Here is a 115,343-nt window from a genome sequence, read left to right on the forward strand (position 1 = left end):
GGGTATTGGAGCAGGCATGGGAAGCGGCGCAGCGCTAGCTTTTGGTGCCTACAACGGCACAATGCTACTGGCGACTGCAAGCACAGGAACGGCTATCTCCTCGCTATCAGGCGTCGCGGCAACTAACGCAACCCTGGCCTGGCTTGGGGGGGGGTCACTAGCCACAGGGGGTTTTGGTATGGCAGGGGGAATGATGGTGTTGGGGGGAATTGTTGCAGGCCCGGCACTGGCAATTTTCGGCCATATCATGGGAAATAAAGGTGAAGCAGCGTTGAACAATGCACGTAGCAACATGGAACAAGCGCAAACGATTTACGAAGAAGGCTTATTAATGGTAGGGAAACTCCAATCCATTGAAAAGGTAACAATACTCGCAAATAATGCATTCTCTCTGACGAGTGGCCTTCTTCGTAGCGCTGTTTATGATATGAAGAATGCGCTGGAAAGCTACGGTGAAAACTTCCCTGACTTCCCGCAGGAGTGCAAAGATGCCGTGTTCATGTCTGTTAAGTATGCCCAATTATTGAAAGCGATGATTGATACTCCGATCCTTGATCAAGAAGGAAACCTGGTACTTTCAACTGAACGAAGAATTATCAATATTACAGATGTTGCTGAAGGCAGAAAGGACAAACTGGACGATATCGACGCATAAGATAAAAACAGGCTCACGTATCATCGTGAGCCTTATAACGGGTGAAAGAAATGTCCTGCAACAGTGATCAATTACCATTCCCATGCATAAAGTGTGGTCTATGTTGTCAGCGCGTAAGTCTAGCAAAAGAAACGCTTTTTCTGGACAGAGGCGATGGTACGTGCCGCTATTATGACCCTGCAAGCAAGGGGTGTAGCATCTACAATGAGCGCCCCGATATATGTAGGGTTGATCTGCAATTTACGCTTCATTACACCCATCTCTACACATGGGAACATTTTGTTGAACTCAATCTAGTTGTGTGTCGCCAACTAATTGAGGCTGATGAAAGTGAGTGACAATGAAATTTTCCCGTCTAACCGAATCATTCACTTTTTAAAATCTTTCGACATACTGGCTATACCCTCCAGATGAGAGCGCTATGAGTATACGGTTCATTGGACACCACCATTTTGTACTAATTGCAACACCTCGCTCAATACCGTTACAGGCACTGGCTCCGCTACGCCATATTCGGTGTATGCCACCGTTCCCAGCGCGAACTACACGCCCGACAACTATACGGACACCGTCACTATCTCAGTGACCTACTGACGCGCCGCTAAAATGCAATCAAGAAAACACAAATAATTATCATATTGTTTACTTTTAGAGGTACATCATAAATCTGATAAATAGTCATTCTCATGCGCCATGCATATTAAATGCCTGAATCGCTACTTGATCGCAAAAATTCGCAAAACAAATAGATAATTATTCACTTACCACTTAATTCACATACTTTTCATATGGCTAACAGGCATCTGGAGGACAGGCCGTTTCTTAAAAAAAATGTTAAATTTAAGTTTATATGGTGATATCCACTGTATACCACGGCCAAATTAAGAACATATTACTTTTATAACTAAGGTTTATCATGGATAAGTTATCTTACGCTTCAGATAGCAGCACATCTGCCTGGAATACCTACCTGCAACAAATCGAGCGTGTGGCCCCTTACCTGGGCGAACTTTCCCATTGGGTGGATACCCTGCGCCACCCGAAACGCGCGCTGATTGTCGATATTCCGGTGCAGATGGATGACGGCACTATTCGCCATTTTGAAGGATATCGTGTACAGCACAACCTCTCCCGCGGCCCGGGAAAAGGCGGTGTGCGTTATCATCCTGATGTTGATCTTAATGAAGTGATGGCCCTTTCCGCCTGGATGACCATCAAATGTGCCGCACTGAACCTGCCGTACGGCGGAGCCAAAGGTGGTGTTCGCGTCGACCCATTCTCGCTGTCTGAAGGTGAACTGGAGCGTTTGACCCGCCGCTATACCAGCGAAATCGGCATTATCATCGGGCCGCAAAAAGATATTCCTGCGCCGGATGTCGGCACCAACGGCAAAGTGATGGCATGGATGATGGATACCTACTCCATGAACCACGGCACCACCGTAACCAGCGTGGTCACCGGTAAACCTATCCATCTTGGCGGTTCGTTGGGTCGTGATAAAGCAACGGGTCGTGGCGTGTTCGTCAGCGGTCTGGAAGTGGCTCGTCGTGCCAACATCGACGTTGAAGGCGCGCGCGTAGCGGTACAAGGCTTTGGTAATGTCGGCAGTGAGGCGGCTCGCCTGTTCGCCAGTGCTGGCGCACGCGTCGTTGCCATTCAGGATCATACTGCCACCCTGTTTAACACCACCGGGATCGACATGACCGCGTTGACCGCCTGGCAGTTGGAGCACAAACAGATTGCCGGTTTCCCGGGGGCAGAAACTATCGCCAGCGAAGCCTTCTGGAGCGTAGAGATGGATATCCTGATCCCTGCTGCACTGGAAGGACAGATTACCCGTCAGCGTGCAGAAATACTGACCTGCAAACTGGTGCTTGAGGGCGCTAACGGCCCAACTTACCCGGATGCCGATGATATGCTGGCAAGCCGCGGTATCATCGTGGTACCTGACGTCGTATGTAACGCAGGTGGCGTCACCGTCAGCTACTTCGAATGGGTTCAGGACATGGCCAGCTTCTTCTGGAGCGAAGAAGAGATCAACAATCGCATGGATAAAATCATGACCGATGCGATGGTTCATGTGTGGGAGAAAGCAGCGGAGAAATCCTGCTCATTGCGCACTGCTGCCTATATTGTGGCCTGCGAGCGTATCCTGCTGGCACGTAAAGACCGTGGTATTTATCCAGGATAATACGACTGCAGATACGTCAACGTTTTTGACCGACGATAAACGCCAGTCGTGAGTTACGCCAATAATGCGGCATTATGTGTGGCATTATTGGCGCGTAGTCGCCTGATTAATCCGCCCCGCTTTCTGCGTTTTACTTACCTAATATCTGCGTATTTTGTTAGCCAATAAACATTAAATCTCATCGCAGCAACCATAATTTGCGTTAAGAACCCATAGCAACGCATTATTGGCCGCAATGTCTACTACCAATATTACGCCCGCCATATATATTGACGAACTGATTAAAAATCCCGAATAATTGTCGAATTATGGCATTCTGGCTGCAGGGAAAGTTGCCTGACACTGTGCGATTAGATCGGGCCGGGAAAACTCAGCGAATAACCACGTGAGAATATAATGGTCGATCATTCATCTGCTTCTGAGCACAACGATTTTACTCGTTGCCTGTCTCTTTTCGACAGCGCATTTCCACAAATCTTATCCCTGCTGGGTATGCCAGCCCCCACGCAACTCTCGCCTGATACGTTTTATGATTCACTTGATCGAGCCCGGGAGAAATTGGGCAACTGGAACAGTGTAGCGGCCCGCTTTAACTATAACGAGCAGGAAATGGCGAGCTTTCTTGCGGCACTACGAACCTTGAACAAATGGCTCGGCAGAAATACGCATGGCCAGCCTGCCGACAGAAATCTGACCATTGCCGCGTTGCGTTTTTTGTGGCAGCTCGAATATTTGCGAGAAAAACAGCCTCAATTAACTTATTCAACGACGCTGCATAACGAAGGCGAAGAAAAGCAGTTACGTAGTTTGCAGCAGGTACGGGCATTAGAGCTAACCATTCGTAGTTTAATTAATGAAGCGTACAATAACCAACAAGCTCTACTTGAGCACCTAAACAAATTATTTGGTCCGGAACGTGTCAAAAAATGGCTTAACGTTGCCGATCGTGATGACGTATTGAGCGGTACCCTTTTCAGTGAACTCGCCTCACTGTTTATTGATAAAGACGAATATCCCATCCACTATTCTCCACTTTATCAATATACCCCGTTGCTCAGCTTTGTTAACGATAAACGTCGAACACTGAATACCTTTCTTGACGATATTCGCGTAATTCGCAACCGTCTGGCGCATCATAAGCGGGTCACCTCCGTCCAAACAACATTGGTGAATTACTATTACCGAGAAATTACTGAGCCGGTACAGGAGGCCTTCGATGAAGGCCGGGTAAAAGTTAACCCTGATCGCTTTTTTGATGACAGCAATGCTGAAGTTGCTCGCTATTTCGAACGGACCAGCCAAAAAATTGACGATCTCGGTGGCGACGTTCAGGGAATAAAAGATGATCTGGTGGCTCAGGCTCAGGATATTGACGTAATCAAAACGGGTACGAACATCATTCGCAAGCGAGTAGCCTGGGTGCTGGGCGGTATCGTTGTCCTTATTGTTGGCTCGGTACTGACTTTCGGCACCTCAACCAAGACGCTGGTGAATACGGAGTCCATCCGTAGCGATCTCGGGGAAGTGGGTAAAACGGTTGCCGGTGCGAAAAAAGAAACCAGTAACGATCCGCGTAAAGAACTGGCGAATATCGGCATTGCCTGGGATGAAAAAAATCTTCGCGCCGCTATCGACCGCGGTGATACCCAGGTTGTCAATCTGTTTCTTGCCGGAGGCATGCGCTGGAAACTGTATTATGCCGAAGCCGCATTACAGGAAGATCGCGAGGAAACGTTGAATGCCCTATTACAATCAGCATCGTTGATGGATGAAAAAAACGGTTGCCTCAGAATGGCCGGTAAATTACGTCAGCCAGCGAACCACAATGGCACGCTGACCCCCATACAGATTCGTTATTTAAAAACATTCTGTTCTTCTGCCAAGGATGTTCAGGGTATTAAAGCGGAACTGGATAGAGCGCTTAATTTTGAGAAAGCCCAGAAGAAAGCTTACGATGAAGAAATGGCCAAAAATGAACCTGCGGGTCGCTGTGAACGCCGTCTGATGGCCGATAATGCGCGTGACTTACTGGCTGACGCGGCGCAGTTTTCACTGCTAAGACCTACCACCTATTCACTCCACGATGTGTTATTGAAAGAACTGAATACGCGTCTGATGTTCGGCACACTCAACGGGGCAGAGTTAAAAAGTCTGGTTAAGAACTACTGCGTAAAACAAGAAAACCATGAACCCAATATTGCGATTGACGATAACTGGAGTCGCTCGCAACGGGTCATTTATAACGTCGTCAAATAATGAGCGATACAACAACGCATTCATCGGAAGAGAATTATATGTTCGCATTCAACAATGCATGGCCGCAGTTTACTTTCGAGTTCAATCCGTCGCAGCGTGATGCACCGGCTGGCAGCCTGCTGATCGGATTGGGCGACGGGAATGATACTGAAAGCCAAAAGGGTGTCGCGCTCAATAACAAAGGATACCGTGCAGGTCACTACAATTCGGTGAGTAAGCTGGTGGCAAATGCCGACGATCGTCAATGGACTATATGGCGCAGTAAACTCTCAAGTGTCCAGGGAATACAACGAATCGTTATCGAAGATTTCTCTCTGGATACCTGTTTTACGCTGTTGCTGTTTTTGAACCATCTTGATGCTGCTGGTTCGCTGTCGCTATCAACACACCCGTGGCTGGAATACGTCGCCGCATGGGAAAGCGGTATTTATCTGGACGGGGATGATACGACGCGTTCTGCCGCTTGTTTGTTATCCGCACTCGCGCATAGCAGCCTGTACGAGCAATCCATGGATGATACTGACGTTGTTCGCCGCAACATGCTGGCCTGCCTGCGTCTGTTGAGCGATATGATAATAGCCAACCCAGACCCCACCGCAGGCATTTTGCCCATGCACACGCAATGTTATGCAAGTGCGGTCGCAAGTCTGGCGTATGAGCAACAGATTTACCAACACGTTATCAAGCGTTCGGTGACCTGCCAGCTCCTGCTGGACCTCGGCACAGGCCGGCGGCAAACGGTGGTTGATGCGCTGTTTATCACCGAAACGCACCCTTCCGGGATGCTGAAAATTCTTGCGCGCTGCGATAAAGAACGCAGTTGGACGCACAATGGATTTGGGCTGCTGGCCATTTATCGCCCACGAGAAGTGGGCACGGGCAATGATATCGTTATTTCGCTCAACCCCATTCAGGGGACACGCCTTGATGCCCTGTGGTCCGCCCTGGAACAGCGTGAAGATGCGGCCTGGCAAGGGTTACGCCCGCACGATACTCCGCGTTTTCTCGAAAGCTATCGCCTGGCCGGAGGCGATAAATTAATCCCAGGAGCACCGAACCAACCCTGGTACGACGATCAAGGCAGAATGACGCTAATTGCGGCACCGAAGCAACTTGCGCCAGGAGAGCCCGGCTCGAAACTGACCTGGCAAAAAGACGTTTTGCCCGCAATCTGGGATAATTATTTTACCCGTTACCTTGATAACGCCATTGTGCCAATAGCTTTACCCGAACCTGATTGCCGCACAAAGGGTAAATGCATTCGTGTCTATCAGCATCGTATCCCGGAGGGAGGTGATATTACGATCGTCCCGCTGATGCGTATGATCGACACCCCCACCTTCCATGCCTGGCTGGCAGCACAGAGCGATAGCACGCGCGTCATCCGGAGTCCTGCGGATCTGCCCCCCGCCAGCGAGTACAGCAGCCAGTGGTACAGCAATATTCTGGTCGTCGCTCACCGTCATGGCGTCACATTCTTCTGTCGCGAAGAAGAGGATAAACATCTGGCGATACTGATTAAAGCGGCCAATTCAGTAGCGAATGTCAGCTATGAATATGAAAATTTTCTGGCGAACTCTGCCCAACAGATTGAACAGTGGCTCAAAGATCTGCTCGAATCGCAGCAAATGCACAACCGAAAGGGAAAAATTCGTCGTCTATCTGACTGGTCCGAAATGATGCTGGAAACCAAAGCCCGGGCGCTAAAAGCCATAAATAAAGGTGCTTTGGTCGGCAACGATGCCCTGCATAACCAGCTGAGTGACGATCTCTCGCGGCAGTGGGGATTGTCTGAGCAACGCCAGGAACTCATGGCGCAAATAGAGCAATTGGATCAGCTCATGCGCCAGGCAATTAGTCAGCGTCAGGAAAAACGCCAACGTATTTACGGCGCACTGTTTTCCGCTTTAGCTCTCGGCGCGGCGGCTAACCATATTTGGGAACCGATTAAAGAGATAAAAACAACAAACCTTTATGAATGGCAACTCATGCTATTCAAAGAGCAGCCAGCCCCGGCAATGGACAAATTACAGGCGATTGCTGCGGATGCCGCACGATATGAAGTCTATACCCTGGCTATTCTGCTAATTTTTGGTTTTATTGGTTTTATCTTGTTCTGGTTTTTCGATTTTAATGGCAAGGAAGAGTAAGGAATAACGTTTTATTCACGATGCCGTCAGCATAAACCTTGCCGCATCTCTCACTTCCGCTGTTTTATGCACCAATACGTTTCAATACGGAACATTACCAGATACTAATGTTCCGTATTGAAACGCCAATCACATCAATTTTCTTTTGACTACCCGTGTGCAAAATTACCTTATCGGCAGCGAGAGGTCGCCGTGGCGCTGTACAAACCGATACCCTACATCAGATGTCTGCCTGATATGTGCAGCCATCTCAGGACTGTCTGCGGAGCATAAACAATGAAAAAATTGATCAACCGTGTTGAAGACGTACTGAACGAACAACTCGCCGGGCTGGCAAAAGCCTATCCTTCTCTGGCACTGCATCAGGACCCGGTGTATGTCACTCGCGCGGATGCGCCAGTGATGGGCAAAGTGGCGCTGCTTTCCGGTGGTGGTAGCGGCCATGAGCCAATGCACTGCGGCTACATTGGTCAGGGTATGCTCTCCGGTGCCTGTCCGGGTGAAATTTTCACCTCGCCAACGCCGGATAAAATGTTTGAATGCGCCATGCAAATTGACGGCGGCGAAGGCGTACTGCTGGTAATCAAAAATTACACCGGCGACATTCTTAACTTCGAAACGGCAGCCGAGCTATTGCATGAAAGCGGCGTCAAAGTCACCACGATGGTCGTGGATGATGACGTGGCGGTGAAAGACAGTCTGTATACCGCCGGTCGTCGCGGTGTGGCAAATACTGTATTGATTGAAAAACTGGTCGGTGCGGCCGCAGAACGCGGTGACTCACTGGATGCCTGCGCGGCGTTGGGGCGCCAGTTGAACAATCAGGGTCATTCCATCGGGATTGCCATTGGTGCCTGCACCGTTCCGGCGGCCGGTCAACCGTCATTCACCCTGCAGGACAATGAAATGGAGTTCGGCGTCGGTATCCACGGCGAACCCGGCATTGACCGCCGTCCATTCTCTTCGCTTGATCAAACTGTGGATGAAATGTTTGATACCCTGCTGGAAAACGGCAATTACAGTCGTACGCTGCGTCACTGGGATCACCTTCAGGGCGCATGGCAGGAAGGAAAAGAAAGCAAACGCGCGCTACAAAGCGGCGATCGCGTTATTGCGCTGGTCAATAATCTCGGTGCGACACCGCTGTCTGAACTCTTCGGCGTGTATAACCGCCTTGAAAGCCGTTGCCAGGATGCCGGCATTATCATCGAACGTAACCTGATTGGCTCTTACTGCACCTCTCTGGACATGACCGGTTTCTCAATCACCCTGCTACAAGTGGATGACGAAACGCTGAGCTTATGGGATGCACCGGTTCACACCCCTGCACTCAACTGGGGTAAATAAGGAGATTCATGATGTCCCTCACCAGAACACAAATTGTTAACTGGCTCTATCGCTGCGGCGAAATATTCACCACCGAAAGCGATTTTCTTACCGGCCTTGACCGGGAAATCGGCGATGCCGACCACGGTCTGAATATGCACCGCGGCTTCAGTAAAGTGGTCGAAAAGCTCCCGTCCATTGCGGATAAAGACATCGGTTTTATTTTGAAAAATACCGGGATGGTACTGCTCTCAAGCGTCGGTGGTGCCAGTGGCCCGCTGTTCGGCACCTTTTTCATCCGCGCCGCGCAGGTCACTCAGGCCCATCAAAGCCTGACGGTTGACGAGTTGTATCAGATGATGCGTGATGGCGCGGAAGGTGTCATTAGTCGTGGTAAAGCCGAACCGGGTGACAAAACCATGTGCGACGTTTGGGTGCCTGTCGTCGAATCTTTGCGCCAGTCCAGCGAGCAAAAGCTGAGCGTACAGGCTGCTCTGGAGGCGGCAAGCGCCCAGGCAGAAGCCGCAGCGCAAAGCACCATCACGATGCAGGCGCGCAAAGGCCGCGCCAGCTACCTTGGTGAGCGCAGCATTGGGCATCAGGATCCCGGCGCAACGTCCGTTATGTTTATGATGCAAATGTTGGCTCAGGCTTCCAGAGAGTAAGGATAAAACGATGGTAAACCTGGTTATTGTGTCTCACAGCGCCCAACTGGGCGAAGGCGTCGGTGAGTTAGCCCGACAGATGTTAATGGGTGATGGTTGTAAACTCGCTATTGCCGCAGGCATTGACGATCCTGAGAACCCCATTGGCACCGACCCCATCAAAGTGATGGAGGCCATTGAGTCAGTGGCAGACACGGATCACGTGCTGGTGATGATGGATATTGGCAGCGCGCTACTGAGTGCGGAAACCGCGTTGGATCTACTCGATCCGGCGATCGCCGCCAAGGTGCGTCTGTGCGCTGCCCCGCTGGTTGAAGGTACGCTGGCGGCAACCGTCAGTGCTGCGGCGGGCGCTGATATCGATCGGGTCATCAATGATGCCATGAATGCCCTCGACGCCAAGCGTGAGCAACTGGGTTTACCTTCGTCGTCTGTCGCGAAGACAGCACCCGCTGAATTGTCACCCGACGCCGATGCCCGTTCGGTTGCCGTGACCGTAAAAAACCCCAACGGTATACATGTTCGCCCGGCATCGAGGCTGGTCTCCACATTGTCTGGCTTTAATGCCGACATGTGGCTGGAAAAAAACGGTAAGTGCGTCGTCCCTGACAGCCTGAATCAGATAGCACTGCTGCAGGTGCGCTGTAATGACACGCTGCGCCTGATTGCTAAAGGTGAACAGGCGGACGCGGCGCTGGCTGCGTTTAAACTGCTGGCGGCTGAGAATTTTGGCGAGTCCGTCGAAGAAGGACGCGCTGAAAGCATCGCAGTACCGGTGCCAGCGCTGGCAACGGGTACGGCCTTTTGCCATACGCCGTTCTCACCGGAAGTCACCCATCGACCCACCGCGGATGTGCAGGACGAGCAGCAGCGGCTAAAAGCGGCCATTCAACGCACACTCGACGATCTGAGTGATTTAACCGCGCTGGCAGAGGAGAAGTATTCCGCTGATATCGCCGCCATTTTCTCTGGTCATCACACGCTGCTCGACGATCCTGAGCTTTTCGATATGGCCTGTGATTTGATGCGCGAAGGACAGTGTAGCGCAGCATATGCCTGGCATAACGTACTGCGCGATCTGAGTCAGCAGTATCTGCAACTCGACGATCCTTATTTACAGGCGCGATACATTGATATTGAGGATTTGCTGTCCCGTACGCTGCAACATTTAACCGGCGAAAGTGCCCATATCCCCGCGTTTATTCGACCTACCATTCTGGTCGCCGATGTCATCTATCCGTCTACCGTGCTGCAACTCGACCCGCTCACGATCAAAGGGATCTGCCTGCGAGCCGGTAGCGAAGCCTCCCACTCGGCGATTATCGCCCGCGAGATGGGTTTGTGCTGGGTATGCCAACAAGGCGCAACCCTCGATGCTATCAAGATGGGTGACGCTCTGACTCTGGACGGTATAGCAAATCGGGTGATCCTCGCTGGCTGATACCCACAGCCCACCCTTTATCTGTAAAAGGTGGGCTATTTCACTCCCCCCGACAGGAAATGTCTGTTTAATCGCAAAATGGGGGGCCGATCACGCGCAACGGTCGATCCTGAACTAAGGTTTTCTCATGGTAAATGCCGCAACTTCGGCACGCCGCTAAGGAGATTAACCGATGATAACACCCGCAATTCGCCACCCTGGCCTGCTCTCTGTGGCGATAAAACTGACGCTCGCAAGCACCTTTTTTGCTCTGGCCTCTTTTACTGCGCACGCTGAGGATTCACCTGCCGCTACGCCTTCTCCTCCTGATATTCTGCTTGGCCCGCTGTTCAATGATGTACAGACAGCAAAGCTATTTCCCGATCAGAAAACCTTTGCCGACGCTGTGCCCAATAGCGATCCGCTAATGATCCTTGCCGATTATCGGATGCAGAAAAATCAGTCCGGCTTTGATTTACGCCATTTTGTGGAAGTGAATTTTACGTTGCCAAAAGAGGGTGAGAAATACGTGCCCCCGGCCGGACAATCACTCCGCGAGCATATTGACGGACTGTGGCCGGTACTCACTCGCTCAACAACCGATGTCGAAAAATGGGACTCTCTGCTGCCGCTACCAGAACCCTATGTCGTGCCGGGCGGGCGTTTTCGTGAAATTTATTACTGGGATAGCTATTTTACCATGCTGGGGCTTGCCGAGAGCAATCGCTGGGACAAGATCTCTGATATGGTAGCCAACTTCGCGTATGAGATTGATTCGTGGGGGCACATTCCTAACGGCAACCGAAGCTACTACCTGAGTCGTTCGCAGCCACCGTTCTTTGCCTTTATGGTTGAACTGCTAGCGCAGCATGACGGTAACGACGCGCTGAAAAAATACCTTCCACAGATGCAAAGAGAGTAAAGCTACTGGATGGAAGGAGGCGAAACACTTCAGCCCGGTCAACAGCATAAACGTGTGGTCAAACTGGCTGATGGCACCCTTTTAAACCGCTACTGGGATGACCGGGATACGCCAAGACCTGAATCCTGGGTTGAGGATATTGCCACCGCGAAAAGCAATCCGAACCGCCCTGCCACTGAAATTTATCGCGACCTGCGCTCAGCCGCTGCGTCCGGCTGGGACTTTAGTTCGCGCTGGATGGATAACCCTAATCAGCTAAGTACCCTGCGCACCACCAGCATCGTGCCTGTCGATCTCAATGCATTGTTATACAAGATGGAGAAAATGATCGCTCTCGCCAGCAAAGCCGCAGGTGACGATGCCAAAGCAGCACAGTACGAGGGCTTTGCCAATGCCCGCCAAAAAGGGATTGAAACCTGGTTGTGGAATGACAAAGAAGGCTGGTATGCCGACTATGATCTGAAGAGCCACAAAGTCCGTAATCAGTTAACTGCCGCCGCGCTGTTCCCCTTATTTGTGAATGCGGCGGCAAAAGATCGCGCCGGTAAGGTAGCCGCAGCTACTCAGGCGCATTTGTTGCAACCTGGCGGCCTTGCAACCACGTCGGTGAAAAGCGGCCAGCAGTGGGATGCGCCCAACGGCTGGGCACCGTTACAGTGGGTCGCCGCATCGGGATTACAGAACTATGGCCAAAATGATGTCGCCATGGATGTCACCTGGCGATTCCTCACCAATGTGCAGCACACTTACGATCGTGAGAAAAAACTGGTTGAGAAGTATGACGTGAGCAGTACCGGAACCGGCGGCGGCGGCGGCGAATACCCGCTACAGGATGGTTTCGGCTGGACCAACGGCGTAACGTTAAAAATGCTCGATCTGATATGCGCTAAAGATAACCCCTGCGACAACGTACCGGCAACGCGCCCCGCCCCCGCCAGTTACACGCCTTCCGAGGCCAAAAAGCAGACTCAACCGACGTCCTAATCTTCTTCTGGTGTCTTCAGCGTCCTCTAAATCCGCGCCTTGTCGCGGATTTTTTGGTGCCATATATCTCCATTTCAGGTGTATCCATGGCATCTAGCCCTTATGGGGTAGCCCCTGTTTTCATCCGTGTGAAATTGATTCTGAACATGTTTTTATTCGCTGTATATGTAAATATATAGCGATTTTATCACTGTTCAGGATCAACATAATGCCACTGACAAGAAGGATGTTCGCCCAACTCGTGGCATCTGCGCTGCTGTTACGCCATCTCCCTGCTTTGGCTCAAACCCCGCTGACCGTTACTGTGGGTTCACCGCCGTCACCCGAGGCAATCCAGCGCGTCGTCAGTGCCGGAGCACCTGCCGATATGCTATTGCTGGCTGTCGCACCGGAAAAACTGGTGGGATTTTCATCATTTGATTTTTCTCACCAGGCCGCAGTGCCATTCCATCATGACATTTTGGCGTTACCGAAATTGGGAAGAATGGCAGGACGCGCCAGCACCCTGCCACTGGAGGCCTTGTTAGCGCTGAAACCCGATCTGGTGGTGGACTGCGGCAATGCTGATGAAACCTGGCTTTCCCAAGCCCGACAGGTCAACGCGCAAACGCGCGTTCCGTGGCTGCTGATTAACGGCGAGCTCCGACAAACCCCGGCGCAACTGCAAGCTGCAGGGGCCGTGCTGGGTACGGCAACACGAGCCCTGGCGCAGGCCGCACTGGCCCGTCGATTTATTGATGACGCAGATGCGTTTTCGCACTCCCCCGCAGCAAAACTGCGCTTTTATGCCGCGCGCGGTGCCAGAGGACTGGAAACCGGTTTGCAGGGTTCACTGCATACCGAAGCACCAGAGTTACTGGGATTACACAATGTTGCGCAAATTCCGGGACGACATGGATTGACCCAGGTATCCATGGAAAATCTGTTGAGCTGGCAGCCCGATATTATTCTGGTTCAGGATGCAGTCACCGCACAGTACCTGCGAGAAGATCCCGTCTGGCAAGGAGTTAAAGCCGTTGCTGAGCAACGAATTCTGTTTCTCAGCGGACTGCCGTTTGGCTGGCTGGACGCTCCGCCGGGCATCAACCGGCTGCTGGGATTACGTCGCCTGCATGCCTGGCTTGACCCCAAAATTGAAACCCACTTTAAGACCGATATGCAGCGCTACGCAGAGTTGTTCTGGCACACTTCATTAAGCGATGCACAGTTTCAGCAGTTGGTGACACTCTGATGAGAATGACAACGCTGAGTGTCCTGATGATCGTAGCCATTGCCGTGTGTGTCATCGTCGCAACGGTTTCAGGTGCATACCGCCTGGATGTCCAGCAGGTGATGAACCTCATTGCTGGCCATCCAGACGTGCCACCCGAGGACAAAATCGTCTTCTGGCAGATTCGATTGCCGCGCATTCTGGCCGCATTGCTGCTGGGTGCGGCACTGGCGGGTGCAGGGACCACTTATCAGGGTATGTTCCGTAACCCACTGGTGTCGCCGGATATTCTCGGCGTGGCGGCCGGGGCGGGTTTAGGGGCCTGTACCGCCATCCTGCTGGGTTTACCGATCTTGTTTATTCAACTGTATGCATTTGTCGGCGGCCTGTTCGTGGTGGCGGGCGTGTGGCTCATCACCCAGCGGGTAAAACGCCACGATCCGGTACTCACCCTTGTACTGGTCGGCATTGCGCTGGGTACGCTGTGCGGCGCAGGGATTTCGCTCATTAAAACGCTGGCTGACCCGTATACCCAGCTACCGTCGATTACCTTCTGGCTACTCGGTGGTCTGTCGACCATCACCGCTCATGACCTGTGGTTGTCCGTACCGCCGATCGTGGCCGGTTTGGTACCGCTGTTGCTGCTACGCTGGCGTATGAATTTGCTCACCCTCTCGGATGATGAAGCCCGTTCTCTGGGCATCAACGTATCCCGGCTACGGCTCTGGCTGATTATCTGCGCCACGCTTATCACCGCCTGTACTGTGGCGATTGCCGGTATTATTGGCTGGATTGGGCTGGTGGTGCCACACATTGGCAGACTGCTTTGTGGGAACAACCACCAACGGCTACTGCCTGTTTCAATGGGGATCGGCGCTATTTTACTGCTGCTGACAGATACCCTTGCCCGCACCCTGAGCAGCACGGAAATCCCGCTGGGGATCCTGACCGCGTTTATTGGTGCCCCCTTCTTCCTGTTACTTCTGCTCCGGGGAGGCCGACAATGACGCTGCTGACCGTACAACATGCGTCTCTCGGCTACCATTCCCGACACCCTGTATTACGCGATGTCTCGTTTAGCGTCGCGCCAGGGTCAATTTGTTGCCTGATTGGCGCCAATGGCAGCGGGAAAACCACCCTGATGCGTACCATTCTTGGCGTTCTTCAACCGCTTGCTGGCCAGATTACGCTTGATGGTATTGCGGTGAATCATCTCAGCGACCGTGAACGCGCCGCCGCCATCGCCTGGGTTCCTCAGGCACATGACGGTGCGTTTGCCTTCACGGCTCTGGACATGGTGATGATGGGACTGGCCCCGCAAATGGCGGCATTTGCCGTTCCCGGCGTCAAAGAACGCGACATCGCCCTTGAACAACTGGACGTGTTGGCAATCCCACATCTCGCGCTCCGGCGCTGGAACACTCTCAGCGGTGGCGAACGTCAACTGGTGTTAATTGCCCGTGCGCTGGCACAACGTCCACGTCTTTTACTGCTGGATGAACCTGCTTCCAGCCTCGATTTTGGTCACCAGATTCGTCTGCTCGACACCCTGGTCACGCTAAAAAATTCTGGCATGGCGCTGCTGATGTCGACCCACCATCCGTTGCATGCGCGCGCCATTGCCGACAGCGTGGTGCGCGTCGAGCCAGACGGTCTGGTGTCACAGGGGGAGCCTGAACACCAACTGGCTGCTGAACGTCTGGCCACGCTGTATCGGGTCACGCCCTCACAAATAGCCCATCACCTCTTTGGCTCACACGATTAAGGAATCACGATGCTCATTGACGACATTGATTTTGCTGACCTCTACCGCAAACAGTTACTTCTGGCGAAGCGAACCGAGAAAAAACCAGAACACTGGGACAAACGCGCGGAAAAAATGGCAGAGAATTGCGCCTCATTAACCGACAGCTACCTGCTCCAGTTATTGAGCAAGATTGACCTGAAAGGTGCTGAATCACTGTTTGATATGGGTTGCGGCCCCGGAACGGTTGCGCTGGCGCTGGCCAAAAAAATGCCAATTGTTTACGGCGTAGACTACAGCCAGGGAATGCTGAGCGTTGCCGCTCGCCGTGCCGGGCAGATGGGCGTGCGCCACGTGCAGTGGGTGCAGCGCGCATGGGAAGCGCACTGGGACGACTTGCCTCAATGTGATATTGCCGTTGCCTCACGTTCGACGCTGGTTGCCGATATGCGCCAGGCCATGACCAAACTGAATAATCAGGCACGGTTACGGGTTTACACCACCCATCTCGCCAGTTCCTCATTTGTATCGCCCACGATTCAGCGCGCGTTAGGGCGCGAGGTGATTGAGCTTCCCAACTATATCTATGCACTGAATGTTTTGTATCAGATGGGCATTCACGCACATGTTGATTTTATCCGTGGACCAAACTGTCAGCAGGACAACAGCACCTGGACACATTTTCTGGAGAACGTACGCTGGAGCATGGGGGAACTGAGCACAGACGAAATTGAGCGTCTGGATCACTGGTATCATCAACAGGCCCCCCGCACCATTGCGCCCGCCAGTCGCGACTGGGCGCTTATCTGGTGGGACAGCGTACCGCGGGAGGCGCTGCAATGATCTACTTCTCACAGGCGCAAGTCGATGCGCTGCTGCTGGAGGATATTCAGGGCGGCGATTTAACAACCCGCGCGTTAGGTATCGGCGCACAGCCAGGAAATATGGGTTTTTATCACCGCCTGGGCGGGTGTGTAAGCGGAACCACTGTTGCCAGACAAATGCTGACATCACTGGGTTTGACCGTTACCGACCTTGTGCCCGATGGCGAACGGGCGCGTACCGGACAGTTACTTCTACGCGCGCACGGTAACGCGGCGGCACTACACCAGGGCTGGAAAGCGGTACAGAACGTGCTGGAGTGGAGTTGCGGTGTCTCACGCTATCTCGACGATATGCTAAGCATCCTGCGTCAGCGCTATCCTGATGGCCAGATTGCCTGCACCCGCAAAACTATCCCTGGCACCCGTATGCTGGCTACCCAGGCGATCCTTGCTGCCGGAGGCATTATCCACCGGGGCGGGTGCGCCGAAACCGTTCTGCTGTTTGCGAATCATCGCCGCTTTCTTGCCGATCCGAAAGACTGGGCCGCGGCAATCGCGCAACTACGCGCCCATGCGCCAGAAAAAAAGATTGTGGTCGAAGCAGATACCCCCAATGAGGCACTGGACGCGCTACATGCTGCCCCTGATGTACTGCAACTCGATAAGTTTACCCCCGAGCAGGCAGCAGACATCGCTCGCCTGGCACCTTCTCTGGCTCCCCATTGCACGCTGGCGCTGACTGGCGGCATTACCCTCGCCTCACTGGCGAGTTATCTCGACTGTGGCATCAGACTCTTTATCACCTCCGCGCCTTACTACGCCCCACCGGCGGATATCAAAGTTAGCCTGAGCCCGGACGCACGTGGCATATAACATTTATAAATGGACTATAAATAATGAATTTCAACAAAAGTTGTCTTTACACAGCCCTGTCGTTTGCTTTCGCGCAAGGTGCTTTTGCTGGGCAGGAAAGCGAAACCATGACCGTCTGGTCTAGTCCGGCCTCCGCCGCCACCACTACGGTTCTCGGCCAGGAAACGATGCAGCAACTGGATAAACAAAACGTGGCACAGGCGCTAAGCGTCGTTCCCGGCGTCGTGCTGCAAAAATCCGGTAACCGTAATGAGCAACAAGTGAAGGTCCGCGGTTTTGACAGCCGTCAGGTCCCGGTCTTTTTCGACGGTGTTCCGGTGTACATCCCCTACGATGGCAACCTTGATTTAGGTCGTTTTCTGACGTCCGATATCGCTTCTGTCGAGGTCTCTAAAGGCTACTCATCCTTGCTACAGGGGCCGAACCAGATGGGTGGCGCTATCAACATCACGACCAAAAAGCCCACCAAGCCGATTGAGGGCTCTCTGGGCTATCGTCAGGGCTGGAGCCGTAGCAAAGACAATGCCCATGATATGCACGCGTCGTTCGGTGCCAGCAACGATCTCGGATATATCCAGCTCAGTGGTAGCCAGCTAAAACAGGATTTCCTCGGATTACCTCATGGTGTTGATAACCCGGTAGCGGGCAGTAATGGCAAGATGATTAACTCATCAGCCGATGATAAACGCGGCATCGTGAAACTGGGATTCACGCCGCGCGGCGATGATGAGTATGTTCTGACCTACATTAATCAGGACGGCGAAAAAGATAACCCGCCATATGCCGGAACCAGCAGCCAGAAATCACGTTATTGGCAATGGCCGCAGTATGATAAAGAAAGTTATTACTATCAGGGCACCACGCATTTGGGCGATCGCTTTACATTGAAAAGCCGTCTGTATCGCGACACCTTTGAAAATACACTGATGATGTACAATTCCCTTGCCGATCTGAAAAATAAGAAAGGCAGCTACAGCCATTATTCTGACTATAGCGACGGTGCAGGTTTGCAGCTTTCCGCTGATATGCGGGAAAACGACCTGCTCTCTTTCGCCGTGAACTGGAAAGACGATGTTCATCGCGAAAAAGGGGCTCCGAATGCCGCTTATGACCGCTACGAAGATCGCACCTGGTCTGTCGCCAGTGAATATCAGTGGGCGGCTGCGGATAATGTCGATGTGGTGGCGGGTATCAGCTACGACTGGCGTGACAGCGTAGAGGGGATGAAGCACGAGAAAAACGGTAGCGTTACCCATTATGATGACAACGACCAGTCCGCCTTTAACTGGCAGGTAATGACCAAATATCACTTTGAAAATTCTGACACATTAGCGCTGTCCTACTCTGACAGAACGCGCTTCCCCACACTGAAAGAGCGCTACACCACGTCAAAACCGGCTTATAACCAGATAGCGCTGGTCAACCCGCAGCTAAAACCGGAACGCGCCCGCAGCGTCGATCTCACGTGGAGCGGTTCGTTCACCCAGAACTGGGGATTCGAAGCCAGCGTGTATTACAACCGCATTACCGATGCGATTCTGTCGCACAATATTGATGCCGACACGATTCAGAACCAAAACAGTGGTCGGGTGGATTACACCGGCCTGGATGCAGGCGTCAAAGGTAAGGTCTTTGACATGTTGGATGTGGGGCTGAGCTACGGTCTTATCCATGCTGACGTTAAACGCAGCGACATTGGTAAAATTACCGATCTGCCGACACAAACTCTCACCGCCTGGATGACGCTGAAACCGTGGGATCCACTCAGCATTACACTATCCGAAGAAGCCCGCTCTTCAAGCTATAGCAATTCTGATGGCTCACAAAAAGCGGCCGGGTTCGCCATTACCCACCTTCGTGCAGATTACACCATCGGACATGGCTTTAGCGTTAACGCTTCGGTCAACAACCTGTTTGATACACAGTACGTCTACAGCGAAGGATTTATTGAGGAGGGGCGTAATTACTGGGCGGGGATTGAATACCAGTTCTGACTAAACTACGCAGAGAAACGGCCCCCGCAGGGGCCGTTCGATTAATCTCGTCGTACCAGTCGGAAAACCCCCAGTACCACAATCGCGCCGACCACGGCCACCAGGAAGCTGTGGAGATTAAACCCACTGACATCGCCGCCGATACCAAACATCGTTGCCAGCCACCCACCGACCACAGCACCGACAATACCGAGAATGCAGGTCAGAATAAATCCGCCGCCATCACGCCCCGGCATAATCAGCTTGGCGATAACCCCCGCAATCAGACCAAAAATAACCCAGGCAATAATTCCCATTTTCAGGCCCTCTTTCCAGTGAACGCATACGCAAGACATTCCTGCGCCAGCACGTTAAGTATAGGCAAACCATCGCTACCTGCTGTTTGCACTCAGACTTAATTCATTGGCTGGGGTAAAAAATTTCATCCATTTGTATTAAGTTCCGTCTCGCGATGCCGATAACCCAACGATAAGCCAGGTATCCAGGAGTCATTAGGTGTGAGTAACTACAATGAGCAGTTCCTGAAGCAAAACCCGCTCGCAGTATTAGGGGTACTCCGGGACTTAAATTCACAACAGGTTCCACTGCGTATCTCCTGGTCAGGAGGTCAGTTCATCAGCAAAATTCTTGCTGTCAGCCCGGACGAATTGATCATGGATTTTGGCAGTCAGGAATATGAAAACCAGGCCGTGCAACGCGCCAGCCAGATCTCAATTATCGCCGAAACGCAGGGTGCCAAGGTGGAGTTTACCCTCCCGCAACTGACAAAAGGCGAGTACCAACGATTGCCAGCCTTTGTCTCATCGTTGCCACCTTCGCTGTGGTTTGTCCAGCGCCGGGAATACTTTCGCATCGGTGCGCCGCTGCACCCACCCTATCACTGCAAGGCGAAGATGCCGGACAACAGTCTCCTGCATTTTCGCTTATTCGATTTGTCTCTTGGCGGCATGGGCGCGCTATTAGAAGGAGCAGCACCGGAGGGGCTGGTCGAAGGTATGCGCTTCTCGCAGGTTGAACTGAATATGGAACAATGGGGCGTGTACCACGTTGATGCCCAACTCATCTCGATTACCGAGCGAAAAGTGATCGACGGGAAAAATGAGACCATCACCACTCCCCGCCTGAGCTTTCGTTTTCTCAACGTCGGCCCGGCGGTGGAGCGGAATTTACAGCGGATTATTTTTTCACTTGAGCGCGAGGCTCGGGAAAAATCGAATAAAGTGCGCGAGTAATATCACGCGCGTTACATCGCATCCAGCGCTCGCTGAAGTTTCCAGATATAACGTGGAGCCTGCGGCGCAGGATGGTTATCGACAACATGCTCAAAAAACTCATCCGCACTCAGATCGTTGATTTTGCTGATGGCTTTTTTCCTGTCAGAGGAGAACGTCCGCAGCAGCGCCCCGGCACCGTTCGCGTATGACACCACCAGCGCATATTGCATCACCTGTGGGTCTTCAATTCCCGCCAGCGGGCCGGTTTCAAGAATGCTCAGATACGCCGCCCCCATGGAGATATTGCGCTCTGGATTTTTCAGCTCACTGGTCGACGGCTCACCGCTCCATCCCATGCGACGATAAACATCCCGCCCGGAGGTGGAGGCTTTAAGCTGCATCAGACCGATGGCATTAGATTTACTGACTGCATTGGGGTTACCCCCTGATTCAATAGCGATAATCGCCGTAATCAATTGTGGGCTAACGCCCCAGGCGGCACCGGCTTTTTCACTGATAGGCATCCATTGCATCGCGCGTTTAACCGGAACTTCTGCATTCCATGGCGGATTTTTGTAATCCTGTTTTGAACTACAGCCCGCAAGTATTACAACCAAAAAAGCAAACCATCTCAATTTCACGTCATCTATCCTTATAGCCGGAACCTGTCGCTGAGGTGACAACGACATACCTACGCGGCATGATATACATTTGGTTTTAGTTGTAGCAAGGAAATGCCATGTCCCGGTTTCACTTAATTGCCCCGTCGGGCTACTGTATCAACCAGCAGGCAGCATTACGTGGGCTTGCGCGTCTTACTGAGGCCGGTCATCAGGTCGATAATACTGCCGTCATTTCTCGCCGTTGTCAGCGTTTTGCCGGTACCGAAGCCGAGCGTCTGGCGGATGTGAACTCACTCGTTGAGCTAAAAACGCCTGATACTATTGTGATGGCGGTACGCGGCGGCTACGGCGCAAGCCGTTTGCTGGCAGACATTGACTGGCAGGCGTTGGCGGCCCGTCAGCAACAAAACCCGTTGCTGCTGTGTGGACACAGCGATTTTACGGCCATTCAGTGTGGTCTGCTGGCGCAGGGTAATGTGATTAGTTTCAGCGGCCCGATGCTGGCGGCTAACTTCGGTGCCGGGGAAATGAACGCCTTTACCGAGCACCATTTTTGGCAGGCTTTGCGCAATGCCGAATTTACCCTCGACTGGCAAGGGCATGGCCCGGATTGCGCTACCGAAGGCACGCTGTGGGGCGGAAATCTGGCAATGCTCATTTCGCTGATGGGGACGCCGTGGATGCCCGCCATTGAGAACGGTATTCTGGTGCTGGAAGACATCAACGAGCACCCGTTTCGCATCGAGCGCATGCTGCTGCAACTTTATCATGCTGGGATCCTCGCCCGCCAGAACGCCATCATTCTCGGCAGTTTTAGCGGTAGTGCGCCTAATGACTATGATGCCGGTTACAGTCTTGATTCAGTCTGTGCGTTTTTGCGTGCCAAATTATCCGTTCCACTGTTAAGCGGTCTCGATTTTGGCCATGAACAACGCACCGTCACCTTACCTTTAGGGGCCCAGGCCGTGCTGAAAAATGATAAAAACGGCAGTCAACTCACAATCTCCGGTCATCCGGTGCTTAAATTGTAAAAAAAGCCTGTCTCAGGGCTAAGTAAAACGCTGTTTCTGTCGTTATTATGTTAGGGTTTATTAATACGAAACAGCGTAATTCAGGAGTAACCGAACGTTGGATGCCGCAGCAATCATTAGCCTTTTTATTTTGGGTTCCGTTCTCGTCACCTGCAGTATCTTGCTTAGTTCATTCTCATCACGTCTTGGTATCCCGATTCTGGTGATTTTCCTCGCTATCGGCATGTTAGCGGGCGTGGACGGTGTTGGCGGCATTCCTTTTGATAACTACCCTTTTGCCTACATGGTCAGTAACCTGGCGCTGGCGGTTATCCTGCTCGACGGTGGGATGCGCACCCAGGCCAGCTCCTTTCGTGTTGCGCTAGGCCCGGCATTATCGCTGGCGACCGTGGGCGTGCTGATTACCTCTGGTTTAACCGGCATGATGGCGGCATGGCTGTTTCATCTGGATCTCATTGAAGGGCTGCTGATTGGCGCGATTGTCGGCTCAACTGATGCCGCAGCGGTATTTTCCCTGCTCGGCGGTAAAGGACTCAACGAACGTGTGGGCTCGACGCTGGAAATTGAGTCAGGTAGCAATGACCCAATGGCCGTATTTCTGACCATTACGCTTATCGAAATGATCCAGAACCACGAGACCGGTTTAAGCTGGATGTTCGCCGTGCATATTATCCAGCAGTTTGGCTTAGGCATCGCTATCGGTCTCGGCGGTGGATATCTGCTCCAGCAGATGATTAACCGTATTTCTCTGCCTGCCGGGCTGTATCCGCTGCTGGCCTTAAGCGGCGGGATCCTGATTTTTGCCCTGACTACCGCGCTGGAAGGCAGCGGTATTCTGGCGGTCTATCTGTGTGGTTTCCTGCTGGGAAATCGCCCGATCCGCAACCGATTCGGTATTCTGCAAAACTTTGACGGCCTGGCCTGGCTGGCGCAAATTGCCATGTTCCTGGTGCTGGGATTGCTGGTGACGCCGTCCGACCTGCTGCCTATTGCAATTCCGGCGCTGATTTTGTCCGCATGGATGATTTTCTTCGCGCGTCCGTTGTCGGTGTTCGCCGGATTGCTGCCATTTCGTGGTTTCAATCTGCGTGAGCGCATTTTCATTAGCTGGGTTGGCTTGCGCGGGGCGGTACCCATCATCCTTGCCGTCTTCCCGATGATGGCGGGTCTGGAAAATGCGCGTTTGTTCTTTAACGTCGCATTCTTTGTGGTACTGATCTCGCTGCTGTTCCAGGGAACGTCGCTGTCGTGGGCAGCCAAAAAAGCCAAAGTCGTGGTACCTCCCGTTGGCTGGCCGGTTTCACGTATAGGTCTCGATATTCACCCGGATAATCCCTGGGAGCAGTTTGTTTATCAGCTCAGCGCGGATAAGTGGTGTGTCGGGGCTGCGCTGCGCGACCTGCATATGCCGGAAGAAACGCGAATTGCCGCCCTGTTTCGTGACAATGTGCTGTTTCACCCCTCAGGCAGTACCCGCCTGCGTGAAGGCGATGTGCTGTGCGTCATTGGCCGCGAACGCGACCTGCCCGCCTTAGGTAAGCTGTTCAGCCAGTCGCCGCCAGTGTCGTTAGACCAGCGTTTCTTTGGTGATTTTATTCTTGAAGCCAGCGCGAAATATGCCGATGTGGCACTGATTTATGGCCTGGAAGATGGCACCGGGTATCGCGATAAGCAGCAAACGCTGGGTGAAATTGTTCAACAACTGTTGGGTGCTGCGCCGGTCGTCGGTGACCAGGTGGAATTTGCCGGTATGATCTGGACGGTAGCCGAGAAAGAAGATAATGCCGTGCTGAAAGTAGGTGTCCGTGTGGCAGAAGATGAGGATGAATAACGCGGATGTTTTTGCCGGGTGGTGGCTGCGCCTTACCCGGCCTACAAAAGTTACACCGTCACTACCGGCACGCGCAGCGCCAGCGAGCACATTAATTCATAGCCAACCGTACCCGCCGCTGTCGCCACATCGTCGATTTTAATCTCTTTGCCCCACAGTTCCACAGGCGTTCCTATCCCCGCCTGTGGGCATGGCGTCAGGTCAACCGCCAGCATATCCATGGATACCGTGCCAACCGTCCCGGTACGTACACCGTCCACCAGCACAGGAGTCCCACTCGGAGCATGGCGCGGATAACCATCGGCATAGCCTGTCGCCACAATCCCAATGCGCTGCTCGCCGCTGGCGGTGTAGCGTCCACCGTAGCCCACCCGATCTCCGGCTTTCAGCGTCTGTATGCCGATTATCTCGCTGCTCAGGGTCATCACCGGTTTCAGGCCGGTATTGGCGATGTCCCGCCATTGTCCCGACGGCGATGCGCCATACAGAATAATGCCCGGACGAACCCAGTCATAATGCGCTTGTGGGTGCCACAGCGTCGCAGCCGAATTCGACAGCGAACGTCGACACTCCAGTCCTTCCGCTGCCTGCGCAATACGCGCCATCGCGTCCTTAATGCCTTCCGGATGCTCAGCATCAGCAAAATGCGACATCAGCGTCATTTCACCCACGTTAGGCATTGCCCGTAACTGTTGCCAGACGGTCGCTACTCGCTCTGGTAAGAAACCCAGCCGGTTCATGCCGCTATTCATCTTCAGGTAAATATCCAGCGGCGCGTTCAGGCGGGCATTTTGCAACGCTTTGAGCTGCCAGTTACTGTGGACACAGGTGGTCAGACGATATGTGTCATACACCGTCAGGTCTTCGGCATGGAAAAAACCCTCCAGCATTAAAATCGGTCCTTTCCATCCCCGCTCCCGCAGGGTGATCGCCTCCTCGAGATTGAGCATAGCGAAACCATCGGTCGTTCCCAGTGCATTCCAGACACGTTCTATACCGTGTCCGTAGGCATTGGCTTTTACGACCGACCAGACGCGGGAGTCCGGCGCGGCCTGGCGGGTAATGGTCAGGTTTTGTTTCAACGCCTGCAGGTCAATGCTGGCCAGTATCGGGCGGGTCATCTCACGTCCTTATTAGTTATGTACGCCATGTAAATGCCGCGGGCGAGACGGGGTAAATCCCGGACTGTAACGCGCCACGCTCAGATCGTCATAAGGTATGGCTGGCGTGCGACCAGAGAGAATATCGCTCAGCAACTGACCGGATCCACACGCCATCGTCCAGCCCAATGTGCCATGACCCGTATTGAGCAGCAGATTCTTAAAGCGTGTACGCCCCACCACTGGCGTTCCGTCTGGCGTCATCGGACGCAGCCCGGTCCAGAAGGTGGCTTGTTCAACATGACCGCCGCGCGGAAAGAGATCGCGCACCACCATCTCCAGCGTTTCACGACGTGGTTGTAGTAGCTCGGTATTAAAACCAACAATTTCTGCCATACCGCCAACACGAATACGCTCATCAAAACGGGTAATGGCGATTTTGTAGGTTTCATCAAGAATAGTGGAAACCGGCGCACCATCATCTTCTGCCACCGGAATGGTTAATGAATACCCCTTCAGCGGATAAACCGGAATATCAACGATCCCTTTGAGCATCGCCGTGGAGTACGAGCCAAAGGCCATAACATAGGCATCGGCTTTGATAACTTCGTCGCCACACTGGACACCATAGATTTGCTCGCCTTCGCTGAGTAGCTTATCGACGGGAGTGTTAAAACGGAATTTTACCCCCGCCTGCTCGGCCATTTGCGCCAGACGCTGGGTAAACAGCTGACAGTCACCGGTTTCGTCATTCGGTAACCGTAACCCGCCAGTCAGTTTATGCGCGACCTCTGCCAGCGCAGGTTCGACTTCCGCCAGACGATTCGCCTCCAGAAGTTGGTACGGCACACCGGCATCTTCCAGCACGGCAATATCACGCGTGGCGTTCTCATACTGTTGAGCGGTTCTAAAAAGCTGTAACGTACCGCCCTGACGACCTTCATATTCGATCCCCGTGGTGGCCCGCAGCGCCTTCAGACAATCACGGCTGTACTCCGCCAGCCGCACCATGCGCCCTTTGTTTTCCATGTAGTGGCTGGTGTCGCAGTTGCGCAGCATTTGCCACATCCACTTCAGTTGGAACAGCGTTCCGTCGAGGCGTACAGCCAACGGCGCGTGGCGCTGAAACATCCATTTAATCGCTTTTAGCGGTACGCCTGGCGCCGCCCACGGCGCGGCATAACCAGGGGAGATTTGCCCGGCGTTCGCCGCACTGGTTTCCAGTGCCGGACCCGGCTCACGATCGATGACGGTGACATCGTGTCCAGCCTGACTTAAATACCAGGCGCTGGTCACGCCAACGACACCACTTCCCAGTATGACAACTCGCATAGCCACTCCGTTAACAGTAAAAGAACAATCTTCTAATTACATCTTGATAACTCAGTTGAAAATATTATTCAACATATGGCTTTTTTATGGTGATGTATCTCACACATAGCAGCGATTGCAGGGAAGTCTCTGCTTTGGCATCTCCTGCTGTGCGTTATTTTTATCCAGCATAAAATTTTGTCACCTGGCCGTTTTTCGACGCTTCGCTGACGTGAAATCGCAAAGAAAAAATTTCTCCTGCAGCACGCTTTTTAACACCATGATCTATGCTTGAAATGAGGTACTCCAGACAGAGAGTGCCGCCAACAATGAGGGTGCGCGAATGGCTACGATTGATTCCATGAACAAGGACAGCACACGGTTAAGCGATGGACCCGACTGGACGTTTGATCTGCTGGATGTCTATCTGGCAGAGATAGACCGCGTGGCGAAACTCTACAGGCTGGATACCTACCCGCACCAAATCGAGGTGATCACCTCTGAGCAAATGATGGACGCCTACTCCAGCGTCGGGATGCCAATCAACTATCCACACTGGTCGTTTGGTAAAAAGTTTATTGAAACCGAACGTTTGTACAAGCATGGTCAGCAAGGGCTGGCCTATGAGATTGTTATTAACTCCAACCCGTGTATCGCGTACCTGATGGAAGAGAACACCATCACCATGCAGGCACTGGTCATGGCGCATGCCTGCTATGGACATAACTCTTTCTTCAAGAATAACTACCTGTTCCGCAGTTGGACGGACGCCAGCTCCATCGTCGATTACCTGATCTTCGCGCGAAACTACATCACCCAGTGTGAAGAGCGTTACGGTGTTGATGAAGTTGAGAAACTCCTCGACTCCTGTCATGCACTGATGAATTACGGCGTTGACCGCTATAAACGCCCGCAAAAGATCTCACTACAGGAAGAGAAGGCCCGGCAGAAAAGCCGTGAAGAGTATCTGCAAAGTCAGGTGAATATGCTGTGGCGCACGTTGCCGAAGAAAGAGGAAGAGAAGACGATCTCTACCGCGCATCGTTATCCTTCTGAGCCGCAGGAAAACCTGCTGTATTTTATGGAGAAAAACGCCCCACTGCTGGAGTCCTGGCAACGCGAAGTGCTGCGCATTGTGCGCAAGGTCAGCCAGTATTTTTATCCGCAGAAACAAACGCAGGTGATGAACGAGGGATGGGCAACTTTCTGGCACTACACCATCCTCAATCACCTTTATGATGAAGGCAAAGTCACCGAGCGCTTCATGCTGGAGTTTCTGCATAGCCATACCAATGTGGTATTCCAGCCACCGTATAACAGTCCATGGTATAGCGGGATAAACCCTTATGCGCTGGGCTTTGCTATGTTCCAGGATATCAAACGTATTTGTCAGTCGCCCACCGAGGAGGACAAATACTGGTTCCCAAATATTGCGGGTTCCGACTGGCTGGAAACGCTGCATTTCGCGATGCGCGATTTTAAAGATGAGAGCTTTATCAGCCAGTTCCTGTCCCCGAAGGTAATGCGCGATTTCCGCCTGTTCACGGTGCTGGATGATGACCGCCATAATTACCTGGAAATTTCCGCAATTCACAATGAGGAGGGGTATCGCGAGATCCGTAACAGGCTGTCATCGCAATATAACCTGAGCAATCTGGAGCCGAATATTCAAATCTGGAATGTCGATCTGCGCGGCGACCGTTCACTGACCTTGCGTTACATCCCACATAACCGCGCGCCGTTGGACAAAGGACGCAAAGAAGTGTTGAAACATGTGCATCGGCTATGGGGTTTTGACGTGATGCTGGAGCAGCAAAATGAAGATGGCAGCGTTGAGCTGCTGGAGCGTTGCCCACCAAGGATGAACGGCCTGTAAAGCTTATTGCCGGAGGCGGTGTAAACATCTTATCCGGTCTACGAAGCGGACGCATTGTAGGCCGGATAAGACGCGTTGGCGTGACCATCCGGCATTGCGCGATTAGCGTCCCTGAATAGCTAAATCGCCTGGTAAATTCTTCTGCATACGGTGCCAAATCTCGCCACTGTCGTGACCATAGCGGCGCACCGTTTCATAGACCAAATCATGAGCGCCCTGCTCACACAGCTCTGACAGCTTACGGTAGAAGTTCAACGCCAGGCCGCGCGCTTCCGGGTTGGCAAAGTAATGACGGCCAATACGCGTATAAAGTCCTTTCATACCGTTGAGGATCAGACCGTAAATCGGATTGCCCGACGCAAATGCCAGACCGCGGAAAATGTTGTAATCCAGATCGGCAAACGCGTCAGCATGGTCAGCAACCTGATTCGCCGTAGCCAAAACGTCCTGGGCTTTATCAGGATGTTGGCGGAAGGCGGTGCGAATAAAGATCGTCGAGATGTTGGTACGCACAGACAGCAGATTATCAATCAGCTGCGGAACGCTTTCGTGATCAAGACGCGCCAACGTTTCCAGGATATTCAGTCCGGAGGTTTCCCAGAAGTTATTCACTTTCGTCGGTTTGCCGTGTTGAATGGTCAACCAGCCGTCCCGCGCCAGACGCTGCAATACTTCGCGTAACGTGGTACGTGTTACTCCAATAAGTTCGGAGAGTTCACGTTCAGCAGGCAAAATAGTGCCAGGTGGGAAGCGGTTATTCCAGATACTCTCAATGATGTACTCTTCCGCGAACCCAGCAGGGCTTTGCGCCTTAATGACCATAGTGATAATTCCATTACACAGCAAAACATAGTTACACACATCATACCAGACGGGTTTCTTAGCTGATAGCTGACGCAACGAAGAAAAAGTGGATCAAGGCTTCATTTTCCAGATAACGCTGATACGCAGCCGGTACGATAAGCCACGTGAAGAGCTTGCCTGCGTTCCCTCGTGCCGCTAAGCTTTGCGGTCAAACATAAAAACATGATTTCATTTTTACAGGTAAGGGAAACTGCCATGGAGCTATCATGGGGCCGCGCTATGTGGCGCAATTTTTTAGGTCAGTCGCCAGACTGGTATAAACTTGCACTGCTCGTCTTCTTAATCATTAACCCGCTTATTTTTTTCATCAATCCCTTTATCGCGGGTTGGTTGCTGGTGGCCGAATTCATTTTTACGCTGGCAATGGCGCTTAAGTGTTATCCACTGTTGCCGGGCGGGCTGTTAGCCATCGAAGCTGTCGTCATCGGCATGACCAGCGCCACTCATGTTCGTGAAGAAGTTGCCGCCAACCTTGAAGTGCTCTTGCTGCTGATGTTCATGGTGGCAGGCATCTACTTTATGAAGCAACTGCTGCTGTTTATTTTTACCCGACTGCTGCTCAGTATTCGCTCCAAGATGCTGCTGTCGCTGGCCTTTTGTGTTGCCGCTGCCTTCCTTTCGGCGTTCCTCGACGCATTGACCGTGGTCGCGGTCGTGATCAGCGTGGCGGTCGGTTTTTACGGTATCTACCATCGCGTCGCCTCTTCCCGCCCGGGAGATAACAATTTGCTGGATGACAGCCATATCGACCAGCACAATAAAGCCGTACTGGAGCAGTTCCGCGGTTTTCTGCGCAGCCTGATGATGCATGCGGGAGTCGGCACAGCGTTAGGCGGTGTGATGACCATGGTTGGCGAACCGCAGAACCTGATTATCGCCAAAGCGGCTGGCTGGCATTTTGGTGATTTTTTCCTGCGCATGTCGCCGGTCACCGTCCCGGTGTTGATTTGCGGTCTGCTCACCTGCCTGCTGGTCGAAAAGTTACGTTGGTTTGGCTACGGTGAAACATTGCCGGAAGCTGTCCGTGGCGTTCTGCAACAGTTTGACGATGAAAGTCGTCAACAACGTACCCGCCAGGATAAAATAAAGCTGATTATTCAAGCAGTTATCGGCGTATGGCTGGTGGTTGCCCTCGCGCTGCATCTGGCAGAAGTCGGATTAATTGGCCTGTCGGTGATTATTCTGGCTACTTCGTTAACCGGTGTCACTGACGAACACGCTATTGGTAAAGCCTTCACCGAGTCGCTGCCCTTCACCGCGCTGCTTACCGTATTTTTCTCCGTAGTTGCGGTGATTATCGATCAGCAGCTCTTTGCGCCGATTATTCAGTTTGTTTTGCAGTCTTCTGAACATGCACAGCTGACCCTGTTTTATCTTTTCAACGGCCTGCTGTCGTCGATTTCGGACAACGTCTTTGTTGGCACAATTTACATCAACGAAGCGAAAGCGGCGCTGGAGCACGGGACGATTAGCCTGAATCAATATGAACTGTTAGCAGTGGCGATTAATACCGGAACCAACCTGCCTTCCGTGGCTACGCCAAATGGTCAGGCGGCATTCTTATTCCTGCTTACCTCCGCACTGGCACCACTGATTCGCCTCTCCTACGGCCGTATGGTGTGGATGGCATTGCCGTATACAATCGTCCTGACGCTCGTCGGTCTGCTTTGCGTAGAGTTCACGCTGGTTCCAGTGACCGAATGGATGACGCAAACAGGCTGGTTAGCTACACTTTCATAACAATAAACCGGGTAAATCACTGCCCGGTTTGACTTTTTGCATGATAATTATCCGATTACACAATATTTCAATTGCCGCTAGTGGCGCATAAATTGAATTGGTTTAAACTGCGGTCTCTACGCATGTTGCAGGGAAATTATTATGTTGCGATTTTTAAACCAGTGCTCCCGTGGGCGTGGAGCATGGTTATTGCTGGCGCTAACCGCCCTGGCGTTGGAACTTGTTGCCTTGTGGTTCCAGCATGTCATGCTGCTTAAACCCTGCGTGTTGTGTATTTACGAACGTAGTGCATTATTTGGCGTGATGGGTGCTGGTCTGGTGGGCGCAATTGCCCCACAAACGCCACTGCGTTATGTGGCAATGCTTATCTGGATTTACAGCGCCTGGCGCGGGCTTCAGTTAGCGTATGAACACACGATGATTCAGCTTCACCCTTCACCGTTCATGACCTGTGATTTTGCCGCGCGCTTCCCGAGTTGGTTACCGCTGGATAAATGGCTGCCGCAGGTATTTATGGCATCCGGTGACTGCGCTGAGCGTCAGTGGTCATTTTTAACCCTGGAGATGCCGCAGTGGCTGTTGGGGATTTTTGCCGCGTATCTGGTCGTTGCAGTGTTGGTGCTGATTGCTCAGCCCTTTAAACCGAAAAAACGTGACCTCTTCGGTCGCTAACAGAACGCTCCTTCGGGAGCGTTTTTTTTGCCATAATGTCATTGCTTGCTGGCATCTATAAGATGTATATTAAATACACCTTATAGATGCCATACAAAGGAGATGTCTTATGTCCCATTTACGCATCCCGGCAAACTGGAAAGTTAAACGCTCTACTCCCTTCTTTACGAAAGACAATGTCCCGGCCGCCCTGCTTTCTCACCACAACACAGCAGCCGGCGTTTTTGGACAACTCTGCGTGATGGAAGGCACTGTAACGTATTACGGCTTTGCCAATGAAGACGCAAAAGAACCTGAAGTAAAAGTGGTCATTAATGCCGGACAGTTCGCGACCAGCCCACCGCAGTACTGGCATCGCGTTGAATTAAGCGACGATGCGCAGTTCAACATTAATTTCTGGGTTGAAGATGACAACCATAGTGATGAGATGTATCAGGCGAAAAAGTCTTAATCCTTAACGCCTGTTAATCGATGGGCGGCTTAGTCCGCCCATGAAGGTTTGTTCAGAATATGGTCCTGCCAGTCACGCACTTCTGATTCTTTCACCGCGATATGGCGTACTGAAATACGCTCACCGTGCATCGCCGCCTTTGAACCCGTCAGCAATGGGTGCCAGTCCGGTAATCCTTTCCCTTCCGCTAACAAACGATAGGCGCAGGTCATCGGCAACCATTCAAAGGTTGGCAGGTTATCACGTGTTAGTTTGATGCAATCGGGCTCGTATTCGAATCGACGTTCATAATTACGGCACTGGCAGGTTTTGATATTGAGCTGCTTACAGGCAACATTGGTAAAGTAGATTTCGTCAGTGTCTTCATCCATCAGCTTATGCAGACAGCATTGGCCGCACCCATCACATAATGACTCCCACTCGGCATCAGTCATTTCATCAAGGGTTTTACTTTGCCAGAAAGGTATGTCGCTCATCAGGGTATCCGCTATTTCACTAAAGCTGCACCTTATAACCAGTCTGGCACGTTGATGCAAGTTTTGCCGCCCGAAATAGGCGGCAAGCAGAGATTACAGCACCCGGGTGGTTAGCGTCTGACCATGGAAACTGATAGCCAGCTCATCACCGCTGTGTAACGGCCCAACGCCAGCTGGCGTCCCAGTCAGTACCACATCACCAGCTTTAAGCGTGAAGAATCGGCTCATGTAAGCAATCAATGGAACAATATGGTGGATCATATCCGCCGTAGTGCCCTGCTGGCGTACTTCGCCATTCACCGTTAAACCGAGCTGAGTATCCTGCGGATCACCGTTAAATTCCGCTACCGGAATAAATCCAGACAGCGGGCAAGAGTTGTCAAAACCCTTCGCTTTTTCCCACGGCTGCCCCGCTTTCTTCATTTTGCCCTGAATATCACGCAGGGTCAGATCCAACGCGACGCCATAGCCCGCGATGGCTTTGCGCACATGCTCTTCTGTCGCCTGGCGCAGAGTCACCCCGATCAGCACGGCCAGCTCAACTTCGTGATGAACGGACCCCATATCCGCCGGAATGACCAGCGGTTGACGCAAATCACACAGCGCAGTTTCAGGCTTAATAAATAACACCGGCTCTTCCGGCGTTGTTCCCCCCATCTCTTTAATATGGTTTGCATAATTGCTACCTACGCAAACCACTTTGCTCACCGGATAATCCAGCAGAGCACCATGCCAGTTGTGATGTTGATACATTACTTTCCCCTAACGTAGTCATAGATTTCAGGTACTGCATCGATGAGACATGCTGCTGCCGGATGCAGTTTAACGTTTAGCGTCTGGTGTATTTTCTTTTACCGCAGATAAATGCTGTTTGAGTAAATCTTCAGGCGGCGGTGGTATTTGTAAATAATAGCCCTGCTCGGTTAGTGCCTGTTTTACTTTTTCAAGATCGGCATTAACCAGTTTTTTACGACCATCAAGCGGTAAAATCATAGCCAGCTTTGGCTGACCAAACCCTTTCATCAGTTCTTCAGGAACTCGCGAGAAATCGTCTTTTTTTTCGACATATAAATAGGTCTGGTCACGTTTGCTGCTTCGGTAGATCACACAAAACATATCTTTTACTCTGAATTCACGGAATGGTGGCTTGCCTCAATATAATACTGACTATAACATGCCTTATAGTCTTCGGAATATCACCCCGCACTGGGGATGATAAATAGCAAATTGAGTAAGGCCAGGATGTCAAACACGCCAATCGAGCTTAAAGGCAGTAGCTTCACCTTATCAGTGGTTCACTTACATGAAGCAGAACCCGAGGTTATTCGTCAGGCGTTGGAAGACAAAATCGCGCAGGCACCTGCATTTTTAAAACATGCTCCCGTAGTGATCAACGTGAGTGGCCTTGAAAGCCCGGTAAACTGGTCGGCGCTGCAAAAAGTTATCACGTCCACCGGTCTGCGCATTATTGGTGTTAGCGGATGCAAAGATGCAAAACTTAAGGCAGAAATCGACGAAATGGGTTTTCCTTTACTGACAGAAGGTAAAGACAAAGCCATTCGTTCCGCACCTGTTGAAGCTCCGGCACCTGCAGCACCGCCACAAAACGTTAATCCCATCACAAAAACACGATTAATAAATGTACCGGTTCGTTCCGGTCAGCGTATTTATGCTCCACAATGTGATCTGATTGTTACAAGTCACGTCAGTGCGGGCGCAGAGCTTATCGCTGATGGCAATATTCACGTTTATGGCATGATGAGAGGCCGTGCTCTGGCGGGCGCAAGCGGCGATCGGGAAGCGCAAATTTTCTGTACCCACCTGACGGCAGAACTGGTGTCTATCGCAGGTGTTTATTGGCTGAGTGATAAAATCCCAGCAGAATTTTATGGCAAAGCGGCACGTCTGCAATTGGCAGAGAACGCTTTGACAGTTCAACCGTTGAATTGATCCCTTTTTAACAAGGAATTTCTATGGCACGCATTATTGTTGTTACTTCGGGTAAAGGGGGCGTTGGCAAAACCACCTCCAGCGCGGCCATCGCTACAGGTTTGGCCCAGAAGGGAAAGAAAACTGTCGTTATTGATTTTGATATCGGCCTGCGTAACCTTGATTTGATTATGGGTTGTGAACGTCGCGTCGTTTATGACTTCGTCAACGTTATTCAGGGCGATGCGTCGTTAAATCAGGCGTTGATCAAAGATAAACGTACCGAAAATCTCTTTATTCTTCCGGCCTCACAGACTCGTGATAAAGACGCGCTGACCCGTGAAGGCGTCGCGAAAGTTCTGGACGATCTGAAAGCGATGGATTTTGACTTCATCGTCTGCGACTCCCCGGCAGGTATTGAGACCGGTGCGCTGATGGCCCTGTATTTTGCCGACGAAGCCATTATTACCACCAACCCGGAAGTGTCTTCTGTACGTGACTCTGACCGTATTCTGGGTATTCTGGCGTCGAAATCTCGTCGTGCTGAAAATGGCGAAGATCCGATTAAAGAGCATCTGCTGCTTACGCGCTATAACCCTGGCCGCGTAAATAAAGGTGACATGCTCAGCATGGAAGACGTACTGGAAATTCTGCGAATCAAGCTGGTTGGCGTGATTCCTGAAGATCAGTCAGTCCTGCGCGCGTCTAACCAGGGTGAGCCGGTTATTCTCGACATCAATGCTGATGCCGGTAAAGCCTATGCTGATACCGTAGACCGTCTGTTGGGAGAAGAACGTCCTTTCCGCTTCATTGAAGAAGAGAAGAAAGGTTTCCTCAAACGCCTGTTCGGAGGATAAGTTATGGCATTACTGGATTTTTTTCTCTCGCGGAAAAAGAGCACAGCGAACATCGCTAAAGAGCGACTGCAGATTATTGTTGCGGAACGTCGTCGTAGTGACGCCGAGCCACATTATTTACCGCAGCTGAGGAAAGATATTCTCGAGGTTATCTGCAAGTATGTACAAATTGACCCTGAAATGGTCACCGTACAGCTTGAACAAAAAGACGGCGATATTTCTATCCTCGAACTTAACGTGACTTTACCTGAAGCAGAAGAGTCTAAATAGCGTCTTTTGTAAATGAGTCATGGTTGAAAAAAGGCAGATTATTCTGCCTTTTTTATTTTTGATCGTAGTCCAGGCTACGCCACATTTATTCCAAACTGAACTTCGGGTAGTTCTCAGCAAAATAGCGACGTAAATACTCCACGGTAATACGGATTTTTGCCGACGTCGCCAGACGTGACACATAAACAGCCCAAATATTTGCTGGTTGATAATAGTCAGGCAATATATGAACCAGATGCCCACTGGCGATGTTATCGCAGACATCCCACCATGAACGTAGCGCAATCCCCAGGCCATCCACACACCATTGGTGAACAACTTCGCCATGATTGGAGGAGAGCGGCCCCGTCACCTTGATCGAGTGCACGCCCTCTTTATTACGCATTTGCCAGATGCCAAATGGATGATCGCGCTCTTTAATCACCAGGCAGGGCAACATGGACAGATCGTTCAGCTGTTTCGGTGTACCGTGCTGCGCCACAAACTCAGGTGATGCACACAATATTCGATAATTGGTTGCCAACTTACGTGCGATCAAATTAGGTGCAATATCATCCCCGATGCGGATATCAAGATCGACACCTTCATTAACCAGATCGACTAACCGATCCTCAACGTCAAACCGCAACTCCAGCTGCGGATACTCTTTTGCCAGCGCTGACAACGCCGGAGCCACTACACGGCGACCAAAACCAAAGCTGCTGATAATACGTAACATTCCCTGCGGGATCTGTCGGACATCAGACAGCTCATCCATCATCTGATCCACATCCTGCAGGATCCGCTGGGCCCATTCATAGATCCGTTCCCCTTCTTCCGTGATGGTGACACGCCGTGTTGTACGGTGTAACAACACCACGTTCAGTGTCTGTTCCAGCAATGCAACACGCTTGCTGATAAAAGCCGGTGAAACCCCCAGTTCCTCGGCAACGGCGGCAAAACCCGCACGGCGGGCAACCAGCATAAAGACGCGTAAATCATTTAACAGCGGCAGATTATTCATGATCTGTGTTTTATGTTTCACCAGTTAGGGGGATTAACTATTAATCAGTCAATTATAGGATAAGGGGAAAGTCAATTTTGATGGCGTACAAGTGAGAGCTGCTATGAAGAAAACCTGTCGTATTGCCGCTATTCCCGGAGATGGCATTGGTAAAGAAGTCCTGCCTGAAGGCATTCATGTGTTACAAGCTGCCGCCGAACGCTGGGACCTGTCGCTTAGCGTTGAACAAATGGAATGGGCCAGTTGCGAGTACTATACGCATCACGGCAAGATGATGCCGGATGACTGGCATGAACAGTTGAAATCCTTCGATGCTATTTACTTTGGTGCCGTCGGGTGGCCAGACACTGTACCGGATCACATCTCACTATGGGGCTCGTTACTCAAGTTTCGTCGTGAGTTCGATCAATACGTCAATCTGCGTCCGGTACGCCTGTTTCCTGGTGTTCCTTGCCCATTGGCGGGTAAGAAACCCGGCGACATTGATTTCTACGTTGTGCGTGAAAACACCGAAGGCGAGTATTCTTCACTGGGCGGGCGCATAAGCGAGGGTACCGAACATGAAGTGGTCATTCAGGAGTCGGTCTTCACACGTCGTGGCGTTGATCGCATTTTGCGTTATGCGTTTGAACTGGCGCAGAGCCGTCCGCGTAAAACACTGACCTCGGCCACCAAATCAAACGGCCTTGCCATCAGCATGCCTTACTGGGATGAGCGCGTTGAAGCAATGGCCGCCCAGTACCCTGAAATCCGCTGGGATAAACAGCATATCGATATTCTGTGCGCCCGTTTTGTCATGCAACCGGAGCGTTTTGACGTGGTGGTCGCCTCTAACCTGTTTGGCGACATCCTGTCCGATTTGGGGCCAGCCTGCACTGGCACGATTGGCATTGCACCCTCGGCTAACTTAAATCCGGAACGAACCTTCCCATCATTGTTTGAACCGGTCCACGGTTCGGCCCCGGATATCTACGGCAAGAATATTGCTAACCCAATTGCTACCATCTGGGCTGGTGCGATGATGCTGGATTTCCTTGGCAACGGCGATGCGAATTATCAGGCGGCCCACGATGGCATTCTGGCAGCGATTGAACAGGTTATTGCCAACGGCCCTAAAACGCCGGATATGAAAGGCAATGCCACCACTCAACAGGTAGGTGAAGCCATTCGCCAGGCACTGTGTCGCTAACGCGAGTCCGATTAAAAACGGGAGCACCAGCTCCCGTTTTTTAGGTTTTCTACTGTGGGTATTCCTGCAGCAGCGCGTTGAGTCGTTCTGCCATCAGTTCGCCACGCCAACCGGAAATCAGCTCCGGCAGACATGCCTGCGGCTTTAATTTCCAGTGCCAGTTGAGCAGCTGGTTGATTTGACGACGCGAAGCAAGGAGTTCCACGCTAAGATTCTGCTCCGCACTCACTTCGGCCACCAGGGCTTTAATGGCTTTGAACGCCTTGCGATAACCCGGCATATCCATCAGATTCAGCAACGGTTGCGGCAAGGCTTCTTCCGGCATTGCCTGCGCTTTCTCGACCAGTGAAATCAGCGTCTTACCATGGAAGCGAATTTCACTCCCTGAGAGACCCAGGCTATCCAGTTCCCCCAGACTTCCCGGCATATAGCGGGCAACCGCCCACAGATGTTCTTCGCGCACCACGAAGTTTACCGCCAGATCACGTTCACGCGCTTTGCGCAACCGCCAGTCGGCCAGTAGTTGCAAACAGGCGAGCTGACGGGTACGCAATTGCCAGGCATTGGTAATTTCTCGCCACGCATCTTCGGGCGCCAGAATTTCCTGACGACGCTGTTGCATCAAACGACATTCGTCCAGCGCAGCGGGCAACCAGCCGGACGCATCGGTTTCTGCCATCAGCTTTGTGGTGATCGGTAATAAATACCAGACATCTGCCGCCGCATATTCGCACTGCCGCTCGGTCAGCGGTCTGGCCAGCCAGTCGGTACGTGATTCACTTTTATCCAGCACCACCCCGGTGAACTCTTCCACCATCGCAGCAAAGCCCCACGACAGCGGGCGCCCACAAAAGGCGGCCAGAATCTGTGTATCGATAAGTGGTTGCGGGAGTTCACCAAACGTGTTGAGAAACACTTCCAGGTCTTCACTGCCGGCATGCAGGAATTTGGTAATGGCGGTATCACGCAAAATATCGCGCAGCGGCGACCAGTCGGTGATCTCTAGCGGGTCAATCAGAGCAACGTGTTTGCCATCAAACAGCTGGATCAGCCCCAACTGCGGGTAGTAGGTACGCGTGCGAACAAATTCTGTATCCAGGGCTATCGCCGGAAATTCACGGACGGCTTCGCACAGCGTGGCTAACGCGTCGTCCGTAGTGATCATTTGATAATTCAAATCGTGCTCTCTTAGGTTTTCGCCAAAAAAAACGCCGGATTATCCGGCGCTTTCTGCTGGCTGTCTTAACGCTCAGCCTTTATTGTCCACTTTGGCGCGCGCTTCGTCACGTAATTCTCGTCGCAAAATTTTACCGACGTTAGATTTCGGCAATTCATCACGGAATTCCACCAGTTTCGGAACTTTGTAGCCTGTCAGATGACGACGGCAAAAAGTAACCAGCGCTTCATCGGTTAACGATGCATCCTTTTTCACCACAAAGATTTTTACCGCCTCACCGCTGCTGCCCGACGGTACGCCGACAGCAGCCACTTCCTGAACGCCAGGATGCTGCATGACTACGTCTTCAATTTCGTTCGGATAAACGTTAAAACCCGACACCAGGATCATATCTTTCTTACGATCGACAATACGCAGGAAGCCTTCGTCGTCCATTACTGCAATATCGCCGGTGTGTAGCCAGCCGTCTTTGACGATTTCATCAGTGGCGTCTGGTCGCTGCCAGTACCCCAGCATCACCTGCGGACCTTTCACGCACAGTTCGCCCGGTTCTCCCGGTGGCACTTCGTTGTCGTCATCATCCACCAGTTTGACCTCGGTGGAAGGAACCGGTAACCCGATGCTGCCACTATGGTAGTCGATATCGTGCGGGTTGACACTCACCAGCGGAGCGCACTCCGTCAGGCCATAGCCTTCCAGCAGGTACTGACCCGTCAGCTTCACCCAACGTTCCGCTACCGCCTGTTGAACCGGCATCCCGCCGCCTGCGGAAAGGTGCAGTGACGAGAAGTCCAGTTGCTGGAACTCCTTGTTATTCAGCAACGCGTTAAACAACGTATTGACGCCGGTCATCGCGGTAAACGGGTATTTTGCCAGCTCTTTCACCAGCCCCGGAATATCACGCGGGTTAGTGATCAGCAGGTTTTGTCCGCCCAGTTCAATAAACAGCAGGCAGTTCATGGTGAGCGCGAAAATGTGATACAGCGGTAACGCCGTCACCACCAGCTCTTTACCCGGATGCAGCAACGGTCCGTAAGTGGCATTAACCTGCTCCAGGTTAGCCAGCATGTTGCGGTGCGTGAGCATCGCGCCTTTCGCCACGCCGGTGGTACCACCGGTATACTGCAGGAAAGCCAAATCTTCAGACACAACTTCCGGCTTCACATACTGCATGCGGTAGCCGTTTTGCAGCGCACTGCGAAATGAGATGGCATCCGGCAGATGATATTTCGGCACCAGACGCTTGATATATTTCACGACGAAGTTAACCAGCGTCCCTTTCGCGGTCGACAACTGATCGCCCATACGCGTGAGGATCACGTGTTGAACCGAGGTCTTATCGACCACTTTCTCCAGCGTGTGAGCAAAGTTAGAGACGATGACGATCGCCGACGCACCGCTATCGTTGAGTTGATGCTCCAGCTCGCGAGGCGTGTACAGCGGGTTAACGTTCACGACGATCATGCCTGCACGTAAAATCCCAAACAGTGCGACCGGATATTGCAGCAGATTCGGCATCATCAGCGCGACGCGATCGCCCTTTTTCAGCCCAAGGCCTTGTTGCAAATAGGCCGCAAACGCCCGGCTACGCTCTTCAAGCTTGCGGAAGGTCATCACCTCCCCCATGTTTACAAACGCGGGCTGATCGGCATACCGTCTTACTGAGTGTTCAAAGAGTTCCACCAGGGATTGATAACGGTCAGGATTGATCTCCGCGGGAACATCTGCGGGATAACGGTTAAGCCAAACCTTTTTCAATACATCACCTCTAAAATGCGTATTCGTCGTCATCACAACCCCAGGCAATAAACAAACTGTTAACATAATATTAACTCAGCGTACCAGTTTGTTTATTACACAACGACAAGGTTGCGAAGCACGTCACTATTTATTTTTCTTATATCCACGTTAATGCAGAAACAGCGGACGAGCCGCTGTTTCTTTTATCATTAAAACAAAGAGTTACTCTGTTACTATCGTCTGAACCTGCGCGGGACCGGGATTGTACCATCCCCATCCGCCGTAGCCACCGTAAGGCCAGCCACGCGCACCGTAGAACCAGGGGTCAATTGGCTGTGGCGGCATCACAATTTGCTGAGTAATATGCCAGCGTTTATAGCCAGTTACCTGCATCAGCATGAATTTATACGGGGTATTGCCGATTTTTCCGTCCACTGTACCGCTAATCGAACCGACGACAGTGACCAGTTGACCACGAAAATCTACCGGATCGAGGAAACCGTTAACATCGGCATAAATTCGCCCGCGTGACGCTTCGCCCAGAATCGGTCGTGCCCCACTATCGAGCGGCATGGTGGCGATCTCCAGTCGGGATTTCCCCTGCTGGTTTTGAATATTCACCACTTTGCCGCCGAAACGGGCTTCCTGTCCGACATACAGCTGCGGCGCATTCATCACCCGCACCAGATCCTGCTGCGGCGTAGGACTCGAACCTTTAATCGCGTCCGGGATGGTGACGCAGCCGCTTAGCATTAACGCTAATGCGCCTGCCAACACACCTTTCAATAACTGCTTTTGCACCGCCATATTACGACTCCCTTTTCTTAGCTTCTGCCCCGGCCTGTTCACAATGCTGTGCACTGACGTCGATAAAAATTAACCGGGGATGTACTACTAAGATTCATTCTTTACCGGGAAGTTTCTTCCATGCCACGGTGTTACGTAAATAAACCGGTTCAGCATGTTCAACCGCCACGGTCTTACCGGCAGCCAGCATTTGCATGGCGACAGGCAGCATATCTTCAGCAGCCGGAAGCAAAACGTCGCCATCGCTGAGTGTCAGACCGCTGTCTTTACCCAGTTCAGGCCAGGCAGGCCAGCCCGTTCCGACCGTTACCCACTCACCAGACAACTGCAGTAAACGCTCATGCACCTGCTCAGGGGTTAACACCGCTTCGGTCTCTTCACCGTGCCAGTTACCGTTCTCATCACGCTGGTATTCGGCCCAGTAGACTTCGCCCATTCGCGCGTCGATCGCGGCCAGTACGCGGGTAGCGCCCGACTTACGCCAGGCTCCCTGCGCCATTGTCGCGAGAGTGGAAACGCCAATCATCGGTAAATTCGCACCTAACGCCAGCCCCTGAGCAATGCCAATCCCAATACGGACACCGGTGAAACTGCCGGGACCGCGACCAAACGCCAGGGCGTCGATGTCGGTTAACGTGAGATCGCCGGCGGCCAGGATTTCCTCGACCATCGGTAAAATTCGTTGGGTGTGTTCTCGTGGGCAAAGCTCGAAATGAGCCTTGATAGTACCGTCATTCCACAGGGCAACAGAGCACGCCTCTGTGGCGGTATCGATAGCCAGAATTCGCATGGGTGTTTGTGATCAGATCAATAAATTTGGCGCGCATCTTACCACACTCCGTAACAAATTACTCAGACGATGGTATAGCAAGAAAGCGAACAGCACGCGCAATATCACGCGTGCGTGGCGCAGGCGGAAGGCTTGCCAGGAAGGTCGCGCCATAAGGGCGCATCACCAGACGGTTATCACAAATCACCAGCACACCGCGGTCGTCAGCATCACGGATCAGTCGCCCTACCCCCTGTTTCAGGGTGATGACCGCATCCGGGAGCTGTACCTCTTCGAAAGGATCGCCGCCGCGCAGTCGGCAGTCTTCCATCCGCGCTTTTAACAGCGGATCGTCCGGGGAGGTAAACGGCAACTTATCGATAATCACCAGCGACAGCGTATCGCCACGCACGTCTACCCCTTCCCAGAAACTACTGGTGGCAACCAGCAAGGCATTACCTGCGCTGACAAACTGCTGCAGCAGTTGCCCTTTACTGGTTTCGCCCTGCAGCAGAACGGGAAGCGTCATGGTGGCGCGGAATTGTTCCGCCAGATCGCGCATCATCGCGTGCGAGGTACACAGCATAAAGCAGCGACCGTTGTTCGCTTCGATAATGGGACGTAGCATCGATGCCAACTGACGCGCAGCACCCGGCTGGTTGGTTTGCGGCAGATTGCGTGGTACGCACAGCAGTGCCTGACGCGTGTAATCAAAAGGACTCGGCAGCAGCATCGACTCGGCATCGTCAATCCCCAGCCGCGCGGTGAAATGGTGGAGGTCATCGTTTACCGACAGCGTCGCGGAGGTAAAAATCCAGCAGCCCGGCTTTTGCGCCATCACTTCTTTGAATTTATCCGCCACCGTGAGCGGCGTCAGCGCAAGGGTGAAATGACGGGAGGTACATTCATACCAGTAGCTGAAACCTGGCTGGTTGATCTCTTTCAGACGCTTCAGGCGCGCACGGTAAAGTGTGGCGCGTTCAAACGCGGCATCCAGCAACGCCGAACGCCCAAGAGACAGCTTCGCCACGTCATAACACAACTCAAGTGTGTCATCGAGCAGCAAAAACGCGCGCTGCACGCGCTGGTCGGCCAGCAGTTCACGCAGGTTTCCGCGATAGCCCGGCTCGCCTAGCTGTAAGCGAAAGTCCTGCGCGCTTTGCGCCAGGCGGTCGGCGCATTTTTGCAGTTGCTGGGTGTCTTTCAGCTCGGTGCGATAAGCAATGGTGATGTCTTTTGCCAGATCCAGAAGTTGGCGGCTGGAGAGCGATTGACCAAAGTATTGACTGGCGATATCCGGTAACTGGTGCGCTTCATCGAAGATCATCACATCTGCCTCGGGGATTAATTCACCAAATCCACTCTCTTTCACCACCATATCGGCGAGAAACAGATGATGGTTGACCACCACTACATCGGCATCCATTGCTGTTTTACGGGCTTTGACGACAAAGCACTCTTTATACAGCGGACAGTCGCTGCCAAGGCAATTATCGTTTGTACTGGTCACCAGCGGCCAGGCCTGAGAGTCTTCCGCCACGCTGACGCAGGTGCTGATGTCGCCATCAAGGGTTTGATTTGACCATGAGCGCAGCAGAATGACGTCGCTTAAGGTTTGTACCGGCAGGTCGCCCCCCGCCAGCGCCTGCTGTTCGAGGCGTTCCAGACACAGGTAGTTGGAGCGCCCTTTTAGCAACGCCAGCTTACCGGTGAATTTCAGTGCGTTGGCAACGGTGGGAAGATCGCGACTGTAGAGCTGATCCTGTAATGCCTTCGAACCCGTGGAGACAATTACCTTCTTACCAGCGCGCAGCGCAGGGGCAAGATAGGCGTAGGTTTTACCCGTTCCGGTTCCGGCTTCGACAACCAGCGGCTGTGATTTTTCGATAGCATGACTGACGGCAAAGGCCATCTGCCGCTGTGGTTCACGCGGTTTAAAACCTGGTATCGCTTTAGCCAACTGACCGTCTGCTGCAAAATCGTCCGTCACACTGCCCCCTGTTCATTTGAACAGGGATTATGTCAGGCCAGCGGGTCTTTCGCCAGTTGAAGAGGTGACGTGGGCACAACATTATGGCAGTCTTGGCGCAACCCAAAGCCATTATGAAAAAACGTAAATGAGGAATGATTTATGACGATTGTGCGCATTGATGCCGAAGCGCGTTGGTCCGACGTGGTTATCCACAACAACACGCTGTATTACACCGGCGTGCCGGAAAATCTGGATGCAGACGCTTTTGAGCAAACGGCAAATACGCTGGCGCAAATTGATGCGGTGCTGGAAAAACAAGGCAGCGACAAGTCACGTATCCTTGATGCCACCCTGTTCCTGGCAGACAAAAGTGATTTTGCCGCCATGAACAAAGCCTGGGACGCGTGGGTTGTTGCGGGTCACGCGCCAGTACGTTGTACCGTTCAGGCCGGGTTGATGAACCCGAAATACAAAGTTGAGATTAAGATTATCGCTGCAGTTTAAGCGGCGTTATTCGTCTTCATCTTCAAAACGCGCCACGATCCGCTCGCCGGTATGACTGGCGCGTAACTCTTCAGCGACCAGAGCAATAGCTTGTCCGCTGCTCATCCCTTGCGACATCAGTTCCTGAATGCGCTCTACCGCTTTTTGCTGCTGCTCATGACTGAGTGAAGGTAAACCTGCAAACATTGTTAACTCCTGCTAAATTGTCTGCGCTTATTATTTCATGCTACCGGGCAGTTAGCCAGTAGAGTAGCAACGAGTCAGGACTGATGAAGACGTTATCTCCCGCAATAATCACATTACCCTGGCGTCAGGACGCCGCTGAACGCTATTTTTCGACCTTAAGCCATCTGCCCTGGGCGATGCTGTTGCATTCAGGTCATGCCGACCATCCGCATAGCCGCTTTGATATCCTGGTGGCGGATCCCATCGCCACGCTGGTTACGCAGGCTGAAGAGACCGTTGTGCAGGACGGACTCACCTGTGTACGCACGCTTGATGATCCGATGACGGTATTACACTCAGTGCTCAACGCCCGCCAGATTCATCCTGATTATCATCCCGACCTGCCGTTTCAGGGCGGGGCGTTAGGTCTGTTCGGCTACGATCTTGGCCGACGCTTTGAATCTCTGCCCTCTCGTGCCGAACCCGATATTGCGCTACCGGATATGGCGGTAGGCATTTACGACTGGGCGCTGATTGTCGATCACCAGCTACAGAGCGTGTCACTGCTTAGCCATAGCGATGTGCATGCCCGTCTGACGTGGCTCGAAAATCAACTACCGCCGGTACGCGAGCCATTTTCATTGACCTCGGCGTGGCAGTCCAATATGAGCCGTGCCCAGTATGGCGAAAAATTCCGCCAGGTGCAGGGGTATCTGCACAGTGGCGACTGTTACCAGGTCAACCTTGCCCAGCGTTTTCAGGCGCGTTACCAGGGCGATGAGTGGCAGGCATTTGTCACACTCAATCACGCCAACCGCGCCCCGTTTAGCGCGTTCATTCGTCTTGAGGAAGGTGCAATCCTCAGCCTTTCGCCAGAACGTTTTATTCTGCTGGAGAATCAGCACATCCAGACGCGTCCGATTAAAGGTACGCTGCCCAGGCTTGAAGATACCACCGCCGATCGTGAGCAGGCCCAACGGCTGGCAAATTCAGCGAAAGATCGCGCGGAAAATCTGATGATCGTCGATTTGATGCGTAATGATATTGGTCGCGTTGCCACACCGGGTTCGGTACAGGTTCCGGAGCTGTTTGTGGTCGAACCGTTCCCTGCTGTTCATCATTTGGTCAGCACCATTACCGCCCGCTTGTCAGAGTCATTGCATGCCACCGACCTGCTGCGCGCCGCCTTCCCTGGCGGCTCCATCACCGGCGCGCCAAAAGTGCGGGCGATGGAAATTATCGACCAACTGGAGCCGCAAAGACGCAACGCCTGGTGCGGTAGCATTGGTTATCTGAGCTTTTGCGGCAATATGGATACCAGCATCACCATTCGCACGCTGACAGCCACAAACGGACAAATTTATTGCTCCGCAGGCGGTGGTATTGTGGCAGACAGTCAGGAAGACGCGGAGTATCAGGAAACGTTTGATAAAGTGAATCGTATTTTGCACCAACTGGAGAACTGACACGTGGAATACAGCAGCCTGACGCTTGATGACTTTTTATCGCGCTTCCAACTCCTGCGCCCGCAGGTCAATCATGCCGCGTTAAACCAGCGCCAGGCCGCCGTACTGATCCCTGTCGTACGCCGTGCGCAGCCGGGATTGCTGTTAACCCAGCGATCCGTTCATCTGCGCAAGCACGCCGGGCAGGTCGCCTTTCCCGGCGGCGCGGTGGACAGCAGCGATGCATCATTGATTGCCGCCGCCCTTCGTGAAGCACAGGAAGAAGTGGCGATCCCACCTTCTTGCGTTGAGGTGATTGGCGTGCTGCCGCCGGTCGACAGCGTTACCGGATTCCAGGTCACGCCAGTGGTAGGTATTATCCCGCCAAATTTACCGTATCGCGCCAGTGAGGATGAAGTGTCTGCGGTGTTCGAAATGCCGCTGGCGCAGGCCCTGCATTTAGGTCGCTATCATCCGTTGGATATCTACCGTCGCGGCGATTCACATCGTGTATGGCTTTCCTGGTATGAGCAATATTTCGTCTGGGGAATGACCGCCGGAATAATTCGTGAGCTGGCTCTGCAAATTGGCGTCAAGCCCTGACTATACTTATCTTTACGCACTCCATAGACAACTTGAAACTCAGGTCACAACATTAGTAAAACCGCGGTTATCTATTAGTTTAATTCATGTGAATAGTTAAGCCGATCGCCGCGTTCCCTCTTACACTATGCGCAGTTATAACATCGTTACTGGAAACCCCAGTCGCCCTGTAGGAGTATTATCGTGATTAGTCTATTCGACATGTTTAAGGTGGGGATTGGTCCCTCATCTTCCCATACCGTAGGGCCTATGAAGGCGGGTAAACAGTTCGTCGATGACCTGGTCGAAAAAGGATTACTGGACAACGTTACTCGTGTCGCCGTCGACGTGTATGGTTCACTGTCGCTCACGGGTAAAGGTCACCACACCGATATCGCCATTATTATGGGTCTGGCGGGCAATGAGCCTGCTACCGTGGATATTGACAGCATCCCCGGATTTATCCGCGACGTAGAAACGCGTGGGCGCCTGCTGCTTGCTCAGGGGCAGCACGAAGTGGATTTCCCGCAGAATGACGGGATGCGTTTTCACAACGGCAACCTGCCGCTGCATGAAAACGGGATGCAGATTCATGCGTACAACGGCGAAACCGTCATTTACAGTAAGACGTACTATTCCATTGGCGGTGGATTCATCGTTGATGAAGAACATTTTGGTCAGGATGCTGCGGGCGAGGTCAGCGTGCCTTATCCGTTCAAGTCCGCGACCGAAATGCTGGAATACTGCAACAGCACCGGCCTGTCTCTCTCTGGCATGGCGATGCAGAACGAACTCGCGCTGCACAGTAAAAAAGAGATTGAAGAGTACTTTGGCCACGTCTGGCAGACCATGCAGGCTTGTATCGATCGCGGCATGAACACCGAAGGTGTGCTGCCGGGGCCGCTGCGCGTTCCTCGTCGTGCTTCCGCCCTGCGTCGTATGCTGGTTTCCAGCGACAAGCTCTCCAACGATCCGATGAACGTGATCGACTGGGTGAATATGTTCGCGCTGGCGGTTAACGAAGAAAACGCCGCAGGTGGTCGCGTAGTAACAGCACCCACTAACGGTGCCTGCGGGATCGTGCCTGCCGTTCTGGCTTACTACGATCACTTTATTGAATCTGTCAGCCCGGATATCTACACCCGTTATTTCCTGGCGGCGGGGGCAATTGGCGCGTTGTACAAGATGAACGCCTCTATCTCTGGCGCCGAAGTAGGCTGTCAGGGTGAAGTCGGTGTGGCATGTTCCATGGCTGCTGCAGGTCTGGCTGAGCTCCTGGGCGCCAGCCCGGAACAAGTTTGTGTGGCTGCCGAGATCGGTATGGAGCATAACCTCGGCTTAACCTGCGACCCGGTTGCCGGACAGGTACAGGTTCCGTGCATCGAACGTAACGCCATTGCTTCCGTGAAGGCGATTAACGCCGCACGTATGGCGATGCGCCGTACCAGCGCGCCGCGAGTCTCGCTGGATAAAGTCATCGAAACCATGTACGAAACAGGCAAAGATATGAACGCCAAATACCGCGAAACATCACGCGGTGGCCTGGCAATCAAAGTCCAGTGTGACTAATACTTAATTTTCGCCCATCTGCGACGGATGGGCGAATTTACCCCTTCTCGCTCGTCTACTGTAATTTTCCCCACTACACTTGCTCTGTTGCTGTTGGCTTCTGGGACCAACGGCTTATCAGGCGGCCCGCATGCAAACAGCACAACGGATCATTCAAAACTATCGCCGTAATCGCTTAATCGTCTGCACAATATGTGCACTACTGACGCTCATTCTCACATTAACGGTTCGATTTATTTCGGAGCGTAATATAAATCATCGTTACACTGTCACCTTTGCTAATCATGCCGTTGAGGCACTGGATGATGTGCTGCTCCCACTGCAGGTCGGGCGCGATATACTGCTCCCATTGATTGGTCTTCCCTGCTCTGTGGCGCGTTTACCTTTGAGCAAGCATGCTGCCAGGCTACAAACAGTGCGCTCTATCAGTCTGATTCAGGGGGGGATTCTTTATTGCTCCAGTATCTTTGGCTATCGCAATGTGCCTATCAGCCAAATTCAGCCTGAATTACCGAGCCGGGAGGCGCAACTGCTGTTGTCCACCGACCATTCACTGATTAAAGGTAGTCCCATTCTGACGCAGTGGTATCCGGCCTCCGCGGATGGCGAAAATGGGGTGCTGGAAATCGTCAACATTGATTTATTGTCGACCATGCTGCTGGAACCCCAGCCGCCGCAAATCACCAACGCCAGTTTAACCGTCGGTAACCGCCACCTGCTCTACGGACAAGGTGTTGTCGAGACCTTGCCTGCACTGAACGATGAAAAACGTTATCAGCTTTCATCGCAACATTTCCCCTTCACGATCAGCGTCACCGGCCCAGGCGCCAGTGAATTGGCGATAAAACATCTGCCGACACAACTGCCGCTGGCGGTGATCCTGAGCCTGTTGGTGGGATACCTTGCCTGGCTGGCAACCGCCAGCAGAATGAGTTTTTCCTGGGAGATCAATCTGGCTCTCGCGGCACACGAGTTCGAGTTGTTTTGTCAGCCACTGCTGAACGCGCAGACCCAGCAATGTATGGGTGTAGAAATTCTGTTGCGCTGGAACAACCCGCGTCAGGGCTGGATTTCGCCGGAAGTGTTTATTCCTATCGCCGAAGAGCACAACCTGATTATCCCTCTTACCCGTCATGTCATCGCAGAAACCATTCAGCAACGACACGTTTTTCCGATGAGTAGCCAGTTTCATATCGGTATCAATGTTGCAGCCAGCCATTTCCGCCACGGTACGCTGTTAAAAGATCTCAATCAGTACTGGTTCAGCCAGCATCCCATCCAGCAACTGGTTATTGAACTGACCGAACGCGATGCCTTACTGGATGTGGATTATCGGATCGTGCGCGAGTTGAATCGCCTCGGCGTTAAGCTGGCGATTGACGATTTTGGTACCGGAAACAGTTCGCTCTCCTGGCTGGAAAAATTGCGCCCGGATGTGCTGAAAATTGATAAATCATTTACTTCGGCGATCGGAACCGACGCCGTGAATTCAACCGTCACAGACATCATTATCGCGCTGGGAAAAAGGCTGAATATCGAACTGGTGGCTGAAGGCGTAGAAACGCAGGCACAGGCGCAGCATTTACGCCGTCATGGCGTACATATCTTGCAGGGTTTTTTGTATGCGAAGCCGATGCCGCTTCGTGATTTTCCCAAATGGCTGGCGGGCAGTACACCACCACCCGCCAGGCATAACGGGCACCATATCATGCCCATTATGCCGTTTCGCTAACCCCGTTTACTCGTTTTCGTCGTGAGCGGGTTGTTCTTTAACAATGCGAACTAAATCCACACGATAGTCATTGGCTTCGACAATCGTAATGCTCAGCGGTGCGACCTCAATAACATCACCTACACGTGGGATGTGACCGTTAGCCGCAATCACCAGCCCTGCTACGGTGGCGATGTCTTCGTCCTCATCCACCAGCGTATCCACGTCCAGCGCCTGTTGCAGCGCGTGCAGATCGGTTCCCCCTTTCACCAACCAACCGCCTGCATCAGCAATAATTTCAGGCGTTTCGTCGGCATCCGGGAATTCACCGGCGATCGCTTCTAATACGTCCAGAGGTGTTACCAGCCCCTGCACCACACCAAATTCGTTAGTGACGATGACAAAGCTACCGCGGGCACGACGCAGCACGCCTAACAGATTAATCGGATCCAGCGTTTCCGGGACGACAATGGCCGGCGAGGCAGAGGCAATGGCCGCCACATCCACACCGTCTTCCAGCGCCACCAGCAGCTCTTTAGCACGCACGATACCGATAATTTCGTCCAGTTCACCGCGACACACCGGGAACAGGCTATGTGGAGAAGAAAGCAACTGTTCGCGAATTTCCGCTACGCTCAGGTCGGCGTCGACCCAACTAATTTCACCACGAGGTGTCATGATGCCGCGTAATGAACGGGATGCCAGTGAGAGAACACCGTTGATCATATAGCGTTCTTCTTCCACAAACGCGCCTTCCGGGACCGGGACCGGCACCGGATTGTCGGATTCCATCTGCACGCTGGCCTGACGTTTACCCCCCATCAGACGCAGAATTGCATCCGCAGTACGCGCACGCAGCGGCAGAGTCGACTGGTGGCGAATAAAGTTCCGACGGGCAATCTGGTTAAACAGTTCGATAATAATTGAGAAGCCAATCGCGGCGTACAGATAACCTTTCGGAATATGGAAGCCAAACCCTTCGGCAACCAGGCTCAAACCGATCATCAGCAGGAAGCTCAGACAGAGCACCACCACCGTCGGATGTTGGTTCACAAATCGCGTCAGCGGCTTCGACGCCAGTAGCATCACCGCCATCGCAATAACCACCGCCGCCATCATCACCGGCAGATGGTTGACCATACCGACTGCAGTAATGACTGCATCCAGTGAGAACACCGCATCCAGGATAACAATCTGCGTCACCACGACCCAGAAACTCGCATAGCCTTTTGACTGCCCGGTCTCATGTTCACGGTTTTCCAGCCGCTCATGCAGCTCTGTCGTAGCCTTGAACAAGAGGAAGATACCCCCCAGCAGCATAATCAGATCTCGCCCGGAAAACGCGTAGTCCATGACCGTAAACAGCGGTTTTGTCAGCGTCACCATCCACGAAATAACAGACAGCAGTCCCAGACGCATAATCAGCGCCAGTGACAAACCAATGAGACGCGCTTTATCTCGCTGTTTCGGTGGCAGCTTATCGGCAAGAATTGCAATGAAGACTAGGTTATCGATACCCAGAACAATTTCGAGAACAACAAGCGTGAGCAAACCCACCCAAATCTGCGGGTCCATTAAGAGTTCCATGACAAGCTCCTGCTTAAGGAATGATCAAACTGCGCCCTGAACATCTCAGGCGTTAAAGCAATATGCAGATAAAGTTTGTGGCAAAAAGTGCCAAACTGACAGGCTTGATACGGCCTATAGGTGAAATGACGTCGGTGACGATCCATATGGTGGGCTACTGCCCTATACTCCTGAGTAATTAAACAGATGCTAAACATAACAGAGACAACTGGTTTTTAGCAAAGATTTACCTTCCTTTGCAATAAGTTGTTTCGGAGATATTTCACCCTTCGAAATTTCTTATGATCGGAAGTTAAATTACGGATCTTCATCACATAAAATATTTTTTTCGATATCTAAAATAATTCACGAAAATCATAGGTTTTTCTTTGTAACCCTTATCTGAATCGATTCGATTGCGGACGAGCGATTCAAAATGCATCTTCACGTTGATGTGTTAACGATAATAAAGGAGGTAGCAAGTGACCATTGCTATTGTAATAGGCACACATGGTTGGGCTGCAGAGCAGTTACTTAAAACAGCAGAGATGTTGTTAGGCGAGCAGGAAAACGTCGGCTGGATCGATTTCGTTCCAGGCGAAAATGCCGAAACGCTGATTGAAAAGTATAACGCTCAGTTGGCAAAACTGGATACCAGTAAAGGCGTGCTGTTTCTCGTTGACACATGGGGAGGCAGCCCGTTTAACGCTGCGAGCCGCATTGTCGTCGATAAAGAGCATTACGAAGTTATCGCAGGCGTAAACATTCCCATGCTGGTAGAAACCTTCATGGCGCGTGACGACAACCCCAGCTTCGATGAATTAGTCGCACTGGCGGTTGAAACGGGTAGCGAAGGCGTAAAAGCGCTGAAAGCAAAACCCGTTGAAAAAGCCGCACCTGCCCCCGTCGCAGCACCTAAGGCAGCGGCACCCGCGAAACCGATGGGCCCGAACGACTATATGCAGATCGGCCTCGCGCGTATCGATGACCGTTTAATCCACGGTCAGGTGGCGACCCGCTGGACCAAAGAAACCAATGTAACGCGCATTATTGTCGTCAGCGATGAAGTCGCTGCTGATACCGTGCGTAAGACGTTGCTGACTCAGGTCGCACCGCCAGGCGTTACCGCACACGTGGTTGATGTCGCGAAAATGATCCGCGTCTATAACAACCCGAAATACGCCGGTGAGCGTGTAATGCTGCTGTTCACCAACCCGACCGATGTAGAACGCATCGTTGAAGGTGGCGTAAAAATTACCTCTGTTAACATTGGCGGCATGGCATTCCGCCAGGGGAAAACGCAGGTAAACAACGCGATTTCGGTGGATGAAAAAGACATCGAAGCCTTCAAGAAACTCAACGAACGCGGTATTGAGCTCGAAGCCCGTAAGGTTTCTACCGATCAGAAACTGAAAATGATGGATTTGATTGCCAAGGCGAAATAACCACCTGGCATTTACTTAGTTTTCACACTTAAGTCTGTATAGCAATAGGAGAAGTACAATGGAGATTACCACTCTTCAGATTGTGCTGGTGTTCATCGTCGCATGTATCGCGGGTATGGAGTCGGTACTCGATGAATTTCAGTTCCACCGTCCATTGGTGGCCTGTACGCTGATTGGTGCCGTTCTCGGGGATATGAAAACCGGTATTATCATCGGTGGTACCCTGGAAATGATCGCTCTGGGCTGGATGAACATCGGTGCTGCGGTTGCACCAGATGCGGCACTGGCTTCCATTATCTCTACCGTTCTGGTTATCGCGGGTCACCAAAGTATCGGTGCAGGTATTGCGCTGGCTATACCGCTGGCAGCAGCAGGCCAGGTTCTGACCATTATCGTTCGCACCATCACCGTAGCATTCCAGCACGCGGCGGATAAGGCGGCCGAAAACGGCAACCTGACGGCGCTCTCCTGGCTGCACGTTTCCTCCCTGTTCCTGCAGGCTATGCGTATCGCTATCCCGGCGGTAATCGTGGCGATTTCTGTCGGTACCAGTGAAGTTCAGAGCATGCTGAACGCGATTCCGGAAGTCGTTACCGGCGGCCTGAATATTGCGGGTGGCATGATCGTCGTAGTGGGTTATGCGATGGTCATCAACATGATGCGCGCAGGCTACCTGATGCCATTCTTCTACCTTGGCTTCGTCACTGCAGCATTTACTAACTTCAACCTGGTTGCTCTGGGTGTGATTGGTGCCGTAATGGCCATCCTCTACATTCAGCTGAGCCCGAAATATAACCGCGTAGCCGGTGCGCCAGTGCAGGCGGCGGGTAACAACGATCTTGATAACGAACTGGACTAGCAGGTGAGCGAAATGGTTGATATGACTAAAACTACCACCGAGAAAAAACTCACTCCGAGTGACATTCGTGGCGTGTTCATTCGTTCTAACCTGTTTCAGGGTTCATGGAACTTCGAACGTATGCAGGCGCTGGGTTTCTGTTTCTCCATGGTGCCGGCAATCCGCCGCTTGTACCCGGAAAACAACGACGCACGTAAGCAAGCTATTAAGCGTCACCTGGAATTCTTTAACACTCATCCTTATGTCGCGGCTCCCGTACTGGGCGTTACGCTGGCGATGGAAGAACAGCGTGCGAACGGCGCAGAGATTGACGATGGTGCTATCAACGGTATCAAAGTTGGTCTGATGGGCCCGCTGGCAGGCGTGGGCGACCCGATTTTCTGGGGTACCGTACGTCCGGTATTCGCCGCGCTTGGTGCAGGTATCGCGATGAGCGGCAGCCTGCTTGGGCCTTTGCTGTTCTTCATCCTGTTTAACCTGGTTCGTCTGGCAACCCGTTATTACGGCGTGGCATACGGCTACCGTAAAGGTGTCGATATCGTTAAAGATATGGGCGGCGGCTTCCTGCAGAAACTGACTGAGGGGGCGTCAATCCTCGGCCTGTTTGTCATGGGGGCATTGGTTAACAAGTGGACGCACGTCAACATCCCGCTGGTGGTTTCCACCATCACGGGTCAGGATGGCCAAACGCGCGTGACCACTGTGCAGACAATCCTTGATCAGCTGATGCCTGGCCTGGTTCCTCTGCTGCTGACCTTCGCCTGTATGTGGCTTCTGCGTAAGAAAGTGAACCCACTGTGGATCATCGTTGGCTTCTTCGTCATCGGTATCGCGGGCTACGCTGTCGGCCTGCTCGGCCTGTAAGACTGTTGTACATCACCGGGGGCTTGCCCCCGGTTTTTCTATTTAGAGGGTTGAGGATTCATGACTATCACGGACCTGGTGCTGGTTCTATTTATCTTTTCGCTGCTGGCGTATGCCATTTACGATCAGTTCATCATGCCCCGCCGTAATGGCCCCACTCTGCTTACTGTTGCCCTGCTTCCACGCAGTCGAGTCGACAGCGTTATCTTCATCGGTTTGATTGTTATTCTGATCTACAACAACATCACCAGCCACGGAGCACAATTCACCACATGGTTATTATGTGCACTGGTGTTAATGGGGTTGTATCTGTTCTGGATCCGTACGCCCAAAATTATTTTCAAACAAAAAGGTTTTTTCTTCGCTAATGTCTGGATTGAATATGACCGGATTAAAGAGATGAATTTATCAGAAGATGGTGTGCTGGTGATGCAATTAGAGCAGAGACGATTGCTTATTCGCGTACGAAATATAGACGACCTGGAGAAGATATATAAACTTCTCATTTCAAACCAATAAGTTACAAATATAGCCTGAACTATGTTTTTTATATCTCAGTGAAAAATAAACATAGCTAAGGCTATATTACCCCGCCCATATGTTATTTAATTTAACGTTTTATCTATAAATAAATCTAAATGAAAATTGTTTTCATTTAGAAGTCAAATAATATTTCTGCGTTTCTTGTTTTATATTCCAAAAATATGTTAAGGTTGCGCCCGTCGTTGGGGAGTAGCCGATTTCCAGACTCCGGAAATGTACGTGTCAACATACTCGTTGAAAAACGTGGCACGTACGGACTGAACATCACGTTTCGTCAGGCGAGACCATAGACACATCAACTGCAATGCATATTTGAATGGCTCTGTATAGACAGTGGGTCCGCTCAGTGTGCATGGTTACTGGGGGCAGTGATGTGTTTTATGGATTACCCCGGTCAGGACGCTGTTATGAATATCACCGCAACTGTTCTTCTCGCTTTCGGCATGTCGATGGATGCTTTCGCGGCATCAATTGGCAAAGGCGCCACCTTACATAAACCTAAATTCTCTGAAGCGCTGCGAACCGGCCTTATCTTTGGCGCAGTCGAGACCCTTACGCCACTGATTGGCTGGGGAATGGGCATGCTTGCCAGCAAATTCGTGCTGGAGTGGAACCACTGGATCGCCTTCATTTTACTGATCTTTTTAGGCGGCCGAATGATAATCGAAGGCTTTCGTGCCAACGACGATGAAGATGAAGAGCCGCAGCGCCGCCACGGTTTCTGGCTGCTGGTCACCACAGCCATTGCGACCAGTCTCGACGCGATGGCCGTCGGGGTGGGTCTGGCCTTCCTGCAGGTCAACATTATTGCCACTGCGCTGGCCATTGGCTGCGCCACGTTGATTATGTCCACGCTTGGCATGATGATCGGTCGCTTTATTGGCCCGATGTTGGGCAAGCGAGCTGAAATTCTGGGTGGGATAGTCCTGATTGGTATCGGCGCCCAGATCCTCTGGGCACACTTCCACGGTTAATTCAGGCGCTGCCAGATATGAATACTAAAGTCAGTCTGGCAGTCAAACTTCGTTTTCCTCGCTAACGTTTCCCACACTTCCGGCTTTGCCCGCCAGGCAAACGGCGTCATTTGCAATAACGCAACGGCCTCGCTACCCTTAAGCTGCATCTGATACCCCAGCGCAATACTCTGTTGCAGAACAAAACCGTCCAGTTGCTCTGTGTGTGGCGCATGTAAACGCACCTCATCATAAATCAGCCCTTTCAGCTCCATCAAATGACGCGGACCCGGCGTGGCGGTGATTACCCAACCGCCCGGTTTAACCACACGAGCCAGCTCTTGCGCTTTGCAGGGTGCGTAGATCCTGATAATGGCGTCCATTGACGCATCGGCAAACGGCAGACGATGGCTGGAAGCAACGCAAAAGGTCACCTGCGGATAGCGTCGAGCCGCGGCTTTAATTGCCACTTTGGAGACATCAAGACCAAAGGTTGTACAACCCGCTATCGCATCCGCGAAAGCGTGGGTGTAGTACCCTTCCCCACAGCCGATATCCAGAATCGACGCATCACTTGTTCCCAGCGTCTCGCTGAGCGCATTCACAATCGCATCGCGCAGCGGTTGATAGTGCCCGGCATCCAGAAATGCCCGGCGAGCCTGCATCATTTCCGCACTGTCACCCGGATCGCGCGACCGCTTATGCTGAACCGGCATCAGGTTGACATATCCCTCTTTCGCCACGTCAAACTGATGCCGTCCGGGGCACACAAAACTGTTATTCGCTTGAGTAAGAGGCAGATGACAAAGGGGACAGGAAAACGACATGACAACTCCGGCTGGTGATTTAAGGGCGCAAGTGTAACGCGATTCGCGCCCCGCGAAAATAACTTACAGCGACGGCGAGGCCAGGCTACTGCCGTGCATCACCAGTAGATGGTCAGAATCGGCTGGCATCCCGTCGGGTTTCACATTTTCCAGACGCAGGACATCACCCATGATCTGGCTGAAGACCGGCGCGGAAACGGCTCCCCCATAGTAAGCGCCGTTTTGTGGATTATTTATCACCACGACCAACGCGAATTTCGGCTCACTGGCAGGGGCAACCCCTGCCGTATAAGCCACGTATTTATCGACGTACTTACCGTCATCGCCTATTTTTTTTGCCGTCCCGGTTTTCACCGCAACACGATAATCCCTCACCGCAGCCTTGGTCCCACCGCCGCCGGGTAACGCAACGCTCTCCATCATATGTTCAACCTGATGCACTAGCGTCTCTGGCATTACGCGGGTTCCTATAACCGGTGGGTCGATACGTGTAATGGAAAGCGGTCGGTAGATGCCAAAACTGCCGATAGTGGCATAGACATGTGCCAACTGGAGCGGTGTCACCATTAACCCGTAACCGAATGCAAAGGTCGCACGATCCAAATCGCTCCAGTAACGTCGCTGAGGCATTAAGCCGCGACTTTCTCCAGTGAGACCTAAGCCGGTTGGATCGCCAAAGCCAAAGCTTTTATAGGTATCCAGCAGTTTCTGTACCGGCATTGCCAGCGAAAGGTGCGACACACCGGTATCGCTCGATTTCTGCAAAATACCGGTAAGCGATAGCTCCGGGTAAAATCCGACGTCGCGGATGCGATGTCCATCAACGTTAAAAGGATGAGTGTCAATCACGCTGTCCGGCTGCACTATTCCTTGCTGCAGAGCGGTCATGATCACTAATGGTTTGACGGTTGAGCCAGGTTCAAAGGTGTCGCTAATTGCACGGTTGCGGAAATCATCCAGTACCGCGCCTTCGCGGTTATTAGGGTTAAAATCGGGAAAACTCGCCATCGACAGGATTTCACCGGTGGCAATACTTACCAGCACCGCCGCACCAGAATCCGCTTTATTCCATGTCACGGCATTGTCCAGCGCATCTTCAGTCACCGTCTGCAAACGCTCATCAATACTGAGTTGCAATTCGTGCGCGGGGACTGGCATCACTTCCGTGATATTTTCAATCACATGCCCGAACTTGTCTTTGCGCACAAGGCGAGAACCGGGTTTACCCATCAACTGACTGTTGAAACTTTTCTCCAGGCCTTCAATACCTTGTCCATCAATGTTCGTAAAGCCGATAAGATTCGCCGCCACATGACCTGCGGGATAGAAACGGCGGGATTCTTCGCGCAGATTGATCCCCGGGAGATTAAGATCATCGACCCACTGCGCCTGCTGAGGAGAGATCTGGCGCGCCAGATAGATAAAGCGGCTAGCTGGATTGCTGTTAACGCGTTCAGCCAGCGTGCTGAGTGAAATATGCAGGGTCTTCGCCAATGCCTGCCAGCGTTCGTTATAGCCAACGCCACCTTTGCTGACAATCGTCTTCGGATCGGCCCAAACTGCATTCACCGGCACGCTTACTGCGAGAGGACGACCTTCTCTGTCGGTAATCATCCCACGCGGTGAGGCGATTGTGACTTCACGTAACGAACGCATATCCTCCTGCTTGACCAGACTCGTAGGGGTGACGATTTGTAACCACGCAACCCGACCAAGCAACAATCCCAGACTCAACAGAATTGCCACACAAAGCAGGGCAAAACGTACGGGAGTAAAATTGCGTGCATCGCCGACGTTTTTCTTTTTCACCGGGGCTCCTGCAAGATAGTTTTTCAGGTGACTGATTTAACGGGAATTGCCGGGAGAAAGCGGGGAAAACAATGCTACGAACATCACGCCTTTGCAACAAAGCGCTAATGGAGAGGCATTCAGAAATATTTTGACGTAATTTGAATTAAAAAGCCCCGCATAAGCGAGGCTTTATATCTGAATTGGTTGCGCTTGAGCGCTTCAAATCAGTGGTATCGATCAGATAGCTGTTACGTTAACAGCAGCCGGACCTTTCTGGCCGTCCTGAATTTCGAACTCAACGTTCTGGCCTTCAGCCAGAGTTTTGAAGCCGTTACCCTGGATAGCGGAGAAGTGTACGAACACGTCTTTGCTGCCATCAGCCGGAGTAATGAAACCAAAACCTTTAGACTCGTTGAACCACTTAACTTGACCTTTAATCTTTGCCATTTGCAAAATTCCTTAGAGTATTTTCTTCGCCCGCAGGCATAACATAGATAAAACTGAGACATTACTGCTTGAGGCACTAATATAAGGTTCGGCAGAGAAGCGGTATTCAACGTCAACGTGTTTACTCAGGACTTCTTTACTGAAAATGCCACACATAAACAGAACTGTACCTCGTTTAACCCAAACCGTGTTATCACATACAACGTTAATAATGGCAAGCCATTTTTAAACGTGTCTCGATCGGTCGCACAAATCCCGCAGTTCATCAAACAACAACTGCACAGTTATGCGCCAGGCCGAGTAGAGATATATTCTCGCCTCTCTCCCCTTGCCCCGGCAGGCCTGCGCCGTAGCAGGGACTTTTCTACCATAGCTCATCAGGTTCAACTGTTCCAGATTATCTGTCACAGCCTCTGCCAGATATCATTTTTTATGCTTAGTAATGCATAAAAAATCACAAGCTTAAAAATGAGATCGGCATTCTGGTTTTGCACTAAAATAATGAAAGAATGATGACAATGCACAAAAAAAAGGAAGAGAAACGTTTCGCTGATAATAAAACGATCGGCATCACAAAAATGACACAATCATATTATTAATCTATGGATAATTATATTTGTGTCAAACCAGAGATAAGATATTAATTGGTCAGAGCATCAGGAAGAACACAGGTTCGGCGTGTGCCGACGCAGTAATTGCCGGATTGTTGCAGAAGAAAATAATCTGATATCGTTGACGACAGGATGAGGATGAAGCATCTGAGAATAGCAGCTACAAACTCTCACCCTGTCTTTCTGTTTACTACCGTTCGGCTACCAGACGAATGATGTCATCATCTTCATCCTGAGTTTGCACCGCGGCTGGCTCTTCTGCTTTTTCCGGCTCGTTAGCTTCACAAAGACGGCGGAGCAATGCGCTCTGTCGTTTTTGTTGATCCAACAACGCCTCAAGCAGTTCAATCTGCTCGTTAGTACGCGAACTTGCCCGATTGATGAAAAACCACAATACAAGCCCGATTACCAGAACCACCACCGATACCACTAAAGACGCAAAACTCAACGCGCCAGAATTCAAAACTTCGTTCATTTCACCACCTCAATGTAGACAGCATAGTTTACCACTGCCGCACAAGAAGGTAATCAACTGTTACTGAAATGCGCTTACCAGGGAATAAATTTATTGATGGCGCAAATTCCGCTGAAAAATTGTACGTCCTGATCGCACATGATGTTGAACACCTGCGCCCACATCAGTATGCATACCAGCACGACAACGATCAGGACCACCCATCGAAATTTTTTCACTCCAACTCCACTCTCCGAATCTACAGCTTATGTTGATAAATTATCATGAGTTACCTAAACCCTAAGTTAACTGTAACGGCATTAAATGTTTTTAGGAATGATTCACTTGTTTCATCCCATGTACAGGCTAATCTAATAATAACGAGAAAAGATAAGAGGTTGTAATGCGTCTGATTATCCGCGCTATTGTGTTGCTCGCTCTGATTTGGATCGGTTTATTACTGAGTGGCTACGGCGTTTTGATAGGAAGTAAGGAGACTGCGGCTGGCCTGGGCCTGCAATGTCAATATCTGATCGCACGCGGGACCAGCACCGCGCAATACGTCCATACCAACAGCGGCATCATTGGCCTGTCAGATTGTCCCCTGTTGAGGAAAAGCACCGTCGTTATCGATAACGGTTAATACAGCAGCAAAAAATCAGTACGTTATTTGCTCCGGCGACGACGACAGATCGTAAAAAACCCGATACGCCGTATCGGGTTTTTTGTGTATCGCAACGCGTCAAAATCAGAAAGGGTAATCGTTATAACCCATTTGTTCTGAAATCTTACGCGCTGCGGTGTGCAGCATTTCGACATATTCGTGCAAACGTTCTTCAGAAAAACGCAGCGTCGGGAATGAGATGCTCAGACCCGCAATGACCACGCCGAAACGATCAAATACCGGTACCCCGATACAGCGCAGTCCTTCTTCCTGCTCTTCGTTGTCTTCGCCATAGCCCTGCTCACGGACTTTATTCAGTAATACCAGCAACTCATCGGTGTTAGTGATTGTCCGATCTGTACTGCGCTTGTACTCAATACCATCCAGAATTTGCTTCACTTCATCGCGGTCGCGCCATGCCAGCAGCACTTTACCAATGGCGGTGCTGTACAGCGGATTACGACGACCTACGCGAGAATACATGCGCAGATTGTACATCGAGTCGATTTTATGGATGTAGACAATACTGTCTTCATCCAGCGCACCGAGATGTACTGTCTCTTTGGTCAGGCGCGAAAGTTCGCGCATCTGAATGTCAGCGCTACGGATAAGATCAACGTTTTGCAACGCGCGCGCGCCCAGCTCGAATAATTTCAGTGTCAGAGAGTATTTCTCAGACTCGCCTTCTTGTGCCACATAACCCAGCGTTTTCATGGTCTGCAAAAAGCGATAAACGGTACTTTTTGACATCATGACGCGTTGTGACAATTCGGTAATACCAATTTCGCGCTCTTCACCCAGCGCCTGCAGGATGCCAAAAACCTTCAGCACGGAAGATACAGAATCGGGTTGTTTATCCAGATCTGCGATAGCCATTTACCACCTCATTGCGAGTGTTTTATAAAAATCAGAACCGGTTTTTATTATAATTTCACGTACCAGCCGTCGCAATCTGTCTTTGCTCACTTAGTTACAAATCTGCGACCTAACGCCTGAATATCAATGCTAAAATTATTATTCTCATCATAATTTCCGACAATATTGACTTCCTATGGATAAGTTCCAGGCCGATGGCCTGCCATTGCCCCAGCGATACGGTGCAATTTTAACCATTGTTATTGGCATCTCAATGGCAGTACTGGACGGCGCAATTGCTAACGTTGCCCTGCCGACGATTGCCACCGATCTTCAGGCCTCCGCGGCCAGCTCAATCTGGATCGTTAACGCCTACCAAATCTCGATTGTCGTATCACTCCTGTCACTCTCATTTTTGGGTGATATGTTTGGCTACCGACGCATATACAAGTGCGGACTGGTGGTATTTCTGCTCGCATCACTTTTCTGTGCCCTCTCCGATTCGCTGCACATGCTAACACTGGCGCGTGTGGCTCAGGGTTTCGGCGGAGCGGCATTGATGAGCGTGAATACAGCACTCATTCGCCTGATTTATCCGCAGCGTCAGCTTGGACGGGGCATGGGGATCAACTCCTTTATCGTGGCGGTTTCCTCAGCAGCAGGCCCGACTATTGCGGCAGCGATCCTCTCAGTTGCCTCATGGAAATGGTTGTTTCTAATTAACGTCCCACTGGGTATTATCGCGTTGCTGCTGGCCATGCGCTTCCTGCCACCTAATACACCGCGTAGCAATAAGCCGCGTTTTGATCTGCCTGGCGCGGTGATGAATGCGCTAACGTTTGGCTTGCTAATCACCGCACTTAGCGGTTTTGCACAAGGGCAATCGCTTAAGTTAATTGGTGCTGAGCTCGTCGGGCTCATCGTGGTAGGTTTCTTCTTTATCCGCCGTCAGCTCGCGCTACCAGTACCGTTATTACCGGTTGACCTGCTGCGTATTCCGTTGTTTTCACTCTCGATTTGTACGTCAATCTGTTCATTTAGCGCACAAATGCTGGCGATGGTTTCCCTGCCCTTCTTTCTACAAACCGTACTCGGTCGTAGCGAAGTAGAAACGGGCCTGCTATTGACCCCATGGCCGCTGGCAACCATGGTGATGGCGCCACTGGCAGGTTATCTCATTGAACGCGTCCACGCCGGGCTTTTAGGCGCTTTGGGAATGATGGTGATGGCGTGTGGATTATTTTCACTGGTGTTGCTGCCATCCGCGCCGTCGGATTTCAATATCATCTGGCCGATGATGCTGTGCGGCGCGGGTTTTGGCTTGTTCCAGTCACCGAACAACCACACTATCATCACCTCCGCGCCGCGTGAGCGCAGCGGTGGGGCGAGCGGTATGCTGGGAACGGCGCGCTTGTTAGGGCAAAGTACCGGCGCGGCACTGGTGGCATTAATGCTCAATCAGTTTGGCGATAACGGAACGCATATATCACTGATAACAGCGGGGGTACTGGCAGCGGTAGCGATGATTATCAGTGGGCTGCGGATAACCCAGCCACGCGCATAAGCGCCAGGCACGGCAGAGCTCGCCGGGCCTGGCGTCATTTATTATTCGCGTAACGGTTCCGATGTCACCACTCCGGTTGGTACATAGGATTGGACGGATCGTCAGTATCGCCCATAATACAATCAGAAAAAAAATCTAAACTAAATCCTGAAGTGGCTAACTGCATCAATTTACGCTGCTCAGCCGTCAAATTCGCTGTTGGATCGAGTTCTTCTGCTGAAGCAGCATCTTCTGCGGAAACTGGCGTTGTGCTGATGGTCATATCGCCCATGACAAATACCTATTTGAGAAATTCTTTTTGGGTTTCCTGTAAGGCTTCTATCGTCGATGACAATACCTTGATCAGGTTATTAAAGATGGTATTCGCCTGGCTTAATTTTTCGGACATAACTTGTGACTGGCTTTCTACTGTACTGGACATCGTGTTCATCGAGTTTTCCCACTCGTTAAATATACCGCTACTGATAGAGACAACTTCATCCGCGTTGTGTCCTTCAAAATCCCAGGTCGATGTGGGAGAAACATAAATATTCGCTTGTTCCCCTCCCTCCCCATTCATGTCATATGACTTATCAAGAACAACAACACCTTCTGTAACATGTACAGGAGTTTCATTATCAACATCACCAGCGTCACTATTAGCTTCAGCTGGATCCAACATTTCCGTTGGAATTAAAAAACAATCATACTCATGATAATCATCAGTCTTCTTTGATGTTATGAGTGTATAGCCATCAGGGATATAAAAATTTCTTTGACGTATTAGGGATGGGGGTACAATAACCATCTCCGCATCCGTTGAGACAACAGAATATGATTTCTCGGTCCCTTTATTTCCACTATATCTTGAATCGATATGAGTGAGTGGTAAATCGGCTGGTGCATTGGTCTCTATTGGAGGAACTTTTCCGGCATCGGCTCGATATGCATACGGTGGAGTTACCGCAGAGCCGTGCGCATCAAAATCCCAATCTGCAGCATCGCTAACATAGATATTGGTTGCTTCACCACCATCGTCAGGTGCATCCCCAAACGTATTATAAGTCTCTTTTTCAAGAACAATATCTTCCGTGACATAATAACTGCCATTACGATAACTTAACTTATTTGTTGGTATCAAAAAGCAATCAAACTCATGATAGTCTTTAGTAGCCTCTGATGTCACTAACATATAACCCGGTGGACAACGACGACCTTTATCGGCAGGCACAACTTTTAACTGTTTTGTTGTAGGAATAACAAAATAGTCGTTATAGGTTCTTTCATCCCAATACTGATCTCCGAGATAGTAAGGATCAACAAGAGGTAAACCAAGCTCGGATGCAGTGGGAGCTTCAGCCCCAGTCGATGATCCGGCATCTGAGCGGTAAGCCAACAGGCTAAACGTTGCGTCTTTGGCATCCCGTACGGGCTGGAGATCAGGGTAGACATACAGGGTATAAGTGCCATCAGCCTCCATTACCAAATAAAGCCGACAGTCCTCTTCTGGCGGTTCGACAAGATTGGTGACCGCATCAACCACCGTTATATTGTCAATATCATCTCCAGGATTACCCGTATTCATTTTCCCATCAGCCCCAGCCTCTGTATGTGTTGCGATAGCCAGTTGATCGGATAATGCCAGTTGCTCTGCCCAATAATAAACCCCCTGGGCATCTAACCCACGGATAGCAACAGGACCACGATCAGGATAGGGACCCGCTGTCGTTTCGGGGTTAATGGGATTTAGGTTGATATTGCCGTCAGCATCATATATCCCCCACCCATTAATTATAGCATCAAGTTCATCTTGCACACCACCGACATCGATTTTCATTTTATCTTCATCGCTGGAGATATATGTCACCATTCGCGCTTTAAAGCTATTAACATCATCGAGAAATTCAACGCTTTGATTAGCAAGATCCGTATATACATCCATATAATCTGTTTGCAGCCCAGCAAGCTCAGTACTAACATCCGCATAGATTTCCCAGTCACTCTCAGGGTAATTCACCCCATTGTCATGATCGTTATCATTTGACCAGATATAGGTGCTGAAATCGATATCATCATCAATCTTGCCATCACCGTTCTTATCCATGTTTTTGTCAAAAGTGATGTCCCAGAGTGAGCCACCAACAGCCGAGTCCCCTAAAGGTTTTCCCACGCTTTTTTCGCTTGAAACACCGGTGTTCATGAACCGAGAGAGAGACGATTTCAATACGCCCTGTGCAGGCGTCGTATCGATAAGGATCCCTTTATTGAGAAGCTGATGATACTGATCAGAATAGACTGCCAGTTTTTCTGTCAATATATCCATCACCTGCTGGCGGCGTGTACCCGTTTCTGCCGTGCCAGCAGTTGTCGAAGCTTGTAGCACCTCAGGTGATGAAGAAACCGCATTCGTGGTGGTACGTAGAATTGAAAATGAATTTTGCCCTGCTGTTGTGACACTTGTAGACATCGTATCTTTCCCTGAAAGGTGTGCAACGTTTTAGTTACCTGGCATCCCGGCAAGCGTATCCTGAGATTGCACATAATGAAGCAATTGTATGTTGCTGGTAATTGCAAGTTTCTGCATCGCGTTGTGCTTATGTACCGCAACCGTACAGACTGAGCGCTTGAGAAGGTTTGCAATCTCTTTTACCCGCATGCCCCGTGCATACAGGCGAATAATTTCGAGTTCACGCGAGGTTAACAGGGACTGCTGTTGAGCATAATCAGTAGCTATATCCGCCAGTTGAATCCGCGGAGAAGAATAAAAGCGCCTTGCCGCCAAATCAGATAACGCTTTTGGCAGACAACGTTCCAAATCATCTTTCTTGCTTATTAACGCGTGTACCCCTGACGCCCGGAGACGTCGGAGCGTGGGAGTAAACGTGTAGTTTTCACTTACCAGCGCAATCAGTTTAAGATCCGGAGCTACCTTTTGAATTCTCGATATATAGTGACTGGCATCATTATTGTTTTCACAGTCAAAAGATACATCAACAATCAAAACTAAATTTTTATCATCGCATTTGCCTGATAACGTGCGAATCAGATCATTTCGTGAATGAGCTACAAATGCAATATCTGCATACCCGACAAGCAAGCTGCGCAATCCTGTAATAACAATCGGTTCATCACAGGCAACCGCAACGGAGAGTCGAGAATGTAGGAATTTATGAGACATACTCGGTTCCTTCTTATGCAAACGCTAATCAATCCTTAATTAGCTAAAAATAAACTATTTGCGATAGTTTCATGCACGGCAAAGCAACTCAAATTATTTATTCTAATTTTAGAATTAAAAACACATTAAATCATTTCATCAATGAATGATTTTATACTCATTCATCACGTTTTTAATATATTTATGTGTCTCATTAAATGGGGGTATTTTATTGCTATACTTTGCAACGTTCCCCTCTCCCGCGTTATATGCGGCCAGAACCAGTTCGAGATTACTTGTATAGCGTTTAGCCAATTCTGAGAGCAAATAAGTGCCAAGATGAATATTCATCTCAGGATCAGATAATCTATGCTTTTCAAGAGAATACCCTAATGCTGAAGACAGGCGGTTCGCTGTATCAGGCATCAACTGCATTAAACCCACAGCGCCTTTTGCCGAGATAATGTCCGGATTAAATCCGGACTCAACAGCCATAACCGCCTTAACGAGATACGGATCGACACCATACTGCCTGGCATAGTGGCCGATAACCTTATCGTAACGACCGTTTGCCATTTGTGTCGTAAACTGACGCCGCGGTGAGGAACGCGATATGCGAATGGCGGAATTGGCTTTCGTGGCCTGCCAGCGTTGCACGGCATCATTTTTAGCGATAGCGCAACGCCGACCCTTGTTTGACGTTCGTTGCTGTTCGACATACATGATTCCCTGAGCATCTTCATAACACCACTGCGCTGCCATCGCAGCAGGCATGAAACAACACAGTAAAAGAAATATACTATGACGCATCTCCATCCCCTTCCTTGTTTGTTTCTGCATTTTCTTTATCGCAGTTAACATCAACCACCATCTCTTCTGACTCGTCATTCTGAGGAATATCATCTTTCCATGCTTGTTCCATCTGCTCGAGCCAGGTCAGTAAGCGCATAATTTCATCAATACTGCTGCTATCAATAAAAGTATAAATTTTCGCCGTCTTAAAAATTCGCCGTGCCAGCGAGATGTTGCGAATAACAGGGATATTATTTTTTTCCGCGAAAGCAATAACCGCAACAGCGCGAGAGTTTTTCTCGATGACTGAAATAAAAGGTAAGCCAATTACCGTAGGATTAAAATAAATTCCCAATGCGATATGTGTCGGGTTAGCCAACACCATTTTTGAAGTCAATATATTTGCTTTAGTCTGTTCAGAAAGCAATTCACGATGCAATTGCTTACGTGCGCTTTTAATGTGTTGATCACCCTCATTATTCTTATACTCTTGCTTAATTTCCTGTTTGGTCATCATCAAGTCTTTAATGTATAAATAAAAATCAACCAAAGCATCAAATGCCATAATGATTAAAAACGGTAACAAGGTATAACAAAAAAGCAATGACATCAGCCCACGCCAAACATTAATAAAGTGCTGGATCCCACCCGTCGGTATAGTAAATAATCGAGTATGATATTTTATAATAAAAACACTAAAGCCAGTGAGTGCCATCCCAAGATACAAAATAGCTTTTATACTGTCTTTCAGACCCCTGATGCTAAATATTTCTTTAAATCCTTTTATTGGATTAATGGCATTCAGATCCAATCGAATCGCCTCCGACGCCATTTTGAAACGTGTTTGTAGCAATGTCACCAGTGCCGAAGTGAAAACAGAAATCAGGGCGATACCAGAGATAATTTTAAACGCTGTTGTAAATACCAGTCGCGCATATTCTCCCGTTGATAGCATGAAACCACTACTGACGAATAAATCGAAATAAAATATTAACTCCCTGGCATCAATGGTCATCCACACAAATGAGGAGACAGCAATTAACGTAAGTAGTCCTACAAAATCTCGGCTAAGAAACATCTGCCCCTTTTTAGCAGAATCTTCTTTCTTCTTATGTGTTGGTTGTTCTGTTTTTTCTTCACTCATTATGCTTAACTCTTCGGTAAAAAATCACTCAACCGCAATCCTGTCAACTGGGAGATAAGTAATGGTGTTAAATAAATCAACAGTACGAAAATGGCGATAACGCTCTTTAACGTTAATGCGACAGAAAAAGCATTCAATTGTGATGCAAAACGTGAAAGTAAACCAAGTGCACATTCTGTGACAAATAAAGCGACGACGATAGGCCCTACCAAAATTAAAGCCTTCAGCATTAACTCATTAACAAGATGAACCACTTGCAATGCTAATGCTTTGTCAAAGTGAAAGGATTGTGCCACCGGAAATATTTGATAACTTTTTTTTATCGCCTCACAAAGCGTAACCATTCCGCCACTTAGCATAAAAGTCGCGCCATAGAAATAGTTCATAAAACTGGCGAAAACAGATGTTTCAACCCCTATCCCTGGATTCATAGTACTACTAATAGTTGCTCCGCGTTGGTTGTCAATGACCTCACCTATCACCAAAGCAATCCAGAATGGCACTGACAGGCAAATACCGCATAGTAAACCAATAATCGCTTCCCGAACGATAATCACCATTGGTGGCGCCGCTGGCGCCAGTGAAAACTGTACACTCAGCAGGGGCAAAAAACCGAGAAGCATAAAACACGTAATTACATTTTTGGCTAACATGCCCCCTAGCACCTGGCTGTTAAACTAGGGTAAGAAAAATGTCATTGGCAGAAGTCTGGCCATCCCGATAACAATCAACAGGATATATTCATGGTAGAGCACATAAACATTCATAGGCGACTCATTAGGGTATCTGGAATGCCAGGGCCAACACTTCGGCAGCGAAACTTTTCAGGCTGGAAACAAACCACGGTGCAGTCATAAAAAGCGCGGCACATACTGCCAGCAATTTGATACCAAATGGCAAGGTCTGTTCCTGGATATGAGTAATTGCCTGAAGAAGAGCCACAACTATCCCCACCACCGTTGCGACAATAACCGGAACTGAAGATAATATTAAGACCATATATAGTGCTTTGTTGCCTATATAAAAGATACTGTCCATTGTTATCCCGCCGTTTTCCATAACGCTGCGTACTGCATGACCATGCCGGTCGCAATCTTAGACCATCCATCAATGGCAACAAAAAGTACCAATTTTATTGGTAATGATATTGTTACAGGACTCATCATCATCATGCCGAGAGCCAATAATACGTTGGAAACTAACAGATCCACTACAATAAAAGGAAGATAAACATAAAAACCTAAAACAAAGGCGCTTTTTATTTCACTCAGTGAATAAGCCGCTAACAGCGTAAATAACGAACTATTCTCAACTGTTGGTTTAACCCCAACAATCTGATGATCATCCGTTACGGGATATTGCTGCTGATAAATATTGCTAAAAAATGTAAGGAGTTCTTTATCAGAAAATCGGTATAAATAATTTTTATACCCAGAAAGGCCGTTATCGATGAAGTTTTGCACTGACTCAACATTATCGAAAGAGACACCTTCCTGGCGATAATAGTCATAGCCCTGCAAGGCAACAGGCGACATGACAAAAGCAGTTAATAGTAGTGATATGCCATTCAAGGTCATATTGGATGGCGCCTGCTGTAAGCCTATGGCATTGCGTATCAATGAAAAAACAATAGAGAATTTAATAAAACACGTTCCACCCGCAATGAAAAATGGCAAAAGTGTCGCAAGACTCAGAATCCCTATCAGACCAATGCTATTATAATCCGTCATAATTTCATCTCACAGTGTGTTGTAAACGTCCTCTATTTCCACCGCCAGGCGGTCATTCAGTAAAACAAGTTCTCCCGTTGCTAACGTACGTCCCTGAACCCGGAGTTCAACATCGACTTTGTTGTCTCCCAGACCAATCTGCGCATCTAATACATCGCCTGTTTGTATTTTACTAATTTCTGCTAATGTCATGGTTGTTTCACTGAGTACAAACTCAATGTTTAATTTGAGTCCATCTGTTGTCCATAACTTATCAACAAGAGCATTATTTGTTTGACTATCCATAATATCCTCACTTACAGTAAAATTGTGCTGTTCATATTGAACCGCACAATATTTTATGTTTCCGACATAAAGGTAAATCTGAACATTTGTAATCCACAAAGCGTCACCAATGGCCAAATTTTCGATATCACTCACGGGTAACGATGTGAATCCGAGAGAGACTTTGATGGGGCAAAGCAAATGCTGGCAATCGTTTACTGTTTCCGTAACCAGCACGTCTAATGAGGTTAGGGATGTTTTTGGAAACCAAACGAAACCGGCATCGTCACCTGCACTGTAGAATTTCTCATGAAGAGGAATCTGACATTCTGGGTCCTCAATAACAACTTCAGCAATAGGTGCTGAAAACCACTCAGTCCCCAGGGAGAGATTAGATAACAACTCACTGTACAGCGAAGAAATAAATTTATTGCCCATCTGCTGAACAGAAAATCGAGCATCCTCCATACCATATTTCTGCAAAAGCGTTTCTGCAGAGACAAAAAAACATACCTCCGTTCCGGCGTGAACACCGCTACAGCGGATGAACGCGCCCTGCATTCGTTTCTGATTTGTCAGCAAAGCGATATCATTGCGTGCGCAGTACTGCATGATCAGATTTTCTGTGGCATCCAGGTGCCGTAAACTTGAAAGAATGGTATTCACGTCTCCTCCTCCTCGTCATTTAAATCATCCTTGTTTGCCTCATTCTGCTGCTGTGAGTTCTGCTGATTCTGCAGATAGTCATTCACCGTTGACACGGCACCATCTACACGCAATCCGTGCAAAGGATGTTGCTGTTGGAAATTTACCAGCTGCTGTTCAGTTGCAATGTCCGATGGCAGAATTTGTATTTGCGTATCAGATTTATTCTGTGCGTGTTCTATGCGTACCTGGGCCGTCTGTTGAGTTGGAAAGGTCCAGCTGACTTCGGTCACATTCGATTTCGTGTTTACCGCAGGCGCTACATTTTTGGCAGACTTTAACGGCTGCTGATTAACTGTCTCTTTTCCGCGTACTCCAGGTGATAACTCTTCCGTTGCCCATCCAGATTCATCGATAGTCTTGTCAGGTACTGCCATAGCGGAAAGAACGGTTACCTCTGAAGATTCATTTTTTTTCTTATCAGTTTTCTGAGTATTCTCTTGATGTTGCGGATCCGCTGCGGTAAAAATTGTTGCCGATCGACTGTGGGTCAGGATTTCTTCCTTTAATCGCCCTAAATCTATATTCACTGTGGAAATACGTGTTGGCACATTAGATACTGAATTATTGCCCGTACTATTCGTTTGTAGCTGCTGCACGAATTTGGCCGACAGAGACGATAATAGCGGCTCCCCAGCTAATATTACCGATGCCGCAATCTGGTCAGTTTGCCCGGTGCCCTTATCTCTTTTTTTCTCATCTTTGTTACCGTCAAAATCCTCAATCTTAGTATTCTTTTTCCACTTGATATCAGTATCACTCAATAATTTCTGGATAATACCATCAATAGATTGTACACCGTCACAAGAGTCCATTTTTTCTGATAAATGTGCGTTCACTGATGATGTTTTTATATTTTCCATGCAATACATTCCTCTATAGAATATTCTTCCTGAGCAATTCTTTTGACATTACGTTGACGTTTAACTTTTTGTTGGCATAAAGACCACTTACGTTTTTTCCGTTCATAGCTGGCGCGTAATTGCAACAGACGCGATTTTTCATCTTCTTGTTCATGCTGACTTGCAATTAACTCATTTTTTTCCGCATCCAGACGATATAAAACTGAGAGCAGTAATGATTCTTTTCTTTTAATAGCATATATATTGTCTTTCGTTACTTCACTTTCGGTAACTCCATGCCATAAGGTGATGATACTGCCATCAGTCTCTTTATGACGTTCAGCATTAACAATCAGCAAATCTTTTAATCGTTCAATTTCGCGTTCAATACGTGTTACTTTCAGAACAACGCTATCGCAGTAAGTTGAATACAGATTTTCCATACTTTTATATGGCATACAGTGACTCCAACATTTGTGTAAATGATGTTTTATCTTCCATCTTTTGCTGGAGAAAATTCTTTATAATGTCAGTTTTCCCAACAATTTTATCTGTGGCTGGATTTTCACCCGGTTGGTATTCACCTAATTCAATCATCAGCTTCAATTCGTCCAGTTTTGACAAATAATTGCGAAATAAAGATGCAGCTTCACGTTGCTCATCAGATGATACTGCACGCGTTACACGACTGACGCTACGTAATACGTCAATTGCCGGATAATGCCCTGTACCAGCCAGTTTTCTGGAAAGATAAATATGCCCATCAAGAATCGAGCGCACTTCATCACCGATGGGGTCTACTTCCTCTTCTTCTTCAAGCAGTACCGTATAGAACGCTGTAATGCTGCCGAATTGAGTTTTACCACTTCTTTCCAGGATCCGCGGCAAATTATCAAAAACAGATGATGGGTAACCGCGTCTTGCAGGCATTTCTCCAGCTGAAAGCGCAACGTCACGAAGCGCACGGGCATAGCGTGTCATTGAATCAATCATCAGCACAACATTCTTGCCGGCATCGCGAAAATATTCTGCAATAGTGGTGGCAATAAGCGCTGCATTCCGTCTTTCGACAGCGGGCCGATCGGAAGTAGAATAGACGACAATGGTTTTATCACGCTTATCCTCCGGGATCCCTTCAGCTAAGAACTCGGTAACCTCCCTGCCTCGTTCACCAACCAGTCCAATAACATAAACATCGGCAGATGAATAGCTAATGATCATTGTCATTAAGGATGTTTTCCCGGCCCCCGCCCCAGCAAAGATCCCTACACGTTGACCTATGCCGCAAGTCAATAACCCGTCGATAGCTCTGACACCTGTGGCAAATAAGCTATCGATTGACCGCCGCTCACTATAATCTGGCGGAGATTGCATAATGGGTCGAAGCATCGGTAAAAACGCGTTGCCAGGAGCTGGCAACGCAAAACGTTCACAAATCTCGCCTTGTGCATTAATAACTGTACCCAGCGTGTCCATCGATACTGAAAGTGAAAAAGCAGTACCATCCGGAACAATAATATTGGAGCATGAAATACCATCCGATCCGCCCAGCAGGCACAGCACAGCATTGCCCTGGCTAAAACCGATAGTCTCTGCTTGTCCAATGACCTGAGGATCGCTCAGAGAGCGATAAATACGGCATCGTTCCCCAATAAAAGTATGGCGCAACGGTGCAGTAATGATCGTCCCCTGAATCGACGTTATCCTGGCGTTACAATCAAAAATATCACTCAGCAAGATTTCCTGCATTATTTTAGCGCCTGGCTAAATTCATCTACACGCTCATAAAACTGGCTCAATACATCCGCCAATAACTCACCTTGTTCAATTACATTTTCACTTAAAAATGCTCTTAAAACAAAACTGCCATCATCTTCAACTAGCTGTAGCTGGCCTGTCATGCTCCAGTCACAAGTTGCAATCAATGATTCGATAAGTTGTGGAGCGGCATTTAACAAGGCATGACTATTATATTTTGCAATAGCACTCCAAAGAACCACAACACCGTTAACAGTACTAAACATAATTGACGGCTCTTCACCAAAACTAAGCTCGATTGTGGAATGATGATCTATATCAGAGATCAACGATGGATCACATCCCATTATCTCAAGCGCCTGTTTGAGGATATCTACAATTTTTGAAACATCCATTTAATTAGTCCACCATTTTGATTACGTTAACTTTAACACTTTCTGATATTTCACCAAACGAAATGACATCCAGATCAGAGAATTGTGACATTATCAAACGTTTAGTATAGCGTCTGATATCAACTGCAGTTAGAAATACAACATCCTTTCGTGAAAGATTCAATAAATGATGCTCAAACCTATCAATAACAAACTCATTATCTGCCGGTTCCATATTGATAAATGATCCTGAAGCTGATGTTTTAATTCCTTTGCGAATTTTATTTTCAATCTCAGGTGATAACACCATAACTGACAATACATTTTCAGTCGAAAACTTATCCGAAATATAGCGAGCTAACGCACTGCGCACATGCTCTACCAACTGGATAGTATCTCTCTCTTTCCCACCCCATAGTGCCAACGCTTCCAGCACTGCTTTCATATTTCTTACTGAAATGCGTTCACTTAACAAACGCTGTAAGACTTCAGATACTCGCTGGACAGTACAATGTCTGTAAGTTTCCTTTAATAACTCAGGATACTGGCGTTCAAATTTATCCATAATATTTTTGGTTTCCTGAATGCCAAACAGCTCAGGGATCTGTGCGGTCACCAGCAACTGAAAAGAGAGCATCATTTCATCTTCTGCCGAACGCAACGTAAATCCCAAGGATGAACATAACTCCTGGTTTTGTTCGGCGACCCAGTATTCTTTTTCATTTCCATATTCAGTGGTGATTACATCAATGCCGGGTAAATCAATAATGCCGTCAAGATTCAAAAGTTTAAAATACCCAAAGTTTATTGGAAATACACCTGCAGTAACTTCATTGATCAAGACAACAACATGGTTCAACTGCACGTTTGGGCTCATTATTACACTGACTTTCGGGAGTTCAATACCATAGTTAAGGTAAAAATCCTGCGAAAAACGCATGCCAAAATGTTCAAGATCCAGATTGCTAAAATCCTGCTCTGGGAGCATTACCATCAACGGTACAGTTTCAGGTATAATACTTGCTGTGGGTAAAACAGTATATCCTTCACTACCTGAACTCCCCCCGGGACTCGTTTTTATACTCCCCGAAAACGTTGCCTGCTTTTTAGCTTTCATCGTACGGTTAAAATAAACAGCAAGAATAATGCTAGCTATAAGCATAAAAATTATCAATGGAAATCCCGGAAGACAACCAATTAAAATGGCGACAATTGCCGTAACAATCAAAACGAAATCACGCTGAAAAATCTGATCAATGATATTGTTACCCAGATTTTTCCCATCCTCACTAACCCTTGTTACCACAAAGCCGGTACCGATAGAAATAAGTAAAGCCGGAATCTGAGCGACCAGGGCATCGCCAATTGTTAAAATCGTATAGACATCGGTAGCCCCACTAAAGGACATGCCATGACGCCCCATACCAATAGAAACGCCGCCAATGAAATTGACAAAGATAATCACAATGCTGGCAATTGCATCACCCTTGATAAATTTCATTGTACCATCTAATGCACCATACAGTTGGCTCTCCTTTTCCAGCATGGAGCGTCGCCGTTGGGCATCATCAGCATCAATATTTCCCGCCCGCAGATCTGCATCAATACTCATCTGTTTACCGGGCATAGCGTCCAGAGAAAAACGTGCACTAACTTCTGCGACACGCTCTGAACCTTTTGTTATAACAATAAATTGAAAAAGTGTAACAATTGAAAAAATGATAAAACCAACAATAATATCCCCTGCAATAACAAAGTTACCAAATGTTGTAATAATGTGTCCTGCATCAGCCTGCACCAGTATCATACGACTGGTACTGATAGATAACGCAAGACGAAAGAGCGTTGTAATGAGCAAAAGTGAAGGCAATGCAGAAAACTCCAACACTTTCTGTATATAAAATGTGCCAATAAAAATTGAAATAGAAAATGTAATATTAAAAGCTAATAGTACATCGATAAGCCATGTTGGTAATGGTATAATCAACATGGCTAATATTAATATCATCAATACAACCAAAAATAATTCTGGCCTCTGCGCTATTTTTTGCCACATATGTTTCTCAGACTACGCTATAAGTATTAATTACACTCTATATACTTTATAAATTTCTCGTATATAAGTGCTATATCTATTTTTTTCTGCAATACACAATAATAAACTTTATCGTGATGCGATAGAACTTGTTCATTGTGGCTAAGCATTTCACTGTTATTATATAACCATGCAGAAAGGTCGACCACACCTATGGGCATTTCCACCATTACAAAGTACCATACACCATATCGACAACAGCGGAATAAATTTCCCTTGAATGAAACAGAGATTTCTTCTCCGGCTAGCAAATTGCTTACCTCATCGTCCAGTCCGCTATTAACCATATGTCCTTCCGATATGAGTAAAACGAGCAAACCCGTCGATAATCATTGCAAGAGTATTCTCAATACTCATTTTCATTTTTTCAGCATCGGCCAGATCATCTGCAAAGATTGCAAATGGAAGTGGCTTAATAGCAGAATAAATTTGTTGAACAAAGTTGGTTTTATCACTACCTGAATAATATCTCATACAGTTGTTAATCAGTTCAATCGTTAAATTCTTTGTTTCATCAGGTTGCAAAATAATATGAAAGAAGAAATCAAGCAATCTGAAATCTCTTTCATTTGTTGATGGAATATACTCACCTTCATTCATTGTCGACATAAACATCTGATCGGCAGAGCGAAGTATATTCATTCTAAAATTTGCTTCAAGTAAAGTGCCAAATTCAAGTAAACTGCATGAAGGGTCATAACTATTAATATCACAATGCAGTGCCTGAGAATAGTAATCCAGTACGGCATAGCGATTTTCAATGCCAAATTTTTCAATCGACATCTGGTATATTTCTAGCGGATCGATGTTCTGCGTAATAAAACCTTCATAAGCTTTACGCAATGACTGTTCGTTTTGCTTTAATTGCAAACTAAATTTTCTGGCTGTATTTGCACTGTTAATACCTGCTTTTATCTTTTTCCTGTCAGGTCCCTTCATCAGATTTTCAAGTGCAGACTCCAGAATATCCGAAGAAACATCAGGCAATTCATCATCATCTTTTTTCTTCTTTTTCATCAAAATAAACGCATGAAGAAGTAAAGCAATTTCTGTCGGATCGGCGAATAACTGATGCAGATAATTTAACAATTGCTTTGCCGTCATTACTCCGCCTTTAGCAAAATCATTGATTTTTACCACACAGTTTGGTGTTTTCTCCTTTATTGAGGCTTCACACTCTTCAGCAATGCTTTCTGGTGATGAAGGTTTTGCTTTCGCCGCACGGTTATTCTGCAGAAAAGAACTCAATAATGCTGACATATCATCGGCCATAGTCATCGCAACCGAAAAAGAACCTTTCTCCACCTTCACCTCTGCATCATCCTGCATCTTAACAAGGACGTTGCTTAAATCGCCAATCCCTACCGCACTTCGGAAGCGGGCCATTGGCAAAGATTCTAATGCCATATTCTACCCCTGATGAGTTGGTGTTATAAAAGCATCTTGATTAATTTTTTGCGTCTTATTCTGATAATTTTTAATAGCATCCCAGCCATCATTAATGTAACCATCAAGCGCATCCTTGTGGTTAAAATCATCTTCAAGTATCCTGGGCTGAATCAAAAAGAGTCTTACTGCCTTTGAAGAATTGTTTGTCTTTGTTTTAAATAAATTACCGATCCATGGAATATCGCCAAGCAATGGGATTTTAGTAACGCCATCAGACAACTGATCGCGTGTATAACCACCAATTAGAAGATTCTGGCCGGCTGTCACCCGAGCCATGGTGCTGATAGCTGTATTCCCCACAACCGGTAACTGATCTACCGTTGCAGTATCACCTTGATCATCAGCTACAGTATTTCCATCTGTAATGTCAATGTTCATCTCAACGAGTTTATTATCATCTGAAATCATTGGAATAACGTTAATGGAGGTACCATAGGTTACTGTCTGGAGTGAAACTTCTCTTTCCCCCATCAATTTGACATAAAAACTTCGCGAATTGTCAAAAATAGCCGGAATATTATCCTGAGCCAGGATGATGGGGCGTGATACAATATTCGCCTTATTCCTCTGACTTAGCGCATTAACGGTTGCCAAAAATATATCACTCTGCGAGCTTGTTAAGATACTTGTAGCATTAAAAAATGTCTGGATGTTCGAACCGACTTTATATTGCCCTTGCCAATTTACACCTATTTGTTCTAAATCATCCTTATTAATATCAATAATCCAAAGTGAAAACTCGACTTGCTTACGAGGAACATCAAGGCGTGCAATAATATCTTTTATCATGTTAACTTGATCTTGCGTGCCTTTAATAAGCAAACTATTACGACCCGAAAATGGCAACACTTTAATCTCACTGCCAGAAAATCTGCCATTATCGTTAAATTCTGCACGCACGCCAAATTCAGATTCTTCGAGAATCCCTGTTTCAGTTGTAGACTCTGGCTTAATTTGCTTTTTCACTGCAACATTACTTTTTCCTTGAATTCCATTATCAGAAAATAAGTTGTTGATTGTGGTGGCAATACCTTGCATCGTTTTCGTTTGCCCGCGATAGCTATAAGTACGATCATCCACGAAAACATGCCGCAGTTTTACTGTATCAATAACTAATTCGCTGTTTGATGATGAATATCCCTCACCCATAAAGCCAGCTATACCAACCACGATTTCAATATATTTTGGTGGCCCTGAGATATAAAGTGTATTGGATGGCATATTCATTTTAAGTGGATATCGAGAATCATACATATCATTGCTGTGCAAGAAATCCTCCAGATCTCTATAGCTTCTGGCTGGAAAATGAATGATTGCAGTTTTAGCTTCTGAGGCTTCATATATATAATAGATTGAACCATCAAAGTACCAAATTAGCCCTAAGTCATGCGTAATGCGTTCAACCATTTCCATTGGTTTGTTAAGATCGAAACGGCCTGTCACCGAATATTTTTTCGCACGTGAACTTACAATAAATGGTTTATTAATTTGTGATGATATCGCTTTAAAAACAAAATCAACACTCTTATTATTGGCAGTAAAACTGTTAATTGGTGCCGTTAAAGCAACATCGTTACTGTGAGTCAATTGGCGAATGCCGTTACTTGTCGAATCATCCTCAACAGCAGAAACCACTCCACTATAGCTTAGTGCACTCAATACAATGAGCGTAATTAAATTTTTTATTACAGCTTCAGCCCTGAAAAACATTGATATATCCATCCATGAAAGACGTGAGAAATTCCATATTCGAGCATTCAAGTGGAAACAAACAAACCCAGCCGTTATTAATACCAATTTTACACGCAAAAAATTGATTCAATTTCATCACTAACATTGAGAGAACTGCATACTTATCAATAAAATATTCGTCGGTTAGCAGGAAAAGCTCATACTGTTCAGAATGACAGATATTATAATTTTTCATTTATCTTCCTCAATGAGGACGGTGTCATACCGAAAGAGGATAAGATAACCTGGTTCAAATGAGACTGTGAGCTAAATCCATTGTTCATTGCTATATGAGTAAGGCTTTCTTTTGTCTCTACAATATCCAACATTGTTTTTGTCAATCGCCATGCCTGCATCCGGGTTTTTACTGTATCACCGAAATATAATTGTGTTTTTTTTTCTGAAATTCGAGTATGACAAACCGTAACGTTCACTCAAGTTAGTAACATTGCCAATATCATTATTGATATAATTTTCTATAAGATAGTTTGCGAGAATATAAGATTCTTGCTGTCGTATAAATTCGCATAATGAAATAAAATCAATATCATCAATTCTTCGAATGTATCTAATAATAAATAATTGTTCCAGTTCTGAATATCTTAAGCATACATTGCCATTATGCTTATTTTGAGCATCAGAATTCCTGTACGTATTTACGTCAGAACAAACCTGATACGCAGCATCAAGAAATGCAAGCAGTTCAGAAAAATACCCTATATTTACAGTACCCGTTAAAATCCGTGACTGCTGATGATAATCTCTGATCTGGCGGCCATAAACTAAATGCTGTGAAAATCTTCCCTGTTCGCCAATCGTCCAGATATGGTCTTCACACCGCACATTCTTAGGACATTTATTCAATTGATTTTCAGTGCCTAGTGAAACGCATAGCAAAAAATTTTCAGATAATTGTCTGCGACTAATTTCATTTCCTGGATACCATTTAATTCTTTTAGCATTCATGGCCTACATCCGTTTTTATTCAAAACTCTGGTTGGCAGAAATTGTCATACTTCCGCTATCGTTAACATCAGCCATCATTGCCACAGCGTCCGTTACACAGATATTTAAGAAATGTTCCAGATTTTTGTCAGCGCTATTTATCGTTAAGGTTTTTGACTGAAGATTCCATCGAACTTTGGCATCTGGATGTCGGGTCTCGGCAAGATACTGCGTTGCACAGTACACAAGCTGTTGCCTGAATAAACGCGTAGAATGCGTAATATGTCCATCAGACACCAATGCGATGTCTCTTTTTAACGGTTTCTTAACTGTGCAGCCGAACAGTACGGTTGATAAAATCATTACAGCAACAAATAATAAATTCCCGTTATACATAATATTTTTCATATTTAAGTTCCCTTCCTTGTCCTTGGGAGCAAACTCATCTGCCGTTTCGCTACTGAATAATCCTTTTATCACCACGAGTCGGAGCCCTAGCTTTCGTCATAGGCTAATGCCTTTCATAAAAATATTACATAAATTTTTATTTATTTTTTTCATCTTTTTTTATGGAATAAATAAATGTTTATTCTTTTCATTTTCTTTATCCCTTAGACTGCGTTAGTAGCGTAGTAACCTTGTTTTTGTACGGGATTTTTATGGAAGAGAATTCGCAGTGTGCAGGGGATTGCCTGCCCCACTATGTCATGAAGGTGCTTTCTGGTTCGATGTATGGAGTAGACATTCCATTACCTCACTGCGAAAACGTGCATGTCCGCTTCATGTCACAGCAACAGTTATTAACTGCGGAACAAAGTGAACAGCAGTCTATTTTTAGCAGCGTCAACACTATTGTCGTCCCAGCCCCCGCAGAGCAGAGTACCTGCTTTCTGTTGTCGTTCATAACTTCTGCTGAAACTCATACAGTGGCTGTATCTTGCCAGCTACTATCACTCGCCGGAGAAGATCTCCTTTCTTCGGAAAATGACGGAGAGACTTCAGTTCGAGCTTTAAACCTGAACAGCCCAGTTAAGATTGGCCTGATAACTATTGCCTTAAAAATAAAGGATGAATCCTGGAATCAGGACGTTGTAAACTATTCCAGAGAGCCGTTTTCTGCTCTGCATCAGGATGAAAGCATTACCGATCCTTCATTTACTAAAGTATCAACCGATAAATCATATTTTCGTCGCCAACTTTATTGGCTGATTGTTCTCAGCACCGTTATCCTTATTGTAGCCGCCGCTTCTTTCATCGGCTATTGCGCTAAGGTGGATAATAGTGCTTCAGTATTGTCTGTATTATCTCCTGTTGAACCTGATATCGTTAAACTTAACGATGGCAGCATTTATGTCATTGTGAAGAACGATACCGACGTCGGCTGGGGCTGGCAGGAACTCAATAAAAGTAATATTAATACAGAAAAGATTCATATTGTATCTCTTGAATCGGCTCGCCTTGATCTCTCGGCAATGCTCCATGAACTGAAGATCCCATTCCACAAAATTGAACTCGCTGATTCTTCTACTTTAGTAATAAAATTTAGTACAGAACGTTGTACTAATGATACGTGCAATAAGCCATTTAACACTTTGATTGGTAAAAATTATCCGTGGATAAAAAATACAATCATTGGTTCATTTGCCGATCAAGAAATAATTGCATCAGCTGAACGTAAACTCAATGAATTAGGATTTCAGTTTACAACAGAAATTACACCTTTAAGAGCAAGCTTTATTATTCATGGTGTTATCGAGAGAGAACAGTATTCTGTTATCCAGAATTCGATAGACAGTTTTAGACAAAACTTTGGCGGTGAATATGTTCAGTTTGATTTTGAACTGGACGAACCGGGGTTACGGCCGTTGACCTATCGGAACGGTGATGACAGTTATGCCATCATGTCTGATTACCATTGGCTTTATCCCTATTAAATTAAATGGAATATGAGGCAATTTGAATGGTCACATTTAATAATAAATCACATGATGCAAGTACTGTAACCGACCTGGCGTTTGGTTCGGGATATATTAGCAATATGTCTTTAGGATTTGAGCAAGGTACACAAGACCTTAGACAATCGCTGGATGATGCATTAGCGGTTTTACAAAATGATCCGAGTAACCCCGCTAATCTGGCTGCATACCAATCTGCATTATCTGAGTATACTCTTTACAAAAATGCGCAATCGAACGTTGTTAAATCGTTCCGTGATATTGACCAGGGCATTATTGCTAACTTTAAATAAAATGATGTGCGGCAAGGTAGGTCCGCTGCGTTTGCCGCTATCGATTTATCCTACGGACAGGGAGTACTAACGTGAGTATGTCTATTAATCAGATATCACCGCAGTCATTACAGACACCAACTTTTTCAGAATCACAACCCTCTTTAGTCACGGGTGATTTGGTTGATCTGGATACGCGATTGACTGAAGAAGTCTCCAGACTGGCAGCAGGTACCCAGGTTGAAAAAGACAGAATTACCGCCGCATTGAATAACCCAGCTGTCACTTCCGACCCGGAGCAACTTGCAATATGGCAAAACAAGCTGAGCGCTTATACTATTGACACCAGTTTATATAGCACGCTGGCTCGTAAGGGTGTTTCCGCGATCGAAACATTAATAAAAACATGATGAGATCTTTTAATGTAAAGACTGCGCTGTTGCTACTTATATTTCTACTCTGCGGATGTAATGAAAAATTAGCTGACCAGTTATCTGAACGACAAGCTAATGAAATCATTACACTTCTGGAGTCGAATAATATTGATGCGTTTAAAGTTGACAGTGGTAAAGGAAAATATTCCATTCAGGTTTCTTCAGAAAGCCTGGCTTCAGCGACGGTATTACTGACTGCTTATAATCTTCCCTCCGCTGATGATATTGAGATATCTCAACAATTTCCTGCGGATGCAATGGTGTCCACGCCCCTTGGTGAAAAAGCACGACTGATCTCAGCTATTGAACAGAGACTGGGTCAGTCACTGCAAGAACTGGAGCATATTACCAGCGCCAGAGTGCATTTGAGTTATCCAGGTATTAGCCCTGAAAACAATGACTCATCTTCAATGGTGGCATCAGTATTGATAACCTATCAGGGAACGATTGATGAGACAGCATATACAGATAAGATACGCCGTTTTATCAGGAATGGATTGCAGGATATGCACTATGAAAATATATCTGTGGTTATGTTCCGCCAATCCGCCCCACTAAAGTTAGTGAGTATCAAACCTTCACATCCGCTATGGGGATACACCTTTATCATAGTATCTTCAGTTCTACTATTGTTTCTGATTTTGCTTGGTGTGTTCTGGCCTCGTATATCTCAACGTTTTCTTTCTAAGAAAGAGACAGAGTAATCAATCACAATATTATTATAAGCGACGATTTCTTTTCGTCGCTTATCATTGGATAAGCTATGAGTGAGATAATTATGCTTAGCAAAATTGTGCTAATGCCGGCTGACTGGGCGAATACTACCAGATTAGCTAAATTGCGCAATGTGCCACGTACTATTGTAAACAGACTTCTGTTACCACATAACACTATTGATATTGACCTATTGCAACTCTCTGAACAAAATATGTTTTTTATTTCTCGCTGGCAAGAACTCTATAGTGCAGCAATGATGGCCGCATCACGGCAACTGGCTCCTATGTTCGTACGGTTTCCCGCCGCCCTCACGCTTTTAACGGCCAAACAGCGCGCTTTCCTTTATATTCCCTGGTTTTCATCTTTACCCATAAACCAGGAATATCGCCAACCTGATCTCGCTATGCTTGAACAGTATGCATATACATTATTGGTAAAAGCAATGCACAATCGATTCCCCCCTCCTCTTGTCCCTCTACTGGCCTTATTTTTCACTGATGAATGTCAAGAGCCTGATATCAGAGATGACCAAATCTATCCTGAAGAATATCTTCTTTTTTTGCAGGCCTTAGAATATGCTTAGACAAATCTCACTTCCGAAGCAGTATCCTTTGCCTGATACCCCGCTTATCAAAGCGAAATGGCTGAATTCAGCGACCAGTGCATCCAGACTTGAGCTGCTTGCCAGGAAGCATGCTCAGCATATTCTGCGTGATGCAAGAAACGAGGCTGATGAATTGCGTTCACTTGCCTGGATGGAAGGTTATAGCCAGGGAATACAGAAAGCATCACAAACTGTAGTCGATTACGTCAGCAATATTGAATCTGCAACATCACAGTTGTTGCAACATTCGCAACAGCAACTGGAGAAACAGTTACAGCAATTATTTGCCAGTGAGGCCGGTATAGAAAATATACTTGCACTGCTAGCTCATTATCTATCACGTGATGCTATTACAGGCACTAAAGCTATCGTTTCATTCCCTGCTTATGCCATTCGCTCAGCCAAATCCATCAGTGACAATTTTAAGCAGTCCGGAATTAATGTTGAACTTCGAACATGTCAGGCTGAAGAGTTACGGGTAGAATATGGACAGGAAATATGGTGCTGCGATTTTCAGCGCCAACCATCCCAGCTAGCTAAATTAGCTATTGCCGCGTCTTTTGCTACGCTGAATATTTCTGAACGCCTTGAAGAATATCGTCAGCAGGCAGTAGAATCTGTTTCGGAATAATCGAGTTAGATCTTTTATTTTTGATTGTGTCTAAAGGCCCGAAACATATCGGGCCTTTTTTATATATTAGTTAGCCATCAGGCTTTCAGATTGCTACTGACTGTAGAAACCAGATCTGCTGACGAGTGGCGTATATCAGCCATCAGAGAAAGAAGGCTACTCATCACTTGCGCCGCTTTTTGTGCCGTTTCTCTACTCATCTCCATGGTTTGATCCATCATTTTGCCACTTGCCTGCAGGGACGTCTGCTCTGCTTCAGAATTTTTTGTCACCATACCAAACGAGCCTTGTTCTGCCTCAGAAAGACCTCGTCCCAATCCCATAGACCCTTGGCTGGCAGCGCTAGCCACCCCTTCACCTTTTAAGAAACCCGTGCCAATCCCCACTCCCGAACCAATCATCTGAGTCCCACCACTCACAATACCCGATGACAAAGCCAGTTTCCCCTGCTCGCGTAATTCATCTGCCGCAGCATTGGTGAAATCCTGACTAATGACACCGAGCTCGCCGGACATTTTATAACCCGCAATTGAAGATTCATTTTCTGACTCAATCATGGCGACCAGGAGAGTCAGCAGTGCACTGGCTTTTGGCATTGACACGGTTATCACATTACCTGTGCTGGTATCGCTGCTGCCTAAACCACTATGTAACTGGCTAAGAAGTTGCTGGGCCTCTTTACGTACTGTGGCTTTGTCTTCTTTAGTCTCGTCCACACCTTTGTAGCTATTGCCAACCAATTTCACTAATGTCTGGTAGGCCTGAGTATCTTTAATGTTCCGTCTACTATCCGTCTGTGCAACATCTACATTCTCACTTGTATTAAGGTATACATTGCCCGCTACTACTGAATTAACCGATCCAACCATGCTATTTATCTCCATTTTTATTACAATTACGCACGGGTATGTGCCAGAATTTGCTTACCCACCTGCATAGACATACCCGATGCTTCCGTTTCATTTTTAATAATCGCATTCATGGTTTTCATTGTATTGCTGTAGTTTTCCACGATCATATCCATAAATTTTTTGACAAAATCATTATCTTTCATAATTTCGATCAGCTTCGCTGAAATATCATCGCGTTGTTGTTCATAAACACCGCTGGTAATTGAATAAGCGCCATTATTAATTCCGCTGGCTGCTAGCGAAGTTCTGAATGTATGTTTAGACACCATTTTCACAACACTTCCAGCACCTGATGCTCCATGGTTTGAAAGGCCCCGTAAGATCGAGTTTGTCATATTGCTTGCGAATTTATTACCCAAGAATTTTGCGCCCTTCCCCAGCACTACCGTAGCGGCAATTGCTGCTAACAGCATTGTTATTGATGCAAGAATAGAGGCAACAAGCTCATCCGCCCCCATAGCTTCAAACATTTTAGCAAGTTCGCTCACAACGGCATTCATCGCTTTCCCCATAAAGGACTCGCCCGTTGCAGCTTTCGTGATTTGATCCGATATCATGAGAGCCGTGCTGGCAACAAACAAAATTGCCATAACGCCACCGGTAAATAGTGCAGAAATGGCACCAGCAATCATCGTCACAGCCATAAGTACTTTGCCGAGAGCGCCAAAAATCTTATGCATCCTTTTTTGTTTTTCCGCGATTTTATCTGATTTTTCAGTTTCCTTTGCCAGTTCAGCCTGTTTGGCTGACTGCTGACTTTTGGCCAGCTCCATATTCGTCTTTAAGGTTTCTTCGTTACATTTACCTAAAATAGTCACTAACTGTGCCATCATAAGGTCGACTCGATTAATGCTACCTGTATTATCGTTATTTACGACCTGGGGGCTAACTGTCGCACTTTCCAATGCGTCCTGCGCTACTTTCAGCATCTGAGTTGCCGTAATCACCGCTTGCTGTTTTTGCTGGGCATTCTTAGTGGCATCGGTTGCTGCCGTTTGCGCCTTGCTTCTGGCATCAATCGCCTGTTGGCATTCATCAGCGGCCACATCCACTGCCTGCTGTGCACTCGTCACCCTATCTGCTGCCGTATTAATCGCTAGCGTTTTTTCTTCATCAGTGCTGTAAATCGCGTTCAGCGCATCGTTATATGCTATTTGCGCTGAAGTAAGAGCATCCTGGGCATCGTCCAGCGACAGCTTAGCGTTGTTTAGCGATGTTTCAACCTGTAGTAAATTATCGTTAGCCTCGTTTTCGGCCTTTATGGCCTCGCTATAAGCTGAATTTGCCTGCGTCAACTCCTGCTGTGCATTTTCAACACCTTGCGACTTCTGAATGAGTGCTGCGGATGCGGCGCTTCCCATCAACTGTGTCGCTGTGGCACGAAACATTTGCCCAACCACAGTAGAATCACCCAGTTTAACCGCTAATGTGGCCAGAACCTCTGCCAGAGAATAGGTTGATGATTGCGTGTTACCTCCCGACATCGCACTATTCGTCTCACCTGACTGCGATTCAGCTTGCAGGGATGATCGCAGCGTCACACTTTCAGGGGAACGCAACGTTGGTTTCCATGATTCGCTGGTCATAGCCAATTTCTCTGCGCGCGTAACCAATTTTTCCTGGACTATTTTCTGCGCCGCATTTCCGTCGCTGCTGCTTGTAGAACTAATGTCCTTTTTCTCAGTAGTTGCTCTTTCAACATCACCTTCACTGGTTACCTGCTGGGTAACCAGCGTGACAGGCTTATTTGTTATTCCGTACATGGTTATGATCCTCATCACTGTCGTTAATCTTTGTTAGCGCTTTAAGATACAGTTCGGCACGTTTGACCAGCTCAGGATCCTTTTCGTGAGCCACGACCTCTTCAAATGAGTCGCGTGCTTTCGAATAGTTATGCAAGTGCATATAGCACTGCCCTGCCTCAAAAATGGCGCGCAGATTGTCATCATCAAGCGCATAGGCAATTGCATAGATATCCAGCGCATGCTTGTAGTCCTGCTTTAGTTGATAAACGGCGGCCAGGCCAAATGCGTAATCAGGATTATAGAAGTCATACATCATTAAAAATTTAAAAAAGTGCTCCGCTTTTTCAATTTCTCCTTTTTGGTAATACTCGTATGCACAGGCGTAGAAACCGTTCATCAGGCTATCTGGAATGCCATACAGCTGTTTGCGGGTAGCGCCCGATTCAAATAAATCTTCAATAAACTGTTCGCGATTTTCTTCAGCGATCTTACTGAGAAGATCCTCCATCAACACATCATTTCCATTTTCCATAATAAATCCAGTTCCATACAAATAATAGATGATTGTAATCTTATAATTATTACCGCATTTATCATTGAAATAAATAAATAAATATTTAGAAGGTATGTTTTCAGATTACCAAATAAATAAATAAATCGAAGCATTTTTTGAAAGAAATCCACCAACCGTGATGACATCATAAGTGTGATACTTGATGTTTAAAAAACGCACATGGAGACGGATATGTCAAACACAATTAAAGCATTCTCACACAGTGTTAGCCATTATAGGAGTGATTTCCACAGGCAAAGAGAAGTTAAGAACCATAATTTATTTTCCGCATGTTTTTCGGCTATCGCTAATGTCCCTAAAAATATTAGCATTGACAAAACCATTCAAAAAATAACAGCAGATTTGGCGCATGCTCGTGATACCGGATTTTCTATGCCGCTCTGTTTTGAAAATAATAAAGGTATCTGGACTCTAAATGCAGATCGCACAAAATTTTTGGGAGATACAGTTTCAAATATGCGTAAAGCTGTAAATACTTTTGAAGATCAATACAAAATTAGTTCCCTTAGCGGAAAAAATTTACAAGCCTTTACTGATCTGCAAGAAAAAAGGACAAATTTTAAATCCGATTTTAAATCTTCGATCCAAGCTTTTAAAGCAAGCGCTGACAGGCAAGAGGCCTGTATAGAAATGCTTAATGCTAATACAATAGATCCTATTTTTAATGCAATGCTTGATAAATATACTAAATTGGATAAATCACCGGTCAGAGAGAGTTCAAGACTTAGTCTTGATGCTATCAAGACCTCGTTCGCTAAAATATTGAATACCGGATATGGTACACCTGACAGTAAGGCAATTAGTGAGAAAGGTGATGCAGCAGCCCAAATTATCAAAGCGTTTCTGTCGTCTTCTCAAACAGTGCATATCAGTGACGTTAACATCACTAAGCTTGAGCAGACTGCTTTTAATGACTATATGAATCAACAACTTCAGGAGTTACCCGAAAATGGCCGCGAACTGACATTATCCTTATATCAGGCTTTCGCTACACACCTACACCCAAATCCAAATCCAAATCCAAATCCAAATAAGAATGACTTGTTTAATAATGATCTTTCTTCTACTTTTTTCGGACAGTCTATAATACTTAAAGATGATTTTGTGAAGTCCTGTAGTACTGAGGATAATTCAATTTCAGTTAGAGAGGCTCTTGATGTTGCATCTAAAAAATTTATTGCATACATTAAGACCACCGTCCCTGAAATTAATCCACCTGCATAGCATTTTCTTCGAAAATAACCATACTGCTCTCCACCAGCGGTAGTTTAGGTCTAACAAATAACAAACGAAGGGCCACGATGTGGCCCTTTTATCAACCCAGGCAACTTACTTCAGATATTCTCCGCTGCGCAGCGCTTCGATACGCTTATCCAGCGGTGGGTGCGTCATAAACAGCTCGCTCAACGACCTGGACTTACCGTTGATGCAGAAGGCCATCATGCTGGTTGCTTCCTGCGGCTCGTAGCTGGTTTTCAGTCGCTGCAATGCGGCAATCATCTTCTCACGGCCAACCAGTTTTGCTGAACCCGCATCCGCATGGAATTCACGATGACGTGAAAACCACATGGTAATAATACTGGCCAGAATACCGAACACCAGCTCCAGCACCGTTGCGACGGCAAAGTAGATTAATGGGTTACCATTGCTACCCTCGCCTTCTTCGCGGTTTCCGCCCATAAAACCGGCGGCGATTTGCGCCAGAATACGCGAGATAAAGATAACAAAGGTGTTCACCACACCCTGAATCAGCGTCATGGTAACCATATCACCATTAGCAATGTGGCTGATTTCATGCGCGATAACGGCTTCCGCTTCATCCGGACTCATATTTTGCAACAAACCGGTGCTGACGGCCACCAGCGACGCATCCCGGCGCGCGCCGGTCGCAAATGCGTTAATATCTGGCGCATGGTAAATAGCCACCTGCGGCATAGCGATCCCGGCCTGACGAGCCTGTGTCGCCACAGTATTCATCAGCCAGCGTTCTCTTTCATTACGGGGCTGTTCAATCACTTCTCCGCCAACGGATTTTAACGCCATCCATTTGGACATCAGCAGCGAAATGAAGGAACCACCAAAACCAAACAGCAGTGCCATAATCAACAAGCCTTGAACGCTGCTTGACTGAATCCCTGTCAGGCTCAATACCAGCCCGAAAACGACCATCACAGCCAGGTTCGTCAGCAGGAAGAGCGCGATTCGCATCATAATTTTCTTTTAACCTCAATTTAACAAAACGCACTATGCGATTACCCATATCGTATGGGTCTTACGGCTATTTTCAAGCATGCATAGGTGCTAAGTCACCAGAAAGACACAACTTTACATTTTATCGTATCAGACTGACGTCTTCATGCGTTTGTTAAAAAAACAGGCACAATCTCTTGTGCCTGTTTGACGTTATTGACTGGTCGCGGGCTGTTCCGCTGGCTTTTCTTTTTCAAGATGCGCCAGGTCGAGCGCGATTTTCACCGTTTCATCCAGATACGGATCGGGCTCCTGGTAATCCTTCGGCAGATCGTCCAGTTTCTTCAGCGGCGGTTTACCTTCTCGCTTAAACCGATCGTTGATACGCGCCAGACGCATTGCGTCATCTTCGTTATTCTCTTTCTCACGCTGGGCGTAATTCAAAGAGGCGATGTTGCGCTTATCCTTCATTGCGTTGAAACGCGCAATGTCTTTCATGATGTACTGGAATTCAGGATCGTTGGCGATGCGCGCATTGTGCTCTTTCAGCAATTCCGGCCCAAACGGCGTCAGGTTATCGGACTTGGTGTAGGTTGCCGCATCAATGCTGTCCCACGGCAGCGCGTTATCTTCGAACTTTTCACCGGTTTCGGTTTCTTCATTACCTGTCGGCATGATGATGTCCGGCGTAACGCCCTTACGCTGCGTACTGCCACCGTTTACACGGTAGAATTTCTGGATCGTATACTGCACAGAACCCAGCGCCGGCCATTCCGGACGCAGCATCTGATCGTAAATACGGTTCAGGGAGCGATACTGTTGTACAGTGCCTTTGCCGAAGGTTGGTTCACCAACGATCAGCGCACGACCATAATCCTGCATTGCCGCGGCAAATATCTCTGATGCCGAAGCACTGAAGCGATCGACTAACACTACCAGCGGGCCTTTGTAGTACACAACGCCGTCGGTATCGCTGTCTTCACGCACTTTGCCGTTATTGTCACGAACCTGAACCACCGGGCCGGAAGGAATGAACAGACCGGAAAGCGAGACCGCTTCGGTCAGTGCACCACCACCGTTGGTACGCAGGTCGATAATCACGCTGCTGACATTCTGTTTTTCCAGTTTCTGCAGCTGTACTTTGACGTCATCCGTCAGGCCAACATAGAAACCAGGAATATCCAGTACGCCGACTTTCTCTTTGCCAACGGTTTTCACGGACATTTTAACAGCGCGGTCTTCGAGACGAATGCGTTCACGCGTTAACGTGACAATGCGCGTCTTGGTGCCCTTACCGGCAGGCAGGATTTCGAGGCGAACTTTGCTGCCTTTTGGTCCTTTGATCAGCGCCACGACGTCATCAAGACGCCAGCCAATCACATCGACCATGCCTTTTCCGCTCTGACCGACGCCAACAATACGATCGCCAACGCTTATCGCTTTGCTTTTAGCTGCCGGGCCGCCCGCCACCATGGAGTTAATGACGGTATAGTCATCATCCATTTGCAGAACTGCGCCAATACCTTCCAGAGACAAGCTCATTTCAGTATTAAACTGTTCAGTGTTGCGCGGAGATAGATAGTTAGTATGCGGGTCTATTTCACGAGCAAAAGCCGTCATCGCCAGTGAGAACACATCTTCACTGTTCGTCTGCGCCAGACGGCGAATGGCAAATTTATAGCGACGCGTCAGCGTTTCGCGAATTTCCGCATCGGTTTTACCGGTCAGTTTCAGGCTGAGTTCGTCAAATTTAACTTTGCCGTCCCACAGCGTATTAAGCTCTGCTTCGCTCTGCGGCCACGGAGCTTTACTCCGGTCGAGGTTAAAATTGTCGTTACCGGTGAAATCCATTGGACGTGCCAGTACGCTTAATGCGTACTGGTAACGTTCAAACCGGCGCTTTTGCGCCAGATTATAGAGATCGTAAAAGACATCGAGCTTGCCCGAACGCAGTTCATCACCGAGGACGGTTTTCTTTTTGGCAAACTGCTCAATATCGCTCGCCAACAGCACGTTATGGCTGTAGTCGAGCAGATTCAGGTAGCGGTCAAAAATTTTCGCCGAAAACGCCTGATCCAGATCGAACTGGCGATAATGTGAACGCGTAAAGCGCGATGTCACACGTTCACTCACCGTCGCATGCTGAGTTTCTTCCTTTAAAACGGGGATTTGATCGGCACGCGTGATGTCTTCCACAGCGAGTGCCTGGCCTGCAAATGCAAGCAGACCAGCTAACGCAGTAAGCCTAAAAAAAGTGTTCATGCCAGGCCTGGCCTCCGTTTCAGAACACCAGGTGTTCTGCGCGTACAATCAAAGACATACCCGAATTCAGCTGTACACGGACGCCATCTTTGGTGATTTCTAATACGGTGGCATCCATCGCATTATTACCTGCTTTCACCTTCAGAGACTGCCCTACCGTCAGCACTGAAATATCAGATACTGGGGTATGCTGTTCTTCACGAGGAGCACGCGGTGCTTTTGCCACTGGTTTTTCAGCGCGAGGTTTACGCTCAGCACCTTCTTTACGACGCGGTGCAGGACGCGGCTTACGCTCGCGACGCGGTGCGTCTTCTTTTTCACCAGCAGCCGCCGCCGCTTCGCGTTTTTTCGCCTGCTGCTCTGCACGTTGCGCCTGAACGCGGGCTTTAGCTTCTTCAAGCTGTTTACGCGCATGTTCAACGTGTTGCTCATCCAGCTCACCACATGGGTTGCCGTCGAGGTCGACACGCGTTGCGCCCAGCTTAACGCCGTACAGATAACGCCAGCTTGAAGTATAGAGACGTAAGGCCGAACGGAGCTGTGTTTTACTGAGGTTCATTTCGCCCTCAACACGCTCTACCAGATCCTGAAAAATGCCAATTTTCAGCGGGCGCGCTTCGCCTTCCGCACTAAAACACTGCGGGAAGCGTTCGGCCAGAAACGCGATGACTTCTTTACTGCTATTCAACTTAGGTTGATTTTCCATGAAATTTCCTGATTACAACGGACGTAGCCAACAAGCGCAGGCATGAACAGGCGTCATTATAATGACGTCATCAGTAATTGCTACGTTATCCGTTGATTATCCTGCGACGGTCGCAAAGAATTTTTTGTAATCCGTCGTTGCAAGCACGGTTTCAAGCTGTGCCACAAGCGTCCGCAAACCCTGTTCATCTTCTTCAGTAAAGCGACCAAACGCCGTGCTATCAATATCCAGCACGCCGATTATCTGATTGTCGACGGTGATTGGCAGGACGATTTCCGCATTGCTGGCGGCATCGCAGGCGATGTGCCCGTCAAAGGCATGTACGTCCTCAATGCGCTGAACCTGGTTCTGCGCCACGGCGGTACCACACACGCCACGCCCTACCGGGATGCGTACGCAGGCGATTTTCCCCTGGAAGGGACCGAGCACCAGCATAGTGTTCTCAAGCAGGTAAAACCCCGCCCAGTTCACTTCTGCAAGACGTTCGTACAATAACGCGCTGGTATTCGCCAACGTTGCCAGAAAACTGGTTTCACCTGCCATTAATGCCTGAAAATCACGGTTCAGATCCGCGTATAGCTCTATTTTGTTCATTATGTAATCACTTAGTTGTCTTACTTAAATCTGCAGCCTACTAAAATAAACATTAAATGCGTAAATGCTCAAGATCATTCCCATCATGGGTTAAGATAACATTACTTCAACACTTTGATTCGCGATACATGGCCCTTACTCATCCACGCATCACGCCGACTAGAAAAATAGCCATCAGGTCCATTGGTGATGCACTTCCTCGTGCGAATTATCATCGCTGCCCTGAATGTGACCTGATCTTTAGTTTGCCTAAAATGCGTTCGCACCAAAGTGCATTTTGCCCACGCTGTCAGGCAAAAATTCGTGACGGACGCGACTGGTCACTAACGCGGCTGGCGGCAATGGCTTTCACCATGCTGCTGCTGATGCCCTTTGCCTGGGGAGAGCCGCTGCTGCACATCTATTTATTAGGTGTACGCATTGACGCCAATGTGCTGCAGGGCATCTGGCAAATGACCCGACAAGGTGACCCACTCACCGCATCTTTCGTGCTGTTTTGCGTTGCTGGAGCACCGCTAATTCTCGTTACCTCAATCGCGTATCTGTGGTTTGGCAATATTCTCGGGATGAACCTGCGCCCGGTGCTGCTGATGCTGGAAAGGCTCAAAGAGTGGGTGATGCTCGATATCTATCTTGTGGGCATTGGCGTCGCGTCAATCAAAGTTCAGGACTATGCTTTTTTGCAACCAGGTGTGGGGCTTTTTGCTTTTATTGCGCTGGTGATCCTCAGTATTTTGACGCTGTCGCACCTCAACGTAGAGCAGCTTTGGGACCGTTTTTACCCGCAAAGACCGGCCCGTCGCCCTGATGAAAAGCTCCGTGTCTGCCTCGGTTGTCACTTTACAGGTTATCCGGACGCTCGGGGGCGCTGCCCGCGTTGCCATATCCCGTTACGCTGGCGCAGGAATCAAAGTATCCAAAAGTGTTGGGCGGCGCTACTGGCCTCGATTGTCCTGCTTTTGCCTGCTAATCTGCTGCCTATCTCGGTAATTTATGTCAACGGTGGTCGGCAGGAAGACACTATCCTGTCAGGTATAATGTCTTTGGCAAACAGCAACGTCGGCGTGGCGGCGATCGTTTTTATCGCCAGTATTCTGGTGCCATTCACCAAAGTGATTGTGATGTTTACGTTGCTCATCAGCATCCATTTTAACTGCGAGCAAGGATTGCGTACCCGCATAAAACTGCTGCGTATGGTGACCTGGATTGGTCGCTGGTCGATGCTGGATCTCTTTGTTATCGCGTTAACCATGTCGCTGATTAATCGCGATCAGATACTTGCTTTTACTATGGGACCGGCTGCGTTTTATTTCGGTGCAGCGGTAATATTGACTATTCTTGCAGTGGAATGGCTGGACAGCCGCTTACTTTGGGATGCACATGAGTCAGGAAACGCCCGCTTCGCAGACTGAAGCGCAGATTAAAACCAAACGCCGTATCTCTCCGTTCTGGCTGCTGCCGTTCATCGCGCTGATGATTGCAGGATGGCTCATCTGGGGCAGCTATGAAGATCGTGGCAATACCGTGACCATCGACTTTATGTCCGCGGACGGCATTGTCCCTGGCCGGACTCCCGTGCGCTATCAGGGTGTCGAAGTGGGCACGGTGCAGGATATCAGCCTGAGTAAAGATCTGCGCAAAATTGAAGTCCGCGTCAGCATCAAGTCCACCATGAAAGATGCCCTGCGCAAGGACACACAATTCTGGCTGGTCACGCCGAAGGCATCACTGGCGGGCGTTTCTGGCCTCGATGCGCTGGTTGGCGGGAACTATATCGGCATGATGCCGGGCACCGGCGAGCCGGAAGATCATTTCGTCGCCCTCGACACGCAGCCCAAATATCGTCTGGATAATGGCGATTTGATGTTGCATCTGCGGGCGCCTGACCTCGGTTCGCTCAATAGCGGTTCGTTGGTTTATTTCCGTAAGATTCCGGTGGGCCGGGTGTATGATTACACTATCAACCCCAACAATCAGGGCGTAACTATCGACGTGCTGATTGAACGTCGATTTACCAATCTGGTGAAAAAAGGCAGCCGCTTTTGGAACGTGTCCGGTGTGAATGCGGATGTCAGTCTCAGTGGCGCGAAGATCAAGCTAGAGAGTCTGGCCGCGCTGGTCAATGGCGCCATTGCTTTTGATTCGCCTGAAGACTCAAAACCCGCCGCAGCCGACGACACGTTTGGGTTATACCAGGATCTCGCCCACAGCCAACGCGGGGTAATCGTCAAGCTTGACTTACCCAACGGGGACGGGCTCAAAGCTGGCTCAACGTCGCTGATGTATCAAGGACTACAAGTCGGCCAACTCACCAAACTGGATTTAAATCCAGGCGGTAAAGTCACCGGCGAAATGACGGTCGACCCCAGCGTCGTTACGCTGCTGCGCGACAGCACGCGGATTGAATTACACAGTCCTAAATTATCGTTAAACGATGCCAATCTCAGCTCACTGCTGACGGGTAAAACGTTTGAACTGGTCCCCGGCGAAGGCGAGCCGCGTAGCCAGTTTGTTGTTATTCCCGCAGAGAAGTCGTTGTTACACGATCCTGGCGTCATGACATTTACGCTGACCGCACCGGAGAGTTACGGTATTGATGCTGGCCAGCCGCTGATTCTCCACGGCGTTCAGGTCGGTCAGGTGATTGAACGTACGCTCTCAAGCAAAGGTGTCTCATTCACCGTTGCCATCGAACCGCAGCATCGCTCGTTGGTGCAAGGCGACAGTAAATTCGTGGTCAACAGCCGGGTGGATGTCAAAGTCGGGCTGGATGGCGTGGAATTCCTCGGCGCCAGCGCCAGTGAGTGGCTCAGCGGCGGCATTCGCATTTTGCCCGGTACTAAAGGTGAAATGCAAAAAAGCTATCCGCTGTATGCCAACCTCGAAAAAGCGATTGAAAACAGCCTGAGCGATCTGCCAACCACCACGGTTAGCCTGAGCGCTGAAACGCTGCCGGATGTGCAAGCCGGTTCGGTGGTGCTCTACCGCAAATTCGAGGTCGGTGAAGTGATTAGCGTTCGTCCACGCGCCGATGCGTTTGATATCGATCTGCATATCAAACCGGAATACCGCAATCTGTTAACCAGCAACAGCGTGTTCTGGGCTGAAGGTGGCGCAAAAGTTCAGCTTAACGGCAGCGGTTTAACCGTACAGGCCTCTCCCCTGTCGCGGGCGCTCAAAGGGGCGATTAGCTTCGATAACCTGAGCGGTGCCAGCGCCAGCCAGCGTAAAGGTGACAAGCGTATTTTGTATGCTTCCGAAACCGCCGCGCGTGCGGTGGGGGGTCAGATAACCCTGCACGCGTTCGATGCCGGTAAACTCGCTGCTGGCATGCCGATTCGCTATCTGGGGATCGATATTGGTCAGATCCAGACGCTTGAGCTCATCACCGCTCGTAACGAAGTTCAGGCAAAAGCGGTTCTGTATCCGGAATATGTGCAGACCTTTGCCCGAAGCGGTACGCGCTTCTCCGTGATCACGCCGCAAATTTCGGCGGCGGGCGTGGAGCATCTGGATACCATCCTGCAGCCGTATATCAACGTTGAACCAGGACGCGGCAACCCGCGCCGTGATTTTGAGCTGCAGGAAGCCACTATTACCGACTCTCGTTACCTCGATGGTCTGAGTATTGTGGTGGAAGCGCCGGAAGCCGGTTCGCTAAATATCGGTACGCCGGTACTGTTCAGAGGTATTGAAGTAGGGACCGTCACCGGGCTGACGCTGGGTTCACTGTCCGATCGTGTGATGGTGGCCATGCGCATCAGTCAGCGCTACCAGCACCTGGTGCGCAATAACTCTGTGTTCTGGCTGGCATCTGGCTACAACCTCGATTTCGGCCTCACCGGCGGCGTCGTGAAGACCGGTACCTTCAATCAGTTCATTCGCGGTGGTATCGCGTTTGCCACCCCACCAGGTACGCCACTGGCACCGAAAGCGCAGGCGGGTAAACATTTCCTGCTGCTCGAAAGCGAACCGAAAGAATGGCGTCAATGGGGAACCGCCCTGCCACGCTAATCTTTCCCCTGCTCCGGCGTACTCGCGCCGGAGCGGTTAGCCTCGTCATACTTCAAGTAGGCGCATAGTTGTCCTGCAACTCGAATTATTTAGGGTATATGCTACACTGCGCACCTGTTTTTTTGCCGGTGGTACCAAGTGGCTTATTTTCCCGACGCCTTTCTGACACAAATGCGTGAAGCAATGCCTTCCACGCTCTCTTTTGAAGATTTTCTCGCTGCCAGCCAGCGCCCGCTGCGCCGCAGCATCCGTGTCAATACGCTGAAAATCTCCGTTGCCGATTTCCTCTCACTGACCGCGCCTTACAACTGGTCGCTTACTCCGGTTCCCTGGTGTGCTGAAGGTTTCTGGATCGAACGCGATGATGAAGAGTCACTGCCGCTTGGCAGCACCGCGGAGCATTTAAGCGGTCTGTTTTATATTCAGGAAGCCAGCTCAATGCTGCCGGTCGCCGCGTTGTTTGCCGAAGGCAATACCCCGCAACGTGTAATGGATGTTGCGGCAGCACCCGGATCTAAAACCACGCAAATTGCCGCCAAAATGAATAATCAGGGTGCAATTCTGGCGAATGAGTTTTCCGCCAGCCGCGTCAAAGTTCTGCATGCCAATATCAGCCGTTGCGGGATTGCGAACGTCGCACTCACCCATTTTGATGGCCGGGTATTCGGCGCAGCGTTGCCTGAATCCTTCGATGCCATTTTGCTGGACGCCCCATGTTCCGGCGAAGGCGTGATGCGTAAAGACCCCGACGCGCTAAAAAACTGGTCACCAGAAAGTAATCTGGAAATTGCCGCGACTCAGCGCGAACTGCTCGACAGCGCCTTTCACGCTCTGCGCCCCGGTGGCACGTTGGTTTATTCAACCTGTACGCTTAACCGTGACGAAAATGAAAACGTTATGCAGTGGTTGATTGATAGTTACCCGGATGCTGTCGAATTTTTGCCGCTGGGCGATTTATTCCCCGAGGCCGAACGCGCCCTGACGCCGGAAGGGTTCCTGCATGTGTTCCCGCAAATCTATGATTGCGAAGGTTTCTTCGTTGCACGTTTGCGAAAAACTGCCCCTATCCCTGCACTGCCTGCACCGAAATATAAGGTGGGAAATTTCCCCTTCAGCCCGCTGAAAAGCCGGGAAGCCGCACAAATAACCCAGGCCGCTACCGCCTGTGGATTGCAGTGGCAAGACACTCTGCGCCTTTGGCAGCGTGATAAAGAGATTTGGCTGTTTCCAACAGAAATTGAGCCACTGATCGGTAAAGTCCGCTTTTCCCGACTCGGCGTCAAACTGGCTGAAACGCACAATAAAGGCTACCGCTGGCAACATGAAGCCGTCATCGCGCTCGCCAACCCAAATCACAGCCATGCGTTTGAACTGACCCTTGCCGAAGCTGAGGAGTGGTACCGCGGCCGGGATGTCTACCCACAAACCGCACCGACCACCGACGACGTGCTGGTTACGTTCCAGCACCAGCCGCTTGGCCTGGCAAAACGTATTGGTTCACGATTAAAGAATAGCTATCCACGCGATCTTGTCCGGGATGGCAAACTCTTTACAGGATAACGCACGTTTTTACTGGCGCTTTTGCTAACGTTGACTACGCTGAAAAATGGACGGCCTAACTGGTCGTACCACAACCAGCAAATCAACGGAGAGCACGATGATGAAAACCAGTGTGCGCATTGGCGCTTTTGAAATCGACGACGCCGAGTTACATGGCGAATCGCCAGGAGACCGAACGTTAACCATTCCCTGTAAATCCGATCCGGATTTATGTATGCAACTGGACGCCTGGGATGCCGACACCAGCGTCCCGGCTCTTCTGAACGGAGAACATTCGGTACTATTTCGCGAGCACTACGATCGTAAGTCAGATGCCTGGATCATGCGCCTTGCCTGATTCAAAAAGAACCCGTCGCCAGACGGGTTATTTATTGGCGTTAAAATAATTGAATCTAAGTACGCAGGCGGAGAAGAAAGCGATGGTTCCTCCCGCAGCCAGAACACTATAAGCGAGTTCCCAGCTTTGCGTTGAATCCATCTGTCAGGCTGACGAGTGCTGGCGAGACCTTTTCCCGTGTCGCAACACGGTTACTCGATGAACTTGCGCAGGCAGAAAAAGAGGTCAGCGCTAACACCTTTTCGGGAAGGTTAACCATCCAATGCCTGCCCACATTCGCCATGCACTGGCTCATGCCAAGACTGGCTGAGCTGAATGAAATCCACCCTGAACTCACCGTCGATGTCACCACCAGCATTGGTCCCGTTAGCTTTGCCTCTCCCTTTGATATCGCGATTCGCCGGGATCCGGCGCATTTTTCCGGGCTTAAACCTGTTCCATTTCTTCGGGAATCAAGCCTGCTGGTTTGTAGCCAGCAGTACCTGCACAGCCGACCTCTCGTCTCGCCAAATCAGTTGGACGATCATATAAAAATTCAAATTCGTGCGCGTAACGATCTCTGGAAACGCTGGCATAGCCATTTCCCAAATGATCATCATAAAAATAACCAGATTATCACGCTGGATCATACATTTGCGGCAATGCAGGCGGCTGAAGATGGCTTGGGTTTGGTCGTAATGCCCTATTTATTCTGTGAAAAACACCTGAAAACAGGAAGGCTGGTTGCGCCATTTGGCGATTTGACTATCGATACCGGAACCTATTCTCTGCTGTGGAACGACAGGCAAGATGAGGCCGTAAGAAAATTTACCCACTAGTTGCAATCTTTCGAACTGCCCGGTGAAACGTCCCTGCCCTTCACGAGTGAGCACACAGTGACGCGTTAACTTATTTCCCCCCGCCCCATTAACTGCACTTTCTTCTACACTATTGATACGGCAATACAATTTGAGGATGGAATGTTCACGCTGATTCTTTTTGTTTGCTACCTGGATGGCGGTTGTGAAGATATCGTGGTTGATGTCTACAATACGGAACAGCAGTGCCTAATTTCGATGGACGATCAGCGCATTCGCAACGGCGGATGCTTGCCGGCCGAAGACTATATCGACAGCTTCTGGCGTCCTGCTCAGGAATATAGCGATTTCTAATTATTGTAACTGTACCAACGTTAGTTCACCGCCAAATACCGCGCCAGTATCAATATAGTGCAGATTATCGCGATCAAGCCGATGACGCAGAGGCGTATGACCAAACCAAAAGTGATCTGCGCCATGAATTCCACTGCCTTTGTTCAGTAATCGCGCACGGTCCCACAACACCCGTTGCAAATCGACCTCTTTTCGCCACAGATAATCATCATCCGGGTAATCGGCATGGGCAATCACGTGTACGCCATTCTGACAATGCAGTTCCAGAATCCACGGTAATTGCTGACAGGCTTCAAGAGCAAATCTTGCCGCGGGTTGTGCTGCCTGGGCAAACCACGAGCCCCCATTCATAAACCACAACTGCAGATCCCCCGTTACCAGCGCATCCAGCGCCATCTGCTCGTGATTCCCCCTGACCGCTATGATCCAGTTTCGGCGAAGCAACTGTAGACAGCGCAGACTATCAGGCCCACGATCGGTAACATCGCCGACGGAAACCAGCAGATCGCGCCACGGATCAAACCGACACTGGCGCAATTTATCCATCAGCATAGAAAAACAGCCGTGAAGATCTCCCACGCCCCAGATGTGACGCCAGTTTGTACCTTCTATCCTCTGGTAGACGTTGTCAGGCTGTCCCATATGACCTTCTGCATTCTTGTTTCGCTCACCATTAAGTTTAGCAATAACAGCAATAGGCACTGTACCGTAGGGTTTGCGCAGCAAATGTTCAATTATTCATATGTAGTTGGGCATTCAGCATTTTCCCTCTGGAGGTAACAACAACCAGCGGTGTCGGTTTTAGTTCATAGCAGTCCAATATTCGCGAAAGAAGGTCACGCGGTACATTTAAAGAATCCATAGCCTTCATTACAAATGTTTTTCTATTAATAGTACGGAGAAGCAAGCTATCAAAAACAACTTGTTTATATTCATTGAACTCATAATATCGTTTTGCTTTACAAAAAGCTTTAGCCAATGCTTCCCATATCTGTATTTCTTTTTCTGAGTTATGATCTTTCATAAAGCCATCATACCACCTCGAAATATCATTATAAAATACATCAATAAAAACAAGCATTAATATCTCAATCCTATTTTTCTGATCAGCGGTTAATGTTGAATTGTAGCTATCTTGCTCAAGAAGGTCTTTAATCGACAGAATAAATCCCGAGCGATGATATTCTTCAATTTCAATAACTGTGTCTTCCTTTTGTTCTAAAATAACTGGATTAGTATAGTTTAACCCCAGATGTTCATTGATTTTATTACATTCGTCCAAAACTACCTTACTGCAAATTTCTATGGGCAGTTCAAAAAATTCCCTTCGGCGATTGACCCGATAAGGTTTAAGACGCGCGTGGACGTTCTTCTCTGCCTCCTGATAGTTACCTACCTGACAGGCCATCACGACATCAAAGGGCAACGGTACGCCTGTCATCCCGTTAAATAACTGCTTAGCCCTCTGTTCTGGCATGTTCTTTGTGAAACCTATTTTGAAGAGGCTTTTCTGAAAGGCTTCATTCTTCAGAATGTAGACATAGCCACTTGAATCATTCATACATTCGTTCCATTTAATCTAATTCTATAACTAAAAGTTAAATGTGCACCCGTAAATTCACGCCCTGAGTTCCTCACACTATATTTTCCCAGAATTAATAGAATTATTAATGTGTTAAGATGCTATCTTAACTGATAAAACACGACCAATGTTATATTTTCTCTTTATCCGATAAGTCCGTGTACCGGGACGCGAGTTGTAAGTAAAGGCGCCGATACCCAGAAAAAAGGACCGAAAAGTACTTGGATGTGTGAAAGAAAATGTTTAGATTGTAGTAACAGCTTACGGAAACCGATGAGGATCTTTCGTGTTTTTCGGGGCTATGTCCTATAACTGGCTGGTTTATAAGGGACATAAAAAGAGACCGAATACGATTCCTGTTTTTTCCAAAATTATTTTTTCTTCTTTAATTTCAATGCAATAACCAAACACCTGCATTAAAAATACACAAATAAAGGTGTATTTTCGGGCATTAAAAATCATATAGTTAGCCAAAATTTCGGACATATTCGGACCAGTTTCTGACAATTTTTCCTTCCAAAATAGAACGAACTGATGCCTGAAAACACGAGAAATAACGGATTAGCGCAGTCGTCCAGGATATATTTGAAATGTCAGATATGTGGCTGGTGTCAGATTAAGGGACAATATGCCGCAGTGACGTCATTGCATGCGACGCGCTGCGGCAACTACCTATTGCTGAGGCTCCTGCTGAATTTGCTCAAGCTCCAGTTCAGTGTTTTTCATTGCCGCCATCGCATCGTCATTACTCCTGTTCCAGATACTGTCTGATGGCATCTGCACACGAGCCGAGACAAACGCATCTGTCGGTATGTCCACTGGCTCACCATCGGTCACCGTTTCTGTAAACACACCGTGTTCATCTGTGTTTCCTATTCTGTTTCGGGCAAATGATGGCGATGATGCGTGAACCCGGTGATAGGTTTTGATCAGCACCGTTCCGTCAGCATTAACCGTGTAATCCAGCCAGATACGCGGCTGTTTATTGCGATCAACCGGTATTTCAAAACCACCATCAACCCCGCCCCACGCCGCATCAGCATTCAGACCTGTACACCCACTTATCAGGTATTCCCCTGCAGACAGGCGTGCAACAACACACCCTTCTGATTCCTCATTGGTTTCATATTGTCCATCTGAGAAAACCTTAACTACCGGGGATGATCGCTTGATGAAGCCGTTAGAATCTACGGTTGTGTTTCTTGAATGCCATAGTCGTGACCAGCCTTTCCACTGCTCATAAGACGTTTTATCGGATCGCTTTGAGTTCAGATAATATTCATTATCAGAACCCCAGCTACTGGCCAGCGCTGTTCCAATATTATCTCCTGTTGACGGGAAGAAATTGACAGTACTGTACTTTGCCGGCGCATCCCAGGGACCGATGTTGCTCGTATCTCCCCAGCTGAACATGGCGAAGTCTCGCCTGGATGTAAACGCGGCATACCAGCTACCACCACTACCGTCTGTTAACTGTCGGTTTGTCGTGGCAGACAGACTCTGGCGGGCTGACTCGGGACTGTTGCCACCCGTACCACCCTGAGTGACACTTAAAGGCGTTGTTAACCCGCTGAGGCTGGTGATGTCACTGTTAGCACCTTTTTTAGCGTAATCATCAAGAGCCGTCTTATCTGCCTTTTTACCCAGGTCCGTTTTATCTGCTTTATTGCTGACACTGTTGATCAGTTTTTTCGCTGATGGCCCCGTTGTCTGGCTGGTATCTGGAAGCGTCATAGTGACATCACCATCAGCAGTGAAAAACTGCTGCCAGTTCTGCTTGTCGTAATTCAGGCCGCGAAGCGCCTCAGCACTCTGTGTCACCAGCGCGGCGGTCACCATATTCAGCGCCACGCGCGGAACAGCTGACCAGGCCGCGCCAGACTGTGTTGGCCCGGTAAAGTTACTGACCAGCGTCAACGCTGTACCGCTTTCCACTGATTTAATCGGGAGCGTATAGGGAACGCCGCCAACAGTGACAACAATAAAATCGCCGGCCGCCACCTCTGTGGTAAACGCGGTTCCGTTGCCAACGACCGCAGCAGAGTTATTATTCAGGGTTAATGTTCCTGCTGACATAGATTTTCCTCAGTACATGTTCGGGATAATGAGAATGGGCATGGTGATATTTCTGTTACGGGTCATATCCCATCCATTGCTGAAGTAATTACCAAAAACCCGGTTATAGGCAGACCTGACGCTGCCGCCCGACATCACAACACCTTTTATACGAAGGTTCCCGTAGCCGCCGTCCATACGGACCTGTGCGCCGGTATAAAGTATCTGGCAGAACCCGCCGCCAATATCCTGGAATGCATCGGTAATCTGGATTTGGCGGTCATATACAAAGGGGCGTTTCAGTGTGGAGAACGTGACCTGGCCAGCGGCGTTGGTCATCGTGATGCCATCACCGCCGACAGGTGCGGTCTGATTGAATATCACCAGGTCTATGGTCGCCGTTCCGGCCACGTCGTCCCGCCCTGTGTAGGAGATATCGCGAACGATAATATTGCCGCCATCAAATCCCACCGATACATTCGGGTTATCCCATTTCCCAAAAGGAATGCCGCTCACCGGAAGCGCAGCACTGCCGTTAACCGTGATGCGCCCGGACCAGGCGCAGGTCATCAGCGCAGCCTGATTAGATATGGCGGTGAAGTCGGTAGAGTTCGCAACCAGTAACCCTTCGTTATAAGTCGCTGCAGGCAGCAGTTCCATAACGTAGCCGGACCAGTCCGGAGTAAGGGATTTACCCCCGATTGTCTCTGCGCCAATGATGACCCCGGAGTCCCCGTTCCGGGTGACCCCCGTCATAATGGCGACATCAAATTCAGCAAATGAGTAGGTGTAGACAGGATTGGTGGGTATCACAATAACCTGAGAGCCTGGAACCAGTGGCGTGTATACCGGGTACTGCATTGGCTGGGATGACCAGCCCGAGAACGTTGTGCAAAAACTGGGGGCCCGCAGCCCCGCAGTAATTGCCATCACCGGACGGCCATCGTTATAATTAATAAAAATTCCCTCCGCCATTATTACCCCCTGAATGTTCCAACCTGAACATTTCCACCATTTGTCAGATTAACGAGAATTCCATAACCATCGATTACGACTTTGTTATTTACACCGTTAAAAGAGAAATTCCCGCTGCTGGCATAAAGCGAGCCGCGAAATGTCCCGTTATTGAACTCTGGCGATCCATCTTTTGGAATATTCCAGCCTGACACGCCAGCCTGGTAATTATTCGAGCGAATGTAATTACCAATTTTGCCATTCGTGATTGTTCCCTCACCGATAAAAGCTGAGCTGATAAACACCTGACCATTAACAACAGCAAACGGAGAATATTGCGTATCACCGCTGCCACTCATCAGGACGAACTGGTTAGCGTTAAACCCGACGCGGGTTACTACCGGCTTACCCGCTTCTGCCAGCACTGCAATCGACATCCCGGCACTGTAAAAAATACCGTTGATACGCACTCCGGCTTTCAGGGTATGAATCGCTGTAGCTCCTGAAGCGTCAACAGTGGCAGTGAGCTTATCCTCAAGTGAGGCGGTTACGTCCTCAATCTGCGCCTGCACCTGCGTTGACAGCTCGGCCATCGCCTTGTCCACGCTGGCGACCGTCGTTTTAACCACCAGGATATCCGCGCGTACTTCACCGTACTGCGCCCACTGGTGCTCTACCGTTCCATGGTTGGCCAGCGCATTCTGCAGAATACCTTCAAGGTTGGTATCAATATCCCCCGTAAGGCGGTCGCCATCATCAGACGTCAGGAAGTCATCTGCGATATCACCCAGATAATCATCGGCGTTATCATTGGACATGCCGCGGATCCAGTCGGTATATCCTGATTCGTTCCCGGTCTTATCCACCAGTTGAGCGCGGTACCAGAATTCCTGCCCTGCCTTCAACCCAAGCTGGGTGTATTCCGATGAAGGATATGGCACGTCAGAAAGCAGCAATGGATCGGAAAAATCGCTGTTTGCCGTGTACTGAATTTCAGTTTTCAGCGTGTCGGCAGTGTTCGCCGGGAATCCCCAGTTAAGGCGGATACCCCAGTTGATAGCCGTCGTCGTGAAACCAACCGGCTTCGGAGGATTGCCGACCTTCCCGGTCAGGGTTTTCTCTTCTGAATACCCCCACCCGCTGGAAATTTCGGAAGCATTAATGGCCCGCACCCGGACCAGATAGCGCCCGGAGTAAATAGAGGCGACTTCAAAGGAGGTGGTGGAATTACGCGGCACGTTCACCCAGTTCCCGTCGTTACGCCGCCATTGGGCCTCGTAAGAAATCGCGTTATCGGTCTTGTCCCAGTTCACACGCATCGTTTCAAGGCTGATGCCCTGGTTAACAACGGAATAACTGTCGATGACGATATTTGCCGGAGCTTTCTGATTACCCGGAGGAATAACGCTTACAGGGCGCTGGTCGATGATAGCGCCGGTATCGATACGCGCATATTTATCAGGATCATGCCAGACACCTGCAATCGAAAAGGTTCCGTCATTGTTATCGGTGACACTGACAACACGATATTGCTGTGCGTATAGCAAGTCGGACTCAACCACCCAAACAGCCTCGGGCTGCGGTGTTTCGCTGTATACCGTGGTGACTGTTACCACATTGCCATTCACTGACTGAATCGTTCGACTCTGCGATGCGCCAGAGGGAAGATTCAGAATCAACCGGCCCCCCGCGACTGCATCTGCATTTCTGTCCAGCGTGATGGCGCGACCGTTGATAGCGCTGATACGGCCCCCCATAACCTTGCCTGAGAGCAATTCATCAGCCACTGCGATGACATAGCCAGGCTGGGGAATATTGCCATCGAGACCAACATCAAACGACACAACCCGATCTTTGTTATTGGTGAGGATGCCCCAGCGACCTTTACGATTTGCCTCAGACTGCCGCGTACAACCGATGGCCGTCATTTCAAGCTGATTGAATCCGTACCGGGCAACCAGGGGCTGCTCAAATACCGGCTCCATCGCATCAGCATAGGCATTATCCGGATCGGACCAGGAGACAAGTGCCGTGGTGTAACGCGTTTTGGTCGTGCTGCTGGAATAGGTGAACTTGCCGTCGATGACATTCGCCAGGGTGTAGCTGTAATCGATGTCACGCGGCATATCTGCCAGACAGACGATCTGATCCCCGCCCCAGTAGGTCATCCCGCGGAAGATAGCCGCGAAGTCGCGCAGCACGGTGTAAGCATCATTCCTGTCCTGCACATACACGTTGCAGACATAACGCGGCTCCGTGCCGTTACCACCCCTTCCATCCGGCACCATTTGATCGCAATACTGCGCTACCTGATAAAGCGACCACTTGTCGATATTGGCAGCCGTCAGACGGTTGCCAAGACCAAAGCGGTCGGTGACCACCAGATCGTAAAATATCCAGGCCGGGTTATCCGTCCAGGCCCATTTAAACGCACCGGACCAGGTCCCGTTGTAGGTTCGGGTTTCAGGATCATAGACATCAGGAACGCGAATAACGCGCCCTCTCGGCTCACAGGAAATCTGAGGAATGGAGCCATTGAACTGGCTTGAGTCAAACTCGATGTAGAGCAGCGCGGTGTTTGGATAGCGCAGCTTCGCGTCGATAACTTCGGTGTAGCTCTGAAGCGTCATCGTGTCGCCGATCTTCGCACTGTTCGCATCGGCGGTAATCTTGCGTAACCGGATTGTCCAGGTGGTTCCAGCCTGCGGAAGATCAATACGGTGGCTGCGCTCATAGCCTGAGGTGGTTTTCCCGGTGACGCTGGTATTCAGCACCGTTTGCCAGGTTCCGCCGTCAGTCTGCAGATCAATGGCGTAGTTGATGGAGTAGCCAACCAGATCACCATCATCTTCCTGCTTAAAGAGCGAGGGCCATTTCAGGCGAATACGAATGGCCGACAACTGAGTATTGGTGTACGTATGGGTCCAGGCGGTACCGCTTTTGATAGTCGTACCGACGTTGATTTCATTCTCTGAACCCGGTATCCCCTGTACATAATTCTGCGCCTGCGTACCGGCGCGAAATTCCCAGGCAACCCCGCTGAAGTTTTGCGAACCGTCCTGGTTTTCCAGCGGTGTTCCATCCAGATAAATATCTTTCGCCGTAAGCCCACCAGCAAATTCGCCTTCACCCAGCGCCATCAATATTTTGGCTTTGGCGATCGATTGCAGGTCATCAGGTTGTTCGGTAGGAGTTCGGGATGATGAGGAGCCCCCCTTCTTCCCTTTAATAGGTTGATCTGCCATATTGCGCCCATAAAAAAACCACCGTCAGGTGGTCGTTAGGAGAGGAAAAATTCTACTGCTGATCTTCGACGTAGATCCCGGCTGAAATGATGGCCCCACCAATGCGTCGTTTACCATAAAGGAGTGGAACCGGATTGCCCTGAGCGGCGGTATTGGTCACACCACCGAACGCATAAGATGCCCGGTTGTCGGCATCCTGCTTACTGGAAAGCCCTGGAGCCTGAGGCGAGAGCATTTGAATGACACCGCCAGCCATTAGGCCAATACCAGAGCTGACCATAGCAGCACCTATAGCCCCACCAACCCCAGTCCAAGAAGTCATTACCCCTACAACAGCCCCAACCACCACTAGCACAGCGCCAAGTATGGTTTGTAATACACCAGCTTTCTTGCTGCCAATAACTACTGGGGTGATTCGAATTACTTCCCCAGTCACAGGAAATCCAAGATCATCTTCACCTAAGTTTTTATTTCCCTGAAATACGGCATAAGTCAGCCCACGTTTTTTACTCGAAATCAAAAACTGTTCAAAGCCATTAATTGTTGCGGCCAGCGATCGTGCAGCTTCTTGGGTTTTGCTTATTAATCGATAGTGCGTTTTACCAAACGTTTTGCCCAGCACCCCGCCAAGTTCTATTCTTGCCATTACTTCTTTCATGGATTACTCCAATAAAAAAGGCCGCTATTTGCGACCTTTGTTTGTCATTTTACACGCCACATTCGGTATTGACCCGCTGCTCCAGTTTCAGTTTTATATTCCTGATAACTCCCATCAGCGTTTACATCTAAAGACTTGCGCCACGCAGTCAATGCACATTTGAATCTAACAGAAAATGAATGAATACCTTTCGGAACAAACACATCCACATATTGATTCTGCTGTAAACCTGCAACCTCTTTTTCATCCACTTTCAAAACTAACGGACATTCCTCACCTAAAGCAACCCCAGATAGCTGCTCAACGCGATGAACCCGAACTTTTGTTAATTCTGGAGATTCAGTTGTGATTTCTTGATTATAAATCGTAGGTGTCTTTTCAAATGGTTTTGATACACACCCTGTCATTAAAATCACAAATAGTGGTATTAAAGCCTTCATATCCCTATCCCCTTCAGTAAAACCAGAAGGTTAGCACAGAGATTTGTGCCGGACGATCTTCATCGTTCGTTCCTGCCAGTATCCACCATAGGGTACACGCTGACTCAAATGGCCATAAAGATGGTGGAGTAACATGTTACCTTCCAGCAGTATCCCGGCATGATTCCACTTATTAGCCTGGACCTGCATGATAACCATATCACCTGGCCGCGGTGCGCCGCTGAATTCACGAAATCCGCATTCATACCAGCAATCGTGGTAGAAGTTTTCAGGGTAACTGTCTTCCCACCAGGGATAATCGACGCGATAATCTGTCAGTTCGATACCATGCGTCTGCCGGAAGTAGCTCATCACCAGCCCCCAGCAATCGAAATGACCCAGCACAAACGGCCGCTCGAGTAGCGGCAGCTCGCCACGCGGCTGAATGGTGCGAATATCGCCTTCCGGCCAGCTGGCGATGTGCCAGGGTAACAGCGTTGCATCGCATTGCGCTTTATCCAGCTCACTCGGCTGCGTCGTCGCATCAGGGTGGCTGTGAACGATAGCTATCACCGTGCCCCAGTCCTCCGCCGCGGCATAATCCTCCGGAGACAGATGAAAATGCTCCGTCGGTTCTGCCGCCAGATTCCGGCACGGGAAATACTTCACAACCCGGCTTTTCTGCACCACTACGCCGCAACACTCCCGCGGGTATTCAGCGGCAGCGTGCGCCATAATGGCATCGATAATTTTCTGACGCATATCAGCTCCTGATCAGTGAAGTCCCCGGAAAACCGCCAAACGGCAGCTCGTTGCCATCGCCGAACCGAAGTTTGCACGCCGTCAGCGTCCCGTTGCACTCATCCAGCGACGGATCATCAACCGGGTTGTTGTGCTTATCGAAATAGCGGGTTCCGGCATAGTCACAACCATCCCCTGAGCGGTACTTGTTGCAAATGCACCAGGTACAAAGCGAATGTAGCTGACGCGTCGGGATCATCAGTCCCTGCAGATCCATCGGGCTGGAAAGCGTAAACTCAACTACTTCATTGGTTTCGCTGCTCTTTGCATCGATGTAAAACACCTTCAGTTTTTCCTGCGTTGGGTCAGTTGAAGGATTACCGCCAGGAAAGTTCTTTGCATCAAGATACTGTGCCAGCGTGTCGTGAATGGTCACTTTCGCCTGTAGTAAGTCATCGTAAGCCAGGCACAGCGCCGTAATGGAACTGTCCAGGTTAGCGACCGACAGCTTAGGCTGAGCACTGCTGCCATCGGTTGAGGTTTCAATACCCTCTATCTGGCAGGGCCATGCTTTATATTCCTGTCCCTGCCACCAGATCGATTTCGCCGGCAGCTTATTCTCATTTCCACCAGCAGCGGAGATTTCATCAGGGGTGTGGGCAATATTGTGGGCGTGGAAGCGGAGAACGTCGGAAACACCAAATGCGGTGCCATCGACATCAAAAAGCCGGATAGTGTTACCCGGCTCCAGTTTCTGATAATCGCTGTTAAGACTCATGGTGCAAAGGCCTGTTCAAAGGTTGCTGTAACGGTTTCAACTCTTTTGTTGGCGGTGACGCGCTGGAGACTGTCCGCCGCAACCCGCCAGAGCGCCAATTCGCTGCCCGGCGGGGTAAAGGTGAAGGATTTGGTCTTATGCCGCCGCAGGAAGGCATAAATGTCCCTGGCTGTAGCCGGATCACCTGTAAATGAGAAGGCATAATTAAGCACCTCATCATTCAGACCGGCCCCGCTGACCTGCTTGTACCCATCGCCGAACTGGGCCGTTCTGACGGTATCCTTGCTGCTGAGCGTTGGCTGGCTCGCTGCCTGGATCCGCCATGTAAAATGCTCTATGGCCATCGCTTACCTCTGTTTGTTGGCGCTCCAGATAATCCCCCCCGGACGGACTTCTTTAGCAATACCATCGCGGATAGAGCGATCGATCACCTTCTGATAGGCCCTGGTCAGTGCATCGCCGCTGCCCTGCTGTTGTTTCTGGTCGCCGGACTGCGCTGTGGTGACCGAAACAGGCGCGTAAACGCTGACGCCCATCGGAGAAGAAGCCGCACCACCACCGCCGACAAGGCCACCCGAGGCATAACCACGCATAAGTCGGTAGAGATTGGAGACGCCGATACGGCTGGTAGACTCCTTGGTGAAAACGAATTCGCCACGGTGGACAATACCGGCAGGCTCATACTTTCCGCCGTGTCCGGTATAACCGCCGACGTCATATCCGGAAGGCCGATAAGACGGCACGCCAAATGACTGGCCAGAAGACGGCGTGCTGACGCTACCACTGACCCATCCCATTGCCTGCTGTACGGCATAGGCCACCATCAGCTGGTTAATGACTTCAACAATCATCTTCAGAATAGAGCTGGTGAAATCCTTAAAACTGGCTTTCCCGGTGGTCATCAGGCTGGTCAGTTGCCCTGATAATCCGCTGAAGGTAGCCTGAGAAATTTGCTGAACGGAAGTAAACACGTTGGTGGCGGAGTCCTGATATTCTGCCCACCCCTGTTTTGCCCCGGCCAGCCAGTCAGCGCGCAGCGCATCCTCGGCTTCATAGGTTGCCCGCTGGGCTTCCAGCACCTTCTGCTGCGCCTGCGGATTCGCAGAGTAGGTTTCACGAAGACGCTGCAGCGTGGACTCGCGCCCCGCCTCACGACCGGAAACGCCCTGTGCCTGCGCGCGTAGCCCTGCCTGCGCTGCGCGCTGCTGCTGCTCAAACTTCACCGACTGATCCGCCAGGCCATTCAGTTTCTGCTGGAGGGCAATCTTGTCGCCCATATCCGCCAACTGCCGTTTGTACTCCAGCGTTTCTTCCTTGTGGGACAACAGCGATTTTTCCTGCGAAGACAGCTGGCGACGGCCAGCGGCTTCTTCCAGAACCGCATACTGGTTTTCCGTCTGCCACAGGTCCTTTCGCTGCTGACTGATAACGTCGTTAACGCTGGTATGCTGCTCCAGCGTTTTAAGCTGGGCCTGCAGCGTCAGCAGCTCGGATTGCGCTTTCTCTTCTGCTCTGTCGCCGGCAGGAGTGGAATAGCTTTTCCCTTTAGGCGTTTTAGGATCCTTCCACTGCTTTTCAATACCGGCCCGGGCGGCAGCAATATCTTTGTCGGTCCATAACGTGGCAATGCCGTCTTTGGCATCCTGGCGGTTTTTCGCAATGAGCTGGTTGAGCTTTTTCTCTGCGTCAGCGCGTTTCTCAGCTGCCGTAGAGCCGGAATCCACCAGTTGGTTAAACTGCTGCTGATTCCGGATGGCCTGAGTCTGCTGGTCCGTTCGCATTTTTTCCCGCGCAGCAGCGAGCCCTTCCTGGGCATACGCCTTATCGGCAAGGTCATAGGCCTGTTTTTTGAGTTCAGCCTGCTGACGCGCGTTTTGCAGTCTTTCCGCATCCGCTTTTTGAAGCGGATTATCACCGGAGTAATTCGGATCAACCTTCAGATTACTTGACAGCACGCGGTATTCTTTTTCCGCCGCCTGCCATTCGGCAAAAGAGTCCTGGCGCTTCATTGCAGAATCAGGATTACGCCCCACGCCGAGCATCGCATCCCATGCGCCGCTGGCGGAATGCTTCACCCAGTCCCAGGCTTTTTCCAGCGTGCCGAGATTATCCTTCACCGCACCGGCGCGCTGAATGACGGCATCCGAGTAAGCGCGCATGGCAAGCTCTGCGGCTTTCTGCGAGTCTCCCAATTTTTGAGCCGATGCAATCTGTTCATACTGCGTGGCCGTCAGAAAATGCAGGGAATCATTCAGCGCCACAACCGCATTCACCGGATCGTCTTTCAGGCGCTTAAACTGATTAATGGTTTCGTCTACAGCCTGCCCGGTGGCCTCCTGTAGCCGGGCCGCAACGTTGCTGACCATGCTGACGTCGTTACCACTGAAGGCACCACTCCCCACAACCTGCGCAAGCACGCCTGCAGCAGCATGCTGTGTGATGCCATTACCTGCCAGCGAACGCGCCAGCGCCTGCAGTTGACCGGATGTTTTCCCGGCATAATTCCCGGTCAGTATTAGCTGTTTATTAAATTCCTCAGACTCTTTGCTGCCGTCATACCAGGCCTTACCCAGCCCGACAACCGCCGCAGCGATACCACCAACCATGCCGGCCATACCCAGCCCGCGTAAAGTCATCAGCTGGTCTATCCATCCGGCACGGTTGGCCAGCGTAATACCGGAACCACGAAGGGCACCAAAGTTACCGCGCATGACTTCGCCCATCAGCACGCCCAGCTCCCGACGCGCTGCAGCACTTTGCAGACCCAGTCCATGTGTGGCCACTTTAGCCGCTTCGAGCTTGCGGATATAAACTTCCGCGGCATCACTGGCTCCAACCTGTGCAGCCTTCATTCGCAACAGTTCGGTACCGGAGAGCTTTTGCTCCACAACCTGAGACTTTAGCTGACGGAGAAAACGTGCCCGCGCAATCCCTGCTTTCTCTTCGACAATCTGAAGCTCTTTCTGCCGGGCTGTCGTATGGGAAATCAACGCAAGGTAATCCTGCTGGGTAATATTTCCCTGAGCCCTTGCGGCACGAAAGCGTGCCTGCACATTAGTGAGAGACAGTGTTTCCCCGTTCAACTGGCGAACACTGTCTATCTGGCGAAAAAAAGATGCAGCAAGTTCATCCTGCCGCCTGGCGAGCACAGCCGCCTGGCCGTCATTCTCACGCATGCGCTGGCTGAGGTCAGACACCCGGCGGTATGTTTCATCAACGGATTTAGATACTTTTTTCCAGTTTTGAGTCAGCCCTTCTGTGGCGTCCGCCTGGCGGGATTTCATTTCGGCCGCAGCAGATGCACCGGCATCACCCACGCTTTTTAATGCCTCGCTCTGACGGTCAGCAGCGCGTTGCATACGCCCCTGGACTTTGTCAGATTCATCCGCCATCCCGGTCAGTTGCCCTTTGATTCGGGCGATCTGCTCACTGAAGCTGGCGCGGTCAACATCCAGCTTAATAACGAGATCGCTAATCTGCTGGGCCATATCGTGTACCTCCTGATATCCCCTCGGCGGCGGTCATCAGCGCGTCATCGTCCGGTTCATCATCACTGATGGCGCTTCCGGAAGGAGAAAGCAGGCTGAAATGCGCGGGGGTAAGTTCCGGATCGCGGAAGAAAAGAGAAGAGATGGAATAAAGCAGCCCGGAAAAATGCGCATCGAGTTGCGCGTCCTGAAAATAATGATCCCGGTAGAAATGGTGCCAGTCGCCCAGCTCACCGGAAGTCATTCCAGCCAGCATAGCGCGCCAG

111 protein-coding genes, 4 pseudogenes and 1 riboswitch (2 of these 116 running past the window's edge) are annotated in these 115,343 nt (G+C 49.4%); of the genes and pseudogenes, 52 read left to right on the forward strand and 63 right to left on the reverse strand.

Features of this window, described 5'->3' with window-relative positions; translation table 11 throughout:
- The 16 genes and pseudogenes from OGX91_RS22380 to OGX91_RS22450 all read left to right on the forward strand — a co-directional run.
- Positions 1-655 carry the 3' portion of a hypothetical protein gene (locus OGX91_RS22380; RefSeq protein ID WP_005122305.1) on the forward strand. It extends 374 nt beyond the left edge of the window, so only the last 655 of its 1,029 coding nucleotides appear in the window; its start codon lies off the left edge, out of view; its stop codon occupies positions 653-655.
- 50 nt (positions 656-705) lie between these two features.
- Positions 706-993, forward strand: coding sequence for a YkgJ family cysteine cluster protein (locus OGX91_RS22385; RefSeq protein ID WP_072041497.1), 288 nt, complete (start codon positions 706-708; stop codon positions 991-993).
- Between the two features lie 127 nt (positions 994-1,120).
- Positions 1,121-1,249: pseudogene (locus OGX91_RS24120) on the forward strand (spore coat protein U); the annotation flags it as partial.
- Between the two features lie 322 nt (positions 1,250-1,571).
- On the forward strand, positions 1,572-2,846 hold the full coding sequence (locus OGX91_RS22390; RefSeq protein WP_005122303.1) for a Glu/Leu/Phe/Val family dehydrogenase: 1,275 nt from the start codon (positions 1,572-1,574) through the stop codon (positions 2,844-2,846).
- A 396-nt stretch (positions 2,847-3,242) separates the two neighbouring features.
- Positions 3,243-5,102 (forward strand): STY4199 family HEPN domain-containing protein, encoded by a 1,860-nt coding sequence (locus tag OGX91_RS22395; RefSeq protein WP_286627331.1) that lies wholly within the window; start codon positions 3,243-3,245, stop codon positions 5,100-5,102.
- Between the two features lie 38 nt (positions 5,103-5,140).
- Positions 5,141-7,252 (forward strand): hypothetical protein, encoded by a 2,112-nt coding sequence (locus OGX91_RS22400; protein ID WP_286627332.1) that lies wholly within the window; start codon positions 5,141-5,143, stop codon positions 7,250-7,252.
- Positions 7,253-7,528: 276 nt separating this feature from the next.
- A complete protein-coding gene (dhaK, locus tag OGX91_RS22405) occupies positions 7,529-8,599 on the forward strand; it encodes a dihydroxyacetone kinase subunit DhaK (RefSeq protein WP_005122294.1) in 1,071 nt (356 codons plus the stop codon).
- An 11-nt stretch (positions 8,600-8,610) separates the two neighbouring features.
- On the forward strand, positions 8,611-9,243 hold the full coding sequence (dhaL, locus tag OGX91_RS22410) for a dihydroxyacetone kinase subunit DhaL (RefSeq protein ID WP_005122292.1): 633 nt from the start codon (positions 8,611-8,613) through the stop codon (positions 9,241-9,243).
- Positions 9,244-9,253: 10 nt separating this feature from the next.
- Positions 9,254-10,684, forward strand: a complete 1,431-nt coding sequence (gene dhaM, locus OGX91_RS22415) for a dihydroxyacetone kinase phosphoryl donor subunit DhaM (protein WP_286627333.1) — start codon at positions 9,254-9,256, stop codon at positions 10,682-10,684.
- 172 nt (positions 10,685-10,856) lie between these two features.
- Positions 10,857-12,569 (forward strand): annotated as a pseudogene (locus OGX91_RS22420) (alpha,alpha-trehalase).
- A gap of 208 nt (positions 12,570-12,777) precedes the next feature.
- Complete coding sequence (locus OGX91_RS22425; protein ID WP_040232317.1) at positions 12,778-13,800, forward strand: ABC transporter substrate-binding protein; 1,023 nt, start codon at positions 12,778-12,780, stop codon at positions 13,798-13,800.
- Between the two features lie 5 nt (positions 13,801-13,805).
- Complete coding sequence (locus OGX91_RS22430; RefSeq protein WP_370552094.1) at positions 13,806-14,786, forward strand: FecCD family ABC transporter permease; 981 nt, start codon at positions 13,806-13,808, stop codon at positions 14,784-14,786.
- Positions 14,783-15,544, forward strand: a complete 762-nt coding sequence (locus OGX91_RS22435; protein WP_149692023.1) for an ABC transporter ATP-binding protein — start codon at positions 14,783-14,785, stop codon at positions 15,542-15,544. Before OGX91_RS22430 ends, OGX91_RS22435 begins: the two co-directional genes overlap by 4 nt.
- A gap of 9 nt (positions 15,545-15,553) precedes the next feature.
- Positions 15,554-16,366, forward strand: a complete 813-nt coding sequence (locus OGX91_RS22440; protein ID WP_286627334.1) for a class I SAM-dependent methyltransferase — start codon at positions 15,554-15,556, stop codon at positions 16,364-16,366.
- Positions 16,363-17,220 (forward strand): ModD protein, encoded by an 858-nt coding sequence (gene modD / locus OGX91_RS22445; RefSeq protein ID WP_149692024.1) that lies wholly within the window; start codon positions 16,363-16,365, stop codon positions 17,218-17,220. Before OGX91_RS22440 ends, modD begins: the two co-directional genes overlap by 4 nt.
- Before the next feature lie 23 nt (positions 17,221-17,243).
- Positions 17,244-19,214, forward strand: a complete 1,971-nt coding sequence (locus tag OGX91_RS22450; RefSeq protein WP_286627335.1) for a TonB-dependent receptor plug domain-containing protein — start codon at positions 17,244-17,246, stop codon at positions 19,212-19,214.
- Between the two features lie 41 nt (positions 19,215-19,255).
- On the opposite strand, the gene OGX91_RS22455 is transcribed toward OGX91_RS22450, so the two are convergent.
- Entirely contained in the window at positions 19,256-19,510 is a 255-nt protein-coding gene (locus OGX91_RS22455; protein WP_005122268.1) for a GlsB/YeaQ/YmgE family stress response membrane protein, read from the reverse strand.
- 201 nt (positions 19,511-19,711) lie between these two features.
- Between OGX91_RS22455 and ycgR the strand changes: the two genes are divergently transcribed.
- Positions 19,712-20,446: a flagellar brake protein YcgR gene (gene ycgR, locus OGX91_RS22460; RefSeq protein WP_005122265.1), complete on the forward strand. Its 735-nt coding sequence runs from the start codon at positions 19,712-19,714 to the stop codon at positions 20,444-20,446.
- Positions 20,447-20,457: 11 nt separating this feature from the next.
- Here ycgR and emtA read toward each other — a convergent pair whose 3' ends face one another.
- A complete protein-coding gene (emtA, locus tag OGX91_RS22465) occupies positions 20,458-21,069 on the reverse strand; it encodes a membrane-bound lytic murein transglycosylase EmtA (protein ID WP_040232326.1) in 612 nt (203 codons plus the stop codon).
- 98 nt (positions 21,070-21,167) lie between these two features.
- On the opposite strand from emtA, the gene ldcA reads away from it, so the two are divergent.
- Both ldcA and OGX91_RS22475 read left to right on the forward strand, forming a co-directional pair.
- A complete protein-coding gene (gene ldcA, locus OGX91_RS22470; protein WP_005122260.1) occupies positions 21,168-22,082 on the forward strand; it encodes a muramoyltetrapeptide carboxypeptidase in 915 nt (304 codons plus the stop codon).
- Positions 22,083-22,179: 97 nt separating this feature from the next.
- The gene (locus OGX91_RS22475) at positions 22,180-23,913 is read left to right on the forward strand and encodes a potassium/proton antiporter (protein WP_040232328.1); all 1,734 of its coding nucleotides are present in this window, start codon (positions 22,180-22,182) and stop codon (positions 23,911-23,913) included.
- Here the strand turns inward: OGX91_RS22475 and OGX91_RS24245 are convergent.
- The 3 genes and pseudogenes from OGX91_RS24245 to OGX91_RS22485 form a co-directional block, all read right to left on the reverse strand.
- A pseudogene (locus OGX91_RS24245) lies at positions 23,854-24,003 on the reverse strand (hypothetical protein); the annotation flags it as partial. The gene OGX91_RS22475 and the pseudogene OGX91_RS24245 sit on opposite strands and share 60 nt — an antisense overlap.
- Positions 23,964-25,034, reverse strand: coding sequence for a catabolic alanine racemase DadX (gene dadX, locus OGX91_RS22480; protein WP_149692026.1), 1,071 nt, complete (start codon positions 25,032-25,034; stop codon positions 23,964-23,966). The pseudogene OGX91_RS24245 and the gene dadX, both read right to left, overlap by 40 nt.
- A gap of 12 nt (positions 25,035-25,046) precedes the next feature.
- Positions 25,047-26,345: a D-amino acid dehydrogenase gene (locus OGX91_RS22485; RefSeq protein ID WP_286627336.1), complete on the reverse strand. Its 1,299-nt coding sequence runs from the start codon at positions 26,343-26,345 to the stop codon at positions 25,047-25,049.
- Positions 26,346-26,667: 322 nt separating this feature from the next.
- Between OGX91_RS22485 and OGX91_RS22490 the strand changes: the two genes are divergently transcribed.
- Positions 26,668-28,200 (forward strand): SpoVR family protein, encoded by a 1,533-nt coding sequence (locus tag OGX91_RS22490; protein WP_040232329.1) that lies wholly within the window; start codon positions 26,668-26,670, stop codon positions 28,198-28,200.
- Between the two features lie 102 nt (positions 28,201-28,302).
- Here OGX91_RS22490 and fadR read toward each other — a convergent pair whose 3' ends face one another.
- The gene (fadR, locus tag OGX91_RS22495; protein WP_005122254.1) at positions 28,303-29,022 is read right to left on the reverse strand and encodes a fatty acid metabolism transcriptional regulator FadR; all 720 of its coding nucleotides are present in this window, start codon (positions 29,020-29,022) and stop codon (positions 28,303-28,305) included.
- A 237-nt stretch (positions 29,023-29,259) separates the two neighbouring features.
- Between fadR and nhaB the strand changes: the two genes are divergently transcribed.
- The 3 genes from nhaB to OGX91_RS22510 all read left to right on the forward strand — a co-directional run bounded on the left by nhaB (position 29,260) and on the right by OGX91_RS22510 (position 31,927).
- Positions 29,260-30,804, forward strand: a complete 1,545-nt coding sequence (gene nhaB / locus OGX91_RS22500) for a Na(+)/H(+) antiporter NhaB (RefSeq protein WP_286627337.1) — start codon at positions 29,260-29,262, stop codon at positions 30,802-30,804.
- A gap of 141 nt (positions 30,805-30,945) precedes the next feature.
- Positions 30,946-31,476, forward strand: coding sequence for a disulfide bond formation protein DsbB (gene dsbB, locus OGX91_RS22505; RefSeq protein WP_286627338.1), 531 nt, complete (start codon positions 30,946-30,948; stop codon positions 31,474-31,476).
- A gap of 109 nt (positions 31,477-31,585) precedes the next feature.
- Positions 31,586-31,927, forward strand: a complete 342-nt coding sequence (locus OGX91_RS22510; RefSeq protein ID WP_016153372.1) for a TehB family protein — start codon at positions 31,586-31,588, stop codon at positions 31,925-31,927.
- A 29-nt stretch (positions 31,928-31,956) separates the two neighbouring features.
- Here the strand turns inward: OGX91_RS22510 and ycgN are convergent, their stop codons facing one another.
- The 3 genes from ycgN to OGX91_RS22525 all read right to left on the reverse strand — a co-directional run bounded on the left by ycgN (position 31,957) and on the right by OGX91_RS22525 (position 33,519).
- Positions 31,957-32,403 (reverse strand): cysteine cluster protein YcgN, encoded by a 447-nt coding sequence (gene ycgN / locus OGX91_RS22515; RefSeq protein ID WP_005122244.1) that lies wholly within the window; start codon positions 32,401-32,403, stop codon positions 31,957-31,959.
- Positions 32,404-32,496: 93 nt separating this feature from the next.
- Positions 32,497-33,156 (reverse strand): fumarylacetoacetate hydrolase family protein, encoded by a 660-nt coding sequence (locus OGX91_RS22520; protein WP_286627339.1) that lies wholly within the window; start codon positions 33,154-33,156, stop codon positions 32,497-32,499.
- 69 nt (positions 33,157-33,225) lie between these two features.
- Entirely contained in the window at positions 33,226-33,519 is a 294-nt protein-coding gene (locus tag OGX91_RS22525) for a YcgL domain-containing protein (protein WP_005122238.1), read from the reverse strand.
- Positions 33,520-33,645: 126 nt separating this feature from the next.
- On the opposite strand from OGX91_RS22525, the gene minC reads away from it, so the two are divergent.
- From minC to minE, 3 genes are read left to right on the forward strand one after another with little or no spacing between them, the layout of a single operon-like run.
- Positions 33,646-34,353 carry a septum site-determining protein MinC gene (gene minC / locus OGX91_RS22530; protein ID WP_286627341.1) on the forward strand — a complete coding sequence of 236 codons (708 nt, stop codon included), beginning with the start codon at positions 33,646-33,648 and terminating at the stop codon, positions 34,351-34,353.
- A gap of 23 nt (positions 34,354-34,376) precedes the next feature.
- On the forward strand, positions 34,377-35,189 hold the full coding sequence (gene minD / locus OGX91_RS22535) for a septum site-determining protein MinD (protein ID WP_005122235.1): 813 nt from the start codon (positions 34,377-34,379) through the stop codon (positions 35,187-35,189).
- Between the two features lie 3 nt (positions 35,190-35,192).
- On the forward strand, positions 35,193-35,459 hold the full coding sequence (minE, locus tag OGX91_RS22540; protein WP_001185666.1) for a cell division topological specificity factor MinE: 267 nt from the start codon (positions 35,193-35,195) through the stop codon (positions 35,457-35,459).
- An 85-nt stretch (positions 35,460-35,544) separates the two neighbouring features.
- On the opposite strand, the gene OGX91_RS22545 is transcribed toward minE, so the two are convergent.
- Complete coding sequence (locus OGX91_RS22545) at positions 35,545-36,462, reverse strand: LysR family transcriptional regulator (RefSeq protein WP_005122199.1); 918 nt, start codon at positions 36,460-36,462, stop codon at positions 35,545-35,547.
- A gap of 103 nt (positions 36,463-36,565) precedes the next feature.
- Here OGX91_RS22545 and OGX91_RS22550 point away from each other — a divergent pair, with 103 nt between their 5' ends.
- Positions 36,566-37,651: a tartrate dehydrogenase gene (locus OGX91_RS22550; protein ID WP_188231674.1), complete on the forward strand. Its 1,086-nt coding sequence runs from the start codon at positions 36,566-36,568 to the stop codon at positions 37,649-37,651.
- 49 nt (positions 37,652-37,700) lie between these two features.
- Here OGX91_RS22550 and rnd read toward each other — a convergent pair whose 3' ends face one another.
- The 5 genes from rnd to yoaA all read right to left on the reverse strand — a co-directional run bounded on the left by rnd (position 37,701) and on the right by yoaA (position 44,134).
- Positions 37,701-38,816: a ribonuclease D gene (gene rnd / locus OGX91_RS22555; RefSeq protein WP_005122195.1), complete on the reverse strand. Its 1,116-nt coding sequence runs from the start codon at positions 38,814-38,816 to the stop codon at positions 37,701-37,703.
- Between the two features lie 84 nt (positions 38,817-38,900).
- Positions 38,901-40,586, reverse strand: a complete 1,686-nt coding sequence (fadD, locus tag OGX91_RS22560; RefSeq protein ID WP_286627345.1) for a long-chain-fatty-acid--CoA ligase FadD — start codon at positions 40,584-40,586, stop codon at positions 38,901-38,903.
- Positions 40,587-40,790: 204 nt separating this feature from the next.
- A complete protein-coding gene (locus OGX91_RS22565; protein WP_005122191.1) occupies positions 40,791-41,375 on the reverse strand; it encodes a Slp family lipoprotein in 585 nt (194 codons plus the stop codon).
- A 94-nt stretch (positions 41,376-41,469) separates the two neighbouring features.
- Positions 41,470-42,165, reverse strand: coding sequence for a tRNA (adenosine(37)-N6)-threonylcarbamoyltransferase complex dimerization subunit type 1 TsaB (gene tsaB / locus OGX91_RS22570; RefSeq protein WP_005122189.1), 696 nt, complete (start codon positions 42,163-42,165; stop codon positions 41,470-41,472).
- Between the two features lie 58 nt (positions 42,166-42,223).
- Positions 42,224-44,134, reverse strand: a complete 1,911-nt coding sequence (gene yoaA / locus OGX91_RS22575) for a DNA repair helicase YoaA (RefSeq protein WP_286627347.1) — start codon at positions 44,132-44,134, stop codon at positions 42,224-42,226.
- 141 nt (positions 44,135-44,275) lie between these two features.
- Between yoaA and OGX91_RS22580 the strand changes: the two genes are divergently transcribed.
- Complete coding sequence (locus tag OGX91_RS22580; RefSeq protein ID WP_005122186.1) at positions 44,276-44,620, forward strand: RidA family protein; 345 nt, start codon at positions 44,276-44,278, stop codon at positions 44,618-44,620.
- Positions 44,621-44,626: 6 nt separating this feature from the next.
- Here the strand turns inward: OGX91_RS22580 and OGX91_RS22585 are convergent, their stop codons facing one another.
- Positions 44,627-44,806: a YoaH family protein gene (locus tag OGX91_RS22585; protein WP_003020986.1), complete on the reverse strand. Its 180-nt coding sequence runs from the start codon at positions 44,804-44,806 to the stop codon at positions 44,627-44,629.
- A gap of 83 nt (positions 44,807-44,889) precedes the next feature.
- On the opposite strand from OGX91_RS22585, the gene pabB reads away from it, so the two are divergent.
- The 4 genes from pabB to pdeD all read left to right on the forward strand — a co-directional run bounded on the left by pabB (position 44,890) and on the right by pdeD (position 50,113).
- Positions 44,890-46,251 carry an aminodeoxychorismate synthase component 1 gene (gene pabB / locus OGX91_RS22590; RefSeq protein ID WP_286627348.1) on the forward strand — a complete coding sequence of 454 codons (1,362 nt, stop codon included), beginning with the start codon at positions 44,890-44,892 and terminating at the stop codon, positions 46,249-46,251.
- A gap of 3 nt (positions 46,252-46,254) precedes the next feature.
- The gene (locus tag OGX91_RS22595; protein WP_005122183.1) at positions 46,255-46,833 is read left to right on the forward strand and encodes a CoA pyrophosphatase; all 579 of its coding nucleotides are present in this window, start codon (positions 46,255-46,257) and stop codon (positions 46,831-46,833) included.
- Positions 46,834-47,016: 183 nt separating this feature from the next.
- Entirely contained in the window at positions 47,017-48,381 is a 1,365-nt protein-coding gene (gene sdaA / locus OGX91_RS22600) for an L-serine ammonia-lyase (protein ID WP_040232340.1), read from the forward strand.
- A gap of 130 nt (positions 48,382-48,511) precedes the next feature.
- Positions 48,512-50,113 (forward strand): cyclic di-3',5'-guanosine monophosphate phosphodiesterase PdeD, encoded by a 1,602-nt coding sequence (gene pdeD / locus OGX91_RS22605; protein ID WP_005122179.1) that lies wholly within the window; start codon positions 48,512-48,514, stop codon positions 50,111-50,113.
- 6 nt (positions 50,114-50,119) lie between these two features.
- Here the strand turns inward: pdeD and yoaE are convergent, their stop codons facing one another.
- Complete coding sequence (gene yoaE, locus OGX91_RS22610; RefSeq protein ID WP_040232342.1) at positions 50,120-51,679, reverse strand: CNNM family cation transport protein YoaE; 1,560 nt, start codon at positions 51,677-51,679, stop codon at positions 50,120-50,122.
- Complete coding sequence (locus OGX91_RS24250) at positions 51,667-51,876, reverse strand: protein YoaL (protein ID WP_423753058.1); 210 nt, start codon at positions 51,874-51,876, stop codon at positions 51,667-51,669. Before OGX91_RS24250 ends, yoaE begins: the two co-directional genes overlap by 13 nt.
- Before the next feature lie 264 nt (positions 51,877-52,140).
- Here OGX91_RS24250 and manX point away from each other — a divergent pair, with 264 nt between their 5' ends.
- From manX to mntP, 5 genes are all read left to right on the forward strand, one after another.
- Positions 52,141-53,103, forward strand: coding sequence for a PTS mannose transporter subunit IIAB (gene manX / locus OGX91_RS22615; RefSeq protein WP_005122176.1), 963 nt, complete (start codon positions 52,141-52,143; stop codon positions 53,101-53,103).
- Between the two features lie 58 nt (positions 53,104-53,161).
- A complete protein-coding gene (locus OGX91_RS22620; RefSeq protein WP_005122174.1) occupies positions 53,162-53,962 on the forward strand; it encodes a PTS mannose/fructose/sorbose transporter subunit IIC in 801 nt (266 codons plus the stop codon).
- A 12-nt stretch (positions 53,963-53,974) separates the two neighbouring features.
- On the forward strand, positions 53,975-54,826 hold the full coding sequence (locus OGX91_RS22625) for a PTS mannose transporter subunit IID (RefSeq protein ID WP_003833769.1): 852 nt from the start codon (positions 53,975-53,977) through the stop codon (positions 54,824-54,826).
- Positions 54,827-54,886: 60 nt separating this feature from the next.
- Positions 54,887-55,345, forward strand: a complete 459-nt coding sequence (locus tag OGX91_RS22630) for a DUF986 family protein (RefSeq protein WP_005122172.1) — start codon at positions 54,887-54,889, stop codon at positions 55,343-55,345.
- 196 nt (positions 55,346-55,541) lie between these two features.
- Positions 55,542-55,642: riboswitch (yybP-ykoY riboswitch) on the forward strand.
- A 134-nt stretch (positions 55,643-55,776) separates the two neighbouring features.
- Positions 55,777-56,343 (forward strand): manganese efflux pump MntP, encoded by a 567-nt coding sequence (gene mntP / locus OGX91_RS22635; protein ID WP_286627349.1) that lies wholly within the window; start codon positions 55,777-55,779, stop codon positions 56,341-56,343.
- Here mntP and rlmA read toward each other — a convergent pair.
- From rlmA to mgrB, 6 genes are all read right to left on the reverse strand, one after another.
- Positions 56,340-57,149, reverse strand: a complete 810-nt coding sequence (gene rlmA, locus OGX91_RS22640) for a 23S rRNA (guanine(745)-N(1))-methyltransferase (protein WP_286627350.1) — start codon at positions 57,147-57,149, stop codon at positions 56,340-56,342. The genes mntP and rlmA overlap by 4 nt on opposite strands.
- A 63-nt stretch (positions 57,150-57,212) precedes the next feature.
- Complete coding sequence (gene ftsI2, locus OGX91_RS22645; protein ID WP_286627351.1) at positions 57,213-58,958, reverse strand: peptidoglycan DD-transpeptidase FtsI2/PBP3(PARA); 1,746 nt, start codon at positions 58,956-58,958, stop codon at positions 57,213-57,215.
- 219 nt (positions 58,959-59,177) lie between these two features.
- Positions 59,178-59,387 carry a transcription antiterminator/RNA stability regulator CspE gene (gene cspE / locus OGX91_RS22650; protein WP_001062678.1) on the reverse strand — a complete coding sequence of 70 codons (210 nt, stop codon included), beginning with the start codon at positions 59,385-59,387 and terminating at the stop codon, positions 59,178-59,180.
- A gap of 12 nt (positions 59,388-59,399) precedes the next feature.
- Positions 59,400-59,543 (reverse strand): DUF2627 domain-containing protein, encoded by a 144-nt coding sequence (locus OGX91_RS22655; RefSeq protein ID WP_003034983.1) that lies wholly within the window; start codon positions 59,541-59,543, stop codon positions 59,400-59,402.
- A gap of 645 nt (positions 59,544-60,188) precedes the next feature.
- A complete protein-coding gene (locus tag OGX91_RS22660) occupies positions 60,189-60,473 on the reverse strand; it encodes a YebO family protein (RefSeq protein ID WP_005120194.1) in 285 nt (94 codons plus the stop codon).
- A 74-nt stretch (positions 60,474-60,547) separates the two neighbouring features.
- The gene (mgrB, locus tag OGX91_RS22665) at positions 60,548-60,691 is read right to left on the reverse strand and encodes a PhoP/PhoQ regulatory lipoprotein MgrB (protein ID WP_040232348.1); all 144 of its coding nucleotides are present in this window, start codon (positions 60,689-60,691) and stop codon (positions 60,548-60,550) included.
- Positions 60,692-60,855: 164 nt separating this feature from the next.
- Here mgrB and OGX91_RS22670 point away from each other — a divergent pair, with 164 nt between their 5' ends.
- The gene (locus OGX91_RS22670; protein WP_286627352.1) at positions 60,856-61,095 is read left to right on the forward strand and encodes a YobH family protein; all 240 of its coding nucleotides are present in this window, start codon (positions 60,856-60,858) and stop codon (positions 61,093-61,095) included.
- A 105-nt stretch (positions 61,096-61,200) separates the two neighbouring features.
- Here the strand turns inward: OGX91_RS22670 and kdgR are convergent, their stop codons facing one another.
- The gene (kdgR, locus tag OGX91_RS22675; RefSeq protein ID WP_286627353.1) at positions 61,201-61,992 is read right to left on the reverse strand and encodes a DNA-binding transcriptional regulator KdgR; all 792 of its coding nucleotides are present in this window, start codon (positions 61,990-61,992) and stop codon (positions 61,201-61,203) included.
- A 175-nt stretch (positions 61,993-62,167) separates the two neighbouring features.
- Between kdgR and OGX91_RS22680 the strand changes: the two genes are divergently transcribed.
- Complete coding sequence (locus tag OGX91_RS22680; RefSeq protein ID WP_286627354.1) at positions 62,168-63,535, forward strand: MFS transporter; 1,368 nt, start codon at positions 62,168-62,170, stop codon at positions 63,533-63,535.
- Between the two features lie 64 nt (positions 63,536-63,599).
- Here the strand turns inward: OGX91_RS22680 and OGX91_RS22685 are convergent, their stop codons facing one another.
- The 19 genes from OGX91_RS22685 to OGX91_RS22770 all read right to left on the reverse strand — a co-directional run bounded on the left by OGX91_RS22685 (position 63,600) and on the right by OGX91_RS22770 (position 80,908).
- Entirely contained in the window at positions 63,600-63,806 is a 207-nt protein-coding gene (locus OGX91_RS22685; RefSeq protein ID WP_286627355.1) for a hypothetical protein, read from the reverse strand.
- A 9-nt stretch (positions 63,807-63,815) separates the two neighbouring features.
- Positions 63,816-65,981: an IpaD/SipD/SspD family type III secretion system needle tip protein gene (locus OGX91_RS22690; RefSeq protein WP_286627356.1), complete on the reverse strand. Its 2,166-nt coding sequence runs from the start codon at positions 65,979-65,981 to the stop codon at positions 63,816-63,818.
- Positions 65,982-66,011: 30 nt separating this feature from the next.
- Complete coding sequence (locus OGX91_RS22695) at positions 66,012-66,692, reverse strand: LuxR C-terminal-related transcriptional regulator (RefSeq protein ID WP_005120186.1); 681 nt, start codon at positions 66,690-66,692, stop codon at positions 66,012-66,014.
- Positions 66,693-66,830: 138 nt separating this feature from the next.
- Complete coding sequence (locus OGX91_RS22700) at positions 66,831-67,481, reverse strand: lytic transglycosylase domain-containing protein (RefSeq protein ID WP_286627357.1); 651 nt, start codon at positions 67,479-67,481, stop codon at positions 66,831-66,833.
- Positions 67,471-68,607 carry an EscU/YscU/HrcU family type III secretion system export apparatus switch protein gene (locus tag OGX91_RS22705; protein WP_286627358.1) on the reverse strand — a complete coding sequence of 379 codons (1,137 nt, stop codon included), beginning with the start codon at positions 68,605-68,607 and terminating at the stop codon, positions 67,471-67,473. Before OGX91_RS22705 ends, OGX91_RS22700 begins: the two co-directional genes overlap by 11 nt.
- 5 nt (positions 68,608-68,612) lie before the next feature.
- Positions 68,613-69,272 carry a type III secretion system export apparatus subunit SctT gene (gene sctT, locus OGX91_RS22710; protein WP_286627359.1) on the reverse strand — a complete coding sequence of 220 codons (660 nt, stop codon included), beginning with the start codon at positions 69,270-69,272 and terminating at the stop codon, positions 68,613-68,615.
- Between the two features lie 112 nt (positions 69,273-69,384).
- Positions 69,385-69,645 (reverse strand): type III secretion system export apparatus subunit SctS, encoded by a 261-nt coding sequence (sctS, locus tag OGX91_RS22715; protein WP_040232355.1) that lies wholly within the window; start codon positions 69,643-69,645, stop codon positions 69,385-69,387.
- 2 nt (positions 69,646-69,647) lie between these two features.
- Positions 69,648-70,337, reverse strand: a complete 690-nt coding sequence (locus OGX91_RS22720) for an EscR/YscR/HrcR family type III secretion system export apparatus protein (protein WP_005120180.1) — start codon at positions 70,335-70,337, stop codon at positions 69,648-69,650.
- A gap of 9 nt (positions 70,338-70,346) precedes the next feature.
- Complete coding sequence (locus OGX91_RS22725) at positions 70,347-71,267, reverse strand: FliM/FliN family flagellar motor switch protein (protein WP_005120179.1); 921 nt, start codon at positions 71,265-71,267, stop codon at positions 70,347-70,349.
- Positions 71,264-72,169: a hypothetical protein gene (locus OGX91_RS22730; RefSeq protein ID WP_286627361.1), complete on the reverse strand. Its 906-nt coding sequence runs from the start codon at positions 72,167-72,169 to the stop codon at positions 71,264-71,266. Before OGX91_RS22730 ends, OGX91_RS22725 begins: the two co-directional genes overlap by 4 nt.
- Positions 72,157-72,606: a SpaM family type III secretion system protein gene (locus OGX91_RS22735; protein WP_040232359.1), complete on the reverse strand. Its 450-nt coding sequence runs from the start codon at positions 72,604-72,606 to the stop codon at positions 72,157-72,159. Before OGX91_RS22735 ends, OGX91_RS22730 begins: the two co-directional genes overlap by 13 nt.
- Positions 72,596-73,897 (reverse strand): type III secretion system ATPase SctN, encoded by a 1,302-nt coding sequence (sctN, locus tag OGX91_RS22740; protein WP_286627362.1) that lies wholly within the window; start codon positions 73,895-73,897, stop codon positions 72,596-72,598. Before sctN ends, OGX91_RS22735 begins: the two co-directional genes overlap by 11 nt.
- Positions 73,897-74,301, reverse strand: a complete 405-nt coding sequence (locus OGX91_RS22745) for an InvB/SpaK family type III secretion system chaperone (RefSeq protein ID WP_040232361.1) — start codon at positions 74,299-74,301, stop codon at positions 73,897-73,899. The genes sctN and OGX91_RS22745 overlap by 1 nt, the downstream gene beginning before the upstream one ends.
- A gap of 4 nt (positions 74,302-74,305) precedes the next feature.
- Positions 74,306-76,336: an EscV/YscV/HrcV family type III secretion system export apparatus protein gene (locus tag OGX91_RS22750; RefSeq protein ID WP_286627363.1), complete on the reverse strand. Its 2,031-nt coding sequence runs from the start codon at positions 76,334-76,336 to the stop codon at positions 74,306-74,308.
- A gap of 318 nt (positions 76,337-76,654) precedes the next feature.
- Entirely contained in the window at positions 76,655-77,782 is a 1,128-nt protein-coding gene (locus OGX91_RS22755) for an HrpJ domain-containing protein (RefSeq protein ID WP_286627364.1), read from the reverse strand.
- Positions 77,783-77,785: 3 nt separating this feature from the next.
- Positions 77,786-79,534 (reverse strand): type III secretion system outer membrane ring subunit SctC, encoded by a 1,749-nt coding sequence (sctC, locus tag OGX91_RS22760; protein WP_286627365.1) that lies wholly within the window; start codon positions 79,532-79,534, stop codon positions 77,786-77,788.
- Positions 79,535-79,737: 203 nt separating this feature from the next.
- Positions 79,738-79,911 carry a helix-turn-helix domain-containing protein gene (locus tag OGX91_RS24125; protein ID WP_353622683.1) on the reverse strand — a complete coding sequence of 58 codons (174 nt, stop codon included), beginning with the start codon at positions 79,909-79,911 and terminating at the stop codon, positions 79,738-79,740.
- A 16-nt stretch (positions 79,912-79,927) separates the two neighbouring features.
- Positions 79,928-80,521: a hypothetical protein gene (locus OGX91_RS22765; protein WP_286627366.1), complete on the reverse strand. Its 594-nt coding sequence runs from the start codon at positions 80,519-80,521 to the stop codon at positions 79,928-79,930.
- Positions 80,522-80,536: 15 nt separating this feature from the next.
- Positions 80,537-80,908 (reverse strand): hypothetical protein, encoded by a 372-nt coding sequence (locus tag OGX91_RS22770; protein ID WP_286627367.1) that lies wholly within the window; start codon positions 80,906-80,908, stop codon positions 80,537-80,539.
- Between the two features lie 251 nt (positions 80,909-81,159).
- On the opposite strand from OGX91_RS22770, the gene OGX91_RS22775 reads away from it, so the two are divergent.
- From OGX91_RS22775 to OGX91_RS22800, 6 genes are all read left to right on the forward strand, one after another.
- Positions 81,160-82,434, forward strand: a complete 1,275-nt coding sequence (locus tag OGX91_RS22775; RefSeq protein WP_286627368.1) for a PrgH/EprH family type III secretion apparatus protein — start codon at positions 81,160-81,162, stop codon at positions 82,432-82,434.
- A gap of 26 nt (positions 82,435-82,460) precedes the next feature.
- The gene (gene sctF / locus OGX91_RS22780) at positions 82,461-82,748 is read left to right on the forward strand and encodes a type III secretion system needle filament subunit SctF (RefSeq protein ID WP_005120763.1); all 288 of its coding nucleotides are present in this window, start codon (positions 82,461-82,463) and stop codon (positions 82,746-82,748) included.
- Positions 82,749-82,825: 77 nt separating this feature from the next.
- Positions 82,826-83,137 (forward strand): type III secretion system inner rod subunit SctI, encoded by a 312-nt coding sequence (sctI, locus tag OGX91_RS22785; protein ID WP_223236825.1) that lies wholly within the window; start codon positions 82,826-82,828, stop codon positions 83,135-83,137.
- On the forward strand, positions 83,134-83,865 hold the full coding sequence (gene sctJ, locus OGX91_RS22790; protein ID WP_005120761.1) for a type III secretion system inner membrane ring lipoprotein SctJ: 732 nt from the start codon (positions 83,134-83,136) through the stop codon (positions 83,863-83,865). Before sctI ends, sctJ begins: the two co-directional genes overlap by 4 nt.
- Before the next feature lie 59 nt (positions 83,866-83,924).
- Positions 83,925-84,461 carry a hypothetical protein gene (locus tag OGX91_RS22795; RefSeq protein WP_040232371.1) on the forward strand — a complete coding sequence of 179 codons (537 nt, stop codon included), beginning with the start codon at positions 83,925-83,927 and terminating at the stop codon, positions 84,459-84,461.
- Complete coding sequence (locus OGX91_RS22800) at positions 84,454-85,113, forward strand: type III secretion protein HrpE (protein WP_040232372.1); 660 nt, start codon at positions 84,454-84,456, stop codon at positions 85,111-85,113. Before OGX91_RS22795 ends, OGX91_RS22800 begins: the two co-directional genes overlap by 8 nt.
- Before the next feature lie 77 nt (positions 85,114-85,190).
- Here the strand turns inward: OGX91_RS22800 and OGX91_RS22805 are convergent, their stop codons facing one another.
- The 3 genes from OGX91_RS22805 to OGX91_RS22815 are packed head-to-tail and all read right to left on the reverse strand — an operon-like array spanning position 85,191 to position 88,301.
- Positions 85,191-85,982, reverse strand: coding sequence for an IpaC/SipC family type III secretion system effector (locus tag OGX91_RS22805; protein WP_286627369.1), 792 nt, complete (start codon positions 85,980-85,982; stop codon positions 85,191-85,193).
- Positions 85,983-86,008: 26 nt separating this feature from the next.
- Positions 86,009-87,787: a type III secretion system translocon subunit SseC family protein gene (gene sctE / locus OGX91_RS22810; protein ID WP_286627370.1), complete on the reverse strand. Its 1,779-nt coding sequence runs from the start codon at positions 87,785-87,787 to the stop codon at positions 86,009-86,011.
- Entirely contained in the window at positions 87,768-88,301 is a 534-nt protein-coding gene (locus OGX91_RS22815) for a SycD/LcrH family type III secretion system chaperone (RefSeq protein WP_005120757.1), read from the reverse strand. Before OGX91_RS22815 ends, sctE begins: the two co-directional genes overlap by 20 nt.
- A gap of 213 nt (positions 88,302-88,514) precedes the next feature.
- On the opposite strand from OGX91_RS22815, the gene OGX91_RS22820 reads away from it, so the two are divergent.
- Entirely contained in the window at positions 88,515-89,567 is a 1,053-nt protein-coding gene (locus tag OGX91_RS22820) for a hypothetical protein (protein WP_286627372.1), read from the forward strand.
- 105 nt (positions 89,568-89,672) lie between these two features.
- Here OGX91_RS22820 and htpX read toward each other — a convergent pair whose 3' ends face one another.
- The 4 genes from htpX to msrC form a co-directional block, all read right to left on the reverse strand.
- Positions 89,673-90,554 (reverse strand): protease HtpX, encoded by an 882-nt coding sequence (htpX, locus tag OGX91_RS22825; protein ID WP_040232377.1) that lies wholly within the window; start codon positions 90,552-90,554, stop codon positions 89,673-89,675.
- A 192-nt stretch (positions 90,555-90,746) separates the two neighbouring features.
- On the reverse strand, positions 90,747-92,795 hold the full coding sequence (gene prc / locus OGX91_RS22830; protein ID WP_040232379.1) for a carboxy terminal-processing peptidase: 2,049 nt from the start codon (positions 92,793-92,795) through the stop codon (positions 90,747-90,749).
- A gap of 19 nt (positions 92,796-92,814) precedes the next feature.
- The gene (proQ, locus tag OGX91_RS22835; RefSeq protein WP_005120752.1) at positions 92,815-93,501 is read right to left on the reverse strand and encodes an RNA chaperone ProQ; all 687 of its coding nucleotides are present in this window, start codon (positions 93,499-93,501) and stop codon (positions 92,815-92,817) included.
- Positions 93,502-93,597: 96 nt separating this feature from the next.
- Complete coding sequence (gene msrC / locus OGX91_RS22840; protein WP_040232380.1) at positions 93,598-94,095, reverse strand: free L-methionine (R)-S-oxide reductase MsrC; 498 nt, start codon at positions 94,093-94,095, stop codon at positions 93,598-93,600.
- 128 nt (positions 94,096-94,223) lie between these two features.
- Here msrC and yebS point away from each other — a divergent pair, with 128 nt between their 5' ends.
- The 6 genes from yebS to OGX91_RS22870 all read left to right on the forward strand — a co-directional run bounded on the left by yebS (position 94,224) and on the right by OGX91_RS22870 (position 101,157).
- Positions 94,224-95,507 (forward strand): membrane integrity lipid transport subunit YebS, encoded by a 1,284-nt coding sequence (yebS, locus tag OGX91_RS22845; RefSeq protein WP_040232382.1) that lies wholly within the window; start codon positions 94,224-94,226, stop codon positions 95,505-95,507.
- On the forward strand, positions 95,476-98,109 hold the full coding sequence (locus tag OGX91_RS22850; RefSeq protein WP_005120749.1) for a PqiB family protein: 2,634 nt from the start codon (positions 95,476-95,478) through the stop codon (positions 98,107-98,109). The genes yebS and OGX91_RS22850 overlap by 32 nt, the downstream gene beginning before the upstream one ends.
- A gap of 138 nt (positions 98,110-98,247) precedes the next feature.
- Complete coding sequence (gene rsmF / locus OGX91_RS22855) at positions 98,248-99,669, forward strand: 16S rRNA (cytosine(1407)-C(5))-methyltransferase RsmF (protein ID WP_286627373.1); 1,422 nt, start codon at positions 98,248-98,250, stop codon at positions 99,667-99,669.
- A 100-nt stretch (positions 99,670-99,769) separates the two neighbouring features.
- On the forward strand, positions 99,770-100,006 hold the full coding sequence (locus OGX91_RS22860; protein ID WP_029139506.1) for a YebV family protein: 237 nt from the start codon (positions 99,770-99,772) through the stop codon (positions 100,004-100,006).
- Positions 100,007-100,137: 131 nt separating this feature from the next.
- Entirely contained in the window at positions 100,138-100,824 is a 687-nt protein-coding gene (locus tag OGX91_RS22865; protein ID WP_286627375.1) for a LysR substrate-binding domain-containing protein, read from the forward strand.
- 141 nt (positions 100,825-100,965) lie between these two features.
- Positions 100,966-101,157 carry a YdfD/YebW family protein gene (locus tag OGX91_RS22870; RefSeq protein WP_005120744.1) on the forward strand — a complete coding sequence of 64 codons (192 nt, stop codon included), beginning with the start codon at positions 100,966-100,968 and terminating at the stop codon, positions 101,155-101,157.
- Here the strand turns inward: OGX91_RS22870 and pphA are convergent, their stop codons facing one another.
- The 12 genes and pseudogenes from pphA to OGX91_RS22930 all read right to left on the reverse strand — a co-directional run.
- Positions 101,158-101,799, reverse strand: coding sequence for a protein-serine/threonine phosphatase (pphA, locus tag OGX91_RS22875; RefSeq protein WP_286627377.1), 642 nt, complete (start codon positions 101,797-101,799; stop codon positions 101,158-101,160).
- Between the two features lie 88 nt (positions 101,800-101,887).
- The gene (locus OGX91_RS22880; protein ID WP_286627378.1) at positions 101,888-102,718 is read right to left on the reverse strand and encodes a GIY-YIG nuclease family protein; all 831 of its coding nucleotides are present in this window, start codon (positions 102,716-102,718) and stop codon (positions 101,888-101,890) included.
- Positions 102,719-103,411: 693 nt separating this feature from the next.
- Positions 103,412-104,815 (reverse strand): phage tail fiber protein, encoded by a 1,404-nt coding sequence (locus OGX91_RS22885; protein WP_286627380.1) that lies wholly within the window; start codon positions 104,813-104,815, stop codon positions 103,412-103,414.
- Positions 104,816-104,824: 9 nt separating this feature from the next.
- Positions 104,825-105,769 (reverse strand): DUF6453 family protein, encoded by a 945-nt coding sequence (locus tag OGX91_RS22890; protein WP_286627381.1) that lies wholly within the window; start codon positions 105,767-105,769, stop codon positions 104,825-104,827.
- A 2-nt stretch (positions 105,770-105,771) separates the two neighbouring features.
- Positions 105,772-108,993, reverse strand: coding sequence for a TipJ family phage tail tip protein (locus OGX91_RS22895; protein WP_286627382.1), 3,222 nt, complete (start codon positions 108,991-108,993; stop codon positions 105,772-105,774).
- Between the two features lie 52 nt (positions 108,994-109,045).
- Positions 109,046-109,651, reverse strand: coding sequence for a tail assembly protein (locus OGX91_RS22900; RefSeq protein ID WP_286627384.1), 606 nt, complete (start codon positions 109,649-109,651; stop codon positions 109,046-109,048).
- A 44-nt stretch (positions 109,652-109,695) separates the two neighbouring features.
- Positions 109,696-110,091, reverse strand: a complete 396-nt coding sequence (locus tag OGX91_RS22905) for a hypothetical protein (protein ID WP_286627385.1) — start codon at positions 110,089-110,091, stop codon at positions 109,696-109,698.
- A 30-nt stretch (positions 110,092-110,121) separates the two neighbouring features.
- A complete protein-coding gene (locus OGX91_RS22910) occupies positions 110,122-110,832 on the reverse strand; it encodes a C40 family peptidase (protein ID WP_286627386.1) in 711 nt (236 codons plus the stop codon).
- 1 nt (position 110,833) lies between these two features.
- The gene (locus OGX91_RS22915) at positions 110,834-111,589 is read right to left on the reverse strand and encodes a phage minor tail protein L (RefSeq protein ID WP_286627388.1); all 756 of its coding nucleotides are present in this window, start codon (positions 111,587-111,589) and stop codon (positions 110,834-110,836) included.
- Positions 111,586-111,933: a phage tail protein gene (locus OGX91_RS22920; protein ID WP_286627389.1), complete on the reverse strand. Its 348-nt coding sequence runs from the start codon at positions 111,931-111,933 to the stop codon at positions 111,586-111,588. Before OGX91_RS22920 ends, OGX91_RS22915 begins: the two co-directional genes overlap by 4 nt.
- Positions 111,934-111,936: 3 nt before the next feature.
- Positions 111,937-115,077 carry a phage tail tape measure protein gene (locus OGX91_RS22925; protein WP_286627390.1) on the reverse strand — a complete coding sequence of 1,047 codons (3,141 nt, stop codon included), beginning with the start codon at positions 115,075-115,077 and terminating at the stop codon, positions 111,937-111,939.
- Positions 115,070-115,343 (reverse strand): annotated as a pseudogene (locus tag OGX91_RS22930) (phage tail assembly protein T) (its annotated part continues 44 nt past the right edge of the window); the annotation flags it as partial. The pseudogene OGX91_RS22930 and the gene OGX91_RS22925, both read right to left, overlap by 8 nt.

Source organism: Citrobacter sp. Cpa228 (assembly GCF_030333085.1).
Lineage (GTDB): Bacteria > Pseudomonadota > Gammaproteobacteria > Enterobacterales > Enterobacteriaceae > Citrobacter > Citrobacter pasteurii.

Coding starts and splice junctions, on each gene's coding strand:
- OGX91_RS22385 (WP_072041497.1), top strand. CDS start 706: ATGTCCTGCAACAGTGATCAATTACCATTCCCATGCATAAAGTGTGGT.
- OGX91_RS22390 (WP_005122303.1), top strand. CDS start 1,572: ATGGATAAGTTATCTTACGCTTCAGATAGCAGCACATCTGCCTGGAAT.
- OGX91_RS22395 (WP_286627331.1), top strand. CDS start 3,243: ATGGTCGATCATTCATCTGCTTCTGAGCACAACGATTTTACTCGTTGC.
- OGX91_RS22400 (WP_286627332.1), top strand. CDS start 5,141: ATGTTCGCATTCAACAATGCATGGCCGCAGTTTACTTTCGAGTTCAAT.
- dhaK (WP_005122294.1), top strand. CDS start 7,529: ATGAAAAAATTGATCAACCGTGTTGAAGACGTACTGAACGAACAACTC.
- dhaL (WP_005122292.1), top strand. CDS start 8,611: ATGTCCCTCACCAGAACACAAATTGTTAACTGGCTCTATCGCTGCGGC.
- dhaM (WP_286627333.1), top strand. CDS start 9,254: ATGGTAAACCTGGTTATTGTGTCTCACAGCGCCCAACTGGGCGAAGGC.
- OGX91_RS22425 (WP_040232317.1), top strand. CDS start 12,778: ATGCCACTGACAAGAAGGATGTTCGCCCAACTCGTGGCATCTGCGCTG.
- OGX91_RS22430 (WP_370552094.1), top strand. CDS start 13,806: ATGACAACGCTGAGTGTCCTGATGATCGTAGCCATTGCCGTGTGTGTC.
- OGX91_RS22435 (WP_149692023.1), top strand. CDS start 14,783: ATGACGCTGCTGACCGTACAACATGCGTCTCTCGGCTACCATTCCCGA.
- OGX91_RS22440 (WP_286627334.1), top strand. CDS start 15,554: ATGCTCATTGACGACATTGATTTTGCTGACCTCTACCGCAAACAGTTA.
- modD (WP_149692024.1), top strand. CDS start 16,363: ATGATCTACTTCTCACAGGCGCAAGTCGATGCGCTGCTGCTGGAGGAT.
- OGX91_RS22450 (WP_286627335.1), top strand. CDS start 17,244: ATGAATTTCAACAAAAGTTGTCTTTACACAGCCCTGTCGTTTGCTTTC.
- OGX91_RS22455 (WP_005122268.1), bottom strand. CDS start 19,510: ATGGGAATTATTGCCTGGGTTATTTTTGGTCTGATTGCGGGGGTTATC.
- ldcA (WP_005122260.1), top strand. CDS start 21,168: ATGTCCCGGTTTCACTTAATTGCCCCGTCGGGCTACTGTATCAACCAG.
- dadX (WP_149692026.1), bottom strand. CDS start 25,034: ATGACCCGCCCGATACTGGCCAGCATTGACCTGCAGGCGTTGAAACAA.
- OGX91_RS22485 (WP_286627336.1), bottom strand. CDS start 26,345: ATGCGAGTTGTCATACTGGGAAGTGGTGTCGTTGGCGTGACCAGCGCC.
- OGX91_RS22490 (WP_040232329.1), top strand. CDS start 26,668: ATGGCTACGATTGATTCCATGAACAAGGACAGCACACGGTTAAGCGAT.
- fadR (WP_005122254.1), bottom strand. CDS start 29,022: ATGGTCATTAAGGCGCAAAGCCCTGCTGGGTTCGCGGAAGAGTACATC.
- nhaB (WP_286627337.1), top strand. CDS start 29,260: ATGGAGCTATCATGGGGCCGCGCTATGTGGCGCAATTTTTTAGGTCAG.
- dsbB (WP_286627338.1), top strand. CDS start 30,946: ATGTTGCGATTTTTAAACCAGTGCTCCCGTGGGCGTGGAGCATGGTTA.
- OGX91_RS22510 (WP_016153372.1), top strand. CDS start 31,586: ATGTCCCATTTACGCATCCCGGCAAACTGGAAAGTTAAACGCTCTACT.
- ycgN (WP_005122244.1), bottom strand. CDS start 32,403: ATGAGCGACATACCTTTCTGGCAAAGTAAAACCCTTGATGAAATGACT.
- OGX91_RS22520 (WP_286627339.1), bottom strand. CDS start 33,156: ATGTATCAACATCACAACTGGCATGGTGCTCTGCTGGATTATCCGGTG.
- OGX91_RS22525 (WP_005122238.1), bottom strand. CDS start 33,519: ATGTTTTGTGTGATCTACCGAAGCAGCAAACGTGACCAGACCTATTTA.
- minC (WP_286627341.1), top strand. CDS start 33,646: ATGTCAAACACGCCAATCGAGCTTAAAGGCAGTAGCTTCACCTTATCA.
- minD (WP_005122235.1), top strand. CDS start 34,377: ATGGCACGCATTATTGTTGTTACTTCGGGTAAAGGGGGCGTTGGCAAA.
- minE (WP_001185666.1), top strand. CDS start 35,193: ATGGCATTACTGGATTTTTTTCTCTCGCGGAAAAAGAGCACAGCGAAC.
- OGX91_RS22545 (WP_005122199.1), bottom strand. CDS start 36,462: ATGAATAATCTGCCGCTGTTAAATGATTTACGCGTCTTTATGCTGGTT.
- OGX91_RS22550 (WP_188231674.1), top strand. CDS start 36,566: ATGAAGAAAACCTGTCGTATTGCCGCTATTCCCGGAGATGGCATTGGT.
- rnd (WP_005122195.1), bottom strand. CDS start 38,816: ATGATCACTACGGACGACGCGTTAGCCACGCTGTGCGAAGCCGTCCGT.
- OGX91_RS22565 (WP_005122191.1), bottom strand. CDS start 41,375: ATGGCGGTGCAAAAGCAGTTATTGAAAGGTGTGTTGGCAGGCGCATTA.
- tsaB (WP_005122189.1), bottom strand. CDS start 42,165: ATGCGAATTCTGGCTATCGATACCGCCACAGAGGCGTGCTCTGTTGCC.
- OGX91_RS22580 (WP_005122186.1), top strand. CDS start 44,276: ATGACGATTGTGCGCATTGATGCCGAAGCGCGTTGGTCCGACGTGGTT.
- OGX91_RS22585 (WP_003020986.1), bottom strand. CDS start 44,806: ATGTTTGCAGGTTTACCTTCACTCAGTCATGAGCAGCAGCAAAAAGCG.
- pabB (WP_286627348.1), top strand. CDS start 44,890: ATGAAGACGTTATCTCCCGCAATAATCACATTACCCTGGCGTCAGGAC.
- pdeD (WP_005122179.1), top strand. CDS start 48,512: ATGCAAACAGCACAACGGATCATTCAAAACTATCGCCGTAATCGCTTA.
- yoaE (WP_040232342.1), bottom strand. CDS start 51,679: ATGGAACTCTTAATGGACCCGCAGATTTGGGTGGGTTTGCTCACGCTT.
- OGX91_RS24250 (WP_423753058.1), bottom strand. CDS start 51,876: ATGTTTAGCATCTGTTTAATTACTCAGGAGTATAGGGCAGTAGCCCAC.
- OGX91_RS22620 (WP_005122174.1), top strand. CDS start 53,162: ATGGAGATTACCACTCTTCAGATTGTGCTGGTGTTCATCGTCGCATGT.
- OGX91_RS22625 (WP_003833769.1), top strand. CDS start 53,975: ATGGTTGATATGACTAAAACTACCACCGAGAAAAAACTCACTCCGAGT.
- OGX91_RS22630 (WP_005122172.1), top strand. CDS start 54,887: ATGACTATCACGGACCTGGTGCTGGTTCTATTTATCTTTTCGCTGCTG.
- mntP (WP_286627349.1), top strand. CDS start 55,777: ATGAATATCACCGCAACTGTTCTTCTCGCTTTCGGCATGTCGATGGAT.
- rlmA (WP_286627350.1), bottom strand. CDS start 57,149: ATGTCGTTTTCCTGTCCCCTTTGTCATCTGCCTCTTACTCAAGCGAAT.
- cspE (WP_001062678.1), bottom strand. CDS start 59,387: ATGGCAAAGATTAAAGGTCAAGTTAAGTGGTTCAACGAGTCTAAAGGT.
- OGX91_RS22655 (WP_003034983.1), bottom strand. CDS start 59,543: ATGTGTGGCATTTTCAGTAAAGAAGTCCTGAGTAAACACGTTGACGTT.
- OGX91_RS22660 (WP_005120194.1), bottom strand. CDS start 60,473: ATGAACGAAGTTTTGAATTCTGGCGCGTTGAGTTTTGCGTCTTTAGTG.
- OGX91_RS22670 (WP_286627352.1), top strand. CDS start 60,856: ATGCGTCTGATTATCCGCGCTATTGTGTTGCTCGCTCTGATTTGGATC.
- kdgR (WP_286627353.1), bottom strand. CDS start 61,992: ATGGCTATCGCAGATCTGGATAAACAACCCGATTCTGTATCTTCCGTG.
- OGX91_RS22680 (WP_286627354.1), top strand. CDS start 62,168: ATGGATAAGTTCCAGGCCGATGGCCTGCCATTGCCCCAGCGATACGGT.
- OGX91_RS22685 (WP_286627355.1), bottom strand. CDS start 63,806: ATGGGCGATATGACCATCAGCACAACGCCAGTTTCCGCAGAAGATGCT.
- OGX91_RS22690 (WP_286627356.1), bottom strand. CDS start 65,981: ATGTCTACAAGTGTCACAACAGCAGGGCAAAATTCATTTTCAATTCTA.
- OGX91_RS22695 (WP_005120186.1), bottom strand. CDS start 66,692: ATGTCTCATAAATTCCTACATTCTCGACTCTCCGTTGCGGTTGCCTGT.
- OGX91_RS22700 (WP_286627357.1), bottom strand. CDS start 67,481: ATGCGTCATAGTATATTTCTTTTACTGTGTTGTTTCATGCCTGCTGCG.
- OGX91_RS22705 (WP_286627358.1), bottom strand. CDS start 68,607: ATGAGTGAAGAAAAAACAGAACAACCAACACATAAGAAGAAAGAAGAT.
- sctS (WP_040232355.1), bottom strand. CDS start 69,645: ATGGACAGTATCTTTTATATAGGCAACAAAGCACTATATATGGTCTTA.
- OGX91_RS22720 (WP_005120180.1), bottom strand. CDS start 70,337: ATGACGGATTATAATAGCATTGGTCTGATAGGGATTCTGAGTCTTGCG.
- OGX91_RS22730 (WP_286627361.1), bottom strand. CDS start 72,169: ATGGAAAATATAAAAACATCATCAGTGAACGCACATTTATCAGAAAAA.
- OGX91_RS22735 (WP_040232359.1), bottom strand. CDS start 72,606: ATGCCATATAAAAGTATGGAAAATCTGTATTCAACTTACTGCGATAGC.
- sctN (WP_286627362.1), bottom strand. CDS start 73,897: ATGCAGGAAATCTTGCTGAGTGATATTTTTGATTGTAACGCCAGGATA.
- OGX91_RS22745 (WP_040232361.1), bottom strand. CDS start 74,301: ATGGATGTTTCAAAAATTGTAGATATCCTCAAACAGGCGCTTGAGATA.
- OGX91_RS22750 (WP_286627363.1), bottom strand. CDS start 76,336: ATGTGGCAAAAAATAGCGCAGAGGCCAGAATTATTTTTGGTTGTATTG.
- OGX91_RS22755 (WP_286627364.1), bottom strand. CDS start 77,782: ATGGCATTAGAATCTTTGCCAATGGCCCGCTTCCGAAGTGCGGTAGGG.
- sctC (WP_286627365.1), bottom strand. CDS start 79,534: ATGTTTTTCAGGGCTGAAGCTGTAATAAAAAATTTAATTACGCTCATT.
- OGX91_RS24125 (WP_353622683.1), bottom strand. CDS start 79,911: ATGCAGGCATGGCGATTGACAAAAACAATGTTGGATATTGTAGAGACA.
- OGX91_RS22765 (WP_286627366.1), bottom strand. CDS start 80,521: ATGAATGCTAAAAGAATTAAATGGTATCCAGGAAATGAAATTAGTCGC.
- OGX91_RS22770 (WP_286627367.1), bottom strand. CDS start 80,908: ATGAAAAATATTATGTATAACGGGAATTTATTATTTGTTGCTGTAATG.
- OGX91_RS22775 (WP_286627368.1), top strand. CDS start 81,160: ATGGAAGAGAATTCGCAGTGTGCAGGGGATTGCCTGCCCCACTATGTC.
- sctF (WP_005120763.1), top strand. CDS start 82,461: ATGGTCACATTTAATAATAAATCACATGATGCAAGTACTGTAACCGAC.
- sctI (WP_223236825.1), top strand. CDS start 82,826: ATGTCTATTAATCAGATATCACCGCAGTCATTACAGACACCAACTTTT.
- sctJ (WP_005120761.1), top strand. CDS start 83,134: ATGATGAGATCTTTTAATGTAAAGACTGCGCTGTTGCTACTTATATTT.
- OGX91_RS22795 (WP_040232371.1), top strand. CDS start 83,925: ATGAGTGAGATAATTATGCTTAGCAAAATTGTGCTAATGCCGGCTGAC.
- OGX91_RS22800 (WP_040232372.1), top strand. CDS start 84,454: ATGCTTAGACAAATCTCACTTCCGAAGCAGTATCCTTTGCCTGATACC.
- OGX91_RS22805 (WP_286627369.1), bottom strand. CDS start 85,982: ATGGTTGGATCGGTTAATTCAGTAGTAGCGGGCAATGTATACCTTAAT.
- sctE (WP_286627370.1), bottom strand. CDS start 87,787: ATGTACGGAATAACAAATAAGCCTGTCACGCTGGTTACCCAGCAGGTA.
- OGX91_RS22815 (WP_005120757.1), bottom strand. CDS start 88,301: ATGGAAAATGGAAATGATGTGTTGATGGAGGATCTTCTCAGTAAGATC.
- OGX91_RS22820 (WP_286627372.1), top strand. CDS start 88,515: ATGTCAAACACAATTAAAGCATTCTCACACAGTGTTAGCCATTATAGG.
- htpX (WP_040232377.1), bottom strand. CDS start 90,554: ATGATGCGAATCGCGCTCTTCCTGCTGACGAACCTGGCTGTGATGGTC.
- prc (WP_040232379.1), bottom strand. CDS start 92,795: ATGAACACTTTTTTTAGGCTTACTGCGTTAGCTGGTCTGCTTGCATTT.
- proQ (WP_005120752.1), bottom strand. CDS start 93,501: ATGGAAAATCAACCTAAGTTGAATAGCAGTAAAGAAGTCATCGCGTTT.
- msrC (WP_040232380.1), bottom strand. CDS start 94,095: ATGAACAAAATAGAGCTATACGCGGATCTGAACCGTGATTTTCAGGCA.
- yebS (WP_040232382.1), top strand. CDS start 94,224: ATGGCCCTTACTCATCCACGCATCACGCCGACTAGAAAAATAGCCATC.
- OGX91_RS22850 (WP_005120749.1), top strand. CDS start 95,476: ATGAGTCAGGAAACGCCCGCTTCGCAGACTGAAGCGCAGATTAAAACC.
- OGX91_RS22860 (WP_029139506.1), top strand. CDS start 99,770: ATGAAAACCAGTGTGCGCATTGGCGCTTTTGAAATCGACGACGCCGAG.
- OGX91_RS22870 (WP_005120744.1), top strand. CDS start 100,966: ATGTTCACGCTGATTCTTTTTGTTTGCTACCTGGATGGCGGTTGTGAA.
- pphA (WP_286627377.1), bottom strand. CDS start 101,799: ATGGGACAGCCTGACAACGTCTACCAGAGGATAGAAGGTACAAACTGG.
- OGX91_RS22880 (WP_286627378.1), bottom strand. CDS start 102,718: ATGAATGATTCAAGTGGCTATGTCTACATTCTGAAGAATGAAGCCTTT.
- OGX91_RS22885 (WP_286627380.1), bottom strand. CDS start 104,815: ATGTCAGCAGGAACATTAACCCTGAATAATAACTCTGCTGCGGTCGTT.
- OGX91_RS22890 (WP_286627381.1), bottom strand. CDS start 105,769: ATGGCGGAGGGAATTTTTATTAATTATAACGATGGCCGTCCGGTGATG.
- OGX91_RS22895 (WP_286627382.1), bottom strand. CDS start 108,993: ATGGCAGATCAACCTATTAAAGGGAAGAAGGGGGGCTCCTCATCATCC.
- OGX91_RS22900 (WP_286627384.1), bottom strand. CDS start 109,651: ATGAAAGAAGTAATGGCAAGAATAGAACTTGGCGGGGTGCTGGGCAAA.
- OGX91_RS22905 (WP_286627385.1), bottom strand. CDS start 110,091: ATGAAGGCTTTAATACCACTATTTGTGATTTTAATGACAGGGTGTGTA.
- OGX91_RS22910 (WP_286627386.1), bottom strand. CDS start 110,832: ATGCGTCAGAAAATTATCGATGCCATTATGGCGCACGCTGCCGCTGAA.
- OGX91_RS22915 (WP_286627388.1), bottom strand. CDS start 111,589: ATGAGTCTTAACAGCGATTATCAGAAACTGGAGCCGGGTAACACTATC.
- OGX91_RS22920 (WP_286627389.1), bottom strand. CDS start 111,933: ATGGCCATAGAGCATTTTACATGGCGGATCCAGGCAGCGAGCCAGCCA.
- OGX91_RS22925 (WP_286627390.1), bottom strand. CDS start 115,077: ATGGCCCAGCAGATTAGCGATCTCGTTATTAAGCTGGATGTTGACCGC.